Here is a 115,343-nt window from a genome sequence, read left to right as displayed (position 1 = left end):
GCGCCGCCGGGGTGTTGTGGTCGAACAGCAGGGTCGGCGGCAGGCGCAGCCCCGTCTCGCCCTCCAGCCGGTTGCGCAACTCGACCGCGGTCAGCGAGTCGAAGCCCAACTCGGTGAAGACGACGCCGGGGGTGATGTGGTCGGTGCCGCGGCGGCCCAGGATCGCGGCCACGGCCACGCGCACCAGGTCGAGCAGGAGTTCGCGCCGACCGGCGTCGTCGAGCGGGGCCAGGCGCTCCGCGAGGTGCCCGGTGTCTTGAGTCGTCGCGGCGATCATCCGCCGGGCCGACGTGCGCACCAGGCCACGCAACACGGGCATGACCGGGCCGGGTTGCCGCTCGGTCCGGGCGATGTCGAGATGCATCGGCACCGTCGTCGGGTGCACGGCCACCAGCGCCGCGTCGAACAGGTCGGGGCCCTCGGCCGGTTCGATCGGCCGCAGGCCGGCCTGCGTCGCGCGACCGCGGTCCACCTCGGACAATCGGGACGCCATGCCGTGCTCCTGCGCCCATGCCGCCCAGGCGAGCGAGTGGGCCGGCAGCCCGTTGGCCCGACGGTGTTGCGCGAGCGCGTCCAGGAACTGGTTGGCGGCCGAGTAGTTCGCCTGCCCCGGCGACCCGACCACACCGGCGACGGAGGAGAACAGCACGAACATGGCCAGGTCGTCGTCGAGGGTCGCCTCGTGCAGATGCAGCGCGGCGTCGACCTTGGGCCGCAGTACGGAGGCGACACGTTCGCGCGTGAGCGCGGTGACGATGCCGTCGTCGATGACACCGGCGGTGTGCACGATCCCCGTCAGCGCGTGCTCCGAGGGGATCGCGGCGAGCAGCCGGTTCACGGCGTCGCGGTCGGTGATGTCGGCCGCGACGACGGTGACCCGGGCGCCGAGCGCGGCGAGTTCGTCTCGCAACTCCCGGGCCCCGGGCGCGTCCGGCCCGCGTCGACTGGTCAGGACCAGGTTCCGCACGCCGTACGCGGTGACCAGGTGGCGGGCGAACAGCGCGCCCAGCGCGCCCGTTCCGCCGGTGACCAGGACCGTGCCGTCGGGCTTCAACTCCGGCCCGGCCACGGCCTCCGGGCACACCCTGGCCAACCGGGGAGTACTCGCGTGCCCGCCACGGATGGCCACCTGCTCGTGCCCGGACACGATGGCCGCGCCGAGCCGTGCGGCGCTGGCCGGGCTGTCGTCGACGTCGATCAGCGTGATCCGCCCCGGGTTCTCGACCTGGGCCGACCTGACCAGACCCCAGACCGGGGCCGAGCCGAGTTCGACGTCCGCGTACTCGTGCGTGGCGACCGCGTTGCGTGTCACCACCACGAGGCGGGAGGTGCCGAACGCCAGCCCCTCCTGGACCAGTTCCAGCGCGCGCCCAGTGGCCCGGTGCGCCGCGTCCGCCAGATCCGCCCCGGCCGGTTCGTCGATCATCGCGACGAGGACGTCCCCGGCGGCCTCCGCGACCTGCCCGACACGTCGCGCGTGCCCGACAGGCGGCGAATCCCCGAGCACGGCCCAGCCGGTCGGGTCGAGGTCGTCCGGGTCGGGGAGGGTGATCGGCGACCACGCCGTGTGGAAGAGGGAGTTCGCCATCACCCGGTCGTGCCGGCGGGTGACGGGAGCCCGCCGACGCCGCAACGCACGCACCTCGGCGACCGGTTCACCCGCCTCGTCGGCCAACCACACCCGGAACCCGTCCCGCTCCCCGGGCCTGATCCGAACCCTGAGCGCACGCGAACCGGCGGCGTACAGGTCGAACCCGCGCCACGACAGCTCGGCGACGTCCTGCCCCACCGCGAGCAACGCGTGCAGCGCGGCGTCGAGCAGTGCCGGATGGATCCCGAACGTGTCCGGGTCCGTGTCGTCGGGAAGCCGCACCTCGGCGAACAGATCCGCCCCCTGCCGCCACAGCGCCCGCAGCCCCCGGAACACCGGCCCGTACGAGCGACCCTTGCCGTCCAGCCGCGCGTAGAGGTCGTCCAGCTCGACCGGGACCGCGTCCTCCGGGGGCCAGGCGGCCAGCGAGATCAGCGGCGCCGGCGCCGGCTCGGTGAGCAGCCCGCCGGCGTGCACCACCCATGCCGCGCCCGGCTCGTCCCGATCCGGCCGAGAGCCGATCGTGACCGGTCGACAACCGTCCTCGTCGGGCGCCCCCAGGGTCACCTGCACCTGCACTCCGCCGCTGTCCGGGACGACCAGCGGAGCACGCGTCGTCAGATCCGCGACGCCGGAGCAGCCGACCTCGTCGCCGGCCCGGACCGCCAACTCCACCAGAGCCGCCGGAGGCAGCGTCACGGTGTCGTCGACGCGATGGTCGGCGAGCCAGGGATGGGTGTGCAGGGAGAGCCGACCGGTGAGCACGAGCCCGGCGCCGCCCGCGAGTTCGATGGCGGTCGTCAGCAGCGGGTGCTCCGGCGTGATCAGCCCGAGACCGGTGGTCCGGCGTCCGCCGGGGGAGGTGCCGTCCAGCCAGTACGACCGGTGCTCGAAGGGGTAGGTCGGCAGATCGACGAGCGAGGCGTTCGTGTCGGCGAACAGGCGTCGCCAATCGACGGTGTGCCCGTGGGTGTGCAGGCGCGCGAGCGCGGTGAGAGCCGTACGGGCCTGGGCGCGGTCGCGGTGCTGGAGGGCGACGAACAACCCGTCCGGCGCGGTATCCGGGCCCAGCGCCGTGAGCACTCCGTCGGGGCCGATCTCCAGGAACCGCGTGGCGCCCTGCTCCCGCAGGCGGGCGATGTGCTCCGCGAAGCGCACCGGCTCGCGGACGTGGTCGACCCAGTACCGCGCCGAGCGCACCTCGGCCGAGTCGGCCGCCATGGGAATGCCGGGCTCGCCGAGTTCGACCGAATCCAGAACACCGGCGAACTCGTCGAGGATCGGATCCATCGCCGGCGAGTGGAAGGCGTGGCTGACGGTGAGCCGGTTCGTCTTGTGGCCGCGCTCGCGCAGGGCGTCCGCGACCGCGAGGACCACGTCCTCGGCGCCGGAGATCACCACCGACGTCGGCCCGTTGACCGCCGCGACCCCGGCCCGGTCCTCATGCCCGCGCAGCAGTTCGCGTACCTCGGCCTCGGTGGCCCGCACCGCGACCATCGCCCCGCCGGCCGGCAACGCCTGCATCAACCGCCCGCGAGCGGCGACGACCCGGCACGCGTCGGCCAGGCTCAGCACACCCGCGACATGCGCGGCGGCCAACTCCCCGATCGAGTGCCCGGTCACGAAGTCGGGCCGTACGCCCCACGATTCCAGCAGCCGGAACATCGCCACCTCGACCGCGAACAACGCCGGCTGGGTCCACCCGGTCTGATCCAGCCCCTCGCCGTCCCCGAAGACGACGTCCTTCACCATCCCGGGCAACACGGCATCGAAGTGACCACAGACCTCGTCGAACGCCGCCGCGAACACCGGGAAGGCGTCGTACAACTCCCGGCCCATGCCGCCACGTTGTGCCCCCTGACCGGTGAACAGGAACGCCAGACGCCCCTCGCCCACCGGCCCGGACACCACCCCCGCCGCCGACTCACCGGCCGCCAACGCCCGCAACCCCGAGACGAGTTCGTCCCGATCCCCGGCCACCACGACCGCACGGTGCTCGAACATCGACCGCGACACCGCCGCCGACAAGCCCACATCCGGCAACGACGCACCGTCGACGCCGTCCACCACGGACACCAACCGCTCCGCCTGCGCCCGCAACGCCCCGGCGGACCGCGCCGACAACACCACCGGAACCACCGGCAACACCGACCCGGCGGCCGGCTCCACCGGCTCCGGATCGTCGACCGGCGCCTGCTCGACCACAAGATGCGCGTTCGTCCCGCTCACCCCGAACGACGACACCGCCGCCCGCCTCGGCCGTCCGGTCGAAGGCCACGCGCGCTGCTCCGTGACCAGCTCGATCGCCCCGGACGACCAGTCCACCGCGGGTGTCGGCGCGTCCACGTGCAGCGTCTTGGGCACCACGCCGTGGCGCATGGCCATGACCATCTTGATCACCCCGGCCACCCCCGCCGCGGCCTGCGTGTGTCCGATGTTCGACTTCAACGAGCCCAACAACAGCGGCTCGCCAGCCGGCCGCGACTGCCCGTACGTCGCCAACAGCGCCTGCGCCTCGATCGGATCGCCGAGCATCGTGCCCGTGCCGTGCGCATCGATGACGTCGACCTCGGCAGGGGAGAGGCCGGCGTTCGCCAGTGCGCGACGGATCACCCGCTGCTGCGCCGGACCGCTCGGCGCGGTCAGGCCGTTGGACGCGCCGTCGGAGTTCACCGCGCTGCCCCGGATCACCGCGAGCACCGGATGGCCGAGCCGCCGCGCGTCGGACAGCCGGGCGAGCACCAGCATCCCGACACCCTCGGAGAACCCGGTGCCGTCCGCCGCTGCCGCGAACGCCTTGCAGCGGCCGTCGGGCGCGAGTCCGCGCTGCCGGGAGAACTCGACGAAGCCGTCCGGCACCGGGATCACCATCGCGCCGCCCGTGAGTGCCAGCGAGCACTCGCCGTTGCGCAGCGCGGTGACGGCGTGGTGAATGGACACCAGGGACGACGAGCAGGCCGTGTCCATGCTGACCGTCGGCCCCTCCAGGCCCAGGACGTAGGAGAGCCGACCGGACGCGACGCTGGTCAGCATTCCCGTCATCGCGTAGCCCTCGACGCCGGTCGCCGACGCGCTGACCGTCGAGGCGTAGCCGGTGTACATCACACCGACGAACACCCCGGTGTCGCTGCCGCGCAGGGATCGCGGGTCCATCCGGGCCCGTTCGATGGCCTCCCAGGTGGTCTCCAGGAGCAGTCGCTGCTGGGGGTCCATCGCCAGTGCCTCGCGCGGCGAGATGCCGAAGAAGGCCGCGTCGAATCCCTTCACGTCGTCGAGGAATCCGCCTTCCCGCGCGTAGAACTTGCCCATGGCGTCGGGGTCCGGGTCGTATCCGCCCTCGACGTCCCAGTCGCGGTCGGTGGGAAAACCCGAGATCGCATCGACGCCGTCGGCGGCCAGGCGCCACAACTCCTCGGGCGTGGACACGTTCCCGGGGTAACGGCAGCCCATGCCCACGATCGCGATGGGTTCCGTTCGGCTCGACTCCAACTCCTCGACCCGGCTTCGGGCCTTGTGCAGGTCGGTGGTGACCCACTTGAGATAGTCCAGCAGCTTCTCGTCCTTGTTCATGTCCCGACCGCCGTCCGTCTCCCGACCGCCGTTCATCCCGCGCCCACCACCGCTCATGAGGACACCGCCCGAATCGAGTGCTCCAGTCCCGCCGCAGGGCCCTGTTTGGCCAGTACGGACGAGCCGAGCCGCTCCGCCAGGTACAGCGCGAAGTGCAGGCGCAGGTGGTCCTCGCGCAACGACCGCCCGAGCAACTGCTCCGCCTTCTTGACCCGATACACCACGGTGTTCTTCGCGATGTGCAGGTGCTTGGCCGTGGTCGCCACACCCCGCTCGTTGTCCAGCAGGCACCGCACGGTCTCGCGCAACGCGGCCATGGTGCGGTTGTCGGCGGCGAGCGGTCCGAGTTCGCGGCGTACGAAGTCGGCGGCGGCATCGGCGTCGTTGCCGAGCAGGATGACCAGTTCCAGGTCGCCGTAGTCGCACAACCTCGACGGGCCGGGCTCGGTGATGCGGCCGACCCGCTCGGCGGTGATCGCCTGCTGGTGCGAGCGCCGGAAGCCCGCGATGCCGTCGCCGGGCAGACCCGAGGCGACATGCACGTGTGCGGGCAGGTCCATCGGCTTGGCGGAGCGCCGCAGTTCGCCCGGATGGTCGGTGGCGCGCCCACCCCATGCCCACAGGCGTCCCGGGCCCGCCGGAAGCAGCAACATCGAGGAGCAGCCCACCTGGTCGAGCAGGCGCAGCGCGGTCGTCTCCAGGTCGCGTCTGCTGTCCGGGGTGATCTCGTCCTGCCACAGGATCAGCGCGACGTGATGCAGGGTCAGGTCGTAGCGCAGCTGGTGCAGCGCTTTGCGGGTGTCGATCGGCTTGCCCTTGAGGATCGCCGAGACCAACTCGAAGCGCTCGCCCACGGATCCGGCGAACCAGCGGTTGCGTTCGGTGGCGAACTTCTCGGTCACCGAGGCGGACAGGGTCTCCATGCCCTCGAACAGGTCGGCCGAGATGGAGCGCATCATGGCCGGCTGGTCCTCGGCGGGGATCATCGTCTCGCGGAACTCGAACAACTCGCGGGTGAAGTTCGCGTGCGTGGCCCGGACGTAGCGGAGCAGGAGGTCGACGGTCGTGTTGTCGGCGATCCGTTCCCGGATGGCGTTGGTGAGTTCGGCGGAGAGCAGACCAGTGATGGCCCGCACGCCGCTGAGTCGCAGGACGACCCACAGCGCGATCGCCTCGACCAACCGGGTTTCACCGCACGACTTGCGATCGAAGCGGGCGAACGGTTCCTCGGCCAACTCGGCGAGTAACAGCCGGCTGTTCTCGATGGCCCAACCGGTCGCCCCGGAGCCGACGCGGGCGACGACCTCCTCGATCAGCTGCGGGTTCGTCGCCGGTAAGTGGAGTACGGAATCGTCGACGGGATGAAGTAGGTGGAGCAGGGAATAGGTGGACGTTATCTGTCGTGGCGCGGGAATGGTGGCCTGCGATATCGAATAGCCCGACAACGAGTTGCCTCCGTACCGGAAAGCGGACGCGACTGGGTGTCGGCAGCCTGGCACGGTTTCTCTCGCGGGGGGTAATCATCCGGTAACCGCACGCTCGGAACAAGATTACCGACCGGTGGGCGGGGGCGGTCGACTTGCGCGGTGTGGTGTGATTCGCCGCCCGGGAACGGGCGGAGACGGTAGGCCACCGCCTCCGCCAGACCTCGGATCTCGCGTGCTCGGCGCTTACCGGGCGCCACCCGTCCCGCACTGCGCGGAACCCGGAAAACAACGGTTGTTCGGATCGTATGGAAGACGGCGCGTTCGCTATTTCGTCGCGCCGAGACCGTCCGTACTCAGCGGTGTCGCCACTCGGGAGGAAAATCCGGCGGCCTTGACGGAATTCGCCCGGTGCCGCCCGAAGCGTCGCACCAGCGGCATCTCCACGAAGCGATGGAGGACGAAGGAACATGCGAGCGCCACCAGGAACAGCGGGACGATCAGCAGCGCGCCGGTGGTCGACGAGAAGGTACGGGTGGGCCCGATCCAGTCGGCGGCGGCGCCGATGACGATCCAGTGGACCATGTAGAAGGCGAAGGAGAGTTCGCCCAGCAGGACCATCGTCGGTCTGCGGAACACCGAGGCGGTGCGCCGGCGGTCCGCGACCGCCGCGGAGGCGATCAGCGGCGCGGTCCACACCGTCGCGACCCCGGCGGTGCCCGCCAGATACGGTTCGTACTGCACGATCACGTAGCCGGCGACGGCGATCGCGAACGCCGGCACGAGGCCGATATTCGGCCACCGCCCCGCGGCCACGATCCGGGCCAGCAGGATGCCCAGGGCGAATTCGAGCGCGCGGACGGGCGGGAAGAAGTACACGAACCACACCTGGTCGAACGACACGTCACCGGACACGGCGAAGGCCGCGAGGCGCGGTTGGTCGTCCACCACGAAGGTGGCGACCAGGAACGCCCCCGCGATCAGCGCGAGTACGGTGGCCAGCGCCGGCCACAACCACGCCTCGCGGACGCGGCGCAGGAGGGGATACAGGAGCGGGAACGCGAGGTAGAAGAAGAACTCGCAACACAGCGACCAGGTCACGCCGTTGACCGCCGACACGGACCGGATGTCCGGAATCCACGCCTGCTGCATGCTCAGGGCGGCGAACCAGTCGACCCCGCGGGTCGGCCGATCCGTGTGCAGCACGAGCAGGGCGGCCAGCCCGAAGGTGACCAGGTGCATCGGGCCGATCTTGACGATGCGGCGGCGCCAGAACGACCGGGTCGTGTCGCCCGCGCTCGCGGTCCAGGTCAGCACGAAGCCGCTGAGGATGAAGAAGAAGCCGACGCCGTACGAGCCCGCGAGGGCGAAGGTCTTGCGGAGGTGGTCTCCGGTGTCGCCCGGGACCAACTGAGGGGTGTACCAGAGGACATGCGTGGTGAAGACCAGCAGCGCCGCCACGAAACGCAGTCCCGTCAACGACGGCAGTCGCGAGGGTTCGGGATCCGTGAACTCGTTTGCCCGGCCGGCGGTGTTCGGGCGGGTCTCCCGGGTCACCATGTCGGCGTCGCGGGTCGAAGTCGGATGAGCGGTCGGGGCACAATCGTTTTCCCGAAGTGCGGCGGGCCGGACCGGGAATGGGCGGACGCGGTCGGCGGGCACACCGCCGTCCGCTCGGGTGCGTGCTTCGGAGGGCGCTTCGGACTGCGCTTCGGAGTGCGCTTGGAAGTGTGCTGCGAAGTGTGCTTCGGTGTGTGCGCGAGGGAGTGCGCAGGTGAGTGCACTCTCGACAGAGTGGACGGGTGCACGAGGGAGTGCGCGGATGTGCGCGCGGATGTCTGCGCAGGATTAGTCGCCTGCGATATCGGATTGCCCGACACGGATAGCCTCCGTACTGGAAAGCCGGCGCGGCTGGGGCTCGGCAGCCTTCCACGATTTCACGCGCGTTCGGTAATCCGTCGGTAATCGTGTCCGGGCGGCCCGATTACCGCGCGGTGGGCCGAAGACGCGGCCTCGTGGATATCTTGCGAAGCACGCACAGTCCACCGTTCGGCACCGACGAGGAGTGCTCGTGAGCAAGCCGGCCATTCAAGACGTTCGGATCGGTGCCGCGACCGGCACCGTGCCGTGGGTGTTGTCCGGGCGCAGCGCGGCGGGCCTGCGCGGCCAGGCCGCCCGCCTGCTGTCCAGACTGGAATCCGACGCGGCGCGCGACGTCGCCGCCGATGTCGCCGAAATCGGCCGATCCCTCGTGGCGGCCGGCGCGACCCACGAGCACCGGGCCGTCGTGCTGGGCGGCGACCGGACCGAACTGGTCGCCGGGGTACGGGCGCTCGTCGACGAACAGGCCGCGCCGAACGTGTTCACCGGGCAGGCGACCCGGCAGGCACAGGCGGATTCCCGGCCGGTGTTCGTCTTCCCCGGCCAGGGCACCCAGTGGGTGGGCATGGCGGTGGAACTCCTGGACACCTGCCCCGAGTTCGCCCACGAGATCCGGGCCTGTGCGGAGGCGCTGGCGCCGCACGTGGACTGGTCCCTGGAGGACGTTCTGCGGGGTGCCCCGGACACTCCGCCGTTGGACCGGGTGGACGTCGTGCAACCCGTGCTGTTCTCGATGATGGTGTCGCTGGCCCGCCTGTGGTGCCGCTTCGGCGTGCGACCGGCCGCGACCGTCGGCCACTCCCAGGGCGAGATCGTGGCCGCGCACATCGCCGGAGCGTTGTCCCTGGCGGACGCGGCGCGGATCGTGGCGCTGCGCAGCCGGGCCCTGACCGCGATTCGGGGCCGCGGCGAGATGTTGACCGTACTGGCCCCCAACGACCGCGTGCGGACGATGCTGGCCGACTGGGACGGCGTGTTGGCGGTCGCCGCGGTGAACGGCCCGGCCACCATGACGGTCTCGGGCGACGTGGCGGCGATGAAGGAGTTCGGCGCCGCGCTGTCCGCGGCCCGGATGATGCGCTGGCGAGTACCCGGAGTGGACTTCGCGGCACACTCCCCGCACGTGGAGGATCTGCGCGAGACGCTGCTCGACCTGGCGGCCGGGATCGAACCGGCCCGCAGCGACGTGCCGTTCTACTCGACGGTGACCGGAGGGCCGGTGGAGACCGACGAGTTGACCGCGGAGTACTGGTACCGCAACCTGCGTCAGACGGTGCGCTTCGACGACGCGGTCCGCGCGCTGGTCGCCGACGGCCACCGGCTCTTCGTCGAGTGCAGCGCGCAACCGGTGCTCTCGGTCGGGATCCAGGACACCGCAGAGGAGCTGGGCCGCCCGGCCGTGTTGCTGGCCACGCTCCGCAACGAGGACGGCGGGATGGGCCGGTTCCTGGCCGCACTGGCCGAGGCGTACGTACACGGCGTCACGGTCGACTGGACGGCGGCCTTCGCCTGACGGACGGCGCGGTGCCGCCCGGTCGGGTGGGCTCCGCGCGGGACGGACGAGGTCGCCGTCCGGGAGCCGGCGACCTCGTCACGTTCACCCGGGCGCACGGTTCAGCCGGTACGCCGACCACCCGCGGGACCGGAGGGCGGTGCGGTGCGTGGGGGTTGGTTCTCCGGGGGAGTGGTCCGGCGGTCGAACCCGGGGATCGTCTGCGGGGGCATCGGGGAGTTCGACCCGGCCGCTCTCGTCGGCGGCGTCGTGGTGGCCGTGGACGGGCTCGGCACGCCGGTGCTCGGCGGCGTACTCCCGACGGGTGCGCCGGTGGGCGGCGCGGGCACGGCCGGCGGTACGGTCACGGGGCGCGGGCCGTCCGGCGTCGAGGTCGCCCCCGTCACCATCCAAGCCGCCGCGACCACCACGATCGCCGCCACCGCCGCCACCGCAGGCCGCAACGGAACACGCAGCCGACGCGCCGACGCGGCCGGCAGTGGTACCTCGCGCGCACGGAGCGTCGCGGGTGTCACGGCATCGGCCCGTCGGGCCATCCAGTCGCGCAACTCCGTTTCCAAAGCTGCGTGTTCCGGCGTTCCCGAGCGCAGGGGTTCGCCACGGTCACGGCGTCGGTTCACGTGTCCTCCTCCCTCAGCAGCCGATGCAGCGCGGTCAGCCCGCGACTCGCGGTGGATTTCACGGTGCCGGACGGTATGCCCAACGTGCCGGCGATCTCGCTCTCGCTCAGGTTCTCCCAATAGCGCAACACCAGTACCTCGCGCTGCCGCCGGGTGAGCTGTCCCAATGCCTGCCGTAGTCGCCGATCGCGCTCCGCGCGAAGCGCGTCGTCCTCGGGCGAGGCCGCCGGCGGCAGCACCGGCGGTACCCAGGCCCGGGCGGTACGCCGGCGGCGCAATACCGATCGTGCGCCGTTGACCACACAACGCCGCAGATACGCGGGCGGGTCGTCCAGCTCGCCCAGCCGTGCGCCGTACTGTCGAAAGGCGGCGGTGAACGCCTCCTGGACGACGTCCTCCGCCGTCTCCTGGTCGTCCACCAACAACGTGGCCAGGCGCACCAACCGGATCCGATGCGCGTGATAGAGCTGCGTCATTGTCGGGGGCGGCTCGCCCGCCTCCCGGGGTCGGCGCCGGAACAGGCCGAAGGCCCGCCGCCGGGGCGGCGGGGCCTCGGCGGGCGGCACCCGAGAGGGCGGGGGCGGGTCGTATCGGACCCTGATGTGGGATTCCTGGATGGCCGTGAACTCCTCGGACGCGAACCGATGAACCACCGGCGCCATACTCGACACCGGGTGTCCGGCCGGTGTACCGGGGACAACGACATCCCCGGCGCACCGGCCGGTTCCCGCACCGGTCAGACCGCGGTTCGCCCGCGCCGCCGGCCGGCCACCACGGCCCCGCCTCCGAGGAGCAGCAGGCCGCCCGCGCCGCCGATGTACCAGGCGGTCTTGTCGTCGCCCCCGGTTTCCGCCAGTCGAGGCGCCGTCGTCGGCGGAGTGGACGGCACACCTTCGCGCCCACCCGAGACCGCGCCCGACGCCGTCGGGGCAACGGTCGACCGCTCGCCCCGGGGCGACGAGCTGGGCGGTACGGCGCTCGGCGCCCTGGTCGCCGGCGGGGCGGTGGCGGGCGGGGCGGTCGGCGGGGCGGTGGCCGGCGGAACCCGGCCGGCCGACCCAGGCGCCGCGCCCTCGTCGGCCACGGCCACCCCCTGCGCCCACACCACAGCGGAGGCCGCCGCCAACAACCCGGCCCCGAACACCCGACCGACCCGAACCCGACCTCGACGACCACCCGGCGGGGAGCCGATCACGGAACCCGAAACACGCGGCGAACGAATAGTCACCATTCTCCTCAAGGACCATCAACCACCCGGATCCCCGAGCCAGGAGCACTCGGAGCCGAGGCCGCCACCATCCGACGACAGCCATCCAGACGCCCGACGGCCCCCGGGGTTCCCACTCCCACCAAACTTTTTTCCGAAGCCTCGGAGCCGCCGAGCCTCCGTCCCCGATGACCCGCCCCCGCGCAACAACCTCGGACGCGCTGCCAGGATCAACGGACCCGACGATCCCGCGGCGCAGCCCAGGTCACCCGAGAGGCACGAGCGGTGCAATCCACGTTGCTACGAGCCGTTGGGTGTTACCCAAGCCTGAGCGGGGGCGGTGTGGGCGGGGGGTCCTGCTGTCGCGTGTTCGGCGGCGTACGGGGCGAAGGTCGGGGGCGGTGCGGCGAACGTGGGCGCGGGCAATGTCGCTTCGCGCTTGTTCTGTAGCGTTGTGATGTGTGCGATCACGGCGACCGCGAGAGCGGTGGCGACGATTTGCACGATGAAGAGGCCGGCCTTGACCAGGCTCACCGTTCGGGCGGCTTCGGCGTCGGCGACGGTGTCGACCAGGAGGGAGGAGATTTCGGGGTCGGCATCGGGGCCGAGGTAGCGCACGCCCAGTGCGATCGTCATCGCGGCGACGAACGTGATCCACCAACCCCATACCAGGACGAGGGCACCCCGCGTGAGTCCGCCGCCGTGCTGTGTGCGGGGGTCACTGGCCCGCCACACGTCCACCGTGATCCGCGGCGGGAACCACAGGTTGACCACCGGACAGAACCAGCCGCCGATCGCCCAGCCGGAGGAGAGCATTCGCCGCGGCCGGCCCGGGTACGTGTCGATGTTGCGGCGCGCACGATGGAACCAGATCAGGAACACCGCCATCAGGGCGAGTTGCACGAACGTGTAGGGCTGCCAGAACAGGGCGAGGTTGTCGTTGAACTCGTTCGGTTCCCGAGCGGGGCGCCGCCCGTGCGCGATGTCGTCCCACAATCCCGCCCGGTAGACCAGAGTGACGACCGCGAACGCCGATACCAGCGCCGAGATTCCCATCATGACGTAGAGCGTGACGGCGAGCCCGCGCAACGAGCGTGGCCGCGGCGGGTGGTAGGCGTACGCGGAGGCGAACGGGTGTGGTGGACTCGGGGGGAAGCCCGAGTACGCCTGCCCACCACACGCACCGCAGGGTCCGGGAACGACGGGTCGTCCACCACAGAACGGGCACAGCACGAAGCAGGTTCTCCTGTCGATGAGTTCGGACCGCCCGCATCGTGTGCCGGCGCCGATCCGCGTCGGCCGCACGGGTTCGGCGGGGCGTCCGAGGCATCATCCCGTGCCGATCGATCCACGTCACGAGGTTTGTCCGCGGCGTCGATGTGAGTCGCATCTCGAACCCTTTCCCGCGACATGACGAACAACCGTGTCCTGTCGACCTGTTGACCAACGGGCCCATTCCGGGTCGAAGGCAGGCATCGCGCCGCAGTTCCCGTGATATGGGAGGTTCCCGTGGCGTGGGGATTGTCCTGAACTCTTCTGGTGACGGTGATTCGGATCCGCCTACGGTGCCAGAGGCCGTCAACGAACCCGAGGGAGGCAATCTCCGTGTGTCCGGCATCTGCCGGTGGGTGAGGGAAATGCGGCTCGGTCGGGCCCGGTTCGCGCCGGACGGGCAGGACCACATCGTGTACCCGCACCACGCCCAGGGTGTGCCCTCGGTCGCCGCGACGGCCCGTACCGAGAACCGAACCACCACCAAGAGGCGGAAATGAGCAAAGCCAGCAAGTTCGTCACCACGGCAGCGGTTTGCGCGACCTCCTTCGCTGCCCTGGTACTTTCCGGCGCGACGGCCTCCGCGGTCGGATCGAGCCCGAACGGCGGGGTCACCCCGCTCGCCGGCACCGGTCCGATCGTGCACTGGGTCAGCGGCAAGTGCATGGACGTCGCCGGTGCAGGCGACGTCGACGGCACCCCCGTACGACTCGACGCCTGCAGCCCCGGCTCCGCGGCACAACAGTGGACCATCGCCAACGGCACCATCGTGGCCAAGGCCAAATGTCTCGACGGCGGCAATCTGCTGCCCGGGACGCAACTCGCCATTCGGGACTGCACCGGCGGTGCCAACCAGGAGTGGCGTCGCCTCAACTTCGACCGCCTGTACAACCCTGCGTCCAGCCTCTGCATCAACGTTCCCAACGGCAACGCGACCAACGGTGCCCGACTCGACATCGAACCCTGCGCTCGTACGGGCAACATGGTCTGGACCGTGCCCGCCGGCAGCTTCTGAGCCCAAGGCCTGTAGATGGTTCGGCTCCGTTTCACAACCTGTCGTAACGGAGCATGGTTTCGGTCAGGCGCAATCCGCTGTCGGACCCGCCTGAGGCCGGCCCCGCCACACATCCCGCCCCACGAGACGTCCGGTTCCCATGCGGACGCCTTCGACCCGGCGACCGTGGCGGGGCCGGTGCCGTTCACGGCGAGCGCATGAATTCGGGAGTGCCGGCGGCGGCCGACCGGAGGATAATCAGTTCTCTCTACCCGCGTGGTGTCCGGCCTAACACAGCGGCGCGAATCGGCTCGCCCGGATGCTTTGAGTAACCCGATGGAAGACGCCCTGTGATCGGTAGCGCATTTTTGGATGGAATGGCTTCCGATCCGGTCGCGGAGGGTTGCGTCGAACGAATTGTGTTTAGCATCATGGCATCGGGACAGGTTGTGCATCAGAGTCGACGAGTAACACGGCGTCGGCCGTACGACCTGATCGGCGGGACGACGAATCCGGGTCGCGACCGGGTCTCGGGGTCGAGGAAAAACGGTTGGCCTCGGCGACGAACCAGGCTCGGCAGCCTGTGAGTTGGTTGTACGGGTCGAGTAGTCGAGGGCGCGGAGCGATACGGCACGACACATATACGAGCAGCAGGCTCGCGTGGTGGGGCCGGGCGCACGACAGGTGGGGCGTATTCGTTGATTGCGAATTGCGGTCCGATATGCGGAACTGCCCGGGTTCAGGCGCGTCGACGTGGGTGGAAGGTTTGCCGACGGCTCTCCATGAATTGTCGGTGAATGTGGTGCGGGCGCACCTCGATTCTTCGCGGGCCTGAATTTTCCATGAGCATTCTGGAATGAGGATCGCGTGGAAGTCAAAATTTTACGGTGGCCGTCCGAGGCGGAAAAGCGAGCGGTGTGCAGGTCACGGGGACTGCCCTGCCTGCTGGTCCTGGAGGGTCACGGCGTGTCGGCGCCCACGGGCCTGAACGTCCTGGAGGACTGGGTCAGGCCACCGATCAGTCGAGCGGATTTCGGCGCGCGCCGCGCCGCGCTCGCGGCCAGGGCCCAGGCGGGTGCGTTGCCCTGCATCGATCGTGAGGGTGTACTGCGCTTCGGGGGACGCAGACTCTCGCTGTCCCCGGCGGAGGCGGATCTGATGCGCGTCCTGGTCGAGTCGTTCCAGGAGGTGGTGCCCCGGGAGAGCCTGGTCCGCCGGGTGTGGCCGGGCGATTGTGCGCAGCGGCGCAATGCCCTGGACCTGCGGATACTGCGGCTTCGTCGGCGGATCGGCTGCCTGCACCTGTCCATTCGCACGGCGTGGGGGCGCGGATATCTGCTCGACCTGCACGACCCGAGGGAAGACGACCTCGCCTGGTCGGGCGCCGGCGGGCACTGAGCCGCCGGGGGCGGCGGTGGGGGCGCGGAGGCGTCGCGGGCGGGTGACCGGATCCGGGCGGGATCGTGCGCCCGGCCCGCTCGCCCGCGGCCGCCGGCACACCGCTCAACCGCCGACCCGGGACAGCGCCGTCAGCCGGGTGTGGAGCATAGCGGCCAACTCCGTCGCGCGCTCGTGGGGTACGTCCGTCGGTCGATGGGCGAGACCACCCGCCAACCCGCCATCGGGCCCAACGGCCAATTCCAGGCTCAGCGATGTCTTGGCGTAGCCGAAGTCCACGTCCTCGACGCCGAGGCAACCGGGCAACTCCGCCACCCCGTCCTCCTCGTCCAGGGTCAATCGCACCCTGATGTCCTCGTCCCGGACCGGCCCGTCCACGTCCGCGTCGCGGCCGGTGAGGGCGGCGAAGACCCGCTCGAAGGGGGCATCGCCGTCGCCCAGTGCGGCCGTCAGCTCGTCCCGGGTCCCGCGGAGCGCATCGGCCTGCTCCGGCCGCGGTCGGGCCGCGACGCGGACCACCATGGTGTTGGCCAAGTCGCCGAGCACGCCGCCCAGTTCCGGTCGGTGGCGACCCGAGGTGCAGCAGCCCACCAGGGTGTCCGCGCGGTCGTGGGCCTCGGCCACCACCGACCCCCAGGCGGCCAACAACACGGCGAACAGGCTGGATCCGCTCGATCGGGCGAGTCGATCGAGGCCGCGCGCCGTCGCGGCGTCGATCCGCACCGGCAGCCGCGCCCCCTTCCGGTCGCCGAGGTCGGGCAGGTCGAGCGGGGCGCACGGAGCCAACCGCTCGACGCGGCGGGCGAGTTGTTGCCGGACCACGCCCGACTCCAGGCTGCGGCGCTGCCAGTGCGCCACGTCGCGCGGTCGCAGGCGGCCCGACACCGGCACCCCGCACAGCTGCGGCAGGAGGACGGTACGCAGCCCATACCGGTCGCACGCGATGTCGTGCGCCACCACGCTCAGCAACACCGCGGCCGGCCGCGCGTCCACGACCCGGAACCGCACCGGCGGCCGATCCAGCCGAAACGCCAAACTTCCATCTCGCAACGCCAGTTCCCCGGTCCTGCGCCAGGCGCCCGCCCGATCGGTAGAGGCCGCGACGGTGTGCTCCACCGGCACGTCGTCGACGTCGTGCCCGCGAACCCGGACACCGCCTTGCCCGGCCGGGTGGTACGAGCAGCGCAACGCCTCGTGCCGCGCGACGGCCTCGCACACGGACCGCGCGACGTCCTCGGGCGTACGGTCCGGCGCGAAGCCGCAGACCAGGCCGACGTGGTGGAAGTCGCCGTCGTCGCCGCCCCGATGGGCCCGCCACAACGCCTCCTGCTTGACGGTCACCTCGTCCGGCTCGCCGTCGACCCGCTCCGGGCCGCCGTCCAGGTAGTGCAGGAGCCCCCGTTCGGCCAGCCGCGCGGTCAGCAGCTCGCGCTTCGCCGGCGACAACGCCCGCAGCCGCGCCCGCAGTTCCGCGCCGGTGTCCGTGCTCATCGTCCCGGCTCCCGCACCTCGTCCTCCGGCAGGCCGGCCACCTCGGCGACCAGCGCCGCCACGCTCTCCTCCTCGTCGCGGCACCGGTCGATCGCGGCGGCCAGGTCCGCGACGGCGCTGGACTCCAACCACGTGCGCAGCGGCAGCCGTACCCCGAACCGGCCGCGCACGGCGGCGATCACCCGGGTGGCGAGCAACGAGTTGCCGCCCACGGCGAAGAAGTCGTCCAGCACGCCGACGCTCGGAACGCGCAACACCTCCTGCCAGATCCGGGCGACCTCGTGTTCCGTGTCGGTGCGCGGCGCCACCCCGTCGGTCAACCGCTCGTCGATCACACCGCGCGGCGCGGGCAACGCCTTGCGGTCGATCTTGCCGGTGTGCCCGAGGGGGAAGGCGGACAACGTCGCGATCGAGGTCGGCACCATGTAGCCGGGCATCCGCGCGGCGAGGAAGGCCCGCAACCCGGCCACGTCCAGGTCGTCGCCTCGCGGCACGACATAGGCGGCCAGGCTGCGTTCGCTGCCGTCGCCCCACGGCACGACCAGACACTCCCGGACCTCGGGATGTTCGGCGATCTCGGCCTCGACCTCATGCGGTTCGATCCGGATGCCGCGCACCTTGACCTGATGGTCGCTGCGGCCCAGGAAGTGCAGGTTCCCGTCCGGCAGCAGGGTCGCCACGTCCCCGGTGCGGTACAGCCGGGCCCCGCCGCCCGCGAACGGGTCCGGGACGAACCGGTCGGCGGTCAGGCCCGGACGCCCGTGGTAGCCGCGCGTGACACTTTCCCCGCCGATGTACACCTCTCCGCGCGCGCCGAACGGCACCGGTTCCAGATGCCGGTCCAGCACGTAGGTGGTCTCGTTGTTCATCGGCCGACCCGACGGCACGAACGGCAGCCCGACCTCGCGGGACAACACATGGAACGTGGTGTCGATGGAGACCTCGGTGACGCCGTAGAGGTTGATCAGGTCCGCGTCGAGTGTCGTATGGAATCGCTCGGCCAGGGTGGGTGGAATCGGCTCGCCGCTGGCGAAGACGAATCGCAACGACGTGCAGGAACCGGCGTCCTCGGCGGTGAGGAAGGTCTGCAGCATCGCCGGGACGAAGTGCAGCGTGGCGACCCGTTCGGTACGGATCAACTCGGTGAAACGATCGAGGTCCAGGTGCAGCCTCGGCGGCGCGAGCACGGCACGCGCGCCGACGAACAGCGGCCAGAACAACTCCCACACGGCGGCGTCGAAGCTGTAGGCGGTCCACTGCAACGCCGCCTCGTCCGGCTGAAGTTCGTACAGTCGACTGATCCACCACACGAAGTTGACCGCGCCGCCGTGCTGGACCAACACGCCCTTGGGGCGGCCCGTGGACCCGGAGGTGTACATCACGTAGGCGAGGTTGTCCGGGGCCACCCCGGTGTCCGGCCGATCACCCGGGCGGTCCGCCCACGCCTGCGGTTCGTCCAGGACCACCAAGTGGCCCGGCTTCGGCAGGAGTTCTACGAGTCGGCGCTGCACGAGCACCACCTCGCAGTCCAGGTCCCGGGCCAGGTAGTGCAGCCGGTCCGGTGGGAAGGACGGATCCAGCGGGGCATAGGCGCCGCCCGCCTTGAGGATGGCCAGGATGGCCACGTTCAGCTCGAACCCCGGCTCCGCGCACAGGCCCACGATGGTGTCGGGCCGTACACCGAGGTCGATCAGGTGGTGGGCAAGGCGGTTCGCGGCGCGGTCGAGTTCGGCGTAGCTCATGGAGGCGCCCTCGTGGACCAGGGCGGGGCGGTCCGGCGTGCGGTCCACCTGGTCCTCGACGTGTTGGTGCAGGCACCTGTCGCGGGGGTGGTCCACCGCCGTGTCGTTGTGCGCGTTCAGCGCCGCCGCCTCGGCCGCGTCGACCAGGGGGAGCCGGCTCATCGGGGTGTCCGGCGTGGCCGCCGCCCCGGTGAGTACCGCCGCCGTGCAGCGCAGCAGGCGTTCGACCCGCTCCGCGTCGGCGACCTCGGGGGCGTATCGGGCCACCAGGGTCAGCGTCGCGCCATCGTCCTCGACACCGACGGCCAGCGGTGGGCCCGCGGCCTCCGGCGCCGGCACGGCCGCGTCGTCGCGCGCGTCGACCACCGAGTCGTACAGCGCCACGCCGCGCTCCGCGCCGGAGAGTTCGTGCAGCACCGCGCCCGGGAGTCGGCCGTACGCGCGGGCCCGCTCCATCCACCACGACAGCGCGGCGATCCACGCCGCGGCGGGGGTGTCGTCCAGCCGGACGGGCGTGGGCAGGGTGCGCTCGAAGGGGCTCAGGCACGCCCGCAGCGCGGGGGGCCGGGTATCGACGGACAGGCCGATCACCGCGAGCGGTTCGCCGCGGAACCTGGCCACCACGGACGCCCACGCGGCGGCGACCACGCGCAACTTGCACGAGTGGGCCGTCGCGGCCAACTCCCGGACCGCGTCGGTCGCGGGAGCGGACAGCGCGACGCGTACCGTCCCCGGCTCCCGACCGGTGCGTGCGGCGGGTTCGGGGAACAGCGGTGTCGCGCCGTCGACGTCCGCGAGCGAACGCCGCCAGAACTCGGTCGCCTCGGTCTGCTCGGCCGAATCCGGCCGGACCGGCGGGTCGTTCGGCCGATCCACCGGTCGTTCACCGCGCAGCAGGGCCGCGAGGTCGCTCAGCAGCAGGTGCGCGCCCAAGTCGTCGACGAGCAGCGGATGGTAGGTGAACACCGCCTCGTGGGTCGTGTCCGACCACAGGAGACGGCCGAGCGCGGTGTCCAGCTCCGGCGGGAAGCCGCGGCGCAGTTCCTCGGCCACCGCACGTTCGTGGGCCGCGCGGTCGGGTGAAGTGCCGTCGTACGTCGCCCGGTCGGGCGCCGTCGCATCGTCCTCGGCGCGGCGGAAGGGCAGCGCGACGCCGGTGCGCACGAGCGTCGGGCGAGCCTGTGACCAGTCGACGCCGACCGCCAACTCCGGGCGCAGACGCATGAGTTCGAGCCAGGCTTGGTGTACGTCGGCGGTCGTGGCATCGGCCAGGGTGAGGCGGATCTGGCGGGCGAGTCCGCGCACCGAGCCGTCCAGCGCCGCCGCGACGAGGATGTCCTGCCGGGCGGGGGAGAGGGGGATACGGTCGGGAACGGGCGGTTCGTCTGCGGGGGTGACCATTGCCACGGTGACCTCACGAGAGTCGGGTCGGGTCGGTCGGGGCGTCGTCGGGGGCGTCCTCGACGGTGGTGAGCAGTTCGTCGATGGTGTCCAGGTCCCGGGACTCGACGGCGCGTGCGTGGTCCAGCGATTCGGCGAGCCGGCGCAACGTGGGCGCCGCGAACACGTCGGCCAACGCGACGTCCACGCCGTGGGCCGCGTGTACCCGGGCCAGGACCTGGATCAACTGGAGCGAGGTGCCGCCGAGTCCGAAGAAGTTGTCGTCGCGGCCGACTCGGGGAACGCCCAGGACCGGTACGAGTACGTCCCGCGCCAGGGCACGCTCGGTGTCGGTCGCGGGCGGCGTGTACGGGCGCGCGTCGAACCGGGCGGCACGTTCGGCGGCGGATCGGGCGGCATGGGCGAGGGCGTCGGTGTGGGTCGGCTCGGTACAGCCGGTGTTCTCGGTGTCTTCGATGACGAACACGGTCTCGGGAACGGCGGCGCCCGGCAGGAGGCGGCGCAGCCGATCGGGCGGGTTCTCCGGCGTCGGGGTCCGGGCGCCGGGTGTGCCGATCGCCGCGTACGGGTGCTCGGCCCGGCCCCAGTCGAGGGGTTGTGTACCCGCCACCGTCGGCCGGCCGGTCTCCTGGGCGAGTGTCGCGGCGAGGTCCGCGAGCAGGATCGAGCGACCGCGTACGCAGACCCGGTCGTCGGGCGGGCGGACCAGGCGCAGCGTGCCGTCGGCGCCGACCCGGACCAGCGCGCGGGTGTTCGCGATGCGACCGCCGCCGCCGACCGGATCGGGACGGAAGTCGTCCGCGCAGGCGGCCGGTTCGTCGAGGTAGCCGGTGCCGGGGTCGACGGCCGCCCACAGGGTCCCGGTGCCGCCGACGGGAACCGGCAGCAGGTCGTCGTTGAGGACGTGGTACGGCGTCGCGCACGTCGAGGCGTGTGGATCCGGGCCGGTCAGGAGGGCGTCCGGGACGGCGGGGGCCCACCAGCGGCGCTGTGGTGCGGCGTCCTGCCCCTCGCCGGGCGAGGTCGGCTCGGTGAGTCGGCGGTACGCGGCGCGCAGCTCCAACAGGTGCACCGGGACGGATTCGGCGAAGGAGAACGGCAGTTCGGCGACGGTGGCGCCGGCCTCGGACAGCGCGTCGAAGCGCGCGTCGGCCGGCTCGGCACCGGCGGGCAGCAGCAGCGTGGCGCCGGAGCGGGCGGCGGTGAGTACGCAAATCGCGGCATCCTCGCCGCCCCAGACGAAGTCGGGCGCGAAGACATCCGAGGCGGCCGTCCCCAAGGCGTCCGCGAGCCGATCGGCGGCGCGCGGCAGGGCGCTCGACGGGATGCGCAGGACGCGCGGCGTCGGCCGGGCCCGCAGGCCGACCAGGAGCGCGCCGGGCGGGTCGTGAGGGGCGTCATCGTCGTCGGCCGTCGACGCCTCGACGGGCCGCGCGCACGGCGCCGACCCAGGCCGTTCCGCGACCCCCACGACGTGGTTGACCGTGCCGTCCGGGAGCAGTTCGAACCGGGCGTGTGCGGCGTTTGCCACCGCGTCCGACCAGGCCGGCGGGTCGTCGGCGTTGCGAACCAGGACGTCCGCCCCGAAATCGAGGGCGCCGAGCAGTGCGGCGGCGCTGTCGGCGGAGTCGTCGGCGGCCAGCACGACGGTGTCCCCGCCACGCGCGCCGGCCTCGGTCAGCGCCGTGCGGATCGCGCGTACGGCCGCCACGACCCGCGCACCCGTCAGCTTGCCGCACCGTTCGGTGATCAGCACGTCGTCCGCCGGCCGCCCGGCCCAGCCGGCGAGGAGGTCTGTGTCGCCGAGGGCACGATCGCGGGCAATCGCGGGCGTGGCGAGCGGCGTCGCGGTGTCGCTCGCCGCCGGGTCCAGAAAGTGGGCGACCAGGGTCGTCAGTGCGTCGATCGTGGTCGGGTCGAACAGGTCGGGGTCGTATTCGGCGAGCAGCTCGGACTCACCCCCGCCGACCGCCAACACGAACTCCAGGCCGTACATCGGGACGGGCGAGGGCAGCAGCCGGATCCGCGCCGGACCGTCGCCCGGGTGCGGCACGGGCAGGGACACGGTGTCCAGGCCCACCGGGAGCAGCGGTTCGGCCTCCCAGGTCTGCGGCCGCAGGTCGGCGAGCGCGGCGAGCGGCAACGGCGCACGCTCGCATGCCGCGATCGCCTCCCGGGCGCGTGGGGTGAGCGCGGCCGCGTCCACGCCGCCGTCGATCCGCAACGGCAGTACGCCGACCGTGCCGAGCCGGCCCACCAGTTCGGCGGTCTGCGGGGTGTGCCGGCCGGGATCGTCGAGACCCAGTCGCAGCGGCGACGCCGCGCCGAACCTGCGCAGCGCCGCTCCGACGGCGGCCAACAGCGCCACCCGGGGCTCGGCGGGCGCGGGCACTCGGCGGCTCAGCGAGGCACCGGCGGCGGACGCCGGCCCGACGACGGGCGGCCGGTCGTACGGGAACAATGAGGGCCGTGCCGGGCCCAGCCGCTCGGCCGCCGTCGGCAGCAGTTCGGCCAGGCGCTCGGGGGAGAAGCGACGGCGGTGCCAGTACGCGTGATCCGCGACGCCGAACCCGCCCGTCGGCGGCACCGTGCCGTCGCGGTAGGCGTCCGCGACGGCGGCCAGGAGCAGTCCCATCGACGCGCGGTCGATCGAATGCCGCGTGACGGCGAGCGTCAGCGTGCAGCCGGCGTCGGACGAGCCGATCGCGGCCCGGCACAGCGGACCGTGCCGAGGGTCGAACGGCGCGCTCCACGCGGGCTCGTCCGGTGTCTCGTGCCACCGCACCCGCGCACCCGAGCCCGGCACCTGGACGAGGGTGCCGCCATGCTCCTCGACCAGCAGGCCCAGCGCGGGAGTCGCCGCCGCGACCGTCTCGACCGCGTCGCGCAGTCGGGCGTGGTCGAGACGGTACTCGGTCTCCAGGCGGCCCGTGACGGCCATCCGGGCCAGGTCCGGCACGGCCGACGCGGCCGTGTACAGCCACTCCTGGTCGAGCGTGAGTGGTATGTCGGCCCCCTCGGGGCGGGGTTCGGTGAACTCGCGCTCCCGCGTCTCGTGATCGATGCGGCGCAGTACGGATCGCAGTGCCCGGCGGCGGGCCTGCGGTGCCGGGCTTTTCGGGCCGGTCATGCGAGATCGCCTCCGTTCAGGGTGTCCAGGACCCGACGGCGCTCACCCGGCGTCATCCAGGCCACGTCGCGCACGGCACGCTCGGGCCGGCTCACCGCCCAGTCCAGGAAGACGCCGAGTCGCCGGGCCAGGTCCGCTCCGGTGGCGTCATCGAACAGGGTCTTGCTGTAGTCGAGTTGCACCGTCGGCCGGGGGCCGCCGAGCAGAAACGTGGCGTTCAGGTCGAATCGACTCGACGTGGCGGCCGGGGCCACGAACTCGCAGTCGAGCCCGTCGAGCTCGAACGCGGGCGGGGCATCGACGCCGGAGCAGAACGCGCGGAAGAGCGGATTACGATCGGCGCGCCGATCCGGGCGCAGCGCGCGGACCAACTCCTCGAAGGGCAGCGCCTGATGGGCCATCGCATCGGCCAGCGTCAGATGGGTACGGCGCACCGACTCGACGAACGACTCACCCGGGCGCAGCGCGGACCGCAGGCACAGCGTGTTGACGAAGCAGCCGATCAGCGGTTCCAGGGCCAGATCCGTCCGCCCGCCGACCGGCATGCCGACCACGAAGTCGCGTTGCCCGCCGTAGCGGCCGAGCACCGCGAACCACGCGGCAAGCGCGACGGCGAAGGTGCTCGTGCCCGCCTGCGCGGCCACCGCGCGGATCCGCTCCATGGTCGCGGCGGACAGCTCGTGGCGCACGGTACCCATCGGCCCGCCCACCCCGTGGCCCGGCCGGTCGGTGGGCAGTTCCAGGTCCCGCACACCGTCGAGCGCGCTGCGCCAGTACCGCAGCAGCGCCTCCCGGTCGTGGTCCAGGGTGCGCCGCTCCCACCAGGCGTAGTCGCTGTAGGAGATCTCGGGCGCGGGCAGCGCGGGCTCGCCGCGTCGGCGGTAGTCCTCGGCGAGTTCGCGCAGCAGGATCGCGGTGGACCAGCCGTCGAAGGCGAGGTGATGCAGGGTCAATACGAGCACGACGGCGTGGCCCGCGTCGTCGAGCGGGGCCAGTCGCACCCGCAGCGGGGGTTCGCGCTCCAGGTCGAAGACGTGGGCGAGTTCGTCGGAAGCGGTCGCGACGGCGCGGGCCATGGCGTCGGCGCCGGGCGCGGCCGGTCGGTGGTCCACGGCAGGCGGGTCGGCCAGGACACGCTGGACCGGCGGGCCGTCCGGGCGCGGCTCGACCACGGTGCGCAGCGGTTCGTGTCGCCGCACCAGGCGGTGGATCGCGCCGACGAGCGCGTCGGGGTCCGGTTTCCCGCGCAGCAGCAGCGCCACCTGGAGGTTGTACTCGGCGGTCGGCGGTCGGCTGGTGTGCACGAACCACAGCCGGGCCTGCGCGGTGGACAGCGGCGCGGGGCGCTCCGCGACGGGCACCACGGGGGCGCGGGCCGGCGCGCGGGGGAGGGCGGCTTCGGAGGTGCTCACGCGGGCACCACCGCCTCGGTCAGCGTGCTCGCGGCGTGGGCGGCGGCGGCCACGGCCCGCTCCACGCCCGCGTCCGAGACGTCCCGGTGGGTGACGAACCGGACCACGCCCGGAACCACCTCGGTGACCAGGACGCCGTGTTCGGCCAGCGCCGCCACGAACGGGGCCGCCGCGCGGCCGATCGGCATCGTCACGATGTTGGTGCGCGGCGGATCCGGGGCGGCCCACGCGGGCAACACCTCGCGCAGGCCGAGCCCGAGTTCGGCCGCGCGCCGGTGGTCGGCGGCGAGGTCGTCGATCGTGTCCAACGCGATCGAGCCCGCCGCGGCCACCACGCCGACCTGACGCAGCGTCGCGCCGAGCCGACGCCGGACCTCGGCGGCGCGCACACGCACCTCGGCGGTGCAGCACAGCAGCGAACCCATCGGCGCGCCGAGGCCCTTGTACAGCGAGAACGTCACGGTGTCGCACAGCGCGCCCACCTCGGCAGCCGAATAGCCGCCGGCCACACAGGCGTTGAACAGACGGGCGCCGTCGCAGTGCAGCGGGACACCCGCCGCGCGACAGGCCGTCGACAGCTCGCGCAGGTCCGCCAGGTCCCACAGCGCGCCGCCGCTCGCGCCGTGGGTGTTCTCCACCGCGACCATGCCGGTACGCGGGGCGCGCCAGTCGTCGCGGGCGAGCAGATCGGCGACGTCCGCCGGGCCGAAGACGCCCCGGATTCCGTGGATCGGGGCGAGTTGTACGCCGGCGAGACCGGAGGTGGAATGCGATTCCCAGCGCACCAGGTCGGAGTCGGCCTCCGCGAGCACCTCGTGGCCGGGTGGGACCAGCGCCATCACGGCGGCCAGATTGGCCATCGTCCCGCTCACCACGAACAGCGCGGCCTCGGTGCCGGTCAGCGCCGCGGCGCGCTCCTCGAGGGCGCGCACGGTGGGGTCCTCGCCGTAGAAGTCGTCGCCGACCTGTGCCGAGGCCATCGCCTCGCGCATGCGCTCGGTCGGTACCGTCACCGTGTCCGAACGCAGGTCCACGGGTGCGGAATCGCTCACCGAAAGCCTCCTCGGGTCGCCCGGGGCGGTGGTCACCGTCGTGCTCGTGCTCGTGCTTGTGCTCGTCCTCGTTCTCGTTCCGGCACGACGGACACGGGGCACGGGCACGCGGCGCCGGACGAGGGCACGCGTCGCCCCGAACCGGCATCGTGCGCCGGAATCGACGGCGGCGCCGATTATCTTTCAGGAACCCGTCGGCCCTTTCCGGAGTATTTCCCGGCCACTTCCGGGATGCCGTCCCGGTGGGTAATTCTGGGCACGGTGGAATTCATTCCCGTCGTCGGCGCATCGGAGCCGACGACAACCCACCCGACACCAAGGGGACTTCGATGGAGGAGCAGGCGGACGACCGCGTCTACAACGTCGTGGTGAACGACGAGGAGCAATATTCCATCTGGTTCGCCGATCGCGCGTTGCCGGACGGGTGGCGCGCGGAGGGCACCACCGGCACCCGGCAGGAGTGCCTCGACCACATCGAGCGGGTGTGGACCGACATGCGACCGCGCAGTGTTCGGGAGCGGTTGGCGGCGGGCTGAACCCGGTACGAATCGCGAGCCCGCTCGGAGCGGCGGCCGAGACCCTGCGGGGCCGAGCGATCGAGCCGGCTTGCCCGCGGCCGGATGCGGGACGCCACGGCGGGAGGAGAGAGCACCCATGGGCGACAGGCCCGACCACACACTGCCCGTCGAGGACCACACCCGGGGCATCCCGACCACCCTGCTCGACCTGCCCATGGCGGCGGCCCGGGGCAACGGCCCCGTGCGGCGCACCCACACGCACGTGGTCGACGGCCGCGCCGGCGCGGCGACCGGGCGGCCGACGCCGGCGACCGTACTCGCCGCCTTCCTGGCCGTCCTGCACCGCTACACCGGAACCCGGGACCTCGTGGTCATGGTGGACGCGGGGTCGGAGGCCCGCGACGCGACGGCGCGGGTCGTACACGGCCCGCGCCACCGCCCCATCCGCATCGCCTGGGACCCGCGCGACGCCGGCGCCGTGCTGGCCGCCGAGGTGGACCGGCAACTGCGCGCCGGCGCCGAAGCCGAAGCCGCGACGGACCCGCCCACGCGCCACTCCGCCGCCTTCCGGGTCCGACGGGCGCACGTCGGCCCACCCCACCCGTCCGGTGCGTCGCAGGTCGCCTCACCGCAGCCCGCCGAACTCACGCTCACCCTCGTCGAGAACCCCGAGCCCGACGCCGCGCACCTGGAGGTCACCCACGACGCGGACCTGATCGACGTCGCCACCGCCGAGCGGTTCGGTCGGCACGTGCTGCGGATGCTCGACGGCATCACCGGCCGCCCCGGCACACCCGTCGCCGACCTGGACCCGCTCGGCCCGGACGACCACGCGCTGCTGCGCGCCTGGGGGTCCACCCCGGACATTCCCGACGCCCCGCACACGATCCCGCGCCTGCTCGCCGACCGGGCGGCGGCCACCCCCGACGCGGTGGCCCTCGAGTACCGGGGCGAGACCATGACCCACGCCGAACTCGACGCACGCGCCGACGCCTTGGCCCATCGACTCGTGGCGCAGGGATCCTCGGCGGGTGCCGTGGTCGGACTGTGCATGCCGCGCTGCCCCGAACTGGTCGTGGCGATGCTCGCCGTGCACCGGGCGGGCGCCGCCGCGCTGATGCTCGACCCCAAGGCACCCGACGCGTACCTGGGCCGCTTCCTCGCCCAGGCCGACGCCCGGCTCGTACTCACCACCAGCCGCTTCGAACGCACCCTGCCACCGCAGGCCAAGCACGCCCTGGTCCTCACGCCGACGGGCCGCGTGCCCGGTCCGGCGGCCCCCGAACGCCCGCTGCCCGAGCCGACCCCGGACGATCCGGCCTTCCTGGTGCAGACCTCCGGATCCACCGGCACCCCCAAACTGGTCGTGGTCACCCACCGCGCCGCGACACACTCCGCGCGGGCGCAGATCCGGGCGCACGGCGTGGCGGCGGGGGAACGCGGCGGCTGGACCTTCCCGCCGCAGACCAACGTGTCGGTGACCGTGGTGGTGTGGGCGTACCTGATCGCCGGCGCGCCGCTGCACATCGCCGCCGACGAGGACCTGTCCGCGCCGGAACACCTGCGCGACTGGTTGTTGTCCCGAGCGGTCACCCAGGTCTTCGTGGTGGCCCCGCTCGCCGAGGCACTGGTCGCGATCGACTGGCCCGCCCGCACGCCGCTGCGCACCCTGTTGACCGGGAGCGACCGGGTGCGCCGCTGGGCCCCCGAGGAACTGCCGTTCGAGGTGGGCAACTGGTATGGCGCGAACGAGGTCAACATCGTCACCTCGCCGCTGATCCCCCGCGACCGGCCGATCACCTCGCATACCGCGACCGCGCGGGACCGCACCCTGCCGCCGCCGATCGGACGCCCGTGGCCCGGAGCCCGGCTGTACGTCCTGGACGGCGACCTGCGGCTCGTCCCGCCCGGAGTGGTGGGGGAGTTGGCGGTATCCGGGCCCGAACAGGCCCGTGGCTACCTGACCGCCCGCCAGACGGCCGAGCGCTTCGTGCCGGACCCCTTCGGCGACGCGCCGGGCGGTCGGCTCTACCTCACCGGCGACCTGGTCCGCTTCCGGGCCGACGGAGTCCTGGAACACCGGGGTCGGGCGGACCACCAGCTCAAGATCGCCGGCCTGCGGGTCGAAGTGGGTGAGGTCGAACAGGCTTTGCTGGCCGTCGACGGCGTGCGGGAGGCGGCGGTCGCGGCGCCCGAGGACCCTCGGGGCATTCGACGGCTGGTCGCCTGCCTGGTCACGGACGACGACCTCGACGTACCCGCGCTGCGCCGCGAACTCGCCCGCACGGTCCCGGACCACATGGCGCCGCAGGTGTTCCTGCGGTTGGACGCGCTGCCGCTCAACTCCGGCGACAAGATCGACCGCAACGCCCTGCCGATACCCGACTGGGGGCGCGCGACCGGCTCCGCGGACGGCGGCGATCATGCCGCGGCCGAGGAGCGCACGGCGGTGGAGGAGACCTTGGTGCGGGTGTGGGAGGAGATTCTCGACCGGGAACACCTGGGCGTACACGACGACTTCTTTCTGCTCGGCGGCGAATCCCTGAGCGCCCAACGGGCGGTGCGCCTGATCGGCGAACGCCTCGGCGTTCCGCTCAAGGTCCGCGCCCTGATGCTCAACCCGACACCGGCCGAACTGGCCCGCGAACTCGCCCTGCCGGCCTGAGTGGCGCGCCTCGGCAGCCTTTCAACGAGACAACGAGACAAGCCTCGGCAGCCTTCAACGAGACAACGAGACAACGAGACAACGAGACGAGGGACGGTCCGCGACCCGGCCACCCCGGCCGTGGCCCGTCCCTCGCGCCGCTCGGACGCATGCATTCAGTCGGAGGATGCCCCGCCGCCCGCCAGGTCCCGCGTCACCACCTCGACGAGGGCCGGCGGACAGCGCAGGAAATCCAGATGCCTGCCCGCCAGCGCCTCCACCCGCACGTCCGCGCACTCCGCCCAGCCCGGCGGCACCGTCTCCGGCGGCACCACGTCGTCCTCCGACCACGAGATCACCGTCACCGGACACGGCAGCCTGCGGGCGACGTCGTAGCGGTAGGGCCGCTGCACCTCCAGGTCCTCGCGCAGGACCCGGGCGCCGAGTTCGGCCATCTCCTCCGGCGGTTCGCCCTGCCCGGACTGGCGGTAGCGCTGCCGCACCTCCTCCGCCAGGTCGGCGGTGTCCAGGTCGACGAAGTTCAGCTCGCCGTACAGCCCCCGGTGCGGCGCACCCCAACTGGACGCGAACAGCCGCTCGGGCAGCGGCAGTCCCCGATCGTCCAGGGTCAGGATCGTCTCCAGCGCGAACGGCACCGCGCCGCAGTGCCCGATGAAGGCGAACGGCCGGTCCAGCAGTGGCGCGAGCTGCGCGACCAGGTCTGCGGCGAAGCCGGCGTGATCGGTCGGCGCGGGTTCGCGATAACGATTCTCCCGGCCGGGCGGCTGGAGCGCGCATACGGCGATGCCGTCGGGCAGGGACTGCGGCCACTGCCGGTACGAGGAGGCGCCAACCCCCGCGTACGGGAAGCAGAACAACAGTGTCGCGCTGTCTTCAGGCGGCTTTCGAAGCAACCATTTCCCGCTCTTCACAGGTGTATTCACCCCGGACAAGGTAGTCGGCCCAGGGCGCGTCGGAAAGGAATCTGGGATTTATCGAAAGACTTCGGAAAGAAGTCCGCGGCCCCCGTCCGGCGATTCCTTTCGGGACCGAGAAAGAATCATTGCCGAGCCGCTCCCGCCGATATACGTTCCGAACCGTGCGTGCGCTGCACCGAGTGCGCCTGGACGCAGGACGGGAGAACTCCGCGATGCTCATGACCGGCCCCGGGACCGATGAGCGAGTGCCGCTCGACTCGATCGATCTCTACGATCCACGCCGATTCCAGACCCATCCGCAACACGTCGCGCTCGCGACGCTGCGCGAGGTGGCACCCGTGTGGGCGCAACACACCCCCGACGGCGCCCGGTTCTGGTCCGTCACGCGCTACGACGACGTCGTGCGCGTGCTCAAGGACGCGCGTCGCTTCAGCTCCGAGCACGGCACCATCCTCGACGTCACCGGCGGGGACAGCGCCGGCGGCAAGACGATCAACCTGATGGACCGCCCCCGGCACACGGCGGTACGCACACCCGCGTTCCACACCATGACCACGAACATCCTCGCCCAGCGCACCGAACGCATCCGCGAACACGTTTTGCGGATCATCGAACCGCTCGAAGCGGGCGGCGAACACGACTTCGCCCAAACGATGTTCGACCTGCCGATGGCCGCCGTCGGCGAGATCCTGGGCATTCCCCCGCAGTACTGGGCCGACATCCCGCACTGGACGATGGCCGGAGTGGCGCCCGACGACCCGGAGTTCGCCAAGGGACGGACCGACCGGACGCTGCGCGAGGCACACCACGACCTGTTCGCGATGTTCAGCGAACTGATCGCCGACCGCCGCCGCGAACCCCGCGACGACCTGGTCACCCGGCTCGCGCACGTGGAGATCGACGGCGCGCCGATGGACGACAGCCTGGTCCTGCTCAACTGCTACAGCTTCGTCATGGGCGCCACCACCACGACGCCGCACACCGGCACCCACATGCTGCTCGCGCTGATCGAACGCCCCGACGTGTGGCGGCGGATCCAGGACGACCCGCAGTGCGCGGCGGCGGCCGTGCAGGAGGCGCTGCGCTGGTCCACGCCGACCAACCACCTCATGCGCCGCACCCTGACCGACGTCGAGATCGCCGGGACCCGGATCGACGCGGGCGAACTCGTGGTGGCCTGGGTCGCGTCCGCGAACCGCGACGAGCGGGTGTTCCACGACCCCTACTCGTTCCTGATCGACCGCAAGCCCAACCCGCACATCGCCTTCGGCATCGGCCCGCACTACTGCGTCGGCGGCCCCGCCGCCCGGGTCGCGCTCACCGTGCTGCTGGAGGAACTGGTGCGCCGCTTCGACCGGTTCGAACTGGCCGGCGATCCCGTGCACCTGCGCTCGAACTTCATCAACGGACTCACCCGGCTGCCGATCACGGCCCACCCGCGAGCCGGGGCGGTCGCGGCGGCCGGGGCCAAGGAGGTGACCCGGTCGTGACGGCCACCCCGACCGAAGCACTGCCCGCGACACCGGTACAGGAACAGATGTGGCTCGTCGACGAGATGGACCGCGAGGCCGCCGTCTACAACGAGCACCTGGCCTTCCGGCTGACCGGCCCGCTGTCGGTGCCCGCCCTCGAAGCCGGGTTCGACCTGCTCGTCGAGCGGCACGCGGCGCTGCGCACGATCCTGCCGGTGGACAAGGGCCAACTGCGCCAGACGGTGGTGGACCCGTGGTCGGTGCGGCTGGATGCGCCGCCCGACTTCACCGGCCGCCCCGACGACGCGCTCGCCTGGGCCCGGCGGTTGGTGGAGAAGCCGTACCGGCCCTCGGCGAACCCGCCGGTACGGTTCGGCCTGGCCCGGCTCGGCCCGGACGAGCACCTGCTCGTGCTCGCCTTCCACCACGAGGTGATGGACGCCGGCGCCGCCGCGCAACTGCTCGACGAACTCGCCCTCGCGTACACCGCGCACCGAGCCGGCCGCCGCCCCGAACTGCCGCCGGTACGCGCCGACTACCGCGACTTCACCCGCTGGCACGGCGAACTCCTGGACAGTGGCGACCTGGACGCCGAGCGCGCCGCCTGGATCGACGAACTAGCCGACGCCCCGCATGTGTTGCGGATGCCCGAGGACGCCCCTCGGCCGCCCACCAAACGAAATCGCGGCGCGCTGGCGATCCACCCCTTCCCGGCGGGCCTGGTACCCCGACTGCGCCGCTTCTCCGCCGGCCATCGGGTGACCCCGTTCCATACGCTGCTCGCTGCGTTCACGACCGTGCTGCACCGGCACACCCGCGCCGAGGACATGGTGGTCGGGATCTGCGGGGACGGCCGACCCGAGCAGTACCGGGACGTGGTCGGGCCGCTGTCCTGCATGATCCCGGTGCGCTTGCGCACGCCGGGCGAACTGCCGTTCACCGACCTGCTCGCCGCCGCCCGCGACGCCACGCTCACGGCGTACGACCGGCAGTTCATCCCCTTCCGCCAGGTGGTGCAGGAGAGCCTGGTCGGCCGCGATCCCGGCTACTCCCCACTGGTCCAGGTGGTGTTCAACGCGCCGCCGCTGCATTTTCGCCCCGACACCTTCCCGGGCCTGACCATGAGCGTCGCCCACGTGCCGCGCGGCCGTTGCCGATTCGACCTGCTGTTCAACCTCGAATGGCATGGGGACGACGTCGTGGCCACCGTCGAGTACGACACCGCGATCTTCGCGGCGGCCGGCGTCGAACGGCTCGTGGAGCACGTCGCGACGGCCGTGGAGTCGGCGATGAGCGACCCCGACGCGACCCTGGACACCCTGGAACTGGGGCCCGCCCCGGCCGACTCGGCGCCCTCGCCCACACCGGTCGCCGACGGCGACGGGCACACCGTGCCCACCCCGTCCGGGCCGGTCGTGCTGCGCGTGGATCGGGCCTGGCCCGGTGGCGACCGCGGCGAGGTGACGGCCGTTCCGGGCCGCGCCGAGGTGCGTGAGCCCACCGGCCGGCCCGCCCCCTGCGGCCTGGAAGGTGTGCTGCACGTCGACGCGGCCCCGGTGTCCGCGCCCGACGGCGGCGCGCTGCGGGTGCGCCGGATGGAGGACGGTCGTCTGCTGTGGCGGATCGTGGACCCGCCCCGCGAGGACCGGCCGGCGCCGGCCGGTCCCGCCTCGGCGCGGGCGCGGCGCGCCCCGGCGGTGGAGCGGCGCGTCGTCGCCCTGTGCCGCGAACTTCTCGACGACGACACGATTACCGGCGAGGACGACTTCTTCGCGGTGGGCGGCCACTCGATGATCGCCTCGCGGATGACCCAGATGCTCGCCGAGGAGTTCGGGGCCGACGTCCCGCTGCTCTTCGTCTTCGAGCACCCCGAACTGCACACGTTCGCCGCCGCGATCGCCGCCCGTCATCCCGATGTCGCGGCTGCCCTGGCCGAGTTGGAGACGCTCACCGACGACGAGATCGAGGCGTTGGCGGACGAGCCGGACGAGGTCGCGCCGAACGTGTCCACGCCGCTCGCACCGCCGGTGCCCACCGAGCGCACGAACGCGCTCGGCGCGGCCGAGGAGCCGTTCTGGCTGATGGAGCAGTTCCTCCCGGGCAGCGCGGTCAACACCCTCACGCTGTCGCTGCGGGTCGAGGGGCCACTCGACGAGGGCGCGCTGGAATGGGCGTTCGCGCAGGCGATCGACCGCGAGGAGATCCTGCGCACCACCTACCACCTGGGCGAGGGGGACGCCGCCCCGAGCCGACGGGTGCACGACGAACACCCGTTCACGATCGAGGTGGTGGACCTGCGCCGAACCCCCGCCGAGGAGCGCGAGCAGGCCGCCGCGCGGGTGGCCGCCGAGCGGGCCGACCGCGGCTTCGACGTGTCCGAACTGCCGCTGATCCGGCTGACCGTGGTCCGTCTGGACACCGGCACCCGCGATCTGCTGCTGACCTGCCACCACCTGGTGATGGACTACTGGGCGGTGACCAAGGTGCTGTTCCCGCAGATCGCCGCCTACTACCGCCGGCGCACCACCGGCGAGGGCGAGTTGCCCGCGCCGCGCACGACGACCTTCCGCGACATCGTCGCCGCCGAACGCCGCCGCGCGGGGACCGGTGGCGCGGAGGAGCAGCGCCGCTACTGGCGCCGCCGCCTCGCCGGCCTGCGCGAAATGTCCCTGCCCACCGACCATCCCCGCCCGCAGGCGCCGTCCTTCGACGGGGACGTCGTGTACCGGCCGGCGCCGCCGGATGTGCGTGACGCGGTGTACACCTTCGCCGCCCGCGAACGGGTCACCCCGTTCATCGTGGTGGCCTCCGCGCTGTCCGCGGTCCTGCGGCAATGGTCCGGGCAGGACGACGTACAACTGCTCACCCCGTGCGAGAACCGCCTCGACCTCGACGCGGCGGACGTCATGGGGGCGTTCGTCAACCTGCTCGTGCTGCGCTTCGACGACTTCGCCCCGGTCTCCACCTGGCGCGAACACCTGACCCGGACCCGGGCCGTGGTGGCCGGGGCCTACGCCAACCAGTCCTGCCCCGCCGGTGACGCGCTGCGGGCCGCGGGAGCGGACTCGCTCGTGGTCGGCGGGCGCGGATCGTACGTGACGCTCAACGTGTTCCAGGCCGAATCCGGCTTCACCCTGACGGGCTGTCGGGTGCGCCCGGGGCGCATCGTGGCCAACACGAAGGCCAGTACCGACCTGGAGGTGTCCACGCTGATCGTCGAGGACGGGCTGCTGTTCGACGTCAAGTACCGCACGGCGCTGTGGGAACGCGCCTCGGTCGAGCGCTTCGCGGCGGCCTGTGAGGCCGCGCTGCGGGCGCTGGTCGAGGACCCGGACGCCACCATGCGTGTGCCGGCCGAGGACCCGGACGCCGCTCTGCGCGCGCCCGTCGAGGACCCGGACGCCGCCCTGCCGGGTCGTCCCACGGGACACGCCTGACATGGCGGCCACCGTCGATCCCGCCGCCTTCGACCGGGGCCGGGCGGCCCGGCTCACCGTGGTGGGCCCGCCCGCGCGGCCCCGCGTGGCCCTGGGCAGCGCGATGGCCCATCACGGCGAGATCCTCCAGGGCGTCTTCGAACGCGACGACGGCCGACTCACACACGCCGTCGTCTCGCTGCCTCTGCCCGCGCTGCACGCCCGGGCCACCTTCGTCCCGGAGCGCGCCTTCGGCGTCACGGTCAGCCCGGTGTGGAAGACCAAGGCCGCCGGCGCCGCCGAGGAGACGCTGCGCCGACTGGGCGTTCGTGAGGGCGGCCGGCTGAGCGTACACAGCTCGATCCCCGTCGAACGCGGCATGGGCTCCTCCACCGCCGACGTGGTCAGCACGATCCGCGCGGTGGCCCGCGCATACGGCCGCGTGCCGACCGAGGCGGAGGTCGCCGCCCTGGCCGTGCGGGCCGAAGGCGCCTCGGACGGCGTGATGTTCGGACACCGCGCCGTGTTGTACGCCAACCGGGACGGCTACGTCCTGGAGGACCTCGGCGGCCCGCTGCCGGCCCTGGAGGTGCTCGGCTTCGATGTGGGCGGACCGGACGTGGACACCATCGCCCAACCGCCGCGCGTGTACCGCCCGCACGAGATCGAGCACCTGCGGCGGTTGCGGACCATGCTGCGCCGCGCGGTGACCGAGACGGACTGCGCGCTGCTGGCCCGCACCGCCACCGCCAGCGCCCGGCTCAACCAGCGTTTCCTGCCCCAGGCCGCGCTGCCGCTCGCCGAGCGCATCTGCCGCGCGGACGACGGCATCGGCGTCCAGGTCGCGCACAGCGGCCGGGTCCTGGCCGTGCTGTTCGACCCGGCCGCCCCCGAACTGGCGGCCCGGGTGGCCGACGCCCGGCGGCGACTGCGGGCCGCCGGAGTACGACGCGTGTGGTCGTTTCGTACCGCGTCCGCGACGGCCGGGGCGCCGGTCGGGCCGTGCGACGCGGACAACCGTGAGGAGCGGTGGTGAGGACGTCGATCCCGATCCTGCTGACCGAGGACGACCTACGGATCCTGGCCCCGGACCGGCCCGAACAACCGGACGCGGGCCGGCCCGGCCCCGCGCCCGCCGAGCCCGGCGCGGCGGACCCGGTGAGCGACCCCGCCCGGCCCGCCGAGGGCGACGGCTGGGACGACGACGGGCCCTCGCCGCTGTGGAGTTGGCGATGAACACCGTCGAACAGGACCGACTGCTGCCCGCCGACGTGGTGCCGCGCAACACCCCCGGCGGCTCCGACCGGCCCGGCGCCGTCCTGGTGACCGGCGCGAACGGCTTCCTCGGCGCCGCCGTGGTCGCCGAACTGGCCGAGCACACCGACCGACGGATCCACTGCCTGGTACGCCCCCGGAACGGCACCGCACAGGAGCGCCTGGAAGCGGCGCTGCGCGACTTCGACCTGTGGAGCGACGCGTGGTCCGGCCGGGTGACCGCACTCGCGGGCGACCTGGCCCGACCCGGCTGCGGCCTGTCCGACGCCGACCGGCGCGTGGTGCTCGACGACGTCGACACGATCCACCACTGCGGCGCGGGCGTGAACGTCAGCTACCCGTACGAGGCGCTGCGCGCCGCCAACGTCACCGGCACCGTGGAGGTGCTGCGCCTGGTGTGCGAGGGCCGACCCAAACGACTCGCGCACGTGTCCACGGTGTCGGTGCTCTACGGGCGAGCGCCCGGCGACCGGGAAACCCCGGATGTCGTCCCGGACTTCGCCGAACTCGGCCCCGCCGGCGCGCTCGGCGGCTACGGACTGAGCAAGTGGGTGGCCGAGGACCTCGTCGCCCGGGCCCGCGAACGCGGCGTGGACGCCGTCGTGTTCCGCCCGGGCGCGCTGGCCGGGCACACCCGCACCGGGGTGTCCAACCCCAACGACTACGCGTGGCTGTTCCTGCGTACGTGCGCCGCGATGGGCGCGGCCCCGCTGGCCGGCGCGCCGCTGTGGTGGGCGCCGGTCGACCACGCGGCGCGGGCCGTCGTACGGCTGACCGACGCGAGCACGGGAGCGGCACCGCCCGCCTACCACCTGATCGCCCCCGAACCCACCCGCTACACCACGCTGTTCTCCTGGCTGCGCCGCTTCGGCCATCGGCTGCGCCCCGTCGACTTCGCCCTGTGGCGAGGACGGTTGTTGGACGCGGCCGTTGCCTCGGACCGGGACGAGGTACGGCGGATCGCGGCCACCCTGCCCGGCTCGTCGGCCGGCGGCGCCGCCACGATCCCGGACGTCGCCTCGGACCGCACCGACGCCGCGCTGGCCGAACTCGACGTGCGCTGCCCGGTCCTGGACGAGCCGCTGGCCCGCAGGTACTTCGAAGTCGGCGTCGCTCGAGCGGAGTTGGCCGCCCCCGAAACGATCGCCACGGCACCACGAACGTCGAGGAGAGGACCATGACCGGATCGAACGCGGCGGCGTACAACGCCGTCGCCGAGGTGTACGACGAGTGGACCGGCCCACTGCCCGACACCCCCGCCACGGTGGAGTTCCTGGCCGAACGCGCGGGCAAGGGCGCGGTCCTCGAACTGGGCGTCGGCACCGGCCGGGTGGCCCTGCCGCTGGCCGCCACGGGCCTGGAGGTGATCGGCATCGAGGGCGCCGACAAGATGATCGACAAGCTCCGCCGGCGGCCCGGCGGCGACACGTTCCCGGTGATCCTCGGGGACATGGCCGACGTCGCGGTCGACCGCACGTTCTCCCTGGTCTACATCGTCTTCAACACCTTCCTGTGCCTGCTCGACCAGCGCGACCAGGTGCGCTGCCTGCGCAACGCGGCCGAGCACCTGGAGCCGGACGGCACCCTGGTCGCCGAGATGCACGTGCCCGACCTGACGCGCACCGACGCCGACGGGCAACGCCTGGCCACCGGCAGCGTCGAGCGCGACCGGGTGTTCCTGGAGGCGACCATGCACGACCCGGTGCGCCAGCGGATCAGGACCCAGGTGGTGGTGGTGAGCGAGGGAGGCATCCGCCTGTATCCCAATCAGGTCCGGTACGTGTGGCCCGCCGAACTGGACCTGATGGCGCAACTGGCCGGGCTCGAACCGGTCGATCGGTACGGGGGTTGGACGGGCGAGCCGTTCACGGCCAAGAGCACGCGGCACGTGTCGGTGTTCCGCAAGGCGGCCTGATCCCGCCGCACACCCACGAACGGCGCGGCCTCGCCCCTCTCGGGCGAGGCCGCGCCGTCGTGTCGTGGCGCCCTCATGTCCGGACCGGCCACCGCTGCCCCTGCTGCTCCTGTGCGACGGTCTCGGCGAAGCCCGCGGCGAGTTCGTGCGCCGCGTCCGGGGCGAGCAGGTCGACGCGGTGCTGGAGCAGGCCGACGAGGTCGTCGCCGTCCGCCCACAGGTCCACCGACACCGGCAGCGCGGTGCGCTGGGCGCTCTCGCGCGGGGCGGCCTCCGGCTGCGGCGACACCGGCTCCAGCCACACCCCGGGGCCGATCTCGCGCGGCGCGGGGAGGGGCTCGCGCAGGGTCAGGGCGAGCCAGGGCAGGGCCCGGCGCAGCTCCGGCCTGCCGCCGAGCCCGTCCGTGTCCAGGAGGGCCTGTGCGGGCACCGCCGACATTGTCGACGCCGGGACCGGCTCGCCGCCCGACGGCCGATCCCACGTCGACAATGTCAGGGTGGCCAACGGCGCGACCAGGTCACCGGTATCCGCCGAACGCCCGGGCTCGACCCGGGCAACCACCATCGACGCCCCCCATTCCCGGGGCAACACGCGCAGCATCGCCCGCGTCAACGCACTCTCCCGCGCCGGGCCGGGTACCGCCGCCGCGTCCAGCCGGACCGGCACCAGGCCCGTGTCGTAGCCGCCCTCGGGAACCGGAACGAGACCGTCCGACGCGGTGCGCAACGCGGCGACCGCGTCGGCCAGGGCCGCCCCCGACGCGGCCTCGCGGCGAGCCCGGGCCAGTGGCGCGAACCGCCCGGCGTCGTCGGGTGCGGCGGCGGGATCGCCCGCGTACGCGTCCGCGAACTGCGACACGATCACCCCCAGCGACGCGACGTCCGCCACGGCGTCGTGCACGCGGATCTCCAACTCGAAGCGCTCGTCCGCGAACTGCCGCAGCGCCGCCCGCAACAGGGGCCCGTGGGCCAGGTCGAACGGGGCATCCATCGCCGCATGCGACCGGCCCGCGTCGATTCGCGCCTTCGCCGGGGCATCCCGCAGATCCTCCTCGAACACGTCGAATTCCACGTAGGGCGACACGAGTTGCCTGCCGTCCTTCGCAACCGGTGCGAACCGGGTACGCAGGCACTCCTGACGTCGCACCACCGCCGCCAGCGCCTCGACCACCCGCCCGGTGTCCACGGCGCCGGTCAGCGTGGCCCGCACCGCCAGGCCGGGGGAGGTGATCCCGGGCACCAGCCGCTCCGCCCGACACAGCGCCCGCTGCTCCGGCGACAGCTCCGCCTCGCGCTCCCGCGTGTCGGCGTCGTCGGCGGGCGACGCGGACGCACGATCGATCACGGCAGCCCACGCGCGTACGGTCGGCTCGGCGAACAACTCCCAGACCGGCAGCTCCAGCGCGTACTCGGTGCGCAGCCGGGAGACCACCTCCATGGCGAGCAGCGAGTGGCCGCCCAGGTCGAAGAAGCCGGCCCGGGCGTCGACCTCGGCCAGCCCGAGCACCTCGCCCCAGACCTCGGCCACCGCCTTCTCGGTCGGGCCGTCGGGCGCCCCGTCGGGGTCGGGCCCGGCCGGGTCCGGCGCGGCCTCGGCCGGCTCCTGCCACGCGAGCAGCGCCGCGTGGTCGACCTTCCCGTTGGCCGTCATCGGCAGCGCGGGCAGGAACGACAGCCGATCGGGCACCATCGCCTCGGGCAGCAGGCGACGGGCATGCGCACGTACGTCGGCGGCGGTCGGTGCGTGCCCCGGCTCGGCCACCAGATAGCCGGCGAGCGTATCCCGGTGCGCCAGGACCGCCGCCTGGCGGATCGCCGGCGACTTCTCCAGCGCCGCGACCACCTCGCCGGGCTCGACACGATGGCCACGGATCTTGACTTGGTCGTCGGTACGCCCGATGAAGTGCAGGTCGCCGCCGGAGGTCAACCGGACCACGTCGCCGGTGCGATACATCCGCGCACCGCGCACTCCGGAGAATGGGTCCGGGACGAACTTCTCGGCGGTCAGCGCCGGCCGCCGGTGATAGCCGGAGGACACCTGGAGGCCACCCACGTACAGCTCACCGCGCGGACCCGGCGGCAACAACTCGCCGTCCGGATCCAGGACATAGAGCCGCGTGCCCGGGATCGGACCACCCAGCGGCAGCCGGTCCGGATCCGAGATCGGCGCGAAAGTGGCGTAGACCGTGGTCTCCGTCGGGCCGTAGCCGTTGTGCAACGACTCGGTCCGTTCCAGGAGTTCGCGGGCCAGCCGCTCGGTCAGCTTCTCCCCGCCGCCGAATGCCCACACCCGGCGCCGACCGTCGGTCCCCAGTCCCGCGAGCACCAACATGCGCCACAACGACGGCGTAGCCAGAACGGTGGTGACCCGATGCCGGTCGATCAGGTCGAGCAGCAGATCGGGGTCACGCGTACGCTCGTCGGGCGGCAGCACGACGGATGCTCCCGCCGCCAACGGCACGAAGATGTCCGTGATGGACATGTCGAACGCGATCGAGGCCACCGACAACACCACGTCGCCCTCGGCGAGCGCCGGGCCCCGCGCCCGCAACGCCCGGACCAGGGTGGCCAGTCCGCCGTGTGTGGCCACCACACCCTTGGGCGTGCCGGTCGAGCCGGACGTGTAGATCACATACGCCGGGTCCGAGGGGAACAGACGTGTGGGGCCAGCCGGTTCGCCCGGTGGTTCCGCGTCCAGCCGCAGTGCCGGGGCCGCGTCGACCACCGCCGCCGGCGCGCCCTCGTCCACCAGGACGAGTTCGGGACGGGCATCCGACAGGGTCAACGCGATGCGCTCGCTCGGATGGGCGGGATCCAGTGGCACGTACACCCGGCCCGCCCGCATACAACCCAACGCCGCGGCCACCAACGACGCGCCGCGCCGCCCGCACACCGCCACCCACCCGCCGGGGGAGACCCGCCCGGCCACCGCCGCCGCCCAGCGGTCCGCCGCCGCGTCCAGTGCGGCGAACGAGGTCTCGCCGTGGGCGTCGAAGATGGCGGCCAGACCGGGCGAACGGCGCGCGATCTTGGCCACTGCCCGGGGGAGGGACCCGATCGCCGGGTCGGCACGGTCGGCGCAGTCGGGGTTCGGCTCGTCCGCACGATCGGGAACAGGCATCGCCATCCGTTCCGAGGCGACTCGGTACGCGCCTCATTTCCCGGAGAAATCACATTACTTGCACGATTACCCCGGACCGGGGAACGCCGCAAAGATTCTGTCGGACATCTGTACGGAATCCTTCCCGGGCACGGACGCCGGCGGATATCGGCGTAGCATCGACAGGCATTCCCGACCCGACGCGTCCGAGAAATCGATCGAACGAAGAGGTGCGCTCGTGAATGACGGCGACAGCGAACACGTGGACCGGGAGCGGGTGCTCGCGTTCCGCGCGGCCGGCCACCAGCTGACCGACGCGAGTCCGGCGCCCGACCTGTGGGCCGCCGCGGCCGTCGGTGCCCAGAACACCCCACCGGGCAATGGACCGCTCGCGCTGCTGGCCCGCGTACCGGGACTGACCGTCGACGAGGTGGACCGGGCCCTGGCCGAGGACAAGTCGCTGCTCCAGGCCTGGACGGTGCGGCAGTCGCCGTACCTGTTCCCGACCCGCGACCTCCCGGTGTTCACCCGGCCGATGTTGCCCGAGGACGAGGAGTCCTGGCGGGTGGCCGTGCAGGGCTTCGTGCCGATGCTCGACGGGATGAAACGTTCGGCGGTCGACGTCGTGGAGCTGACCCGGGCGGCGATCGAGGACGCCTTGGACGGACAGGTGTTGACCAAGCGCGAGTTGGGGGTCGCGCTGGGGAAACGGATGCCCGGCGAGTTCGCGGGATGGTTCGAGCCGGACACCTTCAGCAGCTTCACCGCGATCCTGGCCCGGGCCATCTCGCTCACCGGCCTGTTCGTGATCGCGCCGCGCGCGGGACGCGAGGCCTCGTTCGTGCGCACCGACCAGTGGCTGGGCAAAAAGCCGCCGCACCGGTCCGCATCGGTCGCGCGCAAGGAGTTCGTGCGCCGATACCTGCGCGCCTACGGACCCTCGACGCCCGAACACCTCGCCGAGTGGGCGGGTACCGCGCAGCCGGTCGCCGCCAAGGCGTGGCGGGCGGCGGCCGACGAGCTGCGCGAGGTGCGCGTCGACGGCCGCACGGCGTGGATCCATCGCGACGACCACCGGGCGCTCGTCGACCCGCCCGAGGTGCGCGGACTGCGCGTGCTCCCGGCCTACGACCCGTGGCTGCACCAGCGCGACCGGGAGACCGCCGTCCCGGACGGCGCGCTGCGCAAGCGGGTCTGGAAGCACACCGGCAACCCCGGCGTGGTCCTGCGCGACGGCGAACTCGTGGCCCTGTGGCGGTCCCGCAAGAGCGGCCGCACGCTGCGATTGACCGTGGAGACGGTACGCAAGCTGCGCAAGGCGGACCGCGAGGGCATCGAGCAACGCGCTTTTGACATCGCGCCGTTCCGGGGCTGTACGCGGGCCGAGACCGAATTCGCGGACTGAGCCGGGGCCGGACCCGCGTCGGGGCAGAGCGTGTGCGCCGAGGGAGCGACAGATCCGACAAAGATCTCGCGCGGCCGAACGGCTCGTGTTCGAGCATGTGGTGGTGTCCGTCGTACCGCGCGCCCGCCGGTCGGGCGAGGCGTGCCCGATCGCGAGGAGACCACCGTGCAGTCGCAGCCGCGACCACCCACCACGTCCCGCCGCCGCTCGTGGCTCGTGTCCACGGCCACCGTGCTGGCCGCCGTGGCAACCACCCTGGCCGTACCGTCCTCGGCCGTCGCGACCCCCGGGCCCGCAGTGCCGAAGCTGACCTGGTCCGGCTGCGGCGACGGCTTCGAATGCGCGACCGCCCGCGTCCCGATGCGACCGGGCGCGGCCGACGGCAAGACCGTCGACCTGGCCCTGATCCGCATCCCCGCCCGGGACCGGGCACACCGGATCGGCACACTCTTCGTCAACGGCGGGCTCCAGGGCGGCAACGGCGTCGCCCTGCTGCGCACCCGCACGGCCCCCTTCGCGGCCCTCGCGGACCGCTACGACGTGGTCGGCTTCGACCAGCGCGGCCAGTCGAACAGCGCGCCCGGCGCGCACTGCATGAGCTACGAGCAGGAACGCGAGATCGAGGAACCGCTCCCGGCCTACCCCACGCTCGCCGACCGCCCGGCCAAACTCGCCGAGGCCAAGGCGCTGACCGCCGCATGCGCCCGCAACACCGACCCGACGCTGCTGCGCACGATGAGCACCGCCGACTCGGCCGCCGACCTCGACCTGCTGCGTCGGGCCGTGGGCGACGACCGGCTCCACTACCTGGGCCAGTCCTACGGCACCGTGCTCGGGCAGATCTACGCCGCGCGCTACCCGCACCGCGTCGGTGCGATGGTCCTGGACGCGGCGATCGACGCCCGCGACTACGTCTTGGAGCCGCTGCGCTTCGACCGGGAACAACTCGCCGCCGGCGAGGTCGCGCTCGGCCGCTTCCTGAACTGGTGCAAGGGCAATCCCGCGCCGTGCCCGTTCGGGGCCGGAGACCCGGTGAGCGCGTTCGACGCGCTGGTGGACAAGCTGGAACGCAACCGGATCGCCCACCCGGGCCGGCACGACATCCTCACCGGCGGCCTGCTGCTCACCCAGGTCATCGGCGGACTGGCCGCCTCCGAAGGATGGCCACGCTTCGCCGCGTACCTGGCGGCGACGGCCGCCCAAGACGTGCCCACCACCGAACCGCCCACCGGCCCGGACGATGTGACGGCCCAACAGCTCGCGAACTCCTGCCTCGACCGGGACGTGCCCACCGATCTGCGCGCGCACGACCGGCACTTCACCGCAGCCGCTGCGGCGTCGGCGCACTTCGGCCGGCTGTACGGCTACGGCGAACTCAAGTGTGCGCAGTGGCCGGTCCGGGCCGAGCACCGCTTCGAGGGCCCCTGGCGCTACACCGGACCCGACCGCGCACTGGTGATCGGCGTCGACGGTGACCCGCTGGCCCCACTCGCCTGGGCCCGCGACGTGACCGAAACGATGGGCCGCGCCCGGCTGTTGAGCGTCGCGGGGGACGGGCACACCGCGTACGGACGAGGCAGCGCGTGCGTCGACGACGCGGTCCGGACCTACCTCACGTCCGGCCGGCTGCCGGATCGGGGAGCGAACTGCACGCTGCCGGCGCCGAATGCGCCGACCGCCAAGGGCTGACTCCGCCGCCGCGAGCCGACCCGCGAAAGACCGCCGGTACCGGGCCATTCGGCTCGGTACCGGCGGCGTATGTGTGGACGCGCTATCGGCAAGTCATCGGTCGTACCGCCCGCCCCCACCGACCCCGACCACTCCGGACCCGTGCAACGCCGCGCGCGCCTCCCACAGCTCGGGAAACGGCACCGCCAGCCGCCGGGCCAGGAAGTCCGCGCCCGTGGTGCGACCGGTCCCCGGCCGGGCGCCGATCTGGCGAACCACCACCTCGACATGCGCCAACTGGCAACGGCGCACCGCCTGAGACAGGTCCACCAGACCCTCGGCCAGCAGATACGGCAACCCGGACTGCGGCGCCCGCCGATACACCTCGGCCACGGTCAGATCCCGCTCGGCCAGGGCGGCCAGAAACTCGCGGAACAGCGCGCTCTCCGCGCCGTACAGCCCCAACGCCCGGTAGAGCGCGTGGAACTGCGCCGACTGTGCCCCGCTGGCCCGCCCGAGCGCGCCGCGAAAGCGGGCGAAGGAGGACACGGTCAGCCGCTCCAGCACGGTGAAGTGCTCGGCGATCATGGCCAGCACGTGTGTGGTACGTCGAACCTGCTCCAGACACAGGTGCAGATCGCGCGGCCGGGAGCCGATCGCGTCGGCCGCCAACTCCAGGTCGAGCAGCGCCTGTTTGAGCCACAACTCGCAACTCTGGTGCGCCACGATGAAGAAGTGCTCGGCGGCGTGCGTACACCGGTCGCTCTCCGCCGTGGTCGGGGTCTGCGCGCCCAGGATCGTGGACAGGCGCAGATAGCCGTCGTAGGTGGGCCCGGCGGCGCCGTCGGCCGCGCTCGTGTTCGGGTGCGGGGCGGACGTGCGGGCCGCGGAGCCGTTCACTCCCGACCGCCCGACGCCGTGGTGAGCAGCCGTTCGACGCCGGCCCGCAGCAACTCGCCGTCGCCGCAGAAGGCGATCCGCAACAACCCGTGTGAGCGCGGCGACTGCCCCAGGCCGGTGACCCGGCAGTGCGCGTCGATGATCGGGCGCAGCGCGAAACCCCGGCCCGGCGCCACTGCCGTACCGTGCTCGGCGAGCAACTCGGCCGCGAACACGTCGGCGTCCAGGCCCACCGAGGCCAGGTCCAACAGCGCGTACCAGCCGCCCGGCGGGACCCGGCCCAGCAGGCCCGCCGCGACCAGGTCCGGCAGGGCCCGATCCCGATTCGCCCGCACGGTCTCGCGGTTGCGCGCCGCCGCCCCGGGGGCACCGAGTGCGGCGAGTCCCGCGTACTGCACGGGAGTCGGCGGGGCCACGATGCTCGCCTCCTGCACCACCCGCAGCGCGCTCGCCGCGCGCTCGTTCGGCACGGCGATATAGCCGAGCCGGTAGCCGGTCATCGCGTAGCTCTTGGAGAAGCTGAACGCCGAGTGCACCAGGCGCTCCCGCTCCGGCACGTCCCGCTCCAGCGCGGCCATGGACACGTGCGTGCCCTCGAACACGAAGTGTTCGTACGCCTCGTCGCTGATGATTCGCCAGCGCCGCCGCCGGGCGAGGTCCAACACCGCCCGCAGGAACGGCTCGTCGAGCACCACACCGGCGGGGTTGGAGGGCGTGTTCAGCAGGATCAGCCGGGTGTCCGGGCCGCCCGCGTCGGCCAGCGAGTCCACGTCGGGCCGGAAGTCCCGGTCCAGCGGATAGAACCTCGGCCGCAACCCGGCCAGCAGGGCCTGCTGGAGATGGATCGGCCAGTGGATCTCCGGCAACAGGATCTCGTCTCCGGGATCGGCCATCGACTGCATCAACGCCGCGAGCCCCTGACACGAGCCGGGGGAGACGAACACCCGGTCCGGCGCGGTGTGATGGCCGTTCTCGGTGGCCAACTTGGCGGCCAGCGCTTCACGCAGCTCGATCATGCCCTCGGCCGAGGTGTACGCGGCGCGCCCGTCGCGCGCCGCCGCGCCCAGCGCCTCGACCGCCTCGGCCGGGGGCGCGAACGACGGTTCGCCCACGTGCAATCGGATCGCGGCGCGGCGGTGCGTGCGCTCCCACACCTCGGCCGAGCGGAACACGTCGTGCAGACACGACGGCGGGATGGACGCCGCGCGGGAGACGGCCAAGGGTGCCGCGCTCGTCTCGAAGGTCGACATGAGGGCTCTCTTTCCGCTGGTACGCGTGGGTGCGACGGGTGCCGGACGGCTTCGCGAGGCGCGCCACCCGGCGGTGGCGGCGCCGCAGGTCGTCGAGAGCCGCCACCGACGCGGCCCGAAGGGTCTCGGGCCGGCGCGGGGGCGGATCCGAAGGCGCGTCAGCGCCGTGGCCGGGGCGCGAACTCGTAGAGGTAGAAGCTCTGCAGGTCCGGCGGGCGGTTGCCGATGACGTTGGTAGACAGCGGCCGGAACCCGTTGAGTTCCAGGTCGCGGCGCACGATCAGCGGGGAGAGCTTGTGCTCCTCGTCGAACGACGTGGTCAGGTCGTCGCGGGTGATCTGCAACTCGGCCAGCACCACGGTCCAGTTGTCCTTGGCCATCGCGTAGTCGACGACGAACTTGTACCAGTGCCACAGCGCACGCCGGCGTTTGGCCTCCAGGTCGCGCGACCACTGCGGGACGACGCCCTCGGCACGGTACGCGGCCACCTCGCGGTGCGAGGTCAGCACCAGGCCGTCGGCCAGGTGGATCACCTCGGCGGTGGTCACCCGGGCCGCGTCGTTGTCGTCGCAGTACTCCGGGCAGAACTCGTCGCCGATGATCAGCACGCCGTCGTCGACGAGCAGCGTGCGCACATGGTCGAGGTAGGTGTTCGGCAGGTGGTGGTGCGAGCCCCAGGAGATGACCACGTCCAGCGGCTCCTTCCACTCCTGGAACGGCCGGTCGAAGACCTCGCCGCCGGCGCGGTCGGCGAGCCGCGCGCGGGCCTGGGCGATCAACCGGGGCTCGACCTCGTTGGCGATCACCCGGTGTCCCGGGAGGCTGTGCGCCAACATCGCCGAGACCACGCCGGACCCGGAGCCGACGTCCATCACCGTCAGCGGGCGGCCCAGGGTCTGCGCCCGGCGGCGGACCAGGTCCACGATCAACCGGTCGCCGTCGGTGATGTCGGGGTGGCCGTGGCGCATCGTGTCGCCGATGTCGATGTCGGCGAACTCGGGTCGTCCGTATACGGTCGTGGCGTCTTCGGTGGTGGTCACGGTCTCTCCTCCTGCGATGTCGATGAGGTGTGGTCCGTGGTGGCCCGGGCGCCCGTGCCGGGCCGTGATACGGCCCGTGTCGGGCGTGGGCAGCCCCGGCGTGCCGCGGGCGGTGGACGCTGTCCGAAGCCCGCCCTACGCGGTGCGCCCGCCGTCGACCGGCAGCAGTACGCCCGTGATCCACCCGGACCGCTCGGCGTCCAGCAACGCGCACACCCAGTGGGCGACCTCGTCGGGCGTACCGAAACGGCCCATCGGCGTGCCGGCGAGCAGGCCCGCCCGCAACGCCGCCGTCGCCGGCTCGTCCAAGCCGAGGTCGTCGTACATCGGGGTCTCCACCGGCCCGGGCAGGACCGCGTTCACCCGCACGTCCGGCGCCAACTCGTGGGCCAGCGAACGGGTCAGGCTGTTCAGCGCGGCCTTGCTCGCGCCGTAGAGGGACCGCCCCGGCATGGCCAGGACCCCGCCCACGGACGAGACGTTGACCACGCTGCCCCGGTCCGCGCGCAGTGCCGGCAGACAGGCCCGGATCAGCGCGACCGGGCCGCGTATGTGGGTGTCGAGCATGGCGTCCAGATCCGCGCTCGCGGCATCCTCCAACGGCGCGAAGCGGGCCACGCCGGCGTTGTTGACCAGTCCGTCGATCCGGCCCAGCCGTTCGATCGCGGCGCCGACCAGTCGATCCGCGCCGGGCTCGGCGCGCACGTCCCACGGCAGTACGGCGGTTCGGGTGCGCTCGCCGGCGGTGCGCCGGATCAGCGCGGCGGTCTCCTCCAGCGCCCCGACCCGCCGGCCCACCAGGGCGACCGAGGCCCCGGCGCACGCGGCCCGCACCGCGACCGCCGCACCGATCCCGGATCCGGCGCCCGTGACGAGAACCACCTTGCCGGTCAGCGCCATCGAGAGGTCCCACGGGGCCGAATCCACAGTGCCCGTCCACGGTGTCGTAGGTGTCGTCGGTGTCTTGTCCACCGTGGCGTCATGTTCGCCGGTGAAATGCCGCGCCGTCATGATTCTTTCCCGGATGTTTCCCGCCGCGCCGCGCCTTCTCGGCGCCGTCCCGACTACCTTCCGAATTCCTTCGCGGGCATTGACCACGAGGCGCATCCGAACAATTGTCGAAAAGCCATTCCTTTGGCGGTTCGGCGACGCGGAGCGGAGCGGAAGGCGATGACAACGACGAATATGACGGCGTCCGAAGCGCATCCGACGGAGCGCGACGCGGCGGTACTGCACGAACTGGTCGAGTATCAGGCACTGCGCGACCCGGACGCGATCGCGGTCGTCTCGATCGAGGGTGACACCCTCACCTACGGCGAACTGCACGCCCGGGCATGCGGGTTGACGAATCGTCTGCGCGCCGCCGGGGTGGGCCACGAGGATCGCGTCGCGGTGACCGTGCCGCGCTCCCCGACGGCGATCGTCGCCCTCCTGGGCGTGTTGGCCGCCGGCGCCGCGTACGTGCCGATCGACCCCGACTTTCCCCTGGAGCGGCAACGCTTCATGGTCCGCGACAGTGCCGTGTCGGCCGTGGTCGCCGAACGCGGCGCGGGCGTCCCGGACTTCGTGGACGACGGCGTGCCGGTGCTGTACGCCGACGCCGAGGCGGTCGACGGCGACGCGGCCGCGAACGATCCGCTCGCGGAACTCGCGGCCGGTCGGGTGCGACCCGACCAGGCGGCCTACGTGATCTACACGTCCGGATCCACCGGCGTACCCAAGGGCGTCGTGGTCGAACACGCCGCCGTGGTCGCGCTCGTCCTGGACGAGGAACGCATCGCGGTGCGCCCCGGCCAGTCGGTGGCCCAGTACGCGCCGATGGCGTTCGACGCCTCGACATTCGAGATCTGGGCCGCGCTGTGCCGCGGCGGCCGGGTGGAGATCCTGCGCGGTGGACCCGTCGCGGTCGAGGACCTGTCCGCCGAGTTGGCCAAGCGTCGGCCCGACTGGCTGTTCCTGACCACCGGCCTGTTCCACGTCCTGGCCGACCACGCGCCGCACGCACTGGAGCCGGTCGGCACGCTGATCACCGGCGGCGACGTGCTGTCCCCGCAGCACATACGAACGGCCGCCGCCGTATCGGGACTTCGGGTCCTCGCGGCCTATGGGCCCACGGAGACCACGACGTTCGCGTCGCTGCACGCCGCCGACCCGGACGCGGAATGGGATCGGGTGCCGATCGGCACCCCACTGAGCGGACGCACGATGTACGTACTCGACGAGGACCTGCGCGAGGTCGCACCCGGCGAGGTCGGCGAGTTGTACGTCGGCGGCGTCGGCGTCGCCCGAGGCTACCTGCGGCGCTCGGCCCTGACCGCGGAGCGGTTCCTGCCCGACCCCTTCCGGGGCGGCCGGGCGAGCCGGATGTATCGCACCGGCGACCTCGCGCGGCGCCGCGAGGACGGCGCGTTCGAGTTCCGCAGCCGTACCGACCGGCAGGTCAAGATCCGCGGCTTCCGGATCGAACCGGGGGAGATCGAGGCCGTGCTCAACGGCCGCCCCGAGGTGGCCGAGGCCGTGGTCGCCGTGTTCGGCACCGAGGCGGACGGAAAGCGGCTGGTCGGCTACGCGGTACCGGCCGGCGACGCCCGGGTCACCGCCTCCACGATGCGCGCCTGGCTGGGCGAGCGCCTGCCCGCGCACATGGTCCCCGGCACCTGCCTGGTCCTGGAGGAGATGCCGCACGACCCCAACGGCAAACCGGACCGGTCCGCACTCGCGGCACCGTGGACCGCGCGCGAACGACTGGGCGACCTGCCCGAATACCGGGCGCCGCACAGCGAGGCCGAATCGCTGATGGCCGACGTCTGGGCGGAGGTGCTCGGCCTGGACCGGGTGGGCGTCGACGACAACTTCTACGAACTCGGCGGCGACTCGCTGCTCAGCGTGGACACCATCGAACGCCTGCGCAGGCTCGGCATCGACTGCTCGGCCGGAGCGTTCTTCCGGCACCAGACCATCGCCGAACTGGCCGCGGCCACCGGCGGCGACCGCGACGGCGCCCGCTGATGGAGATCACCGCACCCCCTCCCGGCCTGCGCATCCCCTACGCCGACGTCGACCTCACCGACCCCGCCGTCTACGAGGAGTGCCAACACGCCAGATGGCGCACGATGCGCGAGGACACGGCGGTGACCAGACACACCGCGCCCGCCGTCGGCGACGTCTTCTGGGGCTTCGCCCGGCACGCCGAATGCGACCGCATCGTCAAGGACCACCGCGTCTTCGGATCCGAGGACGGCACCATCCTGGCCTCGGTCGGCGTCGGGGACAGCGCCGGGGGCCGCACCATCACGCTGATGGACCCGCCGCTGCACAGCGACATTCGCCGACCCACGATGCGCACCATCGGCCACGCGGTCGTCCGCAAGCGCGCCGCCGGAATCCGCGAACGGGTCCGCACCCTGGCCCGACCCCTGCTCGACGGCGGCGAACACGACTTCGCGAAAATGATGCGGCTGCTGCCGATGGTGGTCATCGGCGAACTCATGGGCATTCCGGACGAGTACTGGGAGACCATCGCCCACTACACCACCGCCAGCATCGCGCCCGACGACCCCGAATACGCCAGCGGCGAGACCACCCACGAGACGCTGCGCCGCGCCCACCACGAACTCTTCGCGTGCTTCACCGAGATCATCGAAAGCAAGCGCGCCCACCCGGGCGAGGACCTGATCAGCGCGCTGACCACACTGGAGACCGAGGGCGCGCCGATGGACGACCTGCGCGTCGCGCTGAACTGCTACAGCTTCCTGCTCGGCGCCAACTCGACCACGCCGCACGTGGCTTCACACACGCTGCTCGCCCTCGCCGAGCGTCCGCACCTGTGGGACGGCGCGCTGGCCGACGAGCACAGCACCGCGCTGCTGGTGGAGGAGGGCGCACGCTGGACGACGCCGACCAATCACCTGGTGCGCCGAGTCCGCGAGGACACCGAGGTGGCCGGGACCACGCTGCGCCGGGGCGAGTGGGTGTGCGCCTGGGTGGCCTCGGCGAACCGGGACGAGAGCGTGTTCGCCGACCCGTACACCTTTGACCCGAGCCGATCGCCCAATCCGCACCTCGCGTTCGGCGGCGGCCCGCACTACTGCATCGGGGCGCCGTCGAGCCGGATGGCCCTCGGGATGCTCTTCGACGAACTGGGCACCGCCCTCGAAGGCGTCGAACCCACCGGAAAGGTCACCCACCTGCGTTCCAACTGGATCAACGGGATCACGTCCATGCCGATGCGGTTCCACCGTCGCGGACGGAACAGCCGATGAACGGCCGGGCGTTGAACGGGCGGGCGTTGAACGGGACGGCGCCGGGCGCGCGCAGCGTCGGGATCGGCGACGCGGTCGCCGCCACCGAGATGCCCCGACTGGTCCGGCTCGAACACAACCTCTACGCGGCCTGCTTCACCGTGATGAAGCTGCTCCCGGCCCGACACATCCTGGACACCGCCATCGCACGCGGCGAACTACGGCCGGGCACGACCGTCGTGGAGACCAGCTCCGGCACCTTCGGACTCGGCCTGGCCATGGTGACCGCGCTGCGCGGCTATCCGCTGGTCCTGGTCAGCGACCCCGTCCTGGACGCACCGCTGCGGGCCAGGCTCGAAGACCTGGGCGCCCGGGTCGAGATCGTCCCCGAGCCGGCGGCTGTCGGCGGACACCAACGCGCCCGCCTCGACCGGCTCGACGAGATCCGCAGGGAGTACGCGCCGGCCTTCGTGCCTTCGCAATACGACAACCCGCTCAACCCCGACGCCTACACGGCGGTCGCCGACCTGGTCCACGAGCGGATCGGGCCCGTGGACACCCTGGTCGGCTGCGTCGGCTCCGGCGGCTCGATGTGCGGCACAGCGCACGGACTGCGCCGCCACCGTCCCGAAATGTGCGCGGTGGCCGTGGACACCCACCACAGCGTGCTCTTCGGGCTGCCCGACGGCCCCCGCACGCTGCGCGGACTCGGCAACAGCCTGATGCCGGGCAACGTTGAGCACGACACCTTCGACGACGTGCACTGGCTGGGCGCCGCCGAGGCGTTCGGCGCGACCGGCCGACTGCACCGCGAACACGCCCTGTTCATGGGGCCGACCAGCGGCGCCGCACACCTGGTCGCCCGCTGGGAGGCCCGCCGACACCCGGACCGAACAGTGCTGGCGCTGTTCGCCGACGAGGGACACCGCTACCAGTCCACCTCGGGCGACCCGCACTGGCTGCGCCGACACGGGCTGCACCTGCCCGTACTGCCCACCGAGCCGCACACCGTCACCGACCCCGCCCGGGTGCGCGGCCACTGGGACCGGATGGTGTGGGGGCGCCGCCCCGCCCCGGATCCGGCCCGATCCCCGCACGAACGGGCGCCGGTCCGATGACCGCGACCCTGGTCCTGGTGGAGAGCAACACCACCGGCAACGGCCGAGCCCTGGTGCGCGCCGCGCGCCGCGAGGGCCTGCGACCGGTACTGCTGTGCGCGCGACCGGAACGCTACGCCTACGTGCGCGAGGACGACGTCCCGGTCGTGGTCACCGACACCGGGTCGCTCGACGCGCTCGTGGCGGCGGTCCGAGCGCTGCCCGGCCCGGTGGTGGGCGTGGCCGGCACCTCGGACCACTACATCGAGACGGTCGCCCTCCTGGCCCGCCGGCTCGGCCTGCCCGGGCCCGACCCGCGGGCCGTGGCGACCTGTCGGGACAAGGGTCGACAACGCCGCACCCTGGCGGCGGCCGGGGTGGCCGTACCCGAGGGCGTCACCGTCACCGACGTCTCGCTCCTCGCCGACGCGCGACGTCGGCTGGGCCCCGGACCGGTGCTGGTCAAGCCGGTCACCGGCAGCGGCAGCGTGGGTGTGCGCCTGTGTACGGACGCGGACGAACTGCGCCGGCACGCGGCGGCGCTGCTGGACGCGCCCGTCAACGAGCGCGGACTCGCGGTGCCCACCGGGGTGTTGCTCCAGGAGTACGTGGCCGGCCCGGAGTTCTCCGTCGAGTCGGTCGGCGGCCGGGTGGTCGGCGTCGTGGCCAAGCACCTGGGCGAACCGCCGTACTTCGTGGAGACCGGACACGACTTCCCGGCCGTCGCCGAGCCCGAACTGCTCGCCGCGCTGCGCTCGCGCGCCGCGGCGGCGGTCACGGCGCTGGGCCTCGCCGAGCAGCCGACGCATGTCGAACTGCGGGTGGGAGCGGACGGACCGGTGGTGATCGAGGTCAACCCTCGGCTCGCGGGCGGGCATATCCCCGAACTCGTGCTCGCCGCCCATGGCGTGGACCTGATCGACGCGGTCCTGGCCACAGCTTTGGGCCGGTCGGTGGCGCCGCGTCCGACGGACCGTGCGGGGGCGGCAGCCGTGCGTTTTCTGCTCGCGCCCGCGAGTGGTGTGTGGGCCGGCGTCGACGGGGTTTCGGAGGCGGCCGGGATGCCGGGTGTGCGGCGGGTCGAGATCGATAGGGCGGCCGGGCCGGCCGTTCGACACGGTGACTTCCGCGACCGGGTCGGCGCGGTGCTGGCCGGTGCGCCGGACACGGAGACGGCGGCGGCGTTGGCCGAACGGGCCCTGCGCCGGCTGACGGTGCGCACGATGGTGGGGGAGGCGGTGCGGTGAGCGCCGATGTGCCACAGGCCCTCGACGATCGGGTACATACGGGCGGCCGGGTCCTGATGCATCCACGTGTGCGCGCGCTCACCCAACAGCCGGGCGTTGACGCGGCGTTCGCGGGCGCGCTTCGGCTCACCACGCAGATCGACCGGGCGCATGTGGTGATGCTCGCCGAACGCGGCATCCTACCGATGGACGCCGCCGCGCGGCTGCTCGCCGCCGTGGACGACCTGCGCGCCGAGGACTTCGCGTCACTGCGCGACCGCCCGGCCCCGCGCGGCTGGTACCTGATGTACGAACTGTTCCTGACGGAGCGACTGGGCCCGGACGTCGGCGGCCAACTGCAACTCGGCCGCTCACGCAACGACCTCACCGCCACGCTCCAGCAACTCCAGCTGCGCGGCCCCTATCTCGACCTGCTGTGGCAGTCGCTGCGCCTGCTCGGCACGCTGACCCGCACGGCACGGCGATACGCACGCGTGGTGATGCCCGCCTTCACCCACCACCAGCCGGCCGTGCCGATCACGTACGGCCACTACCTCAGCGGCGTCGCCGTGGCGTTGGCGGCCGACATCGACGCGCTGGCCCGCGTCGCCGAGGACCTCGACCGCAGTCCGCTGGGCGCGGGCGGCGTGGGCGGCACCACGGTGCCGATCGACGCCGGCCGCACCGCCACGCTGCTCGGCTTCGCCGGGGCGCGGGCCAATTCGGTCGAGGCGGTCGCCTCGCGCGACGCGGGATTGCGGCTCCTGGCCGCCGGCGCCGTCCTGGGAGTGCTGCTCGGCCGGGCGGCCACCGACCTGTCGTCGTGGACCGCATCGGACAGCGGGCTGTTGACCGTCCCCGACGAACTGACCAGCGGCAGTTCGATGATGCCGCAAAAGCGCAACGTCTTCGTCCTGGAACACGTCGCCGGCAAGGCGGCGGCCCCACTCGGCGCGTTCGTCACGGCCGCGACCGCGATGCACAAGACCCCGTTCAGCAACTCCATCGCCGTGCACGCCGAGGGCATGCGCCCGGTCGAGGACGCGGTACGTCAACTCGCCCAGGCGGCGGAGCTGTTGCGCCTGGTGGTCGGCACAGCCCGACCGGACGCGGAGCGCATGACAGCCCGGGCGGAAGCCGGCTACACGGCGGCGACCGAGGCCGCCAATCGCCTCGCCCTCGACACGGATCTCGGCTTCCGGGCCGCGCACGCCGCAGTCGCCGGGGCGGTCCGTACCGCACTGGCCAACGGCGGCGAACCGCTGGCCGACGCACTGACCCGACTGCCAGAGGCGAACGGGTCCGGCAATCCGCCCGCTTCGCCCGGCGCGGTGGCCGAAACCGCCGAATACGGCGGCGGCCCCGGCCCCAGGGCGCTCGACGACTGCCTGCGCGCCACCCGATACCGCATCGGCGACCAACTCGCCCTGCTGCGCGCGCTGCGCCACCGCTGGACCGGATACGAACCCGCCCTGGACGCGGCGGTGGCGGAGGTACGACAGGCAGGAGCGGCCCGGATCGACACCCGCAGCCGTGCGAACCACCCGACGCCCCACGACCTCTCGGACCGAAGGAGCACGTGATGACCGGCCAACGCCGTGGCCCGTGGGTGACCTTGCCCCGTCCGCGCCCCGACGCCGACCTGCGGCTTTACTGCCTCCCCTACGCGGGCGCGGGCGCCTCCGCCTTCCGCGACTGGCCCGAAGCGCTCGACAGGCTCGGGTCGTTCGAGGTCGCACCGATCCAATACCCGGGACGCGAGACCCGACTCCGCGAGCCCCCGCGGATCGACATCGACGCGATGGCCGCGGCGGTCGCCGCGAGCATCGATCGCCCCTACGCCGTCTTCGGACACAGCATCGGCGGCCGGCTCGCATTCGAACTGTGCCGCAGGCTGCGCGACGGCGACGCACCATCCCCGGTACGGCTGTTCGCGTCCGGCTGCCCGGCCCCCCAGTACCCACCGGCCGCGATCCGCGACTCGGACCTACCCGACGACGAGTTCATCGCCCGCGTCGGGGGTATGGGCAGCCTCCCGGCCGAGGTCGTGGCCGACCCGGAACTCCGCGAACTGGTCCTGCCCGTGCTGCGCTCCGACTTCGCCATGGTCGACGACTACGTCTACCTCGCGCAGCCCCCGTTGCCCCACCCCATCAGCGCGTTCGTGGGCGACGCCGACCCGGAGGCCACCGAGGCGACGGCAGCCGGCTGGCAGGAGCAAACCACCGCCGACTTCGCCCTGCACGTCCTGCCGGGCGACCACTTCTTCCTCCACAGCGCCCGCAGCACTCTCCTGACCACCCTGGCCCGCGAACTGTCCGCCCCGACCACCCTCGAAAGGATCGTGGAGTCATGCCGGACGACGCCATCGCCGTAGCGGCGCTGTGCAAGAGGTACGGCGACGTGCACGCGCTGGACGGACTCGACCTGACCGTCGAACAGGGCACGGTCATAGGTCTGTTGGGTCCCAACGGAGCCGGCAAGACCACGGTCGTGCGAATCCTGGCCACGCTCCTGCGCCCCGACTCGGGATCCGTGCGCGTATGCGGGGTGGACGCGCTGCGCCACCCCGAACAGGTCAGGCCCCGCATCGGCCTCACCGGCCAGTACGCGGCGGTCGACGAGAAACTCACCGGCTACGAAAACCTGCGCATGCTGGGCCGACTCGCCCGCCGAGGCCGAGCCGAATCCCGCACCCGCGCGCACGAACTCCTCGACCAGTTCGACCTCGCCGACGCCGCCGACCGCCTGGTCCGCACCTACTCGGGCGGCATGCGCCGCCGACTCGACCTCGCGGCCGGCCTGATCGCCCGTCCCGAAGTGATGTTCCTCGACGAACCCACCACCGGCCTCGATCCGAGAAGCAGGGAGTCGATCTGGCAGGTGATCACCGACCTGTCCGCCGCCGGCACCACGGTCCTGCTGACGACCCAATACCTCGAGGAGGCCGACCACCTCGCCGACACGGTCGCGGTCGTCGAACACGGCACGGTGATCGCACACGGCACCCCCGACCAACTCAAGGACCGGGTAGGCGGCGAACGCCTGGAGATCCACCTCGACGACCCCGCCACCCACGAACGCGCCGAACAGGCGATCCGCCCGGTCATCCGCGACAGCCCGTGCAACCACGACGGCAAGGGCCGGCTGACGGTGACGACCACCGGCGCGGCACTGCTGATGCCCGACCTGGTCCGCGAGTTGGACGCGGCCGAGGTGACGGTCCTGGACCTGGCGGTCCGCCGCCCCACCCTCGACGACGCCTTCTTCGCCCTGACCGACGACCACCACAAGCCGCCGAATCCCGACGCCGAACACCTCACCGCGGTCACAACCCAGGGGACGGAGCAGCGATGAGCAGCATCTCGCCCGAAAAGCCCGCACCGTCCGCGCACTCCACGTCGGGCAGGTCGATTACCCGAACGACGCCCGGCGGCGCGAGCGCATACGCCCACGGGCGCGGCATCGTCTGGTGGCTCTCCGACGCCGGAGAAATGGCCCTCCGCAACCTCAAACACCTCCACCGCACCCCCGACCTCCTCATGTACGCGCTCATCCAGCCGGTGATGTTCATCCTGCTGTTCCGCTACGTCCTGGGCGGCGCGATCGAGGTCCCGGGCGGCGACTACGGCCAGTTCCTGCTTCCCGGCATCTTCGTACAAATGGTCCTGTTCGGTTCGGTCGCGGGCACCGCCGTCGGACTCGCCGACGACATGAACAAGGGCATCATGGACCGCTTCCGCTCGATGCCGGTGAGCCGATCCGCGGTCCTGGCCGGCCGCACGTTCTCCGAACTGGCCCGCACCCTGGTGGCCGTGGTCGTGATGGTCACCGTCGGCCTGGCGGTCGGCTTCCGCTTCGAAGGCGACCCCCTGCCCACGGCAGCCGCCTTCCTCCTCCTCTTCGCCTTCGGCTACGCCTTCTCGTGGCTGGCCGCCCTGATCGGCATGGCGGTATCAACTCCGGAAGCGGCCCAAGCAGGCGGCACGGCCTGGCTGTTCCCATTCACGTTCATCAGCTCGATCTTCGTCCCGGTCTCCACCATGCCGAGCTGGCTCCGCCCCTACGCCGACCACAGCCCCATAACGGTCGTGGTGGACACCATGCGAGCCTGGCTCAACGGCACAGACGCCGGCTCATCCCCCTGGCAGGCCCTGACCTGGACCACCGCCATAACCGCAATCTGCGCCCCCCTGGCAATAGCCCGCTACCACAACAAATCCACCTGACCCACCCACTCAGTGTTCTGCCGGTGCGGGGGACTTGTCCTTACCCTTGCCGGGGTGCCGGCGTTCCCGGAATTCGTTGCCCTTGCGGGCGCTCCAGGCCAGGACACCGACGCGGGCGGGCAGGAGCACGCCGCAGAGCGGGAATACGAGCGCTGGGGACAGCCAGACGTCGGTGCCGCTTTTGCCCATCGCGATGCGGATGATCACCGTCACCACATAGGCGGCGACTCCGGTGCCGATCCACCACTTCCACGCGCTCTTGCTGGCCCCCACGGTGGGGCCGTGGGTGTCCTCGCCTCTCCGGGTGCTCACCGGTCGCCCTTTTGCCTTGCGCCACAGAGCCCGAATCAGGAAGGCGGTGCCGAAAACGGCCAGGATCGTTGCCAACATGCCCCACTGCGCAGGCGAATCCGGCACCCCTCGGGCGTACTCGTTCATGTCCCACCTCCGCCACCGACCCCTGTGCTGTAGTCGGTGGCACTTCTGCCCGAAGCCGGAAACCCCATGCCTGGATGCCGACTTCCCGCCACCGCAGCCACCGGATACGACCGCTCGGGCCGGCCGGTCGTCAGGCCCGGCCGTAGCCGTGGCTTCTCGCGCCTCGCGCGATTTCAGCGGCCGGTTACCAGGACGATCTGGTCCCCGGTGACCTTGGTGGTTTCGGCGTGGGTCAGCAGGCCCGCGAGTCCGGCGGAGCCGGCTGCGGTGGGGTGTACCGCGTAGCGGGCCAGTAGGGCTTGGGCGGCGAGCAGTTTGTCGTCGGTGGCGGCGTGGGTCGCGCCGTCCGAGGCGGATATCGCGGCCAGGGCCTCGGGGCCGTGCAGGGCGTGCCAGTTGACCAGGGGCTCGTTGTGCTCCGTCGTGACCACCTCGTGGCTGGACAGCCTGCGGTACGGGCCCGGCCAGCTCGTCACGATCGGGTTGTTGCCGGGGGAGCCGACCGCGTGGAGGGCCACCGGCCAGGCCAGGAGGCGGGCTTGGCGGTGGGCCGCGACGACCGTCGTACCGTTGCCGACCGGGATCCACAGCGCGGCCGGAGCGCCGCCGAGTTCACGGTGCAGCACGCGGACGACGTGTCCGTGCCCCGCCAGGATGGCGTCCGTGCAGGGTCCGTCGACATTGCCGTCCAGAGCCCCCAACTCGACGGCCAGGCGGTGGGATTCGTCGACGGCGTCCTCGTAGCCGCCGCGCACGAAACGGATGTCGGCCCCGGCCGCCGCCACTGCGGCGCCGCCGTCACCCCAGTCCGCGGGCAGCACCACCGTGGACCGCAGGCCCGCCGCCGCGCACGCCGTCGCCATCGCGCGCCCGTAACTGCCGCACGAGCCCACGACGATCCGGTCGTGCCCCTCGGCGACCGCGCGGGCCACGACCGCGCGGGCGGCGGGTTCCTTGTGGCTGCCGGAGGAGTAGCGGGACTCGTCCTTGAGGAAGACGCGGACGCCAGGCAGGAGGCCGTCCGCCACGATCAGGGGGGTCAGGTACGGATCGGTGGGCGGTGCGAGGGAAGTCGGAGGCGACAAGGGGAAGTTCCTTCACCGGGTGCGGGTGGAGAGCAGTTCGTCGGCTTCGCGCTGCAGGTCGTCGCGCGAGCCGATCTCGGCGGGCGGTATGGCGTCGGGCAGTTCGTCCTCGATCAGCCGCAACCGGTCGTTGAACCAACCGCGGACGGACCAGGCCAGTTGCAGCACACCGCTCAGGACGATCAACAGGGCCAGGCCCCGACCCGGCCCCTCGGATTCGAGCAGTGGTTGCACGAACCGCTCGGCCGGCGGCCCGACCACGAGGTAACCCAGCGGCATCGTCAGCATCATCAGGGTGATGAACAGGGACAGCACACGGCCCTGCAGTTCGAACCCGACCTTGCTCTGCACGATCGCGATCCAATGGCCCTCGGCGAGGGATTCGCCGAACCCCACAAGGAACATCCCGACGACGATCAGCGCCGGGACGGTGGAGATTCCGACCAGGATCATCGCGAAACTGCCGATGCCCATCGCGATGAGCATCCCGTGACTGCGCCGGGCGGTACCGCCCCACAGACCCATCAGGACGCTGCCGACGATCCCGCCGACGCCGCCGGCGCCCAGCGCCAGACCCAACACCGAATCCGACTGCTCCGCCAGCAACATCGGCGTGATGACGGCGAAGCCCAGGGTGTAGAAGACGTGGTCGATGACGAAGAACCGAAGTGCCGCGCGCAGCCCGGGTCGACGGGTGATGTAGCGCCAGCCGTTGCGGATCTCGGCGCCGAAGGTCTCCTCGCGTACCCGGAACATCAGGTTCGGGAAGCGCACGAGAAGCAGCGTGAGTGCCCCGATCCCGAAGGTGCCCGTGTCGACGAGAAGCACACCGTCGATGCCGATCGGGTCGATCAGCGCGGCACCGAGCATCGGTGAGAACACCAGCCCGACGCCGACGCCGAGCTGCCCGATTCCGGCGGCATGGCCGAGATAACGCTTGGGTACGAGCTGCGCGACCGCCGCGAGGTAGGCCGGCCGCTGGAACGCCCCGGCCACCGACGTCACCGACACGACCAGGTAGACGTGCCACAGGTGCAGGCCGTCGCCGTGCATGAGGGCGACCAGGGCCGCCATCGAGAGTCCGGCAGTGGTGTCGCTCGCCAGCATCACCTTGCGGCGGTCCCACCGGTCGGCGACGGCCCCGGCGAGCGGTCCCACGAGGATGCCGGGGAGCAGTCCGATCGCGCTCACCACCGCGAAGGAGGTGAGCGAGCCGGTCCGGTCCAGCACCCAGATGCTCAGTACCAGCGTGCTCAGCCCGCTGCCCATCATCGACAGAAGCTGGCCGAGCGCGACCAGCGCGAACTTGCGCAGATCGGGCGCCGTCCCCGCCGCCGGGCCTCGCACCTCGGCGGGGAACCGCACGGTCGGCTTCACCGTCGACGCGGCGTTCGGCGAAGTGTCCGACCGCCGCGCACCGGAGTCGACCGCGGCCACCAGGGCCTGCGCGAGCGGCTCCGCGTGGCTCTTGAGGAAGAAGTGCCCCGCACGCGGCAGCACCACCAGGCCCAGGTCGCCCTCGGTGAAGTGCCGCCATTCCTGGTGGCGTTCCTGATAGTGCTCGGTGACCCGGTCCCGGGCGCCGACGACCGTGAGCACCGGAGCCTTCAGCGGCCGGTACGTCCGCCGGTACGCCGCCGTGAAGTATTCCTCGGCGTCGCGCGCGTCGTGCCGGACGTTGCGCAGTACGAAGGCCTCCTGCTCGTCGTCGTCCAGATCGGTGAAACCGCCGCGCGCGCGGAGGTAGGCGAGGTATTCACGGTCGGAGGTGAAACGATCCACCGGCACGTGCCGGTAGATCCAGTCGAAGAACCGTCCCGGCAGCCGGGCGGTCGGGAATCCCGCCCCGAGCGCGACCCCGGCCAGCGCTACACCCGCCGCCTCGGCGCGCCGTGCCACCTCCACCGTGAGTGCGACGCCGAGGCAGTGTCCGTAGAGCAGCACCGGGCCCTCGATCGTGCGCATTTCCTCGACGATGCGATCGGAGACGACGGCGATCGGCTCCAACTCGTCGTCCGGCCTGGATCGGTCGTGGCCCGGCAACTCCACCGCCCGCAACGCCCAGTTCGCCGGAAGCGCGTCGGCGAGCGGCTGATAGGCGACGGCGCTTCCCCCGGAGTAGGGCACCGCGACGACGGTGTGCCCGCCGGTCGCCGGGTCGGCGTCCGTGGCGGTGAGCCGGTGCAGCAGCCCCCGATCGGCGGGTCCGGCCGCCGACCGCGCGTCGAGATGCGCGGCCAGGCGGCGGATGGTGGCGTACCGGTAGAACTCGACCAGGCTGGGCGCCGGTTCGACCCGCCGGACGACCCGGAGGGCCGAGAACGAGTCCCCGCCGAGGTCGAAGAAACTGTCGTCGATGCCGGGTTCGGGAACCCCGAGAACCTCCGCCCAGATCGCCGCGATCCGCTTCTCGGTAGCGGTCCGAGCGAGCGTCACGGCGGACTCGGGCCCGGTCCCGGTCGGGGCGGGCAGCGCACGCCGGTCCAGTTTGCCGTTCGGCGTCGACGGGAGCGCGGGCAGCGTGACTATGCGGGTGGGAACCATGTGCGCGGGCAGGCCCGCCGCGAGTATCTCGCGGTAGGCGGCCTCGTCGGCGTCCGCCCCGTCGCGGGTCACCACGTAGCCGACGAGCCGGCTGATGCCGCCGGGCGGCCCGTGTACGGCCACGGCGCATGCCGCCACCTGCTCCAGCGTGCCGAGCCGGGCCTCGATCTCGCCGAGTTCGATCCGGTACCCGTTGATCTTGACCTGGTCGTCGAGCCTGCCGAGGAAGTCGACCGTGCCGTCGAGATGGAATCGGGCCGAGTCGCCGGTGCGGTACATCCGGGCGCCGGGCGCGGTGACGAAGGGATCGCTCACGAACCGCTCGGCGGTCAGTTCGGGCCGGTCGTGATAGCCGGGTGCGACGCCGAGCCCGCCCAGATACAGTTCGCCGACCACGCCCGCGGGAACGGGTCGACGGTGCGCGTCGAGGACGTAGACCCGGTTGTTCGGGAAGGGCCGACCGATCGGCAACGGCGCGTCGTCGGCGAGGTGTTCGACCGAACCCTCGAACAGCACGTTGTCGACGGTGGCCTCGGTGACCCCGTACGAGTTGACCACGCGGTTGCCCGGCCCGACGAGGCGTTTCGCCAACGCGTACTCCTTGACGTGCCACTTCTCGCCGCCGCCGATCAGCAGTCGGACGAACGACAGGTCCCCTCCGCCGCGTTCGGTGTGGTCGAGGAGCGCGCGCAGCACCGCGGGCACCAGTTCGGTGCAGGCGACGTGCTCGGTCTTCATCAGCGCGTGGAGATCGGCCGGGTCGAGCGCGGTCTCGCGCGGGGCCACCACCAGCCGGCCGCCGCTGAGATGGGCCCGGAGCGTCTCGCCCACGAACATGTCGAAGGAGAAGCCGGCCGCCTGCAGGTAGGTCCACTCCGGCCGCAGCCGGTACGCCTGCCGCCACATGCCGGCGGCGTGTACGAGGTTGCCGTGCGTGACCACGACGCCCTTGGGCGTGCCGGTGGATCCCGAGGTGTAGATGACATACGCGGGATCGTCGGCCGCGTTGCACAGGGGCAGGTCGCCGCCGTCGTCGGGAAGCCCTTCAGGCAGCCCTTCGGCGAGGTAGTCCCGGTTGATCACCACCGTCGCCCCGCTGTCGATCAGCATGTACTGCACCCGGTCGCTCGGGTAGGCCGGATCCAACGGCACGTACGCCCCGCCCGCCTTGAGCACCGCCCACATCGCGATGAAGAGCTCGACGCCGCGATCCAGGTTGATCGCGACCCGGTGGCCCGGCCGGACCCCCTCCCGGCGCAGTCTCCGGGCGAGCCGATTGGCCCGGCGGTTCAACTCCCCATAGCTCAGGGTGTCGCCGCCGACGGTGAGGGCGGGTGCGTCGGGTGTGGCTGCGGCGTGGCGTTCGAACAGCTGGTGTACGGCGATGGCGTCCGGTATCGGGGCGACGATGTCGTTCCAGTCGTCCACGATGCGGCGATGTTCACCTTCGGTGAGCATCGGTAGCCGGGTGACCGGCGTACTCGCCCCGCCGATCGCCGCGTCGAGGAGCGTCAGCAGGTGGTCGACGAACGCCTCGACGCGCGCCTCGTCGAAGAGTTCGGCGGCGTAGTCCGCGTTCAACACCGCGCCGTCGGCGGGGAAGTCGAGGCCGATCGCGAGGTCGACCATGCTCGCGGCCGGCGCCAACTCACCGGCGTAGCACAGGAGCCGGTCATCCGCCGTCGGCGTGTTGTGCACGGTCAGCATCACCGGACTCAGCCGCTTGGCCCCGCCGGGCCGCGCCAACGCGTCCACCAGATCCGGCAGCGCGAGTTGCCCGCGGTCGAGGTCGCCCAAAACCGCGTCCCGCACCCGCGCGAGGAGTTCGGCGAACGACGGATCGCCGGATACATCGCCGCGCAGCGGCAGTACGTTCAGCGCGGGGCCGATCAACGAGGCCGACTCGGCGGTCGACCGCCCGGCAACCGGTGCGAGCACGGTGACGTCCGTCCGCCCGGTGTACCGGCGCAGGACGACCTGGAGCCCGGCCAGGACCACCATGAACAGGCTCGCCCGCTGTTCGCCGGCGTAGGAACGCAGCCGGTCCAGCAGTTCGGGATCGAGGGGACGGCTGATGCGGCCGGCGGCGTACGAGGGGGCGGCCGGGCGAGGCCGGTCGGTGGGCAGTTCCGCGTCGAGATCGGCGCCGTCGAACCGCTCCCGCCAGTACGCGACGAGCGCCGCGTCGGCCTTCGCGTCGGCGGCGCGCGCGGCGAGATCGGGCACGGGAGCGGCCGGTGGCAGCCCGGCGCCGGTGACCGGATCGGCGCCTTCGCGCACGGCCCGGTACAGCGCGGCGAGTTCCCGCCCCAGCACCCCCGCCGACCATCCGTCGAAGGCGAGGTGATGCACGATCAGCACAAGCACGTCGTCGTTCAGGAAGGCGTGTGCGACCGGGCCGTGCCGGACGTCGATGCCCGCCCGATCCGGCTCGCCCAGCGTCAACGGGATCTCCGCCGCAGGTGCGACGACCATGCTCGGCTCGATGCCGTCATCGGGGAAGCGCGCCCGCAACAGCGGGTGCCTGCGGGCCAGTTCCGCGAGCGCCGTGATGAGTGTCGGAACATCCACCGGCTCAGCCCAGCGGTAGCGAATTCCCAGCGTGTACACGGGCAGATCGGCGCACAACTGCTCGGCGATCCAATAGTCGCGCTGCATCGGACTCAGCCGATGTGGGACCCCCTCCGCCAGGGTGGCGATGGCAGGCCCGTCCGCGGCGCCTGTCCCACCGCCGATCAGCTCCGCGAGCGCGGCGACGGTCGGATCCGCGTACCACCGCGTAAGCGTCAACTCCGCGCCGTGCCGCAACCGCAGGGCGGCGATGAGCCGTACGGCGTCCAGGGAATCGCCACCGAGCGCAAGAAAGTCATCGGCCGCACTCGTCACGGGAACGCCGAGAATCTCCCCCATCAGCGCACCGGCGCCGCGCTCCGCCGCCGTGCCGGCGACGTCCGGAGCGTCCTGCCGCGGCGCCGGCACCGTCGCCGCGAGGGCCGCCTTGTCGATCTTCCCCTGCGGGTTCAGCGGAAACCGCCGGTGCCCGACCAGCGCGGCCGGGACGAGATGGGCCGGCACCAACTCGGCGAGCGCGGCCCGGACCGCCGCCAGGTCGGTCGTGGCCTCGGTGACGACATGCCCGATCAGCTTGGCGCGGCCGGTGTGCTCGTCGACCAGGACCACCGCGTCGGTGATGCCGTCGAGCGTGCGCAGCGTCGCCTCGACCTCCGCCGGCTCCACCCGATGGCCCCGGATCTTCACCTGGTCGTCGAGCCGCCCCAGGAACTCCAACTGCCCATCGGCAGAACGCCGCACGCGGTCCCCGGTGCGGTACTCGCGGCCCCGCCCCGGCGTCGTGACGAACCGCTCGGCGGTCAGCTCGGGACGGTTCAGGTAGCCGTCGACCACGCCGATGCCGCCGATCAGCAGCTCGTCGTCGGCGCCGATCCGGCAGGTCACGCCCGGGTGGGGGAGGCCGATCGGGACCACGTCCCCCGACCACTCGGTCACGTCCGCGGCGGTGGCGCCGACGGTGGTCTCGGTGGGGCCGTACGTGTTGAACAGCCGCGCGGCGCCGCCCACCGCGGCCTGCCAGCGGCGTACCGCGTCGGGCCGCGCGGTCTCGCCGCCGATGATCACGCACCGCACGGCGGCCGGGAGCTTGGTCTCGCCCCGGGCCAGTGCCGCGACCAGTTGGTGCCAGTACGCGGTCGGCAGGTCCAGGACGGTGATTCCGAGCGCGTCGCAACGGTCGAGGAACAGGTCCGGCCTGCTGATCATGTCGTCGTCGCGCAGCACCAGGGTGGCGCCCCGGAGCAGCGGGCAGAAGATCTCCTCGACACTCGTGTCGAAGCTCAACGAGGCGAACTGCAGGATCCGGTCGCCCGCCGCGAAACCGAACCGGTCCGCGAACACGGCCGTGAAATCACGCAGTTGCCGACGCCCGACCAGGACGCCCTTCGGCCGACCCGTCGAACCGGAGGTGAAGATGACGTACGCGGGGTCCCGTCGACGCACGCTCTCGTCCAGCGGCAGCACACCGTCGGCCGTGATCAGCGCGCGCGGCCGGGTCTCCTCGATCATCAGGTCCAGGCGGGCCGCCGGATAGACCGGGTCGAGGGGTACGTACCCGGCCCCGGCACGCAGCACCGCCAGGATCGCCACGATGGCGTCCCGGCCGCGCGGCAGCCGGATTCCGACGAGATCACCCGGTCGTACGCCCGCGTCGGCCAGTCGGTCCGCCAGGTCGGCCACCAAGGCGAACAGGGCCTCGTAGTCCAGTTCGCCGTGCGCGTCGGCCAGTGCCGGCGCGTGCGGCGTCCGGGCGGCCTGCGCGGCCAGGGACGACCAGACGTCGTCGTCGACGGCGGCGGGCGACGTGTCGTGGGTTCGGATCACCCGGATCTCCTCGGTGCTCACATCGACCAGTGCGTCGGCCGCCGGTCCCAGCGGTGGGCGCGCAGGGCGTCGAGCAACTCCGTCGGCAGCGGCGCCGATCCGGACACGCGCAGGTTCGAGCGCACATGGTCGGGGCGGCGCATGCCCGGGATGACCACGGAGACGGCGGGGTGGTGCAGCGCGAAACGCAGCGCCAGTTCCGGAAGGGTCTGCTCGGCGGGGACGAGGCCGCGCAGCGCGTCGACACGTTCGATGGTGGGCGGCAGGTTCTCCGGTCCGAAGTAGACGGCGCGCCAGTCCTCGGGCGGGAACACGGTGTCGGCGCTCAGGTTCCCGGTCAGCGAACCCTCGTCGAAGGGGACCCTGGCGATGATCGCGATGTCCTCCTCGATCGCGCGGGGGAACAGCTCGTCCTCGGGGGCCTGGTCGAAGATGTTGTAGATGACCTGGATCGCGTCGACCAGCCCGGTGTCGAGCGCGGCGAAGCAGTTCGTCGGCTCCCAGCGGTTGACGCTGATGCCGAATCCGTCGATCAGGTCCTGCTCTTTGAGCAGGGTGACGGCCTTCTGCCAGGCGGGATCCGCGGCCCAGCGGTCCTCCCAGACGTGGAGTTGGAGAAGGTCGATCCTGTCGACGCCGAGGTTGTCCAGACTGCGCCGCGTGTAGTCGAGGATGTGGTCGAGAGGGAAGACGTCCTCGATGGTGTCCTGTGGGCGCGGGGGCCATTCGCGGTTGAGCGGGGGAACCTTGGTGGCCAGCCGGATCCCGGCGTCGGGGCGGCGGTCGCGCAGTTCGCCGAGCAGTTCCTCGGACTTGCCGCGTCCGTAGGCCCAGGCCGTGTCGAAGAACGTACAGCCCATGTCCACGGCGAGGTCGAGGGCGTCCGGGGCGATGTCGTAGTCCCAACCGGTGAATCCGCCCGGGCCGCCGCCGATTCCCCACATGCCGTAGCCGACCTCGCCGACCCTCCAGCCGAGGCGTCCCATGGTGCGCCGGCGCATCGGCGTCTGTTGCTCGTTGACGACCATCGGTCGCTCCTCGTCATGCACCGACAGGCTCCTTCGGGCGGGTGTGCGATGTGGTGAACAGGGCGGGGTTGTCCTGCAGAAGGTTTTCGAGCACGTCGCGAAGGTCCGCCTCGTCGTTCCCGCAGCCGGCGGCGCGGTGCTCGAAGACGGCCAGCAGCGCGCCCAGTTCGGCGTCCCCGGCCGCCGCGGCGGTGCGCAGTCGGGACAGGAAGAGCGAGCAGGACACCCGCTCCGCGCCTGCGTCGGCCAGTTCGTCGAAGTGCACGCTGCCCGGGGTGAAGAGGTGCGCGGCACGTCCGTGCATCGCCGGGTCACGGATCGCCTCGGCGATGGCCCGGGCGATCGTGTCCAGCGGGCTGTAGTCCGACCGGATCGACGCCCGGGGCACCGCGCCCAGCCGCTCGAAGGCGGTGAGCAGCAGATGGGTGAGCGCGGTCGGGTTGGGTGCGGCGGTGGTATCGACGGCGGGCATGACCTCGCCCAGGCGCAGCACCGTCACGGGCAGGTCGTCGGCGGCGTGGACGAGCCGCTCGGCCACCCACTTCGACAGGCTGTAGCCGCTCGACGGCGGGGTCACGGCGGAGATGTCCACGTTCTCGGACACCGGGTGGCCGACGGCGAGCGCGTGGTCGTGCAGGACGCCGAGCGTCGAGATGTAGTGCAGGGGGATGCCGCCGGCTTCGCGGGCGAGGCGGATCAGCTCCGCCGTGCCCAGCACGTTGGGCTCGCGGTGCATGCGGTAGTCGTACAGGAGGTTGACCAGGGCGCCGCCGTGCACGATCAGGTCGCACTCCTCGGCGAGCCGGCGCCGGCGGGTGTCCGTCAGCCCGAGGCCGGGGAGGGCCAAATCTCCGGCGATCGCGGTGATCCGTTCGGCGTAGCCGGTGTGGTCCAGGCCCTGCGCGGACAGGGCGTTCAGGAGTCGTTGCCGCGCGTGGGAATCGTTGGTGCCGCGGGTCAGGCAGAGCGCCGTCAGGTCGGTGTGTTCGAGGAGTTCGTGGAGCAGTCGGGTACCGACGAACCCCGTCGCGCCGGTGAGCAGGACGGTGCGCGGTGCCCGGCCGCGCCGCGCGGGACGAGGTGCCGGAATCGCCACGAGGCCGGCGAGGTCGGCGGCGACCAGGTCGGCCGAGGACGGTATGCGGTCGTGTCCGCGCTGTGTGATCAGCCGGCGCAGGCCGCTTGCCGTCGGATGTTCGACCATGTCCCGGACGCCGATGTCCGTGCCGAACCGGTCGCTCAGCTCGACCACGGCGGCGACCGCCTGCAGCGAGTTTCCTCCCGCGGCGAAGAAGTCGTCGTCGGCCGCGAAGTCCGGGCGTCGCAGGACGGTTCGGAGAACGGCCAGCACGGGGTCGGAGCCGAAGGTGGCGGGCGGCGCGGCGGGCCGCTCGACCCGGACGGCCAGCCGTCGCCGGTCGATCTTCCCCGCCTCGGTGAGCGGCATCTCCGTGACGACCACTACGCGTTGCGGGATGCCGGCGCGAGGCAGCCCGGCCCGCAGGTGCGCAAGCACCGCCTCCTCGCTCGCCGTTCCGGCGATGACGAGCAACAGCTCACGCTCACGGCTCTCGGCGGACCCGGCGACCAGCGCGACGGCCTGCCGAACTCCCTTGCAGGCCAAGGCCACGTTCTCGATCTCGCCCGGCTCGACGCGTACCCCGCCGATCTTGATCTGATGATCGACGCGTCCGCCGAAGTGGAAGCGGCCCTCGGTGTCGAGGTGCCCGAGGTCACCGGTGCGGTACATCCGGCCGAACGTCGGGGAATCGAAGAAGCGTTGCGCCGTGCGGTGCGGTTCGCCGTGGTAGCCGGCGCCCACACAGGCGCCGCCGATGACGATCTCCCCGGTCGCTCCAGGCGGCAGGGGCCGCCCGTCGACATCGACGACGACGGCGACACAGTTGTCGATCGGCCGCCCCAGTGGGATGTCGTCGCCGTCCTCGGTCGTCACCTCGTGGAAGATCATCCCGATGGACGCCTCCGAGGGTCCGTACGCGTTGCTGACCCGCAGTCCCGGCAGCAACTCCCGCAGAGCCCGCACGTCCTGCGGATTGATCTGCTCGCCACCGACCACGAGGTGTCGCAACGAGCGCAACCGCTCGACCGTCGCCGGCCGCCGCTCCAACAGGGTCAGCAGCGCGCCCAGCACCGCCGGCACGAAGTCGGTGACGGTCACGGCGTGGGTGTCGATGAGGTCGATGGTGTGCTGCAGATCGAGACGCTCGCCGGAAGTGGGAACCACGGTCGCGCCGCCGGTGGTCAGCGGCCAGAACAGCTGCCAGAAAGCCGAATCGAACGTGTGCCGGGTGTTCTGGAGCACCACCTCGCGGCCCGGCGGGGGACCGAACCAGCGGTCCATGAAGGCGAATCGATTCGCCAGGCCGCCGTGGAGGTTGACCGCGCACTGGGGCGTTCCGGTCGTGCCGGAGGTGTAGACGCCGTAGACGACGTCGTGCGGTGCGGGCTCGGGTGTGCCGCCGACGGCGAACTGCCCGTTGATGTCGGCGAGTTCGACACTGATTGCCCGGTCGCGATGGGCGGCGGGGACGGTGGCCGGGTCGGTGCACAACACCACGGGCGCGTCGAGCAGGTCGAGGGTGTGCGCGATCCGCGCGACGGGCCAGCGGGGGTCGATCGGTACATAGCCGATCCCGGCCAGCATCGCGGCGGCCCACGACACCGGCAGGGCGAGGCCGTCGGCGACGAGGATGGGTACCAATGCGCGGCTTGTCGGTGCGGCGGCGCGGATGCGGGCGGCCAGGGCGGCGGCGTGCGCGACGAATCGGCGGTAGGTCAGCGTTCCGTCGGCGGCGTACACCGCGACGGCATCCGGAAGGGACCGGCTGACGGCCAAAATCCGTTCCGGGACACTGCGGTAGGGGCCGTGGTCCACGCGTGTTCCGGCGAGCGAGCCGAGCACCGCCGACTCGGTGTCCCGGGACAGTGCGGCGAGTTCGTGGAGGTCCAGGTCCGGGTCGGCCAGAACCGCGCCCAGCAGTTCGGTGTGCATCTCGGTGACCGCCGCTGCGGCCCGCTCCCACACATCGCCGGGAGGACACCGGAGTTCCACCGACAGCCGACCGGCGGAGTCGATCCGTACCCGCACGGTCGGCCCGGCCGTGTCGTCGGACGCATCGTGCGTGTGGACGGCGACGGCCGTCGGGCCGAACGTGGTTGCGCTGAGGGCCAGTTCTCGTCCCAGCCGTCGGGCGACTTCCGCCAGCGTCCGGACGGCGGCGTCCGCTAAGGAGTTGTCGGGCCTGAGAAGGACGGGATGCCGATGGCCCCGCCAACCGAGGTTCATGGCCCCAACGTAGGTCGCGTTAGGGATCATTGGTGTGACCGGAAGTTGGCATCCACCCGACGATGATCTTAACGATGATCACGATTCCCCTACTACGCAAGCGAGTTGCGCATAATGGCGGGTCATGGACATCGGTGTGGCGACAGCCACGGCACGAGCGAGCGCACAGCGCGCCGGCAAAAGATCCGGCGTGCGGATCCGGATGTTGGATTCGACGGCGAGCAGCCACGCCTGCGCCCGCTTCCTCTGCGAGGTGTGGCAGACCGACCCGGACCGCCCGCCGCTCGCCGGCGACGTCGTCAAGGCGATGGCGGACGCCGGGAGTTACGTGGTGGGTGCGTTCGACGAGGCGGAGGGCGACGACCGGTTGCTCGGAGCGTGCATCGGCCTGTGGGGCCCACCCGGCCGACCCGGAATGCACAGCCACATCGCGGGCGTCCACGTCACGGCTCGCGGACGCGATGTCGGCTACGCGCTCAAACTGGACCAGCGCGCGCACGCCCTGGAGCACGGCGTCGATCACATCACCTGGACCTTCGACCCGCTCGTCGCCCGCAACGCCCACTTCAACCTCCACAAACTCGGCGGCACGGCGGACACGTACCTGCCCGACTACTACGGCCCCCTGTCGGACGGACTCAACGCCGCCGACGAGTCGGATCGGCTGATGCTGCGCTGGGACCTGCGCGACGAGCGGGTCGTGGCGGCCTGCGACGAGGGCGGCGCCCTCGCGCCTGCACGCGCTCTCGTCGCGGAGGAAACGGTCCTGGTCGCCATACCGCCCGACATCGATCTCCTCCGACTCCGACAGCCCTCCGTCGCCCGTGACTGGCGCCTGTCCCTCCGGGACACCCTGGGCACCCTGCTGGCCGACGGCGCCCGACTGGTCGACTTCGACCGCGCGGCGTGCGGTTACGTACTCACCCGAGGCGAGGGCCGATGAGGATCGAGCGCGTCCGGCTCCGACGCATCTCCCTGCCGCTGGTCAGCCCCTTCCGCACGTCCCTGGGCATCGAATACGAGCGCTCGGCGCTGGTGGTGCAGGTGACCACGCCGGACGCCGAAGGATGGGGCGAGTGCGTCGCCGGCGCCGACCCCGACTATTCCTCGGAGTACGTCGAGGGCGCCGAAGACGTCCTCCTGCGCCATCTGGTGCCCCGGCTGCTGTCGGCCGAGTCCGTGACGGCCCACACGGTGGCACCCCTGCTCGCCGCGGTCAAAGGCCACCGCATGGCAAAGTCCGCCCTCGAAATGGCCGTCCTGGACGCCGAACTGCGCGCCCAGGGCCGATCGTTCGCGGCCGGCCTGGGCGCCGTCGCCGACCGCGTCCCGAGCGGGGTATCGGTCGGCATCATGAACTCCGTCCCGGAACTGATCGACGCCGTGGCGGACTATCTGGCGCAGGGCTACCAACGCATCAAACTGAAAATCGAACCCGGCTGGGACATCGCGCCGGTCCGCGCCGTCCGTGAACGCTTCGGCGACGACATCCTCCTGCAAGTCGACGCGAACGCCGCCTACACCCGTGCCGACACCCGACACCTCGCCCGACTCGACGCCTTCGACCTCCTCCTGATCGAACAACCGCTCGACGAAGAGGACCTGCTCGGCCACGCCGCCCTCGCACGCACCCTGCGCACCCCGATCTGCCTCGACGAATCCGTGGTCTCGGCCCGCTCCGCCGCCGACGCCATCGCGCTCGGCGCCTGCCACATCGTCAACATCAAACCGGGTCGCGTGGGCGGCTACCTGGAGGCCCGCCGAATCCACGACGTCTGCGCCGCCGCCGGCATCCCGGTGTGGTGCGGCGGAATGCTCGAAACCGGCCTGGGCCGAGCCGGCAACACAGCACTGGCCGCACTCCCGAACTTCACCCTGCCGGGAGACATCTCCGCCTCGAACCGCTACTTCGCCACCGACATCACAGAGCCCTTCGTCCTGCAAAACGGCCACCTGACAGTCCCCACGGCCCCCGGCCTCGGCGTCACACCCATCCCGACAGCACTCGACGAGGCCACCACAACAACAACCGAACTACACCAAACCTGACCCCATCACAGTCCCAACGCCCCAACCCTTTCCGTTCGGCGGAGGGACTCGCCGGTGGCACGTCGACCGAGCGGCGTCTCCGAGGTTCGTAAAAGTTGTTTCCCGCGTGACCGATGAGTTGTGGCGGCGCAGCGGGTCTTACCTGCATCGCGTACATCACCGTTGGCAGTTCGAACCGAAGAGGACACCATGACCATCACGGCCCCCACCACCGCCCCCGCCGTCGCGCCCCGCTCGCTCGTCCGCACCGGCATCGCGACAGCCGCACTCGCCGCCGCCGCGACCCCTGCGGTCGCCGCTGTGGGCAACGCCGCCGGCATCAGCCTCGACATCGACGGATCACCGATTCCCGTCACCGGCTTCGCCGTGCTGACCGCCGTCTTCTCGCTCGTCGGCCTCGCGCTCGCCGCCGTCCTCAACCGTCGGGCACGCACCCCGCGCCGCACCTTCGTCCGGACCACCGTGGCGCTCACCGCACTGTCGGTCGTCCCCGACATCATCATCGACGCCGCTCCGTCGACGAAGGCGCTCCTCGTCCTGACACACCTCGTCGCCGCCACGATCGTCATCCCCGCCCTCGCACGGCGCCTCGCCGCCTGAGCGACCGCACCGGCCGAGCACCTCGTGCCGCGAGCCCGTCCGAGGTCAGACCGGCGGCGTCAGATCGCTCTCGCTGATGGTGTAGGACAGCAGGGGATAGGTGAAGTCCGTTTCGTTGTTCTCGCGGCGCCGCAGACGGTAGAACTCTTGCCTCTGCTCATCGTCGGCCGATATGAGACGCGCACCCTGCGAAAGGCATGCGTGTCCGTCGTGAAAACCAACGAAGGTTTTGGACGTGCGAAACGTTACGCCCAACCATTGATTATCCGTCGGTTGGGCGGGCGTGTCCAATACGATCTTGTGCTTGAATCGCCGATTCGCGTCGACAGAAAACACGACGATACTGTTGTGGGTGAGAGGAATCTCGAACTTCTCGCCGCCGGACCCCTTCGATTCGAAGATCAGCTTCCTCGGCGGGCTCGCGTCGGGATACCGGTAGCAGGAAAAGACGGCGATAAACGACTTGTCGGCGAGATCGAGGGCCTGGTCGGAGTGGCTGCCCATGGTCGTGTAGGCGTTCGTGTAGATCTCGATGAGAGCGTTGTTGAAATCGGCCGAAAGCGCCGCGCGCTCTTGAACCCGTCGTGCCAGCCGTTCGTGCACCGCCCGGAAACGCTGCGCCGGGCTGCCGTACCGAGTGGTGGTGCGTACGAGGGGTACGCCGCCGGCCTCGTCGACCTTGGTCAGCACGGCGCCTCGCCGGCCTTTTCCGACGTCTTCCCATTGAGTCGACGCGGACAGTTCTGCAAAGAGATTCTCGTCGGTTGACAAAGTGCAGGAGAGGATCTCGTCCGGGAGTCTAGAGGTGCGGGGCAACGTAGTCTCCCGTGTTCATGCTGAAAAGAAACTCGTCACCGTAGTCGATGAAGGACGTGGTCCGGTTCTCCTCCGCGTACAGCCTGCGCAGGTCGTCCATGCCGGCCGGTGTGGGTGGTGCCAGCTTCACCAAATCTTCGGCCACTTTGAGGAACGTGTGGCCGTTCTTGTGAACGGCTTCGGTGCTCGAACAGCGCACCACGTATCCCAGGCGGGTCGGGAGGAGTTCGGCGTCCAACGTCGAGGGCCGGATCTCGTGTGTATACAGGCGGTTGGTGGACAACGGCATGAAGAACACGGAGCCGGGATAGAGGGTCAGCGTGAACTGCGAGGGGAGTGCGACCCCATCGCGCCCTTCGGTCGGCTCCTTGAGGTGAAAGCGGAGTTTGGTCAGGCCGCTGACACCCTTCACACCGTAGTCGAACGCGTCTTCGGCCAGAGGCCGCAGCCGGTCCAGCCCGTCGTAGAAAGTGCAGAAGGCCATGATGCCGTTGACCGGCATGTCCTTGGTCTTGTCGGCATGGGCCGAGATCTTGGCCTTGGACTGCTTGCGCTCGGCCGTGGCAAGGGTGTTGTGGTAGGTCTGAGCAAGGACGTGGTTCAGCGGTGCCTGGTTCCGGAAGACGGTGGCGGCCTCGCGGTTCAGGGCCTCGACGATGTGCGTGTCGGTCGCGCGAAAGTTCTCGGTCGGGCCCGAGAGATTCGTGGAGCACCGGAGCAGGCGGAAATGCAGCTCGTCACCGTCTTGTGTGACGGGCGTCAGATATATGCCGCTGCGGTGGGCCGTCCCAGGCTTGGTGGACTCCGTCAGGGACTGGAACGCGTGCTCGGCACGGATCCGCCCGAAGTGATCGCCGTCGAGTCCGAAAAAGCGGCGGTAGTACACGCCGATGCCGTGCACCCGAAGGGGAACCCGGCCGAGGTCGACAAGCGACCAGGGTTCGTGGCCGCCCTCGTGGTAACCGTGTGACAGCTCCCTGATGACGAATACCCGGGCAGCCGCACGCAGTTGACGGCTGTCGATCCCGGATATGTCGCCGCACAGGTAGACAGTCTTCTGCGCGAGGTCGGGTGCACCGGAGGCAAGATCCTCGGGTGTGATCGTGGATCCGAAGAAATCTCCGACCATGTCGTTGTCGTGCAACACCGAAGGCGCGACCAGGATGTTGCCTGCATCCTCGATGCGGGCTTCCGCCGATTCTGGTGTGTACATCAACGCCACCTGCCGTTCGCACGTTCGCAGAACTTGATGATTTGCTCAAAATCTTGATCCTCTCACGGGGGCTCGACAGCGGGCAACGGGCCTTGCGGCAGGCGCGCTTGGGCGGCCTTCGGGTCGGCGGCCGGCCCCCGCCGAAGCCGACCCGCCCCCGGACAACCCATCGTTGTGACCGTCAGCCGCAGATCGCCTTGTCCAGAAGGGCTTTCACGGCATCGTCGGGATCACCACGGAAGTCGGGCGTGAGCGCGATCGTGACCTGGCGCCGCCGGTCCTCCGTGGAGAACGACCATGCCTGATACGCCAGGGCATCACCGTCGTTGCCGTACACGGGCACCCCGCACGAGGTGCCCTGCCACCGCAGTCCCAGCCCGTACTGCTTTCCCTCGACGCCCGCCGTCTTCATCTCGTCGAGCAGATGACGCGGCAGCAGGCGCCCACCGACCAGTTCGGCCATGAACCGGTTGAGGTCCTCCGTCGTGGAGATCATTTCGCCACCCGCGCCCATCAGCGACGGATTCATCTCCGTGAAGTCGACGAGTCGCGTCTCGTCGCCCTGCCGAACCGGGATGTACCCGTGCGGATGCGGGCCGCGAATACGCGAGGACGTCCCCGGCAGCGAAGTCCCGTGCAACCGCAGCGGTTCGATGATCCGGCGTTCGATTTCCCGGGCATACGACCGGCCGGTCACCTTCCGGATGATCTCGCCGAGCAGGAGGTAACCGGTGTTGGAGTACGCGTACTCGGTCCCCGGTTCGGGTGTCTCGGAGGTCGGCGGCCGGCTCACCGCCCGCCGGATCAGCTCGGTCGCGGACCAGGTCCGGAACCGGTCGGCCTCGAACTCCGGCGTCGGTGGCATCGGCAGCGTCCCACGGTAGTCGGGCACCCCACTCGTGTGGTTGAGGAGCTGTCGCACGGTGATCCGATGACCGCCGGGGACGACGCCGGGCAGCCACTTCTCGACGGTGTCGTCCAGGCGCAACGGGCCCTCGTCCACGAGTTGCAACACGACGGTGGCGACGAACGTCTTCGTAATGCTGCCCGCCCGGACCGGCCGTGCGCCGGCATCTCCCGCGTCGTACCCAACTCGGCGACACCACTGGCGCCCCGCCACACGCCGCCGCCGTGGCCGCCCACCTCCATCACCGCGCCCACGGCGCCGTTCGCGACGATCTCGTCCAGCCCCTTCTGCAGGCCGCCCCGATCCGCCTTCCCGGGCGAGGCAAGCGCCGCGGAGGGCACCGCGACCACCGCCAATGCCGTCGCCGCAGTCACCAAGACCCGATGTACACGCTTCATCCCAGCCCCCGATTCGTTCGCGTCGTGAATCTCGGGGCCGCCCCCCCGTCGGCAACAAGCTTGTCGGGCAACGCAGCCGACCGACGATGGGGCTCGTGGCCGTATCCGCCGGGGGGCTACCCCCACCGATTCCTCCCCGGTCGGGGCGGGGCCGGGGCCGGGGAGCGATGGTCCGGGGCGGCGCGGCGGGCCGGGATCACCCGATGCCTTCCGACTCCTGACGGCCACGAATCCCCGCGTGTAGCGTCACCCCATGAACGACGAGATCACGGCCAGGGCAGGCAGAGAGTTCTACACCTTCGACGGCCGGATCCTGGAGATCTTCGGCGGCTATCCGAAGCGCTTCCACATCCGGAACATGGCCCTGCGCGTCACACCCCCCAACCGGAAGGGGAGGCGGACCATCGAGATCATCGCCGGCCCGCCCGAAGCCCCGGCATCGCAGCACACATGGCACCACTCGGCCGAGGAGTGGCAGCAGGCCCAGGGCCTGGAAACCCTACTGGAAGCAGTACGGACGGCCATCGCGTCGACCCGGGACCACGAAGCCCAAGGGCGTTTCCCACAACCGTGATCGAGCACGGCCACAGCCGCGGCATACGCACCCCGCGCATCGGACCGGCCACAGCCTCTCGCCGGACCCCGATCCACCCACTGGGCTCTGGACGTTCATCCGCGAGTTCAGTGCCTTCAGTCCCTCCGGTCAGGGACGCGGCGCTGTCGTCGAGGGGGCGGGACGGCTTCCGGCCCGGTACCTCGCGCGGCTTCGTGTGCGTGCCCGAGTTCCTTTCGCAGGCGCCAGGTGGTGAGGATCCGCCGCTCCTTCGCGGGTTCCATTCCGTGTTCGTCGTGGCGGGGGTGCGCCACGGCGGGGTCGCCGGTGGTCATCCATGCCCAGGTGTCGTGGACGGTCTCCTCGATCGGACGGCAGGAGAATCCGGCGGCACGCGCGCGGTCGCCCGCGACGGTCCACGTCCGGGGTCCGGGCTGCCACAGGGGCAGCTCGGTGAAAGGGCTGATGCCGCAGCGCTGGAGGAGGCCGTCGTCCACCCAGGTGAAGGAGGCCGTGGAGCCGGTGGTCAGGCGGCAGGCATGGAGCATTCTGGCGAAGGTGAGCGATCCGTCCAGGGGCGTGGTGAGGTTGAACGACGTGTCCTGCGAGCGCACGGCCACGTCGAGGGCGAAGGCGGCGATGTCGCGCACGTCCGTGACCTGTACCTGCCGGTTCGGATCACCCGGGGCGAGTACGGTCCCGCCGCGCCGCACGCGCCGCAGCCACCAGGGCAGCCGGCCGACGTATTCGTACGGGCCGACCAGGACGCCGGCCCGCAGCATCGTCGACCGGTCGCCGAAAACGGAGCGAACGGCGCGTTCGCAGCCCGCCTTGAGCTCTCCGTACCGTTGCGGTGCGAACGGCCGTACGGAGCCCGGCGGTGAACCGGTGGCGTCCGGTGGGCAGTTCCGGATCGCCGACTCGTCGCTCACGTGCCGCTCGGGCCAGTCGCGGTAGGCGGCGGCGCTCGATACGAACACGTACCGGCCGACGGCCTCGTGGAGGCCGCGTGCGCCGTGCAGGACGGTGCGGGGGATGTAGCCGCTGGTGTCGATCACGGCGTCCCACGGGCCACACGCCGAGAGGCTCCGCATGGCGTCGGGCGACGAGCGGTCGCCGCGCAGGGCCCGGACACCGGGTGTGTCGGGGCCTGACAGGCCGCGGTTGAACGTGGTGACGCACAGGCCGCGCCGGACGGCCTCCTCGGCCAGGGCGCGGCCGAGGAACCAGGTTCCGCCGAGAATCAGCAGCCTCACGAGTGGGTCGGCTTCGCCCGCGGAGGTTGGGTCGGGATGACCGGCGGCGCCGGCGCTTCGAGGTCGGCCAGCGCCTGGAGGTAGAAGTCGGCCATCCGCTCCCCGAGGGGCAGCGCCTCGTCGACGACGAGACACAGTTGTGCACTCGTGCCGTGGACGAGCAGGGCCGCCACGAACAGGTGGCCGGGCGGCAGAGCGGGATGGAAGGCCACCACCTTCGGGTCGAAGCCCGCGCCGGCGGTGAACAGGAGCGTGGTGCTGCCGCCGATCACATGCCGGGGGTGCAATTGCCGCCCCAGTAGCCAACCGCACAGGCGACCGGGCAGCCACCGCACGAGGTCCTGTGCGGCCGCACGACGACCTCGCGCGGCCGCGCCTCGGGCGACGAGGTCCACCAGACGCTCCCGGGGCGAACTGAACGCGCCGAGCAGGGGCAACCGCAGGGCGAGCACACGGTTGCCCCACGACGGCAGGTCGTCGGGACGGCGTGCGTCGACGGCCAGGAACAGCGCGGGCCGGTGCAGCCGTACTCCGGACGCCTCCGACCACCGGTGCAATATGCCGGTGAGCGCGGCGAGATGGGCCTCGTTCGGGCCGCCGCCGAGCGGCTGGGCCACGCGTCGCAGGCGTGCCGTGTCCACGTGGGCGTACAGGAGACGACGTCGCCCCGACAGCGGTGGCGCCGCGCTCGTCCCGACGAGGCTCGTCCCGGCGATCTCGCCCAGCAGCCGGCCGAACAGCCCGGCGGCCCGCATCACCCGGCCCGGCAGCGGTGCGGGCCTGCTCGTCCCGCCCCGGGCGGCGCCGGTGAGCACGGTGCGCAGAGTGTGGGACGCCGCGCCGCCGTCCTGGCAGCAGTGATGGACGCGGTAACACAGGCTGTAGCACCCGGGTTTGTAGCCGTGGATCAGCGACAGGTCCCAGTCGGGCCGATCCCGTTCCAGCGGGCGGTCGAGCACGGAGGCCGCCACCGCTTCCAGGGGCGTGTTCATCGCCACCTCGACCTCCACGACGTGCCGGGCGAGGTCGAAGTGAGGGTCGTGGACCCACCGGGCGCGCCGTGACGAGCCCACAAGCCGGCAGGTCAGTCCCGGCAGATTATCGACGAAGCCCGCCAGCCACGCGCGCAGATCCTCCACACGCGGTGGGGCGCCCTCGAAATGTGCGATTCCCGAGACATCCGAGCGCCCCGGATCGCGCTCCTCCCATCCGAGGAACATCCGGTCGAGTCCGTGCGCCCGAAAACTGGGTGTCAACGTCACGACCGGGAGCGTACCAACTTTCTTGCCGCATACATGACATACAGTAACCAAATGGGCGAACGAGCAGCCCCCGGCACGCGTGGAAGCCGATCCGGAGTGCCCCGGCCCGCACCGCCGCGGGCCGTGTCCGAACGGGGGAACACGCCGAGCCGCGTTCACCGCGGCCACGTGCCGCCCCAAACTCGCCGGTGTGACGGTCTTCCACGGTCCCGGGATCGCCGCAGGACCGCATGCGGTGCTGGACAGGGCGACGAGGATCGACGCACCGTTGCCGCCACACACCGGCGAGCAGGACCGGACCATCCCGGCCGAACACGTGGCCGCGATCGACGCCGCACTGACCGGCGCCGGAGCGGCCTTCGAGCAGCACACCTACCCGGGCGCCGAACACGCCTTCGCGTGCGACGCCCGCCCGGACAAGTACGCCCCCGACGCGGCGACGACGGCGTGGCGCCGACGAGGTCGTGACACAGTGCCGCACCGCCCACGACCACACCGCCCACGGCGGTCTTTCCAGAGCCGGCCGAGGCATGCCGGTTCGTCGGTGTACTCGGTGACCGACCGGGCCGACCGTGCCCGACCTGTTCGCCCACGCCGGGGACCTCCTCAGGCCGGACACCCCTTCCTTCGACGGCGCGCGGTCCGGCACGGCAACAGGGACAAGCCCGCGTTGATCCATGCCTTTAGAGCACGCCGGGCGAACCCGACGCCACGCTGCCCTCGCCGGACTGGGCCGAATGTGGTCCGACGGCTCCGCGCGCTGATCACCAACGACCCGGCGGTCGTTGCGAAGCCCTCCCGGATTGCGACCCATAATCGGCACATGCGCGACAGCGGCGACGCATCGATGCCGGGCCGACCCCACCGCCGGCCGGGCATCGCGCCGCCGACTCGCCCGCCCATGCGGCCGGGCCGGCCCTGCAACTCGACCCATGACCCACGATCCACAGCCATGTTCAGTGCGCGGCGACAGTGAGGCACGAATGACCGAATGGCAGGAATTCCGCGGCGGCGTCAACGTCGTGCGCCGCCACGGCGGCGTCGTCCACCGGCCGGCGTCCCCGGCGACGCCGGCGATCCACCGGCTGCTACGCCACATCCACGACCGGGGGTTCCACGGCCTGCCGGAGCCACGGGGCTTCGACGCCGACGGCAACGAGATGCTCACCTTCCTCGACGGCGAGGTGCACAGCGTGCTCACCCCGGACCTCAGAACCCCCGAACTCCTCACCTCCGCGGCCACACTGCTGCGAGACCTCCACGACGCGAGCGCCACGTTCCGCCCGGACCCCGCAGATCCCTGGCTCTTCCCCGTTCGGCAGCCGGCCGAGGTCATGTGCCACGGCGACGCCGCCCAGTACAACTGCGTGGTGAAGGACGGCGCGGCAGTCGGTTTCATCGACTTCGACGCCGCGCACCCGGGGCCACGCGTCTGGGACGTCGCCTACACCGTGTACCGGTTCGCGCCGCTGCAAGGGCCGGACAACCCGGAGAGCTTCGGCACACCACACGAGCAGGGAGACCGGGCCGCCGCCTTCTGCCGGGCGTACGGGCCGGGCGTGGGAGCCGAGGTCATCGACACCGTCCCAGACCGCCTGCAAGCCCTGATCGACTTCATGCGCGACCAGGCCGCGCAGGGCAACGAAGCCTTCCGGCAACACATCGCCGACGGCCACACCGACCTCTACGAGGCGGACATCCGCTACGTCCGCGCCCATCGCGACATCCTGCGCGCCGCCTTCGAGGCGCGATAGCCGTGCCTCACCCGCTGCTCCGATACGCCTTTCGCCGACGGCGCTTCGAGGAGGTACGTCAGCCGCGTGGGGGCGGTCAAGGCCCTGGAACGCTACGGCCTGCTTCGCACGTTCGGCGCCCCCGGTTGGGATCTGTTCGCGACCGGGGCAGCGCGGGGTCGTACCCGGCTTACCCGGCCTCAGCCGGGCCAGGTGCCGGTCAGGCGCCGGGTGGTTACCGCTCCGGCCCGGTCGACGGCGGCCTTGACGACGGCGAAGATCGCGCCTTGCAAGCCCGCGGCAAGCAGCACCTGGGCCCAGGCGCGGTCCTCGTCGGTGGCATCGGGGGCGTCGTCATCGGCGATCATCTTCCACGTCTGCTTGAAGACCACGCCGGCGATCATGCCGGCGGTGGCACCGAGTACCAGGCCGACCGGCTTGTACGCGATCTTGGACGCCTTCACCGGCGCCTCCGGCCTCGGCGCAGCAGCACCACCACGGCGACCGCGACGGTTGCCGCGGCGATCAGCGGGGTGCGGTTGGCCTTTGCCGTGGTCGCGGCCATGTGGGCCTTCTCGCGGACCGGGTCGGGGGTCTTGTCGGCCGCGAGGTGTCCGGCTCGGGCCACACTGTCGCGGAGGTGGGTCGCGGTATGGGCCGCCTTGTCGAGGACCGGGTCGGGCGTCTTGTCCTTGACCGACTCGGTGGCCTCCGCCGCCTTGTCCCGGAGCCGGTCGGTGACGTGGGCGGCCTTCTCGGCGGTTTGCTCCTTGATGTCGGCCGCTTTGGTCTTGACCTGGGCCTTGACGTCGGCCTTGGCCGCCAGCGCCTCCACCGTACGGCCGAGCTCGTCGCGGGTGTCCTCGATCTTCTCGCGCAACTGCTCGCGCGTGGGCGCGGATTCCTTGTCCTTGGGCTGGTGGGTCATCGGTGTGCCTTCTCCTTGATTACGGCGACGTCGGCCCTGAAGCTGTCGATGGTCTGTTCGGGTGCGGGAATGCCGGCCTTGGCGATCTGCTTCTTCCCGGCGGCGGCCATTCCCGCGGCGACGGCCGCCAACAGGGCAGCGGTGATCAGGGCCGAAGCCCACACCGGCAGAATCAGGGCCAGGGCTGCGACCACGGTGACGACGAGGGCTTCCGCGGCCAGGATGCCGACCAGGCCGGCGCCGCCGAACAGGCCACCGCCGACCCCGAAACGTTTGCCCTTTTGGGTCATCTCCGCCCGGGCAAGCTGCATTTCTTCGCGGACCAACTCGGAAATCTGCTGCGACGCTCGTGAAACGAGATTGCCCATCGACTCCTGGGAATTGCCGCGGCCCGACTGTCCAACGGTGCTCATGGAATTCTCACTTTCCTCCTCGCGCCTGGTGCGGCTCCTCAGCGCGACTGCGGCCAACGAACTCGCTCCCCGGGTGATGGGGCTTACGGGCGCGGCTACCCCACAACCCGCAGGTCACTCGCCGGCCACGGCTCCCGTCGCGGAGCCCCGTACGCCGTCGGCACGAATCCACACGGCCGGGAGGGGTGGTATCCGGAGTTCGGCCTGTACCTCTACTACCGAGGGCGAGCGGCTTGCGAGCGTCGTGGTCGACGCCTTGTGTGGCCACAGGTCTTCGCGGACGCAACGGAGTTGGTCGGCCGAGGGGCCGGCGATCCGGGCGGCTCTGCTTGGCTGGGGTCGTGAACCCGCTCGCTCTGCTCCTCGACCAGGCACCCGCGTCGATCACCGGTGCCGTATTGCGTCGCATCGATCGACGGCTGCGGGCGGAACTGTTCGCGGGGCCATCGCGCGTGGGAGAGGCCGCCGGTGCGTACCTCGTGGCGCACGGCGATGTCGACGAGCGGGCGTGGCTCGCGGGCAATCCGGGTGCGACACCGGAGATGCTGTCGGATCTGGCCGCCCACGCCCCGGAGCTTGCGGTCGCCGCGGGGGTGTTCGCAAACCCGGCCTCTCCCCGTGAGGCGCGGCTGCGGGTGCTGCCGCGAGTCGTGGCCGCGACGCCGCTGCGCGAACTCCTGTACAGCGAACCCGACCACCGGCAGATTCGCCGCCGCGACGCACTGTTCGAGCGCATCTGCGTGCTGGTCGAGTCCGACGACCCGCGTGTGGTCACCGGGGCGTTCGACCGGCTCGCCGAGCACGGGGCGAGACGACCGTGGCTGTCGGGCGTACTCCTGCGCGGTTGCCTGAGCCTGCTGCGTACGGCAGGACCCGCCGCGGTCACCGCCGCACTGCCGCGCGTGCTGCCGCACGCGACGGGCACGCCGTCGGACACGGTGGCCGCAGCCCTCGCCGCACCGACCGACGCCGCACTGGTGACGCGTGCGCTCGACGAGTTCACGGGCATGCCGGCCGTCGTGGCACGGCTGCGCGACGAGAAGCACCTCCCCGGCGCCGGGGCGATGCTGTTGGCCCCGCGCGGTCCGCTGGACTGGGACCTCATCCTCCGCGAGCACCGGAGCCTGCCGTGGTCCGAGTACGTGCGCATGGCCTTGGCCAGGCAACCGGGGTGCCCACCCGAACTGCGGGCGTACCTGCCCGCGACGTCGTCGCGCCACCCCGTCCCCGAGTGGGTCGACCCGGACCCGGCCACCGGGCTGATCGTGAGGTCGACACCTTTCCGGGCGGACCGATCCAACGCCAGCGTCATGCGCGCGCACACCCGCGGGACCCTGTCCGCGGCGGTCATCCTCCGCCACGGCGCCCCGGCAAGGAACGCCTTACGGGCCCTGAACCAGCGCGACACCGAACGGTACGCCGACACCCGTACGGCCCTGCGCGCGCTGACCCGGCCCGCCTTGGGTGATCGGACCGAGGCATGGGCGGTGGCGCTGGCGCTGCTGCCGGACTTCACCGGGCCGTTGCCGCACCTGCTGATCGCAGCGGACGCGATCACCGCCCCACGACACTGACCCAGACGTCCGCGGCCGAGATCTTCTGTATCGCCGCGGTCAGGCGTTGGCGTCGTCGTTCGGTGGTGGATTCCGGGCGGGTCCGCCATTCATCGAAACTCCCAGAAGTTCCGCCGATGCCGGCACGAATCAGCGCTTCCGACGGGAACGTTCCCGTCGGCGTTCCCGGGTTCGGCCCTCGAGGGGCCGGGCGGGCGGGTTGCCGTCATGGATGGCTTGGTGGCGGTGTTTCGCGGGTGGGATGCCGTAGGCGGTGCGGAAGGTGCGGGTGAAGACGGCGTGGTGGGTGAAGCCCCAGCGTGCGGCGATCACGCACACGGGCGTGCGTTCCTGGGTGGGGTCCTCCAGGTCGCGTCGGGCGTGTTCCAGGCGGGCGCGCCGGACGTGGGCGGCTACGGAGTCGTCCTCGTCCCGGAACAGGCAGTAGAGATGTCTGGGCGAGATGTGGTGGGCGGCGGCGATCGTGCGGGGTGTGAGGTCGGGGTCGGGGAGACGCTCGTGGATGTAGGTGTGGATCCGGGCCAGGAGAATCCCTCGCGGGGTCCGGGAGAGGGATTGATCGTCGGCCCGGAGGGCGTGGGCGAACATCGCCGTGACCAGATGGGCGACGACCATGCCCAGACGCCGGGCGTCGGGTGCGGGGTAGGCGGTGGTGTCGGATGTCAGGCGCAGGAGCGTCTGGGCCAACAGGGCGCCGATCCCTTCCCGGCCCGACACGGGGTGTTCCATCGCACGCGTTGCCCGGGCCGCGGACATCCCGATCAGCGCCTTGGGAATCTCCAGGCCCACGATCGTGATGCGGTCTCCGGCGGCGCGGAACGTATACGGGTCCGCCGCGTCGAACGTGTGGAACTCGAACGCGCCCAGGATCCGGTCCCGTCCGCCCCGGGAGGCTCGCGCGGTGCCCGACACGACGAGGACGAGCCGATATGCCTTCGGACGCGGCCGGCGGACCGACGTCAGAAACCTTCGGGGTCCTGTCGAGAGGGACGTGTTCGACCACATCGACACCGGCCCGAGCGCGATCTCCGGTCGCCACGACCGGAGATCGCCCGGCCGTGCCGCGGCCGTGTCGGAGCGCCGCACGCGTCGGCCCGGGGGCGGATCGGACCGCTGCGCACGGGGCGGACGTGCGTGTCGTGCCACGGTCTCGATTCGCATGTCTGTCCTCGCTTTCCTTCGCCGCGGACGGCGGACCACAGACGGGTGGATGCACGGCCGGGCGTGCCCTGTTGCCGACCGACAGACGGACGGCCCCGAGGGCGCGGCGGAGCGCCGGCCATGGACAGGTGCGTCGGGACGAGCGGCGATCCCGACCGTCACGCGGCGCGCGCCTCGCACTCGATGTCCGTCGAAAAGAGGACGCCCGGGCGGCCCGGAATGTTACGCAGGCCCACTCCCGGGGTTACGGCGTCCGCCGTCGCCCCGTCGGGCGGAGTGGATCCGCGTGATTGCGCGTAACATTCCGGCCGGCTCGGGCGTCCTCTTTTCGACGAGGGCGCACGGGAGCCGACATCGGAGGCGGACGGGATGCGGGACGATGAGGACTTACGAACGGACTTCGACGCGTTCTACGCGAGCACCTCACGTCGGCTGATCGCATCGGTCTACCAGCTCACCGGCGACGTGACCGAGGCCGAGGACGCCGTCCACGAGGCGTTCGCGCGGGCCTGGGAGCGATGGCCGACCGTCTCGGCCGCCCGGGATCCGGCCGCCTGGGTGCGCAGGGTGGCGCTGCGTCTGGCCGTGAGCAGTTGGCGGCGTTCGCGCCACCGGCTGTGGGCCCACCTGCGGCTCGGCGGACCCCAACAGGTTCCCGATCCGACCCCCGATCACGTCGACCTCGTCTGGGCCCTGCGGCGGCTGCCCGTCGGCCAACACCTGGTCGTCGTGCTGTTCCCTCTCTACGACCTGCCGATCGAGGAGATCGCCGAAGACCTGGGGATATCGGCCGGCGCGGTACGAGTCCGGCTCACGCGCGCACGCCGCGCGCTGGCCGTCGATCTGACCACAACCGCCCCCAGCCGCCCGCGAGGGGTCGCGGAGCGCGCAGACACCGCAGAGGTGCGCCATGGGTGAATCGAACGGGATGCCCGGCCGCGCCACTGAACGCCGCGCATCGTCGGAACACGACGAACAGGCCGCGCTGACCGAGTATCTGGGCGCCCTCGTCGTGCGCACCGAAGCCGCCGTCAGGCCGCGTCCCGCGGCGTCGGCGCGCCGGCGGGGACGGCGGCGACGCATCCGGCGCCGGGTCGCCCTCGGCGTCGCCGCGGCCATCGTGATTGTGGCATCCGTCCTCGGCGCACGGTCCGCGGACCTGGATGGCATGTCGCGAGGCGGCCCCGCGACCACCGGACCACTCAACCCCCGCCAGCTTCCGCGCGAGGTTGCTCCCTGGAAGCTGAACAACACCGACAGGATCCGCCCGGGGTTGTTGGAATTTCCGGTGACGATCTACTGCGAGAAAGGGAGTCAGTTGCTCAGGGTTCCAAACGCACGGAAGTTCCACTACACCAGCTCGACGGCATCGTTCATCGAGATCGTCATCCGTCTCGAAGATCAGGCGGAGGCGATCGGTGTTGTTCGCGACCTGGAGAGCCTGACAGCCGACTGCCCCGGCACGAGTCGTACCGACGAAATACCGGACCCACTACGCGGAGTGGATCCGAGCACCAGTGTCACCCGGTGGTATCAAATGAGAGACGAAATCGCCACGCTCACCGCGATCGCCCGCCGCGACAGCACCATCGTCGTCCTCGTGTACACGACGAACGTCCGCCTGCAGCCACAACTACCGCCGACCCTCGTGTACGCGGCGCTCGATCGATTCGGCGACGCGAGGTAGCCCGGACAACGCCACCGCCGGCGCACTTCGTCGGACCCGCCGCCCCAACGGCCGTGTCGTGGCGGACGGTGCGGAGGTCGGGCCGTCGCCGGCCGCAAGGGATGCCTGTCGAGTCGGCACGGAGCGTACTGCCGGTGTGCCACCTGTCCGTTTCCCCGTGCCGCTCGCCGACCCCGGCATACCCGTCTCCGAGTACCGCACGCGCGAGCTCGTCGACGCGGGAAACGATCGTTCACGCACGTCCGGTTCGCGGGCTCGGTGGGCGAGGACCGCTCGTCGGACCCGTCGCAGATCGGATTGCGCGTCGAGCGGTGAGACTAGGACGTCTGCTCAAGGATGACCGGACATCGGCGCCATCCCAGTGATCTGTCCGACGCCTGTTGGAAGTTGCTCGAACCCATCCGGTCCGCCCGGCGGGCCCAACGCCGCGGTCACCGACCGGACTTCGGACGGCCGCCCGAACAACGCCGGCGGCGTCCACCGCTCTCGGCGGTCGCCGCCGCCCACCCCGCGTCACCAAGCCCCGGGCGTCGAGGCGGACTGCGGCCCGTTCGCGCATTCCCCCGAACGGCCCTGGCACCCGCGAGAGTTGCTGCGCCGCTCGACCCATCGCACCGGTGTGGGCCCGGCCGGCCAGTCAAAGGGCAGGGGCTCACCGTCGGTGTGCGTCTTCGAGGCGGGGCAGGGATCGCGTCACCACGCCGACCACGTCGCCGTACAGGAAGAAGCCCAACTGGCGCGAGTCCACGCTGGCGGCGGCGTTGTCGCCGAGGAGCACCACGAATCCCGGAGGAACCCGCCCGTCACGGCTCTCCGTGGACGGCGGGACCGTCCCACGCGGCAATGGCTCTCCCGGTACCGCCGCCACCCTCTTCACGATCAGCGGACTGCGCCGGTCCTCTCGCCAGACCGCCGGCGACCGGGGGCGCAGCACCACCACGACCTGCCCCCGGCGCACCGTGCGCGTCCGGCGCACCAGCAGCCGATCCCCGTGGTGGTGTGTGGGGACCATGCTCGCCCCTCGCACGGTGACGACGAGCAGCCGACGGGCGGCGCCCGCGCCGCAGGCCGCGAGGACGGCCAGCGTCACCGCCGACCACCGGACGCTCCGCCGACCGGTCACGGCGACACCTGCGTCAGCGCTGTTCCCTCGGGCGGCTCGACGGCGTCGGGCAGATAGCCCGCGGCCTGGATGGCAAAGAGCCGCGCGTACTCGCCGCCGAGCGCCAGCAGTCGCGCGTGGTCACCGCGTTCGACCACGCGCCCCTCGGAGAGGACCACGATGGCGTCGGCGTTGCGGAGCGAACCCATCCGGTGGGAGATCAGGACGCTGGTCCGGCCGCGGCGGTACCGCGTGATCGAGGTATGGACCGCGTACTCGGCCTCGGCGTCCAGTCGCGCCGACGGCTCGTCGAGGATCATCAGGTCCCGGGTGCCCCGCAGGAAGGCCCGGGCCAATGCCAACCGCTGGCTCTGGCCACCGGAGAGCAGCACACCCGACTCGGGGTCGTCCTTGTCCGCCTCCATGAAGAACGTCCTGGTGAGCGGCGTCCGATAGCCCTCCGGCAACGCTTCGAGAGTGTCGTGCGCCCCGGCTCGCCGGGCAGCCGCCACGATCTGCTCCTCGTCGTCCAGCGCGTCCAGTTCACCCAGTGCGATGTTCTCCGCCGCCGTCAGGTCGTACTGGACGAAGTCCTGGAACACCGCGGTGATCCGGTCGCGCAACCTTGCCGGATCGACCTCGCGCAGGTCGACGCCGTCCCACAGGATGGCGCCCCGGGTGGGGTCGTAGAACCTGCACAGCAGCTTGACCAGCGTCGTCTTGCCCGCCCCGTTGAGGCCCACCAGCGCGATCGAACTCCCGTGGGGAATCGTCAGATCGACACCCTTGAGGACCCACGGGTGCTGCTCCGAGTACCGGAACCACACGTCGCGCAGTTCGATGCCGAGGCGCAGGGCGGGCAGGGGCCGGGGTTTCGGTGCGAGTACCAGGTCGGGCGGGGCGTCCATCACGTACTGGTAGTGACTGAAGTTCAGCAGCGACTCGTTGGCGCGAGCCGCCTCCTGCGCCAGCGCGGCGAACGAGGACTGGGTGCCGGCGATGGCGGCGACCAGGAGCGTGACGTCACCCGCCGACAACCGGCCCCGGGACGCCGCGAGCACCGCCCACAGCAGACTTCCGCCCGTGATCAGCGAGGCGAGCAGTCCGAGGAACGACTGCACGGCGACCTCGCGCCGGTCCACGGCCCGTCGCGCCGCGTTGGCCGTTCGCCGCTCGGTGAGCATCCGGTCCCGCAGGAAGTCGCCGATGGCGAAGAGCCGCACCTCCTTCGCGGCGTCCGCATCCGCCAGGAGGCTGCTGTAGAACCATTCCCGTCGCTCCCTCGGCCCGACATGCCAGGCCACATTCGCCCGTCGGCGGGCCAGGGCCAGCTCCGCACAGAGTGTCGGCACTCCGGCGACGGCCACCAGAACCGCCAGTAGCGGGTTCAGCACCAGAAGGGAACCCAGGAACCCGGCGACCGTGATCGCGGACCGTGCCAGACCGAGCGCCGCATTCAGCACCTGCGCGGGGATGTGGCCACCGCCGCGCCGCGCCAGCTGGAGTCGGTCCAGGAACTGCGGGTCCTCGAAGCGGCTCAGGCCGGGGAAGCCCGCCGCCTTCGCGAAGAGCCGGGCGTCGGCGCGCAGTGCGGTACGCCGGTTCACCTCGGCGGACAGATAGTGGCACACGTGTGGCACGAGGGCGGCGGCGGTCCCGACGGCCACAAGGCCGACACCCGGGGCGAGCAGCGCGCTCGTGCCCTGGTCCGAACCCAGGTTGTCCAGCACCGACTTGGTCAACCACGCCGTGGCGACCGTCAACAGACCGGTGGCCAGAGTCAGCGCGCCCAACAGCACGCACGCGACGGGAGCGGCCCCGAGCGCCAGCGATACGGCCAGACGCAGCCCGCCCCGCCGTGCGGGTACGGGTGGATTCATCGCGAGGACACCTTCCGCCCCGACTCCGCCGACTCCGCCGATTCACCGACGACGACGACGGTACGGTTCCGTTCCGTGCGCACGCGAAGGCTCGTGGGGAACGCGTCCACGCGCAAGGCCGCGCACACCGGACCGCCCTTCGGCTCGACGACGACCCGGGCCACCGGGCTCAACTCCCGGACGAAACCTTTGCACTCGTGCGGTTCGCCGACGACGACGGCGAGCGTGTGGTCCCGGCCGGCGGGCTCGGCGGCGGCGTACGCGACGAGTTCCGGCACCTTCGCGCGACACGGCGCGCAGGTGGGCGAAAGGAAAACGATCAGTGCCTCGTCCGGCAGCACGGACGGGTCCACCGCTTCGCCGTCCACCGTGACGGCGGTGAAGGCGGGCAGTTCCTCTCCGGGGCGCAGCGGCGTCATCCCCCGGCCCGGTGTGGGTCCGGCCGGGCCGTACTCCCGTAACCTCCTGATCACTCCGATGGTAAGCAGCAGATCCAGTACACACAGGGCGCCAACGAGCACCACTGCCGCGGTCAGAGCAGCCATCCGGCACCTCTCAGTCAGTTACTCACTCGGTCGGGAAGGAAGGAACAGCGGGTCGGAACAGGCTCACCAGGTCCTCCAGCACGATGACCAGGCCGCCGACAATCACGCCCGCGCACCACGCCACCGCGGCCGTTCCGGCGTGCGATCCGCCCGCCGGGCCGGCCGCCACCGCCGCGGTGCCCGCGCCGGCGACGGATGTCAGCAACCCGTTGCGTACGACGTGCACCCGACCCAGCGGCGCGGTCGAGCGGCCGAAGCACCGGCAGAGCACGGGGGTTCCTTTGTTCACCGACCGGGCGATGACCACGGCGAACACCGCGAGGAGGGCGGTGGCCGCCGCCAGGCCCGCCTGTGTCGCCATGGCGTACGGCCAGACCAGCGCGACGCAGATCGCGCCCTCCACCGCGACCACCGCGAGTCCCACCGCCCGTACGGACGACTCGGGCACCACGGCGAGGGGCCGCAACGAGTCGACGAAGGCGGAGAATGCCCCGGCCCCGCCGACCTTGCCGGCGACGGCGATCAGGAACACGGCGATCAGGAACCCACGCACGCCGTAAGCGAAGTAGTCCATCGCGGCCTCTCTCAGGTTCGGGACCCGTCGGCCGGAGACCCGTCGTGCCGGGGAGGGCGCCCCGAGCGGTGCGCCCTCCCCGGTCACTGGAACCGCGTTGTCAGCAGTGGCTGATCGAGGGCTCGCCCCACCAGCGGCACCCCTTGCTGTCGCAGCACCAGTCCTGCCAGTAGCCCTCCGCGTTGCACTTCACCCGGCAGGAGAGCGCTTCCGCGTCGGTGGAGGGGAGGAACCGTTCCAGCAGTAAGGTTCCGAGGTTTCCGATCTTGTCGAGCATGACCACTCCTTCTTGTGTCAGCCCTCGCAGCCCGCCAGGAAGTGTCCGATGGGGAAACGAGGAATCCGGGCCTGCCTCGGTGAGTGGGCGGGGAGAACGATGCCCATGCCGGCGCGGCGTGGGCACGGGGGCTCAATGCCGGCTTGGCGGTGGCTGCTTCCCGTCCGCAGCCGCTCTCGCCGAGGAATCCAGGATGTCGAGGGCCACAGCACCCGGACCAGTCATTCCGCGCACGGTTCTTGACCATTCGCGCATGCCGCGGGCACCAGATTGCGGAAGTCTCGCGGCGGCATGCCGTAGGTCGCCCGGAACAGGCGGCTGAAGTGGGTCGGGTTGGTGAAGCCCCAGCGTTCGGCGACGGCCTGGATCGGGTGGGCGCTCGCGCGGGGGTCGGCCAGGTCGAGGCGGCAACGCTCGAGACGGCGCCGCCGTATCCAGGCCGCCGGTGACGTGTCCTCCTCGGCGAGGAGCTGCTGGAGATGACGCAAAGAGATGTTGTGAGCCTCCGCGACCGCCCGAGGCGTGAGATCCGGGTCGACCAGGCGCCGTTCCATGAACGCAACGAGCCGGGCACGCAGAGCCGTCCTTCGAGCCTCCGGGCTCAGCATCTCCTCCGACTCCACGCAGCGCGCCAACACGGATGCCAAAAGATCCAGGGTGACCGAGGCCAGGGTGGGAATATCGGCCGGCGTCAACTCGTCGGCGCGCGCGTTCAGGTCGGACAACCAACGGGCGAACACCCCGCCCATGCCGCTGCGTCCGCTGATCGGGACGGCGAGCACGCGCTGGACCGTCTTCGCGGGTAACGGCAGCAACTCCCGCGGACACTGCACAGTCATGTGCGACCAACTGCCGGGATCGGCGTGGACCTCGCCCCGGAAGGGGCGGCTGCTGTCCATGACCAAGAGGTCGCCGGTACGCAGTGCCGTGTCGTCCTTGCCCACGGATACGGCCCCGTGTCCACCGAGAAAGTAGTTGATCTGATACACCTCGGGGTCGGACTGTCGGATCAGCCGCGGTGTCCGGGCGACCTCCAGATGCGAGTAGGCGAGCGCGGCCACCCCCAGTTCCGTCAAGTCCAGGGCGCGCATCCCCGCGCGGAAGTTGTCGCGGTCGTTGCTGTGCAGCCGATTGCGTAGGTGCGACTGTTCCGCCGCTTCCTCCCACAACGCGAACCGGTCCGGTGCTGCCACGACGTCCGTGCTGAACTCCGTCACCAACATTCCCAGCCTCCAGTAGCGGACTCCCCGGCGCGAGCGGGCACAGGCCGGCTCATGTCCCGAACACCGGCTCGCCGGTTGACGATTCGCGAGCAACCGGTGGTGCTCTGTGGGGTCTTGTGTCCCAGGGACGCGGGACACGACGTCTTGTGCCTCGCGCCTGGGTGAAGTCTCCCGAGTCGACACCGACGGCGACGAAGGCTTTCGGCCCGGACCGAATGTCGCTGGTCGGACGGCCGTGCGGACATGGGCAGGGGCGGGCAGTTCCGGACCCGGCGCATCGATACCGGAGCATCCAGGGCTCAGTCGGCCGCGAGTGCGAATCCAGGCGGCGACCGGCCGGGTTCCGTTGCCGGGGAATCGCCGCCGCAATGGCGGAGGAACGACCGAAAGTGGTTCTTGTGGCTTCGAACGCGCGGCGGTGAGACTCGTCCCAGCCGATGGCCGCAGAACGAGGAAGCGATGTTACGTATCCATTTCACCGCCGCCGATCTGGCGCGGACCCGTGTGGTGGATGGCTGGGGCCCTTTGGGCGAGACGATGCTCAGCCTGACGACGCTGAGCCGGGGCAACGCCCGTGCTTTGCTGGGCGGTTGGCGAATCCGGGTGCGGGGCGAGTCCGCCGGGGGCGTCCACCCGTTCGCTTCCCTGTTCGACAGTCAGGCGCTCGACCTGTTCACCGTGACCGGAGCCACGCCCCATCTCGAGGAAGGACTGGAGGCGTTGTCGGCGGCTGGGCCGGACCACCTGCACACGGAACTGGCGTACGGGGAGAGGATCCGAGCCCTGCACACCGGCCGTCCCGACCGAGGGCCCGGTGCGGGCATGGGAGACTTCGCCCACGACCGGTCCAGGCGGAGCGACCTGGTGGGATTCCTCAGGGACCATCACCGGATCGCGATCGCCCCCCACTGGTCGCGCATCCACCCGCGATTCCTGGCCGAGCAGGCCGACCGCGCCCACGCACTGGCGACCCACGGGGTCGAGGCCATGCTCGCCGGCCTGCCCCCGGGATTTCGCTGGCGGCCCCCGTACCTGGAAATCGGACGCGGCCCGGTGACGCGGGACGTCGTCCTGGGCGGACGAGGCCTGCAACTGGTGCCCTCCGTGTTCGCGCAATACCCCCTGTCCTACGAGTTCGTCGGCGGCGAGGGGGACCAAACCGTCGTGTTCCTCCCGGTCATGCGTACCGCAGCCGACGCCGCGCAGCTTCTTGCCGATCCGCAGAGCACACGAAACCACAACGCCCTCGCAGCCCTTCTCGGCCGCACACGTGCCAGAGCCCTGGAGGCCGTCGGCGACGGTCACTGCACCACCGGACAACTCGCGCAACGCCTGACCATGTCCCCGGCCACCGCCAGCGAACACGCCACGGTCCTGCGCGAGAGCGGCCTCATCACCACAACCCGCCACGGCGGCGCCGTCCTCCACGCACTCACCCCCCTGGGCGCGGCACTGCTGAACGGAGCACCGGACCAATCCCACGCGCGCCGGTCCGCAACCCCCGCGATCCCCGAGCCGGCCGCCGCTCCGGGGGAGGGCAACATCTCGCAGCGCCGTTCGGGCCCTTCGGCCCAGGCCCATTGCCGGTCGGGTCCGACGGTGATGCCGAAGTCGTAGCCGTGCACTTGGTGGTCGTCGGCATGGTCTCGCTTCGACGCCGACGCACGGTCGGGAATCCGCCGTGGGCGACTCTCGGCCCGGCGGGTTCGTGGTCGCGGCGGCTGTGGGGCGGTCGTTTCTGATTGACTGGGCGGTGGAGGAGGAGATCATGACCGCAGAGCACGCCGAGTGGGGCGACGAGCCGCTGATTCCGATGCCACCGTTGAAGATCCGGGCGCTTCGTGGGGCGGTGGCCGTGTTGAGCCCGACCTACCTGCCCGAGTTCCAGCAGGAGGAGGACGAGGCCCTGGACTGGGTCGCCGAGAACCTCCAGCCGAACGCGGTCCGGCTCTTCCTGCGTAAGTGGGCCGTGTTCGTCGCCATCGAGCGCCGCCCCGCCCTCGCCCGACGTCTGCGGGAGTTGGAGCGCGTCGTGGCCCGGTCCGACGACCCCGAGGAGATCCGGACCGCGGGCACCGAGATCGCCCGCCTACGGGCCGAGGCGCACCGCGAGATCGCCGGTGAGTGACTGGTCCTGGGAATGGCTGCCCAGCCTCGAGGAGGTCGCCGCGGGCCTGCCGCCCGACATCCTGGCCACCGTCGAGAAAACGGCCGCGGACCTGGCCACCGTCAACTCCATGGTCTACCTCGACGGAGCCGACTTCCAGGGCACCGGCCCCGGTGTACGCACCCACAGCGACCCGACCCGCAACCTCCTCTTCGAATACCTCACCGTCCCGCGCCGGGAGTGCATCTACATCACCCAGGTCACCTGGCTCGGCCCCTGACGGCCGGGGATCCCTTGATTCCACCCCCGCCGAACACGAACACCCCGGCCGACACCTCACCCGACCTCGCCTCAGCAGCGTTCCCGTTCGGCGAGTCCCGGTCGGGCGCGTGGACGGATCATGGTGTGTTGGCGGCGCGCCGCCAGGTCGTGGTCCATTCCTCGGTTCGGCCGGTGATCGTGGCGGTGTCCCGCCCGGCAGGCCGCGTGCAGCCTTCCGGATACAGGTCGTTCTCGAGTTCGGCGTACTGGTCCGGGGTCAGGGCGGGCATGATGGCGCACGGCACGCGAGACGCTCCGACCTTTCCATCGCGCCCGTCCCACCTGTCCCACCCGTCCCGTCCGTCGCGGACACCCGCGAAGACACCTCCCCTCCTCGTCTCACCGGACCCACGAGAACCCCACATCCACCGACCACACACGACCCCGGAGCGGCGCGCCGAACTCGTCGACCCGCGCGTCCGACCGGTACGAGGCCACCACCGCCGGCAGCCGGCCGGGTCACCCGTCGTCCCGCGCGGTCCCGCAGGACGCGCAGAACGGTTTTCCCGAGTCCGGCGCTCCGCACCCCCCGCACATTCGAAGACGCGGGAGGTCGGTCGTCGGGACGGCGAGCGGTCGAAGCCTCGCGGTTTCCTCCACCTCGGCAGGCATGTCGACGGCGCCCGAGTACCCCGCATGCGCAGTGGGGAACCGGGTTGATACCGGCGGGGCACCGCCGAGTGATTCGACGGCCGACTCCAGCACGTCGCATGCCTTCGCATAGTCGCCACGCTCGCGCATGAGCCTGGCGTAGGCCAACGACACCCGAGCGAGCACGTCGCCGGAGTGCCTGTCGTCGAGGTTCACGTACGCCTCCCGCAGAACCTCCGCGGCCTCGTCGACCTGGCCGAGTTCGTTGAACAACCGCGACAGGTGCAGGTGCAGATAAAGATCGTCGGGTGGCTTGTCGATGTCCCTGGCGCCCCACAGGACGGTCAGGATCTCGGCGGCCTCGCGATTGCGGCCGGTCGCGCGCAGTACATCGGCCAGACGCATGCCGACGTCCAATGCTCTCGCGGCCACGTCGGCCGCCGACAACTTGTTCTTCCGGGGCACCCGGCGGGCACGGTTCCACACCAGCGGCAACCGGCCCGCGGCGTTCTGATTGCACCGCTGCGGAGGGGGACGGTTGCGGGCACGCAGCCGGCGGTCGAGGTGCGTGTACAGGGTATCGAGGTCGATCAGGTCCGGCCCGTCGGGGATACCGTCGTGCACGATCGAGAGCAACTCGCCGGTGAACGCCGTGTGTACCTCTCCGGCAGGCGAAAGGGAGACGGAGTCGCGGGATGACGACGCCAGGACATACGTGCCTTCGACGACCGCGTGCTGGGCGAGGTCGTCTCCGTTCGCGCCCATCAGCGGATGTGCCGCCCGGCCGCTGTAACAGCAGTCGAGGATGACGATCCGGCGCCTCGCGGGGCTGCGCATCACGGCTTGGCGGATGTAGCGATAGGACAGCGCCGTGTACCCGTCGAACTCCCGCGAATGCCGCAGCGCGAGGTGGAGACCGATGTCGTCGGCGTCCAGGAGCCCGTGGCCCGCGTAATACACCACGAGCGTGTCCTTCGCCTCGCGCGCCGCCTCGCTCACCCCGTCGACGACATCGGCCGGCTGCTCGGGGTCCTCGATGATCCGGCACGACGCATCCGCCAGACCCCACAGTTCCGCGTCGCACAACATCGTGCGCATCGCGGCCAGGTTCCGTGTCACCGCCGTGAGTTCGGGCAGGTTGGTGTACCCCGCAGTGCCGATCAGGACCGCGCGGGAGGCCGCAGGGTCGGGAGGCTGCTGCACCCGCTTCTCCCCGTCCTTGTCGTGACCGCCGGATGGTTTACGGGTTCCCGATGTGCTTCCTCCGGCGCGTCATCGGTCCAGGACGGCGATGATGCGCCGGACATCGTCGTCGTCGGCACCCCGCAGGACGACCGACACCTCACCGCGCCTGAGTTCGACGGACGGCGGCTCGACCCGACTTCTGCGCCAGGTCGCGACCGCGAGCGCGAGGTTGGCGATCCCGAGGCCTCCGTCGATGCCGAGCTGGATGAGGTCCAGAGCCGACCCCATCTCGCCCTCCCCGATCGGCCGCGACGAGGCGAGCTCGGGACCCGTCGACGCGAGCCGCTCGTCGGCGAGCAACCATGCGTGCAGGGCGCGGAGTTCGCCCTCCCGGTCCGGGTGGTCGACAATGATCTCAAGGTGCATCCGATGTCCCCCGTCTGGCAAGGTCAGAGTCCGGTCTCCCGCCGGGTGCGAGACCCGGATACCGCAGTGTGTGTGGTTTCGGTCAGTGCTGACGTTTCCGCCTGTTCGACGACGCGACGCAACAGCACATCCGCGCGGTCGTGTTCCCCGAGGGCACCCAGGCACCACGCCACCCAGAAGCGGCTGGCCAGGGTCAGGGGATGGTCGACGCCCAGGAGTGTGGCACGCAGTTCGGCGATGTCCTCGTGCAACCGCAGCGCGGGCAACAGCTCGCCCCGCTTCGCCAGGGCGACCGCCTCGTGGAAGCGACTGTCGACGCGTTCCACGGAAGGCGGTCGAGGATGCCGTGCGATGGAGTGCGGCGGCGCACCCGCCTCCGCGTGCCCGGCCTCGTCCAGCAGTGCGTGACTGAGTCCGGGTGTGGCCCACCACGGTCTCTCGACGGCCCCCACATCGGCGGCGGACCGAGTGTTGCCGCCCATCATGCTCAGACCCGCCGATCCCAGGAAAGTGCGTGGCGTGGACGTGCTGTCGACGGCGGAGGGTTCCCCCGCCACGATCGGCGGGCTGTGTTCGATGTCCACGAGCAGGCCCTGAAGCGGGATTTCGTCGGACCACTCGGCGAAGCCGGACGCGCACGCGCTCGCGGACGGACGCCGGGTCGGGTCGCGCTCGAGCATCCGGCCCACCAACCCCACGAGCGCCTGCGGGATGCCCGGAACGTCTGCGGGAGTCAGAGGAGCGATGTCCTGGGAGACCTTCGCCATCAGGACGCGGGCGACGTTGCGTCCGTCGAACTCCTCGGGCAGGCGCCCCCTGAGCATCCGGTAGACGATGCAGCCGAGCGCGTAGACATCCATGCCGGCTCCGATGTCGTACCCGGCGATCGTCTCCGGCGCCATGTACAGAGGTGTGCCGATCACGTGGCCGGTGGCGGTAAGGCCGCGTGCGACCACGGAGTCCACGGCGATGCCGAAGTCCAGGAGTACCACCCGGCCGCTGCGGCAGAGGACGACGTTGCTCGGCTTGACGTCGCGGTGCACGATTCCGGCCCGGTGTGCGACGTCGAGGGCGTTGCCCAGCGCCACACCGATCGCGCAGCTCTGGCCGATGTCGAGACGGCGTCGGTGCAGGATCCGGTCGAGCGACTCGCCGTCCAGCAATTCCATGACGAGGAACAGCTCGCCGTCCTCATGGAGGATGTCGAGCATCCGCACGATGTTGGGGTGTTCGAGTCGCGCCGCGAAGCGATACTCCGACCGCGCGCGGCTGTCGCGCGGGTCGTCGACGCCGTCCCCGACCCGTACGATCTTGACCGCGACCTCGCGGTCAAGCCTTGTGTCGCGGCCCGCCCATACGCTCCCCGCGGCGCCCGAACCGATTCGCGTCTCCAACCGATACCGACCGGCGACTGTGCGCATTCCCACCCCCGAACACTGCATCAAGCCTGGACCACCACGAATCAACCGGCAAGCAGAAGAGGCGTATTGCCCGTCGGCCCGCGACCCGATCAAGCCCCTGCGATCACCCGCGGCCCGGGACCACGTCGGCCTGATCACCACCACCCGCCGCGAATACGGCGCCGGACTCGACGGACGGATTGCCGAGGGCGGAGTATCAACGGCGTCAACGGCCGCGTTCCCGGTGCTGATCGCGGCCGGGGCGGGTGCCGGGGCATCAATGCCGTCAACGGCCGGTGGGATGCCGGGCGCCGCAGGGCGTTCGTGAACGCGTTCGCTGACGTGACGACGGCCTGCCGGAGTACTGCACGAAGACCACCTACGCGCCCAACACCGCAGCCTGGATCATCGGCAAACCCACCGAAGTGCGATCCCTGGTCGGTGCCTGTGACACCACCGCGTCCAAGGACACCGTCTACGCCTGGTCCCACGCGCTCTACGACAACAAGCCCCTCGGCGAACTCGGTGCGCTCGGTGACACGACGTCGACCGAGGCGGTGGTGGACTACACGACCACCTACACCCCCGCCACGGGTACCCTGCCGACCACGGTGGCGGCCACCGGCCCGACCGGCTGGACTTCCTCCACCACCTACGCCGGCGCCCGCAACCTCCCGGTCAAGGTCGGCGGCAAGGTCGTGCAACGCGTCTGCGGCGGCACCCACAGCTTCGTCCCCGGAACCGGCGTCCTGATGGCCGACGGCACCCGCAAGCCCATCGAGGAAGTGGCCCCCGGCGACGTCGTCCTGGCCACCGACCCGGAGACCGGCGAAACCAAGCCCCGCACCGTCCTGGCCTCCATCACCACCGAAGACGACAAGGACTTCGTCGACCTCACCGTCGAAACCGACGAGGGCGACGCCTCGATCATCGCCACCACGAACCATCCCTTCTGGTCCCCCGACCTCGAACAGTGGATCAACGCAGGAGACCTGAAGCCCGGCCAATGGCTGCAAACATCCACCGGAACCCGGGTCCGGATCGGCGCCACCCGCCACTTCCGCGAACAACAGCGCACCAACGACCTCACCGTGGATGATGTCCACACGTACTACGTTCTGGCAGCGGACACCCCAGTCCTCGTCCATAATGTTTGTGGCCCGGTGACGAACAGCAAGCCGAATGACCTGCCGTTCGAGATGCTTGAGGCTGAATACCGGAGTTCCAGTTCTTCTCCGTGGCATCACAGATCTGGGAGGGAAGTGATGGCGATCGAGCAAGACGATTTCCTCGCTTTTCGATCCCTCGATTCCGGTGAGCGTGGGGAATGGCTCCGGGGGAGGTTTCCGGACGGTACGCCGGCTCACTGGTGGTTCTTCGTGGTCGATTCCGTAGGTTCCGAACTCGGCCGCTTTTCGCGGGCGGCGCCGGACGAGCGTGCGCGGGCGTTGCGGTTCGGTCTCGACGCGGCGAGGTTCGCCGTGGACACGGGCGATCTGTCCACGGCTTCGGGCGTGATGTTGACCGCCAGGCTCTTGGAACGTGCTGCGTTGATCGGCGAACTCGTGGATCTCGTCTCGGGCGAGGTCGACGGCGTCTTCGCGTGGGCGTTGGATGCCATCCCCCTGTCACCCGAGGCGGCGTTGGCCGCGGCCGAGCGCAGGCGCGAGGAGGCCCGAACCCTGGAGGCGTCCGTTCACCGGGCCGGGGCACCGCAGGCTCGGGACGAACTCCCCGAGGACCGGGAGATTGGTCACCTGGTCGAACTCGAAGAGATGCTGAGGGCCCTTGGGCCGCTGGCGGCACTGATTCTCGACCGCGGCTTGCGCGCCCGGGCCGAGATCTGGTTCGCGATCGAGGAGCGGTTCGACCTGGGTGACGCCGCGTCGGCTGCGGTAATTCGAAGGTGGAACGAGGGAGGGCGGAGCAGAACAGAGTCACAGGGGGATTCGTCGACGCAATGAACACTCCGAGGATGGCCGTACGCCGCCCCACGGCCTTGCGTCTCTGATCACGGGCGGGCCGTGTACGGCGGTGGGCTGACGTACTCGACCACGCTCGAGGTTCGATGCGTCCCGGACACGTCCGAGAGGTCGACACTGCGACCCGGTAGGCCGTTCGCGTCGAAGCAGACGTCTGTGGTGAGGGTCGCCCTGGCATCGAACGCGCTGATGGTCGCCGACCGCAGGATGCCCAACCCGTTTGTAACGAGGCCTGCCCGTCGTCGTCGCCGGCATCCCTCATGAACGTGCCACCCTGCACGACGACATCATCGACTTGGAGGCCCGGCGTCGCGGACGGCCCACCGTGTTGGCGGCTTACTCCGCCGGGCACGCCATCATGCTCGGGGACGCCCTGCCGGCCCTGGTCTTCGCCCACGTGGGCGAACACCCGCACCCCCGGATCCGGCAGGTGCTGCGGATCGCGCGCGAGGGCTGGGTCGGCTGTGCGCGGGGCGGGTCCGCGACGAGGAGCAAGAGGGCCGCTGCGAGACGAACCTCGACCGGGCCGTCGCCGTGCAGGCGGCCAAGACCGCCGAGGGCGGGCCCTGCTGACCGACACCTCCAGCGCGCGGGTGGAGGCTGTCGGCCGATTCGGATGGCACCTCCGCATGGCGGTGCACTACCACAACGACCTGTCAATGGCATCGCCTCCTGGTCGACCCGGCAACCGCCGTCGACTCCTGCGCCGGGGCCGCGACGGACTGCGCGAGGCACATTCGGCACAACGCCACGCACACGAGGTTCTCGACGTACCCGTCGCGGGGGACAGGTCCGTCGTCGAGGTGCCGCGCGACGGGCTATCGATCCGGCCGGGACGGGCGCGCGGCTGATCCGATCCCGTGCCGGGTCGCGGGCTCGACCGGACTCGACACCGCGTCCCGACCGCCGAGCGCTCCCCGTGCCGCCGACACGCACTACCGTGGGCGGGCCTGTGAGACCTGATCCGGAACCGACCGGGGGCCACCGCTTCGGTGGGGGCGGGGGTATCCGGGAGACGGGCCTCGGCCGTGTTCGGCCGGCGTGGAAAGCGACGGCGATTCGCTGGGCTGGGTGTTCGGACGATCCCACATGGTCAGATGAGTCTCTTGGTCGAACGTTTTCACCCGCTCGCCCCGCGCGAGCGGCAGGCATTCGTTGACCTGTTGACGCGGTTCGATTATTGCCTGGAGACGAAGGATTTCGAGGGTTACTCCCGCTGCTTCACTCCCGATGGCGTGTTGTCGCTGCCGTCGGGCGAGGTCCGGGCCCCCGACGTGGCGGAGTTCGTGCGTCGGGGTTTGGGGCGCTTCGACCGAACCCATCACATGACCGGCAATCACAGCTTCGAGACGGGGGACGACGGTGTCCGGATGCGAGCCAACCTGCTCGCGGTCCACCGCCACGGCGCCGATACCCGGGGCACTGGGACGTGGGCGCGGTGTATCACTGCGTGTGCGAACACACCGACGACGGCCGGTGGTTCTCGCGCGTCGAGTTGGGGGTCGTCTGGGACAACGGCCGGGCAGAACCGTCTTCCTGAAGCTCGGCTCCAACACGACCGGCCTTGCGGTTCGGTGACACCCGATAAGGTCAACGCGCAGTCGGGGGAGACGACCTTCGCGGTGCGTCACCCGGCGCGGCGTCGCCGTAGTTCCTCCAGCCACCCCCGTACCTGCTCGTCGTCGTGCAGGTACGGCTCCTCGGGGCCCTGCCGCAGATCGATCCCGAACAGGAGCCCCAGCGCCCACCGGGACAGTTCGTCCCCAGCAAGCCTGTCGTCGACAACCCAGCGTTCGGCCCACCGGTCGGCTGCGTCCCGGCTCACGCGTCCCTCGACCACGGCAGCAAAGCACGCCTCGATCTCGTCCATGTCCGGCCGGCGATCACCACTCACGGACCCAACGTATCCGGCAACAGGGCAAGCGTTGCTTGACACGCCACCAGGTGTTGGCCGCCGACCCCGGGCTTTTCGTCTCGACGTGACGCATCCGACGGGCACCCACGACACGCACTCTCACCGGACGCGAACAGCCCGCAGGGGCGTTCGGTGCCACCAGCGCCCGTGCGGTCGGCCGGCTCCCGGTAGGCGAGGGCCGAGCGTTCGTGTCGGTGACCTACCACATCACCGGAAGCCGTTCCGGAATCCGCTTCATGAAACCTGTCCGCCAAACCAACTGCTCGACCGGAATGGCGAGTTCGAGGTCCGGCAGTCGGTCCAGCAGCGCCTCCAAGGCGATCCGGGCGTGGGCGCGTCCAAGTGCGGTGGCGGGACAGTAGTGCGAACCGGCGCCGAAGGAGACGTGGTCGGTGGCGTTGGTGCGTTCCAGGTCGAAGCGGTGGGGGTCCGGGAATGCCTCCGGGTCGAAGTTCGCGCCCTCGACCAGCACCAGAACCAACTCGCCCCGTTTGACGTCGACGTCGCCGAGCCGCACATCGGCGAGTGCGAGCCGGGGCAGGGCGTCACCGATGGACAGGTTGACCCGCAGCAGTTCCTCCACGCCTGCTTCGACCAGGTCGCGGCGCTCGCGCAGCAGGTCCCAGGTGGCGCGGTGGGTGAGGAGGTGGACCAGGGCCATGGTGAGAAAGCCGGAGGTGGAGACGGTGCCGGCGCCGAACATGGTGACGCCGACGGTGGCCAGCATCTCGTCGGTCACGTGCGCGTAGTCGGGGTCCTCGCGCAAGGTGGCGAGTTCGCCCATCAGGCCGGAGGTGGCGGGATCGTCCAGCAGGACGGTCATGCGGGCGATGTCGCGATCCCAGTTGACCTTCGCACCCGCGATCGGGCAGGCCGAGTTCATGAACGCGATGTCCAGGCTCCGCAGGAACCCCGGGCCCTCGCTCTGCGGGATTCCCAGGATGCGGCAGTGCAGGCCCGCGGAGTACGGCTCGCAGAACGCGCCGCGCAGATCGGCCGTGGGGCCGTCCTCCACGAGCCGGTCGAGGAGCCGCCCCGCCTCCTGACGCAGCCACCGCGTCAGCCCGGGCGCCTTCGGGTTCAGCGCCTTCATCACCGCCCTGCGCAGCCCCGCGCCGGTGATGTTGCCCATGTTGTTGACGACCTCGGGCGGGATCGTCAACGCGTACTGGCGGGGCACACCCGGGGCGGAGGTGTCCTTCAGCGAGAACCGGTCGTCGTCGAGGACCTGCTTGCACAGTCGGTACGAGGAGACCAGCCATGCCTGATCGCCGGCGATCGTGCGCACCCGTCGCACGGGGGTGGCCGCGCGCATCCGTGCCAGTTCGGCGGGGAGCCGGCTGCCGTTCCGGGAGAACGGGAAGTCCAGCAGGTCGTGGCCGCGGGCGGCCGCGGGCCCGGGGTTGGTGGTCGTGGTCATGCGCGGACTCCTTCGGCGGGGGTGACGATGGCGTGGCCCTGGTTGCGGGAGGCGCGCAGGCCCGCGCCCCGGGAGTACAGGAGTTCCGCGAGCGGAAGGAGCTGGTGGTAGCAGTTGAGCGAGGACGGCACGCCGATGATCGCGGGGGTGTCGAGGAACAGCGGCGCCTCGGCGCACACGTACTCCAGGCACACCGCGCGCTGCCGCTCGCTCGCCTCCTGCCCCCGCGCGAACAGGAACCGGCCCACCAGGTCGTCGCAGACCGCGCGTAGGCCGGAGTCGGTCTCCAGGCGACGCTTCAACTGCCGGTGGATCTCCTGGTAGGCGGTATTGCCGCGGAAGCCGGACACGGGCCGCCAGCGCAGCCGCGCCTGGGTCGGATCCGCGGCCGACGCGGCGTCGCGGACCTTCGCCCGCAGGCCCCGCAGGTTCTTCGCCGCCTTCCTGCGGGCGTCGTCGGGGTCGTATCCGCACGCCTCGTACATCTCGGCCACGTGGAGGTCTGTGTACACGAAGTCGACTCGGTCGTATTGGTCCAGACCCCAGGCGGCGAGGTCGTGCAGGCGTCGGGCGGAGAAGTAGCTGTTGCCGGGCGAGACGCCGATCACGGCGTGCGCGCCCTCGTCGTGGATGACTTCGCAGTGGCGCGTGTAGGGCGCCACCCGGAACGCGCCGGCCGTCGACGGGGATGCTGTGATCACACGCTGCTCCTCCATCGCGCGCTGCTGCCGGCGGGCCCCGCGCCCCCGGGTGTGACGCCGCGGCTTCGTTACTCAAACCACCACGAGCGGATACGGAAAGTGATCAAGGGGACTTTATCCGAAACGGCGCCTCGGCGAACGTGGCCGGCTTGGTGAAGCGCGTCGTGGCGGCCGGGCCGTCGCTGAGCCCTACCGCGCGTCGAGTCGTCAACACCGGTGGCGCGCTCCGGCACGCTTGGCGCCCTCGGCCCCACCGGACGCGCTACAGGAGGCAAACGCCGAACTCAGTGGCGCAACGTTGCCGACACGGCACTCGGCCACGGCGTCGACCGTGGCGTGGACCACCCGGAAGGGAAGCCCACCGGGACCCCGGCAGGCAACGATGCCTGGTACACCCGCGCACGAAAGCACAGAACGCCGTACACCGCGGCGCGACCGGATACCGGGATCCGCCCGAACCCCGCACATGCCGACCGACCGCGCTCGCATACCGCCAGGGTTTACCCGGTTCTCCTGCGCTCGTTGGATGCCGAGTGTGCTGCCGGGCGCCTAACGTGCCGTGGCCGGGACCGTTCGCGTACAGGGTGGCGAACAGCGTCCGGCGCCGAACGAGTCCGTGATTTCCTGGAGTTCAGTGTGTCCGAAGCGCAGCGTGACCTACCCGACACGCCTCGACCCGTATCCGCCCCGCCGCCTCCTGCGGCTTCGCCCACCCCGGCGTTTTCGCCCTATCCGCCCCCTGTCGGGCCAGGGGAGGTCGGCGGGCGGGAGCGTTCCGGCGCGTTTGCGGGTGGTCCGGTCGGGTGGATCGCACTGGTCGCGGCGGGCATCGTATCGACCGTGGTCGCCGCCTTGTTGATCAACGGCACGGACGGGGGCGGCGGACACGATCGCAAGGCGCTCCAGGATCCCGCCGGAGCGGGACCACCCGCGGCCGCGGAGCAACAGCCGATGCCGCCTTTCCCGTCGATCGACACCACGGGCCGGATGCCGTCGGAGAGCGCGAAGCCTGTGCGCACCGCCGACGTCCGGCCCTCGGCGCCGCCCGCGCCCGCGAAGGACGGCAGGTTCACGGCTCGACCCGACGACCCGACCACGTGGCCGGACGCGTGCGACATCGTCACCGCCGGCGACGTTCGGGAGGTCTTCCCCGAAGTGCGCGGCGTCGAAGTCGTCGGGACCGCCGACGCCCGCGGATTCCTCAAGAGCAAGGGGCCCGCGTTGCGCAGTACGACCTGCAAACTCACGCTGGACACACCTCGGGTGATCGACGCGTACAGCACGATCAGCCTGACCGTGGACATCGTGTCGATCGCCACCGGCGCCGAGATGACCCACGACTGGGACTTCACCGCCTCCGGCTCGCGCCGGCCCGCCGACTACCGGGAGCTGCCGCCGTCGGCAGGCGCGGATGCCGGCTACAGCGCGCAGACAGGCGTGCAGTTCCGCAAGGACGAGTTCATCGTCCGGATCACCCCTCTGGGCCACCTGTCCACGCCGGACGGGTACCCCCAACGCGGCTGGGAGGCCGACCTGTTGCCCCGACTCGTCCCCAAGGCCGCCGCCCGTCTGTGACCGACGGCGGGCAACGACGACGGAACGGCAACGGACCACCCACCGGACGCGACGTACGCCCGAGCGCCGGCAACCCGCCCGAAGCGCACGGAAACGACACCGAAGCGTTCACGCACACTCCTTGCCGCAGCCGATGCCGACGCCGGCGCACGTGCCTTTCGCCCAGTCAGCCCGGAGAAGCGCCGGCTTGTCATGGCCTGTTGCCGGTCGGCGCCGACGGTGCGGGACACCGGCGCCGAGGTGGCGCAGGCGGCGTAGATGGCCGTCGAGTCGGCGGGTTCCGCGGCCTGGGGCCGTCGTCCCATGCCCAGGAGGGCGAGCGTGTCGCCCAGGGTCTACGTATGTCTGTCACACCGTGAAGCTCCAGCGATCGGGGAAGTCGGCGAGACGGGCGATACGGGAAGTCGGCGAGATGCAAGCGGATTTCGCGCGTTGAACGTGCCGATGGGTGGTGTCGTCGCGAGGCCGGCGGTCGAGGTCGCATCCGCCTCGGGGTCCGGCCGCTTCCCCTCCCATCCCCGCGACCAGGGCCATGATGACGATCGTCGATCGTGTGAACGCCCCCGGGGCCGGCCTTTGGCGGCGGGCCGCCGTGTGTCGAACGGCTGGTGGGCGTCCGGTTCTTCGTCGAGGGCGGCGGCACCTCGATGGGGCTGCGTGCCGCTCCGGTCGGTCATCCCTCACCCTGGCTAGGGACGGCGCGAGGCCCCGTCACCGGAGTACGAACGGCGGACTCCCTGACGCTGGTCGCCGCCGACCGGGCGGCTGTGGTCGGTCCCGATCCGAGTGACTTGGAGCGTCGTGCATCTGTCGCGGGGCTACGGGGAGAACTTCCGCAACTTCGCCTCGCTGGAGATCGATCCGTTCCCGGCGCCCGCCGTGATCGTCGGCGAAACCAGATCGGCAAGAGCAACCTCCTGTCGCGCTGCGCCTGGTCCTGGACCCGGACCGGTCCGATCGATGGCGAGTGTCGACGCCCGGCGATATCCACGAGGGCTCCCGTACAACGCTCGCGGACGGTGCGGATGGCCCGGGCCGCGGGACGGTGCCGTCTTCACCGCCGGCGACAGTGAAGTCCATGTCTCGACGGTACATATGAATTCCCTGAAGGGCAGGTAAGGCTTTTCGGTCGCATTTGCGACTGCTTCAAGCCACCAGGGGTCTGCTCGGGTTCGGCTGGGTATCGTTGCTCGCGCAGGAGTCCGTCCAAGACAATCACGAACCGTGGGCCGGAGGCGAGCGAGGAGTGGGATGGGTGACGCTACCGAACGGTATTCCGCAGCCGGCCGCCCCATCACCGGTGGCGGGACGTATTCCCGAATCCGTGCTCTTTTCCGACGTCACCCCCAGGCGCTGATCGACATACGTGCGGGTCGACCTTCCAGCCCGAATCACCCGGCCGCGGTCATACCGCAAGAAGAACTCCCGGGTCGCTTCGAGAGCCCCGTGAGACCACACCACGGCACAGAGAAGGGAACAAGCCCATGGGGGCGTGGACATCCGTGTCGAGGCTGACGGTAACTCTCGAGAGCGGTCAGCAGGAGGGGCGGAATCCCGACAAAATCGGTGTGGTGATCAGCATCCAGCCGACCGACGACAACGGGGATGCCGTGGAGGTCGGCGACGAAACTCTGTACGAGAAGGTTCTTCTCGTCGACTTCGTCGATGCAAGTCTCCTCTCCTCGGATAAAAATCAACAGTGGCATTGGGTGCGGGACACCAAATTCAAATCGATCCCCGGCATGACACCACAAATCAAGTACCTCGTGTACCACAATTCGATGCCGGATCTACGGGTGAGGTCGTTCGGCGTCCGCGTCGAAACCTCGGATGGCAAGTACATCTACAGTTCGCAGAACGGCGCGTATCGAAGCTCCGTCCTGATGGAGGTGGGATCCTGACGGGGACGGCGGGGCGTCGGGAGCACGCGTGCCGGTACGCGTCCGCGGAGCGCGGCACACGCCTGGCGCGAGCGGGAGCGCAAGCATCCGCAGGCCCCGTCGGGACGACCCCGACGACGCCTCCGCAAAAGAGCGTGGCCGCCTATCGGAGCCGAGGGCCTCCCCGGACCTTCGCCGCCCTCGAAGAGGCGGACCTCGTTTTTCGAGACAACCGTTCCGAGCCCCGTCACAGTCACACACTCCACCACACAAAAGAAGCTCAGCGGTGTGGCCCGCCGAGTTTCATGAGCCCGGATCATTCGGGCAAATATCGTAATGCAACGGGTCGGTGTGTCACCTTTCCTGCCCTCGCGGAAGGGCGGTGACGCCTTGACTGGCCCGTCTGGCTTCATCTCGTGAACTCTCTCCCGTAGCGCACACATCAGGAGGAGAAATGGCACAAACAATTTACGGCACGGTCAATGCGGACGGCACCACGAGGGATGGCACAGGGTTCACCTCGAGCAAGGATGGAGAAGGGTACTACTCCATCGAGTTCGACAACCACTTCGAAACGATCCCGGTCGTCGTCGCGAGTGCCGTCGACGACGGACCCAGCTGGAACGCAAACCCGTCTGCCGCCGGCCGGGGCAATGTGAAGATCGGGACAGGCGGGGGGAAGATGAGGAGTCTGGCCTTCTCCTTCATTGCCATGGGCTGATCCTCGGACCGGACCGGACAGGTCATCCGAGAGTCGATGACCTCGCAATCGGGCAATCGGTGAAAACATAATCGGATACCTCTGACGCAGCGTGTGACGCGACAGCTGTCACGCGCTCGTCAGGGGATCGATGGCGGTCGAAAACATGAAAGATCGCCGCCGCGTTTGTGTGGGGGTGCGGCGGTCTCCGAAGATGCGTCAAGGCATTGCCCACCACAGCCTCGACGTCGTCACACGGATGATTGCGACCCGGCCGGACACGGAACCGCACCCGCAGCCACGCCCTGCGCGTTGACCGACCGAGCGGACATCGCACAACGCCCCACCGGATTCTTCGCCCCCGCGCCACCGGCGCCCCGCACACGATGAAGCGGCCCGAGGTACCGGATGCTCGCGGCACCCTTTCCGCCAACCCCCCCGCCCCGGCCCGGCACCCCCCCCGCGAGCTGCGCAGCCAGGCCGCCGGCCAGTGCCCGCCGCAGGTCCAGGCGTGTCCCGGGGCACACAGGCCCCCGTCCAGTCCCCTGTGTTCGACCTTTCGTCGGGAGTCGTGCATGCCCTCGAGCCCCACGTTCTTCACGCAGGCCACCAACTTCACCAGCGCGGTGTCCGGGGGAGTCGATCCCCGTACGGGCCTGTTCAATGCCCACATCGGCCTCGGCCACCTCATCGGGAACCGAAACCTCGGCCCGTCCCTGCCGCTGACGCTGGCCTACTCGCCGCTCACCACGACCGACGCCGGTTTCGGCATCGGCTTCTCCCTGGGACTGACCACCTACGACTCCGCCCCCGACAACCGTCTGCTCGCCCTGTCCACCGGCGAGCAGTACAAGGTCCGCGACAGCGACACGCAACTCGTCCTGGAGCAGCACAAACTCGACACCCTTCGCGTCGCCAAGAGCGACGACTGGTACCGGATCGTCCACAAGAGCGGGGATGTGGAGTATCTGACCGGTCCCCGGAACGCGTTCGATACCAAGGTCCCGACCGCGCTGCTGACGCCGGCCGGTCACCGCCTCGACCTGGGCTGGGACTTCCACGCCGAGCAGCCGCGGCTGAAGACGGTCCGGGACGAGACCGACCAGCTGCTGAGCGTGGACTACGACACCAGCGGCTCCAAGGCGACGCTGCGTATCCTGCCGAACGCCGGCGACGGTGTCCGGCCCGAGGGCTACGAGATCGTCCTCATGTTCATGAACGACCTGCTCGCCACCGTACGCCACCACGGACCCGGCCGGGACGCGGCCCCGCTGGAATGGCAACTCGCATACACCGCCGTACGGGGGGACTGGGGACACTGGCTCACCAAGGTGACCATGCCGGGAGGCATGACCGAGGAGGCCACCTACTGCGACGACGGGAACGGCCACCAGTTCCCCGCCCCCGCCCCACTGCGGCCCCTCCCCTATGTGATCCGGTCCGTCCGAACACCCGGCGGAGGACAGAAGCAGATCAGGGCGAGCTACGAATACGACACCCGGAACTTCCTCGGAGGCCCCCGAAACTCCGGCGTGACCTGGCATCCGGACGAGGAGGGCCTCTACGACGTCCTGACCGACTACACCTACGGGTCCACGGAGACCCGGGAATGCGGTGGGCAGACGACGACCATCACCCGCCGCTACAACCGATATCACCTGAACACCGAGGAAACCACGCGGCGGAACGGCCGCTCCCACAGCGTGGCGACCGAGTATCACGCGGTGACCGGGCGGGCCTTCGACCGGCAGCCCGCCCAGTTCCAGCTGCCGAAAACGCACACGGTCACCTGGACCGGTCCCGCCGGCCCGAACAACGCGCGCAGCGAGGTGACGCGGACCGACTTCGACACATTCGGCAACCCCCGGAGCCGGACCGATCCCGACGGCACCGTCACCACATGGACGTACTACAGCGCGAACGGTGAGGGCGACGACTGCCCGGCCGAGCCCAACGGGTTCACCCGCCTGCTCGAGAACGTCACCCGCACACCGCCGAACACCGGATTCGACGCCCCCGCCCACACGACGTCCTACCGCTACCGGCGGTTCGCGGCGGTACCCGGCTCGGGAATCGGCGAGGTGGTCCTGAAGTCCTCGGAGCGGCATCTCGCCGACGGCCGGCTCCTGACGACGAAGGCATTCACCTACACCACCTCGGGCGCGGAACTCGGCCGCATCACCCGCCTGACGGAGACCACCCACCCGGAGGGCGAAAGCGGCCCGTCGTTCGCGGCGATCCACGACTTCGCCTTCTCGGTGGACGAGAACACGCTGCTCCAGACGCACACGCTGACGGCCCACGACGGGCTCGCACTCACGCGCTCCCAGGCGCGTTCGCGGTTCACCGGACGCCTGTGGTCCGCGACCGACGCGCACAAGACCGTCACGACGATGACCTACGACGGTCTCGGCCGCCTGCTGACCCGCACCGACAACACCGGCGACACCACGTACGAGACGACCGCGAAGGTCACTCACGAGACCGGCGGCACCGCGCCGTTCGTCGTGACGTCCACGGACCCGGCAGGCAACGAACTGCGGGCAAGCCTGGACGGCATGGGCCGGCCGATCCTGTACGAGCGCAAGGACACCGACGGCGACGGCACCTGGTATACCGTCCGAACGCTGACCTACGACGAACAGGGCCGCCTGTCGTCGGCGACCACGGTGGACCACGCACGCGACGCCGGGGAGTCGCAACTGACCCGGACGTTCTCCTACGACGACTGGGGCCGGCCGTCGACCACGGCCTTCACCGACGGCGCTCGCCATCTCACCGTGACCGACCCGGTCGAGCGGACGAGCACCGTGCAACTGCACGACCCCGCGGGCCCGGTCACCGGACGGCAGGTGACCACCTACGACACACGGCACCGACCGGTGAGCGTGCAACGGTTCGACCTGCGGAACACCCCCGCCGGAACACGGTCGATGGAGTACGACGGCCTGGGCCGACTACGCCGCACGACAGACGAACAGGGCAACACCACCCGCCACGACTACGACCTCCGGGACCGGCCCACCACCACCACACTCCCCGACGACACGACGATCACCCGCACCTACGCCCCGTCGTCCCCGGCCGCACTGACCACCGCGATCGAACTCGACCACACCCCCTACGGCACCCAGACCTTCGACGGTCTCGACAGACGCACCGGCAAAACCGTGGGTCGACGCTCCTGGACCCACGGCTACGCGGCGGACGAAGACCCCTTTCCCTCCACGGTCACCGCCCCCGACGGGCAGACCACCACCTACCGGTACATCCCCCAACTCGACAACGCCCTGGCCCAGGTCACGACCGGCTCGATCACCCGGACGTACACGCCCGACCCGGTCACCGGCCGACTGGTCACCGCCCACGAGGGCGAGGCCACGATCACCCGCGACTACTTCCCCTCGCGCCGACTGCGCACCGACACGATCGCGCTCGTCGGCCGGGACGACCGCCACGCGCGATGGAGCTACACCGTGGGCGGCCTCGTGCAGAGCTACACGGGGGTGGACGGCGCCACCGAGACCATCACCCGCGACGCCTTCGGCAGGACCTGCCGGATCGAAGACCCGGCCGTCGTGGCGACGCCGACCTACGACAGCGCCGGTCGCGCGACCGGGTGGACGGCCACGGACAAGCAGTCGCAGCACACCCTGACCACCGCGCTGGAGTTGGACGATTTCGGCCGCGAGGTGAAACGCACCCTCACCGACAGCGGGGGCACCACCTGGACGCTTACCCAGACCTGGCAGAACAACGACCTCCTCGCCGGCAGGACCCTCACCCGCGGGGACACGACGCTGCGCAGGGAAACCTTCTCCTACACCAGCCGCAACCAGCTCTCCGACTACGCCTGCACCGAAGGCTCACCGCCCACGGACGAGCGCGGCAACCCCGTCGGCCGTCAGAGCTTCACCTACGACGCCTACGGCAACCTCACCCGCCGCGACAGCACCTTCGCCACCGGCTCGGACACCACCACCCACCTGTACGGCAACCGCAACGACCCCTGTCAACTGACCGGCATCCGCCACACCCACCCCTCCTTCCCCTCCACGATCGACCTGCGCTACGACGACGCCGGGCGCCTGATCACCGACGACGCCGGCCGCACCCTGACCTATGACCCCCTGGGCCGTCTGCAGGCGGCGGGCACGGCGGCCCGCTTCGGATACGACCCGCTGGACCGGCTGCTGACCCAGACGACGGACGGCACCACCAGCACGCTGTACTACCGTCGGGGACGGCTCACGGCCGTGCTCGACGCCGGCCGGCAAACCCGCCTGCTGACGCTCGGCGCGACCTGCCTGGCCCAGCATCGCACCACCGCGGATCGAAGCGAGACCCTGCTCCTGGGCACGGACGCCAACGGCACCGTGCTGACCTCCACCACAGGCGACAGCGCCCGGGAATACGCCTACACCGCCCACGGAAACCGCCCCACCGAGGAAACCGACAGCGTCCTGGGGTACAACCGCCAACGCAGCGACCCGGCGACCGGCTGGTACCACCTCGGCAACGGCTACCGCGCCTACAACCCCGTGCTCATGCGGTTCAACACCCCCGACTCACTCAGCCCCTTCGGCGCCGGCGGCATCAACCCCTACGCCTACTGCGCGGGCGACCCCGTCAACCGCACCGACCCCACCGGACACCTCAGCTGGGGAGCATGGGTGAGCATCGGTGTAGGTGTGCTGGGCGTGGGCCTGGCCATAGTCACCGGCGGCGCCTCCATCGCCGCGGCCGGCAGCGTCGCGGCCGCCGTGAGCGCCGCCTCCGCCGCCGAACTCGCCGTCGGTGCCCTCGGCGTCGTCTCCGACATCACCGGCATCGCCGGCGGAGCACTGGAAGAAGCGTCCCCCAAGGCGTCCTCCATCCTCGGATACGTCTCCATGGGCACCGGCCTCGCCGCGGGCGCGGGCGGCGCACGCCTCGGCGCCGCCGCCGAACGAGGCGCGTCCCGACTGGCCAAGGAGGCTCCGGTCTCTTCCGACATCGTGGAGTCGCAACACTCCTTCACCGGGGCCGCCGAGCCCGGACCCAACCACACGCAACCGCCCACGGCGCGCGGATCCGCACCCGACGCGGAAGGCCCACACGCCGAGCCCACGGACCACCCCGACGCGCCGTCCGTTCGGGAAGCCGGTGTCCAGACCGACCTGGTGGGACCGCCCGAGCAGACTCTCTTCCACTACACGGGCCCGGGCGCGCATCGGCAAATCCTCGAATCCCGCAGCCTGCGGCCCTCCCTGGAGGGCGGCAGACCAGGAAACACGCATTACGGCGAAGGACAGTATCTGTCGAACCTTCGGCCGGAGGAATCCACCCTCGTCGACCGCTCACGAGCCTTCGTACGGAACCGCCACCGCGGCAACTGGTTCACCCACCACGTGGAGATCGACACGACCGGCCTGAACGTATTGCACCCGGGACTGAACGAAGTGCCGCCTCGGCCGCACGTGCAGATGATCCCCGGCACGCAACCCCTCGACCTGGCGTTCCGCGTCATGAATCTTTCGGACCCGACCATGGTGGTCAGGGCCCCCCAACCGTAAAGGTTCGCCGGGGCCACCCGGCGAGTCGCGACCCCGACCGCGCACGGGCGGTCGGGGCCGTTCGGGTGTCCGTGTCGCGGAGCACAGCCCGCACAACTCGAACCCACTCCCCGACACGGGTCGAATACGGCGTACCGGCAACACAGGCCGCCAACCCCCGGATCGACGCCTCCGCCTCGCCGATCCGTTCGACGTCGACGGTCGACGGCGGCCGGCGTCGTCCACCGATCACCACCGCCCGCCGCCGTGCCGAACCGCTCGGCGAGTGCGTCAGGGGCGAAGGTGTTCGAAGGTGGATTCGGGCTCGGCGAAAGGGCCGGCCCGGGGGGCCGTCGGATCGGCTGCGAGAGGTGTCCCGCGGATCTTTTCGGCGTGGAGTTCGGCGTTGTCGACGGGGACGTAGGCCAGTTCCGCCGGGTCGGGGAGTTCCCAGAAGCGGCGCGTGTTGGCGGAGACGGCGTACGTCGTCACGAAGCGGTGGAGCGCGGTGCGGTCAGCGCGGCGCGGAAGTAGCCGACGGCGTCGCGTGGGCTCAACCAGGTCGCCAGGTGCCGGGGTTCGGCGGGCGCGGGTACGAAACTGCCGATGCGCAGGCAGACCACGGA

At 71.2% G+C, this 115,343-nt stretch carries 86 protein-coding genes and 1 pseudogene (2 of these 87 cut by a window edge); 40 read left to right on the top strand and 47 right to left on the bottom strand.

Features of this window, described 5'->3' with window-relative positions; translation table 11 throughout:
• The 3 genes from ACMXN5_RS01190 to ACMXN5_RS01180 form a co-directional block, all read right to left on the bottom strand.
• Positions 1-5,218, bottom strand: the 5' portion of a protein-coding gene (locus ACMXN5_RS01190; RefSeq protein ID WP_439673569.1) for a type I polyketide synthase. The gene continues 1,229 nt to the left of window position 1, outside the view; only the first 5,218 of its 6,447 coding nucleotides appear in the window; the start codon lies at positions 5,216-5,218; the stop codon falls past the left edge of the window.
• Positions 5,215-6,606, bottom strand: coding sequence for a PucR family transcriptional regulator (locus ACMXN5_RS01185; protein ID WP_439673568.1), 1,392 nt, complete (start codon positions 6,604-6,606; stop codon positions 5,215-5,217). Before ACMXN5_RS01185 ends, ACMXN5_RS01190 begins: the two co-directional genes overlap by 4 nt.
• 306 nt (positions 6,607-6,912) lie before the next feature.
• Positions 6,913-8,145: an acyltransferase family protein gene (locus ACMXN5_RS01180; RefSeq protein ID WP_439673567.1), complete on the bottom strand. Its 1,233-nt coding sequence runs from the start codon at positions 8,143-8,145 to the stop codon at positions 6,913-6,915.
• Between the two features lie 511 nt (positions 8,146-8,656).
• Between ACMXN5_RS01180 and ACMXN5_RS01175 the strand changes: the two genes are divergently transcribed.
• Positions 8,657-9,979, top strand: a complete 1,323-nt coding sequence (locus ACMXN5_RS01175) for an acyltransferase domain-containing protein (RefSeq protein ID WP_439673566.1) — start codon at positions 8,657-8,659, stop codon at positions 9,977-9,979.
• 101 nt (positions 9,980-10,080) lie between these two features.
• Here the strand turns inward: ACMXN5_RS01175 and ACMXN5_RS01170 are convergent, their stop codons facing one another.
• The 4 genes from ACMXN5_RS01170 to ACMXN5_RS01155 form a co-directional block, all read right to left on the bottom strand.
• A complete protein-coding gene (locus ACMXN5_RS01170) occupies positions 10,081-10,599 on the bottom strand; it encodes a hypothetical protein (protein ID WP_439673565.1) in 519 nt (172 codons plus the stop codon).
• Complete coding sequence (locus tag ACMXN5_RS01165; protein WP_439673564.1) at positions 10,596-11,252, bottom strand: RNA polymerase sigma factor; 657 nt, start codon at positions 11,250-11,252, stop codon at positions 10,596-10,598. Before ACMXN5_RS01165 ends, ACMXN5_RS01170 begins: the two co-directional genes overlap by 4 nt.
• Positions 11,253-11,335: 83 nt before the next feature.
• Positions 11,336-11,743 (bottom strand): LAETG motif-containing sortase-dependent surface protein, encoded by a 408-nt coding sequence (locus ACMXN5_RS01160; protein WP_439673563.1) that lies wholly within the window; start codon positions 11,741-11,743, stop codon positions 11,336-11,338.
• Positions 11,744-12,106: 363 nt separating this feature from the next.
• A complete protein-coding gene (locus tag ACMXN5_RS01155; protein WP_439673562.1) occupies positions 12,107-12,865 on the bottom strand; it encodes a DUF4328 domain-containing protein in 759 nt (252 codons plus the stop codon).
• A gap of 709 nt (positions 12,866-13,574) precedes the next feature.
• On the opposite strand from ACMXN5_RS01155, the gene ACMXN5_RS01150 reads away from it, so the two are divergent.
• Together ACMXN5_RS01150 and ACMXN5_RS01145 are read left to right on the top strand one after the other, a co-directional pair.
• Positions 13,575-14,093, top strand: a complete 519-nt coding sequence (locus ACMXN5_RS01150; protein ID WP_439673561.1) for an RICIN domain-containing protein — start codon at positions 13,575-13,577, stop codon at positions 14,091-14,093.
• A gap of 945 nt (positions 14,094-15,038) precedes the next feature.
• On the top strand, positions 15,039-15,470 hold the full coding sequence (locus tag ACMXN5_RS01145; RefSeq protein WP_439673560.1) for a winged helix-turn-helix domain-containing protein: 432 nt from the start codon (positions 15,039-15,041) through the stop codon (positions 15,468-15,470).
• Positions 15,471-15,575: 105 nt separating this feature from the next.
• On the opposite strand, the gene ACMXN5_RS01140 is transcribed toward ACMXN5_RS01145, so the two are convergent.
• The 5 genes from ACMXN5_RS01140 to ACMXN5_RS01120 are packed head-to-tail and all read right to left on the bottom strand — an operon-like array spanning position 15,576 to position 25,698.
• Positions 15,576-16,961 (bottom strand): condensation domain-containing protein, encoded by a 1,386-nt coding sequence (locus ACMXN5_RS01140; protein ID WP_439673559.1) that lies wholly within the window; start codon positions 16,959-16,961, stop codon positions 15,576-15,578.
• Positions 16,958-20,104, bottom strand: a complete 3,147-nt coding sequence (locus tag ACMXN5_RS01135; RefSeq protein WP_439673558.1) for a non-ribosomal peptide synthetase — start codon at positions 20,102-20,104, stop codon at positions 16,958-16,960. The genes ACMXN5_RS01140 and ACMXN5_RS01135 overlap by 4 nt, the downstream gene beginning before the upstream one ends.
• A gap of 13 nt (positions 20,105-20,117) precedes the next feature.
• Positions 20,118-23,234, bottom strand: coding sequence for a phosphopantetheine-binding protein (locus tag ACMXN5_RS01130; RefSeq protein ID WP_439673557.1), 3,117 nt, complete (start codon positions 23,232-23,234; stop codon positions 20,118-20,120).
• Entirely contained in the window at positions 23,231-24,646 is a 1,416-nt protein-coding gene (locus ACMXN5_RS01125; RefSeq protein ID WP_439673556.1) for a condensation domain-containing protein, read from the bottom strand. Before ACMXN5_RS01125 ends, ACMXN5_RS01130 begins: the two co-directional genes overlap by 4 nt.
• Positions 24,643-25,698 carry a threonine aldolase family protein gene (locus ACMXN5_RS01120; RefSeq protein ID WP_439673555.1) on the bottom strand — a complete coding sequence of 352 codons (1,056 nt, stop codon included), beginning with the start codon at positions 25,696-25,698 and terminating at the stop codon, positions 24,643-24,645. Before ACMXN5_RS01120 ends, ACMXN5_RS01125 begins: the two co-directional genes overlap by 4 nt.
• 329 nt (positions 25,699-26,027) lie before the next feature.
• Between ACMXN5_RS01120 and ACMXN5_RS01115 the strand changes: the two genes are divergently transcribed.
• Together ACMXN5_RS01115 and ACMXN5_RS01110 are read left to right on the top strand one after the other, a co-directional pair.
• Positions 26,028-26,234, top strand: coding sequence for an MbtH family protein (locus tag ACMXN5_RS01115; protein WP_439673554.1), 207 nt, complete (start codon positions 26,028-26,030; stop codon positions 26,232-26,234).
• A 118-nt stretch (positions 26,235-26,352) separates the two neighbouring features.
• Entirely contained in the window at positions 26,353-28,881 is a 2,529-nt protein-coding gene (locus tag ACMXN5_RS01110; protein WP_439673553.1) for an AMP-binding protein, read from the top strand.
• 155 nt (positions 28,882-29,036) lie between these two features.
• Here ACMXN5_RS01110 and ACMXN5_RS01105 read toward each other — a convergent pair whose 3' ends face one another.
• Positions 29,037-29,804 carry a thioesterase II family protein gene (locus ACMXN5_RS01105; RefSeq protein WP_439673552.1) on the bottom strand — a complete coding sequence of 256 codons (768 nt, stop codon included), beginning with the start codon at positions 29,802-29,804 and terminating at the stop codon, positions 29,037-29,039.
• Positions 29,805-29,959: 155 nt separating this feature from the next.
• Here ACMXN5_RS01105 and ACMXN5_RS01100 point away from each other — a divergent pair, with 155 nt between their 5' ends.
• Genes ACMXN5_RS01100 through ACMXN5_RS01075 form a run of 6 tightly spaced genes read left to right on the top strand, consistent with a single transcriptional unit; the run spans position 29,960 to position 37,876 of the window.
• Positions 29,960-31,288, top strand: coding sequence for a cytochrome P450 (locus ACMXN5_RS01100; RefSeq protein ID WP_439673551.1), 1,329 nt, complete (start codon positions 29,960-29,962; stop codon positions 31,286-31,288).
• Positions 31,285-34,707, top strand: a complete 3,423-nt coding sequence (locus ACMXN5_RS01095) for a condensation domain-containing protein (RefSeq protein ID WP_439673550.1) — start codon at positions 31,285-31,287, stop codon at positions 34,705-34,707. Before ACMXN5_RS01100 ends, ACMXN5_RS01095 begins: the two co-directional genes overlap by 4 nt.
• Position 34,708: 1 nt before the next feature.
• Complete coding sequence (locus ACMXN5_RS01090) at positions 34,709-35,722, top strand: GHMP family kinase ATP-binding protein (RefSeq protein ID WP_439673549.1); 1,014 nt, start codon at positions 34,709-34,711, stop codon at positions 35,720-35,722.
• Positions 35,719-35,922 carry a hypothetical protein gene (locus ACMXN5_RS01085; RefSeq protein ID WP_439673548.1) on the top strand — a complete coding sequence of 68 codons (204 nt, stop codon included), beginning with the start codon at positions 35,719-35,721 and terminating at the stop codon, positions 35,920-35,922. The genes ACMXN5_RS01090 and ACMXN5_RS01085 overlap by 4 nt, the downstream gene beginning before the upstream one ends.
• Positions 35,919-37,142: a thioester reductase domain-containing protein gene (locus ACMXN5_RS01080; RefSeq protein ID WP_439673547.1), complete on the top strand. Its 1,224-nt coding sequence runs from the start codon at positions 35,919-35,921 to the stop codon at positions 37,140-37,142. Before ACMXN5_RS01085 ends, ACMXN5_RS01080 begins: the two co-directional genes overlap by 4 nt.
• Complete coding sequence (locus ACMXN5_RS01075; RefSeq protein WP_439673546.1) at positions 37,139-37,876, top strand: class I SAM-dependent DNA methyltransferase; 738 nt, start codon at positions 37,139-37,141, stop codon at positions 37,874-37,876. Before ACMXN5_RS01080 ends, ACMXN5_RS01075 begins: the two co-directional genes overlap by 4 nt.
• Before the next feature lie 73 nt (positions 37,877-37,949).
• Here the strand turns inward: ACMXN5_RS01075 and ACMXN5_RS01070 are convergent, their stop codons facing one another.
• Positions 37,950-40,997, bottom strand: coding sequence for an amino acid adenylation domain-containing protein (locus tag ACMXN5_RS01070; RefSeq protein WP_439673545.1), 3,048 nt, complete (start codon positions 40,995-40,997; stop codon positions 37,950-37,952).
• 217 nt (positions 40,998-41,214) lie between these two features.
• Between ACMXN5_RS01070 and ACMXN5_RS01065 the strand changes: the two genes are divergently transcribed.
• Together ACMXN5_RS01065 and ACMXN5_RS01060 are read left to right on the top strand one after the other, a co-directional pair.
• Positions 41,215-42,381, top strand: coding sequence for a winged helix DNA-binding domain-containing protein (locus tag ACMXN5_RS01065; RefSeq protein ID WP_439673544.1), 1,167 nt, complete (start codon positions 41,215-41,217; stop codon positions 42,379-42,381).
• Between the two features lie 165 nt (positions 42,382-42,546).
• Positions 42,547-44,070, top strand: coding sequence for an alpha/beta hydrolase (locus ACMXN5_RS01060; RefSeq protein ID WP_439673543.1), 1,524 nt, complete (start codon positions 42,547-42,549; stop codon positions 44,068-44,070).
• 93 nt (positions 44,071-44,163) lie between these two features.
• On the opposite strand, the gene ACMXN5_RS01055 is transcribed toward ACMXN5_RS01060, so the two are convergent.
• The 4 genes from ACMXN5_RS01055 to ACMXN5_RS01040 all read right to left on the bottom strand — a co-directional run bounded on the left by ACMXN5_RS01055 (position 44,164) and on the right by ACMXN5_RS01040 (position 48,166).
• Positions 44,164-44,949, bottom strand: a complete 786-nt coding sequence (locus ACMXN5_RS01055) for a tryptophan 2,3-dioxygenase family protein (protein WP_439673542.1) — start codon at positions 44,947-44,949, stop codon at positions 44,164-44,166.
• Positions 44,946-46,199 (bottom strand): pyridoxal phosphate-dependent aminotransferase, encoded by a 1,254-nt coding sequence (locus ACMXN5_RS01050; RefSeq protein WP_439673541.1) that lies wholly within the window; start codon positions 46,197-46,199, stop codon positions 44,946-44,948. The genes ACMXN5_RS01055 and ACMXN5_RS01050 overlap by 4 nt, the downstream gene beginning before the upstream one ends.
• Before the next feature lie 158 nt (positions 46,200-46,357).
• Positions 46,358-47,239 carry a class I SAM-dependent methyltransferase gene (locus ACMXN5_RS01045; protein ID WP_439673540.1) on the bottom strand — a complete coding sequence of 294 codons (882 nt, stop codon included), beginning with the start codon at positions 47,237-47,239 and terminating at the stop codon, positions 46,358-46,360.
• A gap of 135 nt (positions 47,240-47,374) precedes the next feature.
• Complete coding sequence (locus tag ACMXN5_RS01040) at positions 47,375-48,166, bottom strand: SDR family NAD(P)-dependent oxidoreductase (RefSeq protein ID WP_439673539.1); 792 nt, start codon at positions 48,164-48,166, stop codon at positions 47,375-47,377.
• A gap of 258 nt (positions 48,167-48,424) precedes the next feature.
• On the opposite strand from ACMXN5_RS01040, the gene ACMXN5_RS01035 reads away from it, so the two are divergent.
• From ACMXN5_RS01035 to ACMXN5_RS01000, 8 genes are read left to right on the top strand one after another with little or no spacing between them, the layout of a single operon-like run.
• Positions 48,425-50,248 carry a non-ribosomal peptide synthetase gene (locus tag ACMXN5_RS01035; protein WP_439673538.1) on the top strand — a complete coding sequence of 608 codons (1,824 nt, stop codon included), beginning with the start codon at positions 48,425-48,427 and terminating at the stop codon, positions 50,246-50,248.
• A complete protein-coding gene (locus ACMXN5_RS01030) occupies positions 50,248-51,501 on the top strand; it encodes a cytochrome P450 (protein WP_439673537.1) in 1,254 nt (417 codons plus the stop codon). The genes ACMXN5_RS01035 and ACMXN5_RS01030 overlap by 1 nt, the downstream gene beginning before the upstream one ends.
• Positions 51,498-52,598: a cysteine synthase family protein gene (locus ACMXN5_RS01025; RefSeq protein ID WP_439673536.1), complete on the top strand. Its 1,101-nt coding sequence runs from the start codon at positions 51,498-51,500 to the stop codon at positions 52,596-52,598. Before ACMXN5_RS01030 ends, ACMXN5_RS01025 begins: the two co-directional genes overlap by 4 nt.
• Positions 52,595-53,824, top strand: coding sequence for an ATP-grasp domain-containing protein (locus ACMXN5_RS01020; protein ID WP_439673535.1), 1,230 nt, complete (start codon positions 52,595-52,597; stop codon positions 53,822-53,824). The genes ACMXN5_RS01025 and ACMXN5_RS01020 overlap by 4 nt, the downstream gene beginning before the upstream one ends.
• The gene (locus tag ACMXN5_RS01015) at positions 53,821-55,386 is read left to right on the top strand and encodes a lyase family protein (protein WP_439673534.1); all 1,566 of its coding nucleotides are present in this window, start codon (positions 53,821-53,823) and stop codon (positions 55,384-55,386) included. The genes ACMXN5_RS01020 and ACMXN5_RS01015 overlap by 4 nt, the downstream gene beginning before the upstream one ends.
• Positions 55,386-56,180, top strand: coding sequence for a thioesterase II family protein (locus ACMXN5_RS01010; RefSeq protein ID WP_439673533.1), 795 nt, complete (start codon positions 55,386-55,388; stop codon positions 56,178-56,180). The genes ACMXN5_RS01015 and ACMXN5_RS01010 overlap by 1 nt, the downstream gene beginning before the upstream one ends.
• Positions 56,156-57,160 (top strand): ATP-binding cassette domain-containing protein, encoded by a 1,005-nt coding sequence (locus ACMXN5_RS01005; protein ID WP_439673532.1) that lies wholly within the window; start codon positions 56,156-56,158, stop codon positions 57,158-57,160. Before ACMXN5_RS01010 ends, ACMXN5_RS01005 begins: the two co-directional genes overlap by 25 nt.
• Positions 57,157-58,032, top strand: a complete 876-nt coding sequence (locus ACMXN5_RS01000; RefSeq protein WP_439673531.1) for an ABC transporter permease — start codon at positions 57,157-57,159, stop codon at positions 58,030-58,032. Before ACMXN5_RS01005 ends, ACMXN5_RS01000 begins: the two co-directional genes overlap by 4 nt.
• Positions 58,033-58,041: 9 nt before the next feature.
• Here ACMXN5_RS01000 and ACMXN5_RS00995 read toward each other — a convergent pair whose 3' ends face one another.
• From ACMXN5_RS00995 to ACMXN5_RS00975, 5 genes are all read right to left on the bottom strand, one after another.
• Positions 58,042-58,470 carry a hypothetical protein gene (locus ACMXN5_RS00995; protein ID WP_439673530.1) on the bottom strand — a complete coding sequence of 143 codons (429 nt, stop codon included), beginning with the start codon at positions 58,468-58,470 and terminating at the stop codon, positions 58,042-58,044.
• A 173-nt stretch (positions 58,471-58,643) separates the two neighbouring features.
• Positions 58,644-59,555 carry a pyridoxal-phosphate dependent enzyme gene (locus tag ACMXN5_RS00990; RefSeq protein WP_439673529.1) on the bottom strand — a complete coding sequence of 304 codons (912 nt, stop codon included), beginning with the start codon at positions 59,553-59,555 and terminating at the stop codon, positions 58,644-58,646.
• A gap of 12 nt (positions 59,556-59,567) precedes the next feature.
• Positions 59,568-66,515 carry an amino acid adenylation domain-containing protein gene (locus tag ACMXN5_RS00985; protein ID WP_439673528.1) on the bottom strand — a complete coding sequence of 2,316 codons (6,948 nt, stop codon included), beginning with the start codon at positions 66,513-66,515 and terminating at the stop codon, positions 59,568-59,570.
• On the bottom strand, positions 66,512-67,543 hold the full coding sequence (locus ACMXN5_RS00980; protein WP_439673527.1) for an aldo/keto reductase: 1,032 nt from the start codon (positions 67,541-67,543) through the stop codon (positions 66,512-66,514). Before ACMXN5_RS00980 ends, ACMXN5_RS00985 begins: the two co-directional genes overlap by 4 nt.
• The gene (locus ACMXN5_RS00975; RefSeq protein ID WP_439673526.1) at positions 67,536-70,829 is read right to left on the bottom strand and encodes a non-ribosomal peptide synthetase; all 3,294 of its coding nucleotides are present in this window, start codon (positions 70,827-70,829) and stop codon (positions 67,536-67,538) included. Before ACMXN5_RS00975 ends, ACMXN5_RS00980 begins: the two co-directional genes overlap by 8 nt.
• A 124-nt stretch (positions 70,830-70,953) precedes the next feature.
• Between ACMXN5_RS00975 and ACMXN5_RS00970 the strand changes: the two genes are divergently transcribed.
• From ACMXN5_RS00970 to ACMXN5_RS00960, 3 genes are all read left to right on the top strand, one after another.
• Positions 70,954-71,772 carry a hypothetical protein gene (locus ACMXN5_RS00970; RefSeq protein ID WP_439673525.1) on the top strand — a complete coding sequence of 273 codons (819 nt, stop codon included), beginning with the start codon at positions 70,954-70,956 and terminating at the stop codon, positions 71,770-71,772.
• Complete coding sequence (gene menC, locus ACMXN5_RS00965; RefSeq protein WP_439673524.1) at positions 71,769-72,878, top strand: o-succinylbenzoate synthase; 1,110 nt, start codon at positions 71,769-71,771, stop codon at positions 72,876-72,878. The genes ACMXN5_RS00970 and menC overlap by 4 nt, the downstream gene beginning before the upstream one ends.
• A 189-nt stretch (positions 72,879-73,067) precedes the next feature.
• The gene (locus tag ACMXN5_RS00960) at positions 73,068-73,478 is read left to right on the top strand and encodes a DUF6069 family protein (RefSeq protein WP_439673523.1); all 411 of its coding nucleotides are present in this window, start codon (positions 73,068-73,070) and stop codon (positions 73,476-73,478) included.
• A gap of 45 nt (positions 73,479-73,523) precedes the next feature.
• On the opposite strand, the gene ACMXN5_RS00955 is transcribed toward ACMXN5_RS00960, so the two are convergent.
• The 3 genes from ACMXN5_RS00955 to ACMXN5_RS00945 all read right to left on the bottom strand — a co-directional run bounded on the left by ACMXN5_RS00955 (position 73,524) and on the right by ACMXN5_RS00945 (position 76,522).
• The gene (locus ACMXN5_RS00955; RefSeq protein ID WP_439673522.1) at positions 73,524-74,294 is read right to left on the bottom strand and encodes an alpha-ketoglutarate-dependent dioxygenase AlkB; all 771 of its coding nucleotides are present in this window, start codon (positions 74,292-74,294) and stop codon (positions 73,524-73,526) included.
• The gene (locus ACMXN5_RS00950) at positions 74,278-75,507 is read right to left on the bottom strand and encodes a hypothetical protein (RefSeq protein WP_439673521.1); all 1,230 of its coding nucleotides are present in this window, start codon (positions 75,505-75,507) and stop codon (positions 74,278-74,280) included. The genes ACMXN5_RS00955 and ACMXN5_RS00950 overlap by 17 nt, the downstream gene beginning before the upstream one ends.
• A gap of 181 nt (positions 75,508-75,688) precedes the next feature.
• Complete coding sequence (locus ACMXN5_RS00945) at positions 75,689-76,522, bottom strand: serine hydrolase domain-containing protein (protein ID WP_439673520.1); 834 nt, start codon at positions 76,520-76,522, stop codon at positions 75,689-75,691.
• Between the two features lie 543 nt (positions 76,523-77,065).
• On the opposite strand from ACMXN5_RS00945, the gene ACMXN5_RS00940 reads away from it, so the two are divergent.
• Entirely contained in the window at positions 77,066-77,386 is a 321-nt protein-coding gene (locus tag ACMXN5_RS00940; RefSeq protein WP_439673519.1) for a hypothetical protein, read from the top strand.
• A 116-nt stretch (positions 77,387-77,502) separates the two neighbouring features.
• Here ACMXN5_RS00940 and ACMXN5_RS00935 read toward each other — a convergent pair whose 3' ends face one another.
• Together ACMXN5_RS00935 and ACMXN5_RS00930 are read right to left on the bottom strand one after the other, a co-directional pair.
• On the bottom strand, positions 77,503-78,621 hold the full coding sequence (locus ACMXN5_RS00935) for an NAD-dependent epimerase/dehydratase family protein (RefSeq protein WP_439673518.1): 1,119 nt from the start codon (positions 78,619-78,621) through the stop codon (positions 77,503-77,505).
• Entirely contained in the window at positions 78,618-79,883 is a 1,266-nt protein-coding gene (locus tag ACMXN5_RS00930) for a wax ester/triacylglycerol synthase domain-containing protein (RefSeq protein WP_439673517.1), read from the bottom strand. Before ACMXN5_RS00930 ends, ACMXN5_RS00935 begins: the two co-directional genes overlap by 4 nt.
• Before the next feature lie 79 nt (positions 79,884-79,962).
• Between ACMXN5_RS00930 and ACMXN5_RS00925 the strand changes: the two genes are divergently transcribed.
• Positions 79,963-80,859, top strand: a complete 897-nt coding sequence (locus tag ACMXN5_RS00925) for a dienelactone hydrolase family protein (protein ID WP_439673516.1) — start codon at positions 79,963-79,965, stop codon at positions 80,857-80,859.
• A gap of 7 nt (positions 80,860-80,866) precedes the next feature.
• Positions 80,867-81,637, top strand: coding sequence for a phosphotransferase (locus tag ACMXN5_RS00920; RefSeq protein ID WP_439673515.1), 771 nt, complete (start codon positions 80,867-80,869; stop codon positions 81,635-81,637).
• 179 nt (positions 81,638-81,816) lie between these two features.
• Here ACMXN5_RS00920 and ACMXN5_RS00915 read toward each other — a convergent pair whose 3' ends face one another.
• Genes ACMXN5_RS00915 through ACMXN5_RS00905 form a run of 3 tightly spaced genes read right to left on the bottom strand, consistent with a single transcriptional unit; the run spans position 81,817 to position 82,957 of the window.
• Positions 81,817-82,080, bottom strand: a complete 264-nt coding sequence (locus ACMXN5_RS00915) for a DUF4235 domain-containing protein (protein ID WP_439673514.1) — start codon at positions 82,078-82,080, stop codon at positions 81,817-81,819.
• Complete coding sequence (locus ACMXN5_RS00910) at positions 82,077-82,544, bottom strand: DUF3618 domain-containing protein (RefSeq protein ID WP_439673513.1); 468 nt, start codon at positions 82,542-82,544, stop codon at positions 82,077-82,079. The genes ACMXN5_RS00915 and ACMXN5_RS00910 overlap by 4 nt, the downstream gene beginning before the upstream one ends.
• Positions 82,541-82,957: a phage holin family protein gene (locus ACMXN5_RS00905; RefSeq protein ID WP_439673512.1), complete on the bottom strand. Its 417-nt coding sequence runs from the start codon at positions 82,955-82,957 to the stop codon at positions 82,541-82,543. Before ACMXN5_RS00905 ends, ACMXN5_RS00910 begins: the two co-directional genes overlap by 4 nt.
• Positions 82,958-83,298: 341 nt before the next feature.
• Between ACMXN5_RS00905 and ACMXN5_RS00900 the strand changes: the two genes are divergently transcribed.
• The gene (locus tag ACMXN5_RS00900; RefSeq protein ID WP_439673511.1) at positions 83,299-84,531 is read left to right on the top strand and encodes a hypothetical protein; all 1,233 of its coding nucleotides are present in this window, start codon (positions 83,299-83,301) and stop codon (positions 84,529-84,531) included.
• A gap of 129 nt (positions 84,532-84,660) precedes the next feature.
• Here ACMXN5_RS00900 and ACMXN5_RS00895 read toward each other — a convergent pair whose 3' ends face one another.
• A complete protein-coding gene (locus ACMXN5_RS00895) occupies positions 84,661-85,536 on the bottom strand; it encodes a helix-turn-helix domain-containing protein (RefSeq protein WP_439677925.1) in 876 nt (291 codons plus the stop codon).
• 525 nt (positions 85,537-86,061) lie between these two features.
• Here ACMXN5_RS00895 and ACMXN5_RS00890 point away from each other — a divergent pair.
• Together ACMXN5_RS00890 and ACMXN5_RS00885 are read left to right on the top strand one after the other, a co-directional pair.
• A complete protein-coding gene (locus ACMXN5_RS00890) occupies positions 86,062-86,610 on the top strand; it encodes a SigE family RNA polymerase sigma factor (protein ID WP_439673510.1) in 549 nt (182 codons plus the stop codon).
• Positions 86,603-87,379: a hypothetical protein gene (locus tag ACMXN5_RS00885; RefSeq protein WP_439673509.1), complete on the top strand. Its 777-nt coding sequence runs from the start codon at positions 86,603-86,605 to the stop codon at positions 87,377-87,379. The genes ACMXN5_RS00890 and ACMXN5_RS00885 overlap by 8 nt, the downstream gene beginning before the upstream one ends.
• 652 nt (positions 87,380-88,031) lie before the next feature.
• Here the strand turns inward: ACMXN5_RS00885 and ACMXN5_RS00880 are convergent.
• The 6 genes from ACMXN5_RS00880 to ACMXN5_RS00855 form a co-directional block, all read right to left on the bottom strand.
• Positions 88,032-88,502, bottom strand: a complete 471-nt coding sequence (locus tag ACMXN5_RS00880) for a S26 family signal peptidase (protein WP_395796750.1) — start codon at positions 88,500-88,502, stop codon at positions 88,032-88,034.
• Positions 88,499-90,361 carry an ABC transporter ATP-binding protein gene (locus tag ACMXN5_RS00875; RefSeq protein WP_439673508.1) on the bottom strand — a complete coding sequence of 621 codons (1,863 nt, stop codon included), beginning with the start codon at positions 90,359-90,361 and terminating at the stop codon, positions 88,499-88,501. Before ACMXN5_RS00875 ends, ACMXN5_RS00880 begins: the two co-directional genes overlap by 4 nt.
• On the bottom strand, positions 90,358-90,906 hold the full coding sequence (locus tag ACMXN5_RS00870) for a TlpA family protein disulfide reductase (RefSeq protein ID WP_439673507.1): 549 nt from the start codon (positions 90,904-90,906) through the stop codon (positions 90,358-90,360). Before ACMXN5_RS00870 ends, ACMXN5_RS00875 begins: the two co-directional genes overlap by 4 nt.
• A gap of 22 nt (positions 90,907-90,928) precedes the next feature.
• Positions 90,929-91,480 carry a MauE/DoxX family redox-associated membrane protein gene (locus ACMXN5_RS00865; protein ID WP_439673506.1) on the bottom strand — a complete coding sequence of 184 codons (552 nt, stop codon included), beginning with the start codon at positions 91,478-91,480 and terminating at the stop codon, positions 90,929-90,931.
• Between the two features lie 100 nt (positions 91,481-91,580).
• The gene (locus ACMXN5_RS00860; protein WP_439673505.1) at positions 91,581-91,757 is read right to left on the bottom strand and encodes a hypothetical protein; all 177 of its coding nucleotides are present in this window, start codon (positions 91,755-91,757) and stop codon (positions 91,581-91,583) included.
• A 221-nt stretch (positions 91,758-91,978) separates the two neighbouring features.
• Entirely contained in the window at positions 91,979-92,980 is a 1,002-nt protein-coding gene (locus ACMXN5_RS00855) for a helix-turn-helix domain-containing protein (RefSeq protein WP_439673504.1), read from the bottom strand.
• Between the two features lie 459 nt (positions 92,981-93,439).
• Here ACMXN5_RS00855 and ACMXN5_RS00850 point away from each other — a divergent pair, with 459 nt between their 5' ends.
• The 3 genes from ACMXN5_RS00850 to ACMXN5_RS00840 all read left to right on the top strand — a co-directional run bounded on the left by ACMXN5_RS00850 (position 93,440) and on the right by ACMXN5_RS00840 (position 95,367).
• Positions 93,440-94,597, top strand: a complete 1,158-nt coding sequence (locus ACMXN5_RS00850) for an ArsR/SmtB family transcription factor (protein WP_439673503.1) — start codon at positions 93,440-93,442, stop codon at positions 94,595-94,597.
• A gap of 151 nt (positions 94,598-94,748) precedes the next feature.
• A complete protein-coding gene (locus ACMXN5_RS00845; protein WP_439673502.1) occupies positions 94,749-95,108 on the top strand; it encodes a hypothetical protein in 360 nt (119 codons plus the stop codon).
• Positions 95,101-95,367, top strand: a complete 267-nt coding sequence (locus tag ACMXN5_RS00840; RefSeq protein WP_439673501.1) for a hypothetical protein — start codon at positions 95,101-95,103, stop codon at positions 95,365-95,367. The genes ACMXN5_RS00845 and ACMXN5_RS00840 overlap by 8 nt, the downstream gene beginning before the upstream one ends.
• 118 nt (positions 95,368-95,485) lie before the next feature.
• On the opposite strand, the gene ACMXN5_RS00835 is transcribed toward ACMXN5_RS00840, so the two are convergent.
• The 4 genes from ACMXN5_RS00835 to ACMXN5_RS00820 form a co-directional block, all read right to left on the bottom strand.
• A complete protein-coding gene (locus ACMXN5_RS00835) occupies positions 95,486-95,638 on the bottom strand; it encodes a hypothetical protein (protein ID WP_439673500.1) in 153 nt (50 codons plus the stop codon).
• Between the two features lie 229 nt (positions 95,639-95,867).
• Positions 95,868-97,202: a caspase, EACC1-associated type gene (locus ACMXN5_RS00830; protein WP_439673499.1), complete on the bottom strand. Its 1,335-nt coding sequence runs from the start codon at positions 97,200-97,202 to the stop codon at positions 95,868-95,870.
• 69 nt (positions 97,203-97,271) lie between these two features.
• A complete protein-coding gene (locus tag ACMXN5_RS00825) occupies positions 97,272-97,610 on the bottom strand; it encodes an effector-associated constant component EACC1 (RefSeq protein WP_439673498.1) in 339 nt (112 codons plus the stop codon).
• Positions 97,611-97,633: 23 nt separating this feature from the next.
• On the bottom strand, positions 97,634-99,031 hold the full coding sequence (locus ACMXN5_RS00820; RefSeq protein WP_439673497.1) for a protein kinase domain-containing protein: 1,398 nt from the start codon (positions 99,029-99,031) through the stop codon (positions 97,634-97,636).
• Positions 99,032-99,435: 404 nt separating this feature from the next.
• Here ACMXN5_RS00820 and ACMXN5_RS00815 point away from each other — a divergent pair, with 404 nt between their 5' ends.
• The 3 genes and pseudogenes from ACMXN5_RS00815 to ACMXN5_RS00805 all read left to right on the top strand — a co-directional run.
• Positions 99,436-100,974, top strand: coding sequence for a polymorphic toxin-type HINT domain-containing protein (locus ACMXN5_RS00815; protein WP_439673496.1), 1,539 nt, complete (start codon positions 99,436-99,438; stop codon positions 100,972-100,974).
• A 250-nt stretch (positions 100,975-101,224) separates the two neighbouring features.
• Complete coding sequence (locus ACMXN5_RS00810) at positions 101,225-102,151, top strand: polyprenyl synthetase family protein (RefSeq protein WP_439677924.1); 927 nt, start codon at positions 101,225-101,227, stop codon at positions 102,149-102,151.
• A pseudogene (locus ACMXN5_RS00805) lies at positions 102,090-102,413 on the top strand (nuclear transport factor 2 family protein); the annotation flags it as partial. The gene ACMXN5_RS00810 and the pseudogene ACMXN5_RS00805, both read left to right, overlap by 62 nt.
• Positions 102,414-102,619: 206 nt before the next feature.
• On the opposite strand, the gene ACMXN5_RS00800 reads toward ACMXN5_RS00805, so the two are convergent.
• The 3 genes from ACMXN5_RS00800 to ACMXN5_RS00790 form a co-directional block, all read right to left on the bottom strand.
• Positions 102,620-102,886: a hypothetical protein gene (locus ACMXN5_RS00800; RefSeq protein ID WP_439673495.1), complete on the bottom strand. Its 267-nt coding sequence runs from the start codon at positions 102,884-102,886 to the stop codon at positions 102,620-102,622.
• A 220-nt stretch (positions 102,887-103,106) separates the two neighbouring features.
• Positions 103,107-104,327, bottom strand: a complete 1,221-nt coding sequence (locus ACMXN5_RS00795) for a cytochrome P450 (protein ID WP_439673494.1) — start codon at positions 104,325-104,327, stop codon at positions 103,107-103,109.
• Complete coding sequence (locus tag ACMXN5_RS00790) at positions 104,324-105,028, bottom strand: tRNA-dependent cyclodipeptide synthase (RefSeq protein WP_439673493.1); 705 nt, start codon at positions 105,026-105,028, stop codon at positions 104,324-104,326. The genes ACMXN5_RS00795 and ACMXN5_RS00790 overlap by 4 nt, the downstream gene beginning before the upstream one ends.
• An 840-nt stretch (positions 105,029-105,868) precedes the next feature.
• Here ACMXN5_RS00790 and ACMXN5_RS00785 point away from each other — a divergent pair.
• The 4 genes from ACMXN5_RS00785 (at position 105,869) to ACMXN5_RS00770 (ending at position 114,738) form a co-directional block, all read left to right on the top strand.
• Complete coding sequence (locus ACMXN5_RS00785) at positions 105,869-106,603, top strand: hypothetical protein (RefSeq protein WP_439673492.1); 735 nt, start codon at positions 105,869-105,871, stop codon at positions 106,601-106,603.
• Between the two features lie 1,571 nt (positions 106,604-108,174).
• On the top strand, positions 108,175-108,504 hold the full coding sequence (locus tag ACMXN5_RS00780; protein ID WP_439673491.1) for a hypothetical protein: 330 nt from the start codon (positions 108,175-108,177) through the stop codon (positions 108,502-108,504).
• Positions 108,505-108,937: 433 nt separating this feature from the next.
• Entirely contained in the window at positions 108,938-109,204 is a 267-nt protein-coding gene (locus tag ACMXN5_RS00775) for a hypothetical protein (protein WP_439673490.1), read from the top strand.
• Between the two features lie 554 nt (positions 109,205-109,758).
• Positions 109,759-114,738: an RHS repeat-associated core domain-containing protein gene (locus ACMXN5_RS00770; protein ID WP_439673489.1), complete on the top strand. Its 4,980-nt coding sequence runs from the start codon at positions 109,759-109,761 to the stop codon at positions 114,736-114,738.
• Between the two features lie 270 nt (positions 114,739-115,008).
• Here ACMXN5_RS00770 and ACMXN5_RS00765 read toward each other — a convergent pair whose 3' ends face one another.
• Together ACMXN5_RS00765 and ACMXN5_RS00760 are read right to left on the bottom strand one after the other, a co-directional pair.
• A complete protein-coding gene (locus ACMXN5_RS00765) occupies positions 115,009-115,209 on the bottom strand; it encodes a hypothetical protein (RefSeq protein ID WP_439673488.1) in 201 nt (66 codons plus the stop codon).
• Positions 115,206-115,343: the 3' portion of a hypothetical protein gene (locus tag ACMXN5_RS00760; RefSeq protein WP_439673487.1), read on the bottom strand. It continues 57 nt past the right edge of the window; 138 of the gene's 195 nt are visible here — the last part of the coding sequence; its start codon lies beyond the right edge, outside the window; its stop codon occupies positions 115,206-115,208. The genes ACMXN5_RS00765 and ACMXN5_RS00760 overlap by 4 nt, the downstream gene beginning before the upstream one ends.

This window comes from Embleya australiensis, from assembly GCF_051903075.1.
In the GTDB taxonomy this organism is placed as follows: domain Bacteria; phylum Actinomycetota; class Actinomycetes; order Streptomycetales; family Streptomycetaceae; genus Embleya.
This window is presented reverse-complemented; position numbering and strand designations above follow the sequence as displayed.

Excerpts from the sequence above, each read along its gene's own strand:
- ACMXN5_RS01080 (WP_439673547.1), top strand. The coding sequence starts at position 35,919 with ATGAACACCGTCGAACAGGACCGACTGCTGCCCGCCGACGTGGTGCCG.
- ACMXN5_RS01115 (WP_439673554.1), top strand. The coding sequence starts at position 26,028 with ATGGAGGAGCAGGCGGACGACCGCGTCTACAACGTCGTGGTGAACGAC.
- ACMXN5_RS00845 (WP_439673502.1), top strand. The coding sequence starts at position 94,749 with ATGACCGCAGAGCACGCCGAGTGGGGCGACGAGCCGCTGATTCCGATG.
- ACMXN5_RS01140 (WP_439673559.1), bottom strand. The coding sequence starts at position 16,961 with ATGAGCACGGACACCGGCGCGGAACTGCGGGCGCGGCTGCGGGCGTTG.
- ACMXN5_RS01130 (WP_439673557.1), bottom strand. The coding sequence starts at position 23,234 with ATGACCGGCCCGAAAAGCCCGGCACCGCAGGCCCGCCGCCGGGCACTG.
- ACMXN5_RS00910 (WP_439673513.1), bottom strand. The coding sequence starts at position 82,544 with ATGACCCACCAGCCCAAGGACAAGGAATCCGCGCCCACGCGCGAGCAG.
- ACMXN5_RS00855 (WP_439673504.1), bottom strand. The coding sequence starts at position 92,980 with ATGTTGGTGACGGAGTTCAGCACGGACGTCGTGGCAGCACCGGACCGG.
- ACMXN5_RS01090 (WP_439673549.1), top strand. The coding sequence starts at position 34,709 with ATGGCGGCCACCGTCGATCCCGCCGCCTTCGACCGGGGCCGGGCGGCC.
- ACMXN5_RS00885 (WP_439673509.1), top strand. The coding sequence starts at position 86,603 with ATGGGTGAATCGAACGGGATGCCCGGCCGCGCCACTGAACGCCGCGCA.
- ACMXN5_RS00995 (WP_439673530.1), bottom strand. The coding sequence starts at position 58,470 with ATGAACGAGTACGCCCGAGGGGTGCCGGATTCGCCTGCGCAGTGGGGC.
- ACMXN5_RS01025 (WP_439673536.1), top strand. The coding sequence starts at position 51,498 with ATGAACGGCCGGGCGTTGAACGGGCGGGCGTTGAACGGGACGGCGCCG.
- ACMXN5_RS00850 (WP_439673503.1), top strand. The coding sequence starts at position 93,440 with ATGTTACGTATCCATTTCACCGCCGCCGATCTGGCGCGGACCCGTGTG.
- ACMXN5_RS01005 (WP_439673532.1), top strand. The coding sequence starts at position 56,156 with ATGCCGGACGACGCCATCGCCGTAGCGGCGCTGTGCAAGAGGTACGGC.
- ACMXN5_RS00920 (WP_439673515.1), top strand. The coding sequence starts at position 80,867 with ATGACCGAATGGCAGGAATTCCGCGGCGGCGTCAACGTCGTGCGCCGC.
- ACMXN5_RS00860 (WP_439673505.1), bottom strand. The coding sequence starts at position 91,757 with ATGCTCGACAAGATCGGAAACCTCGGAACCTTACTGCTGGAACGGTTC.
- ACMXN5_RS00905 (WP_439673512.1), bottom strand. The coding sequence starts at position 82,957 with ATGAGCACCGTTGGACAGTCGGGCCGCGGCAATTCCCAGGAGTCGATG.
- ACMXN5_RS01180 (WP_439673567.1), bottom strand. The coding sequence starts at position 8,145 with ATGGTGACCCGGGAGACCCGCCCGAACACCGCCGGCCGGGCAAACGAG.
- ACMXN5_RS00825 (WP_439673498.1), bottom strand. The coding sequence starts at position 97,610 with ATGCACCTTGAGATCATTGTCGACCACCCGGACCGGGAGGGCGAACTC.
- ACMXN5_RS00870 (WP_439673507.1), bottom strand. The coding sequence starts at position 90,906 with ATGGCTGCTCTGACCGCGGCAGTGGTGCTCGTTGGCGCCCTGTGTGTA.
- ACMXN5_RS01010 (WP_439673533.1), top strand. The coding sequence starts at position 55,386 with ATGACCGGCCAACGCCGTGGCCCGTGGGTGACCTTGCCCCGTCCGCGC.
- ACMXN5_RS00795 (WP_439673494.1), bottom strand. The coding sequence starts at position 104,327 with ATGACCACGACCACCAACCCCGGGCCCGCGGCCGCCCGCGGCCACGAC.
- menC (WP_439673524.1), top strand. The coding sequence starts at position 71,769 with ATGAGGATCGAGCGCGTCCGGCTCCGACGCATCTCCCTGCCGCTGGTC.
- ACMXN5_RS01000 (WP_439673531.1), top strand. The coding sequence starts at position 57,157 with ATGAGCAGCATCTCGCCCGAAAAGCCCGCACCGTCCGCGCACTCCACG.
- ACMXN5_RS01155 (WP_439673562.1), bottom strand. The coding sequence starts at position 12,865 with ATGATGGGAATCTCGGCGCTGGTATCGGCGTTCGCGGTCGTCACTCTG.
- ACMXN5_RS00960 (WP_439673523.1), top strand. The coding sequence starts at position 73,068 with ATGACCATCACGGCCCCCACCACCGCCCCCGCCGTCGCGCCCCGCTCG.
- ACMXN5_RS00895 (WP_439677925.1), bottom strand. The coding sequence starts at position 85,536 with ATGTGGTCGAACACGTCCCTCTCGACAGGACCCCGAAGGTTTCTGACG.
- ACMXN5_RS00770 (WP_439673489.1), top strand. The coding sequence starts at position 109,759 with ATGCCCTCGAGCCCCACGTTCTTCACGCAGGCCACCAACTTCACCAGC.
- ACMXN5_RS01035 (WP_439673538.1), top strand. The coding sequence starts at position 48,425 with ATGACGGCGTCCGAAGCGCATCCGACGGAGCGCGACGCGGCGGTACTG.
- ACMXN5_RS00820 (WP_439673497.1), bottom strand. The coding sequence starts at position 99,031 with ATGCGCACAGTCGCCGGTCGGTATCGGTTGGAGACGCGAATCGGTTCG.
- ACMXN5_RS00775 (WP_439673490.1), top strand. The coding sequence starts at position 108,938 with ATGGCACAAACAATTTACGGCACGGTCAATGCGGACGGCACCACGAGG.
- ACMXN5_RS01135 (WP_439673558.1), bottom strand. The coding sequence starts at position 20,104 with ATGGTCACCCCCGCAGACGAACCGCCCGTTCCCGACCGTATCCCCCTC.
- ACMXN5_RS01070 (WP_439673545.1), bottom strand. The coding sequence starts at position 40,997 with ATGCCTGTTCCCGATCGTGCGGACGAGCCGAACCCCGACTGCGCCGAC.
- ACMXN5_RS01020 (WP_439673535.1), top strand. The coding sequence starts at position 52,595 with ATGACCGCGACCCTGGTCCTGGTGGAGAGCAACACCACCGGCAACGGC.
- ACMXN5_RS01075 (WP_439673546.1), top strand. The coding sequence starts at position 37,139 with ATGACCGGATCGAACGCGGCGGCGTACAACGCCGTCGCCGAGGTGTAC.
- ACMXN5_RS00975 (WP_439673526.1), bottom strand. The coding sequence starts at position 70,829 with ATGAACCTCGGTTGGCGGGGCCATCGGCATCCCGTCCTTCTCAGGCCC.
- ACMXN5_RS00865 (WP_439673506.1), bottom strand. The coding sequence starts at position 91,480 with ATGGACTACTTCGCTTACGGCGTGCGTGGGTTCCTGATCGCCGTGTTC.
- ACMXN5_RS00970 (WP_439673525.1), top strand. The coding sequence starts at position 70,954 with ATGGACATCGGTGTGGCGACAGCCACGGCACGAGCGAGCGCACAGCGC.
- ACMXN5_RS01050 (WP_439673541.1), bottom strand. The coding sequence starts at position 46,199 with ATGTCGACCTTCGAGACGAGCGCGGCACCCTTGGCCGTCTCCCGCGCG.
- ACMXN5_RS00950 (WP_439673521.1), bottom strand. The coding sequence starts at position 75,507 with ATGTACACACCAGAATCGGCGGAAGCCCGCATCGAGGATGCAGGCAAC.
- ACMXN5_RS00890 (WP_439673510.1), top strand. The coding sequence starts at position 86,062 with ATGCGGGACGATGAGGACTTACGAACGGACTTCGACGCGTTCTACGCG.
- ACMXN5_RS00875 (WP_439673508.1), bottom strand. The coding sequence starts at position 90,361 with ATGAATCCACCCGTACCCGCACGGCGGGGCGGGCTGCGTCTGGCCGTA.
- ACMXN5_RS01110 (WP_439673553.1), top strand. The coding sequence starts at position 26,353 with ATGGGCGACAGGCCCGACCACACACTGCCCGTCGAGGACCACACCCGG.
- ACMXN5_RS00835 (WP_439673500.1), bottom strand. The coding sequence starts at position 95,638 with ATGCCCGCCCTGACCCCGGACCAGTACGCCGAACTCGAGAACGACCTG.
- ACMXN5_RS01150 (WP_439673561.1), top strand. The coding sequence starts at position 13,575 with ATGAGCAAAGCCAGCAAGTTCGTCACCACGGCAGCGGTTTGCGCGACC.
- ACMXN5_RS00940 (WP_439673519.1), top strand. The coding sequence starts at position 77,066 with ATGAACGACGAGATCACGGCCAGGGCAGGCAGAGAGTTCTACACCTTC.
- ACMXN5_RS01030 (WP_439673537.1), top strand. The coding sequence starts at position 50,248 with ATGGAGATCACCGCACCCCCTCCCGGCCTGCGCATCCCCTACGCCGAC.